Raw genomic sequence first — 110024 nt, forward strand, 5'->3', positions numbered from 1 at the left:
GGCCGGGGGCACTTGCCCGAATCCATTCGGCCAGACCACCAAAATCTACGTTCACAGCGGCGCTGTCACAAGCGAAAGGAATGATGCCGAGAAACCTGAGCTTTATATGAATTCGGAGCTTACATGAAATGTGCGATTAGGTAGGAGCGGGCCATGCCCGCGATGGCGAGCGCAGCAAGCCCTTATACAGCCTTACGGTTTTGCACTGATCTTCGCCAATATGCAATTTACGCGGCTAACTGCAGGGTGTCCAATGCCCAAATATACTCAGCCAAGAAAGACCTAGCGGTAACCACTACAATAAGTTCAGAGGATAAGGTTAGAGCAACAGCTAAAGAGGGACTTGTTGTGGGCGCTGGCCTGGGAGGTATGGCTGCAGGAGGATATGTTGCAAGCTTAGCGTGTGGCCCAGGAGCATTTTTTTGTGCGGCAGCATGGACATTTGCAGTTGGTGCAGCTGCGGCTTTTGGAACAGAGGTAGCTTTTGACTATGCGTGGTAATTTAAGTCAGGCGTTGCCGCCATTCGTATTTCTTTCTGTATTTATGGGCGGGCTGGCGTATTTCGGTTTAACCTCATCGGCTATGGCGTTCGGCGTAGTTTTAACGGTATTCATTTGTACCTGTATTGCATGGGGAGTTTACCGTTTGGTGTTTGGCTCCAGATCGAACAAACAATAAATGCTGTTGGCCTCTATGGTGCGCAGTGCGCACCATACGGGCGGGTTTCAGCGTCAGGCGTCAAGCTTCCAGCGTGCTCTGGAGATTATCTGAAGCAGGTCGCGGGCATGGCCCGCTCCTACGGTCTTAAGCTTCCGGCTTCAAGCCTCAAGCGTCCGACATCCGACATCCGACGTCCGACGTCCGACTACAAACTCAAAACTCAATCCACGTCGTCTTCAGTTCGCTGTAGTCATTCAGTGCATGCAGGGATTTATCGCGGCCATTGCCGGATTCGCCAAAGCCGCCGAACGGTACGGTAATGTCGCCGCCGAAGTAGTTATTCACGCCCATGGTGCCGGTGCGTACGCCTTGCGCGACTTTCAGCGCGGTGGATATATCGCGGCTCCATACGCCACCGGCTAAACCGTAGCGTGAGTCGTTGGCGATGCGGATGGCGTCGTCGGCGTCTTTAAAACGAATGGCGGATACCACCGGGCCGAAGATTTCTTCCTGGGCGATGGTCATCTGGTTATCGACATCGGCGAACAGGGTGGCTTCGTGGTAGCTGCCAGACAGTGTGCCGTCTAAGCCGTTAATGGCGTTGCCGCCGGTGGCTAAGCGCGCGCCGCATTGTTGTCCCAGCTGTACGTATTTCTGGATGGTGTTGATCTGGTTCTGGTCGATGATGGCACCCATGCGGGTGGCCGGGTCAAGGGGGTTGCCCGGTTTCCATGCTTTGCTGTGCGCTACGACTTTTTCGATAAATGTGTCGTAGATGCTGTCCTGAATCAGCAGGCGGGTGCCGGCGGTGCAGGTCTGGCCGCAGTTGTAGAAGCCAGCCACGGCAGCCCATTCGGCGGCGGTGTCGAGGTCGGCATCGGCAAAGACGATGTTGGCGCTTTTACCGCCCAGTTCAAGGAAGGTGCGTTTCAGGTTGCTCTGGCCGGCGTACTGCATCAGCAGTTTGCCGACGGCGGTAGAGCCGGTGAAGGTCTGGCCGTCGATATCCGGGTGCAGCGACAGGTGTTTGCCCAGGTTGACGCCATCCCCCGGCAGTACGTTCAGCACGCCATCCGGTAAGCCGGCTTCGCTCGCCAGTTCGGCCAGGCGAATGGCGGTTAATGGTGTTTTCGGGTCGGGCTTGAGTATTACGGAGTTACCTGCTGCCAGTGCCGGAGCCAGTTTCCAGGCGGTGGTGGAGAGCGGGAAGTTCCACGGTACGATGGTGGCAATCACCCCCAGCGGCAGGCGCTGAATTAACGCCAGTGTGTTGTGTGCCGTTGGAGCGATTTCTCCGTATACCTTGTCGATGGCTTCGCCGGTCCAGCGAATGGTGTTCACTGCGCTGGGTACGTCGATATCGTAGGTGTCGCTGATCGGCTTGCCCACATCGAGACATTCCAGTAGCGCCATTTCTTCGCGGTGTTGTTCGATCAACTCGGCCCAGCGCACCAGAATCAGCTTACGCTCGCGCGGCGCCATCTGTGACCAAACGCCGCTGTTAAAGGTCTGGCGGGCAATGGCCACGGCGGCATCGGCATCGGCCTGTTTGCAGTCGGGAATCTGCGCCAGTACCTGTCCGGTCGCCGGGTTGATGCACGGCGTGGTTTCACCGGCCAGTGCCTGCACCGGCTGCCCGTTAACCCAGGCGTGGGCAGGAATACGGGTGGCGGCCGCTTTGGCAGTCCATTCGGCGAGGCTGTACTGGCTCATTGTCAGGTCTCCGGCATATAAGGTTTTGGCTATTGTGCGACTATGGCAGAGGTTTGGGTATATGTCGCGGGGGGTATTAGCGTGTTAGGCGGTGGCTGAGGCCGGCCTGATATTCTGACGGTGGAATGCCTTCCCAGCGCTTAAAGGCCCGGCGGAAATTGGCAATTTCGGTGTAGCCGAGTACGTAGGCAATCTCCTGAATAGAGAGGCGTTTGCTGTCCAGATAGCGCAGCGCGAGTGCATGCCGTACCGAGTCCAGAATGTGTTTGAAGGAGGTGTCTTCGCGCACAAGATGGCGGTGAAGGGTTCTTGGTGTCAGGTGGAGGTGGCGGGCGACCACATCGAGTGACGGAAAGCCGTTATTACTTTTCAGCAGCAGTTTGCGCACGCTGTGGGCCACTCCCTGATCGCTGCTGAGTTTGAGGAGTTCGTCCTGACATATGGCCAGTGCTTCGCGGTAACTGCTGGCATTGGCCATTTTGAGTGGTTGATCCAGCCGTTCACCGCGCAGGCGGAATCCACACCAGTCCTGATTGTATTGGACCGGGCAGTGAAAAATATCGCTGGCAAACTTTTCGTCGCCACCGAACGGAAACGCAACACTGTGAATGCCAGGATTACCCAATGTCGAAAAATCCAAGAGGTTGCGTACCGCCAGTACCACAGCTTCTGATGCCGGAACGCGAATGCCTTCAAGCGGCCGGTTGTCGTGGAAGCGCAGCAGCAGATCATCGCCATGGGGGGCGATGGATAGGGTAAAGAGGTCGGTGCGCAGCGCCAGATACTGCTCCATGAGCGCAGCAAGTTCGCGTAATGAGGTGCAGGTCAGTGCGGCATAGCCCAACGGGCCGTGGGTGTTGATCAGCAGCCGCTCGCCCAGCAGCAAGCCGAATGAGGCGTCGGAAAAAAGCCTGTCTGCGGTGAGCATAAGCTGCTGAAAACTGCGCCAGGCCATGCTGATATGGCTGTCCTGCAGTGTCGAAGGGTCGAGCTGTAATTCCCGGCAAAGCGGTATCGTTGCGGCACCACGGCTGGCGAGCAATTCGAATATCTGGGCAACATAGTGCCCGGGCAGGCTGATGGACGGTTCGCTGTTCATACTGGCAAGTGTCAATAAATGACCCCTTATTGTCAATTAATGATCCCAGCCTGATTGAGCCTGAGTCTTATAGTGGTTGCACAACAATAAGACTGAGAGGGGCTTATGTTTTCACTCTTTAAGAAGCGCAGCGCGCAAACTTTCCATGCGACGATTAACCGTCAGCCGGTGAATGTTAATAGCGGGGAAACCCTGCTGGGGGCGGCGTTGCGCGCGCACATCGACTTTCCCCACAGTTGCCGCGTCGGCGGTTGTGCGGCCTGTAAGTGCCGCCTGGTCAGCGGCAAGGTAAAGGAGCTGACCGATAACAGCTATATCCTGAGCGACAGCGAACTGGATCAGGGCATGATTCTCGCCTGCCAGGCGGTACCACAGAGCGATCTGGTCATTGAGGTGGATATGACCGCTCAGCGCCAGCGTCAGACGCTGGAGGGACGTATCGTCGGACAGGAAACACTGACTCACGACATTACCCGTCTGACGGTACAGACGAATGCCGCTTTACCGTTTAAAGCCGGTCAGTATGCCAATCTGGAACTGGACACCCTGCCGGGTGTTAAGCGCAGTTATTCGTTTGCTACCGCGCCTTCACCCGATGGCTCGCTGGCGTTTTTTGTACGCAAAGTGCCGGGCGGTCAATTCTCTTCCGCAGTGAATGATTCCTTTCTGAACGGACAACGCATCCGTATTGATGGGCCTCTGGGCGATTTTTATCTCAGGCCTTCGGATTCACCGCTGCTGTTTATTGCCGGCGGCAGCGGCCTGGCACCGGTGATGGCCATTCTTGAGCAGGCTTTAGCGCAGAAGGTCAGGCGGCCGGTGCGCTTATTGTTTGGTGCCCGTACTCAAAAAGATGTGTATGCCCTTAAAGAAATTGAATACATCAAAGCGCATTGGCCGGTGTCGTTTGATTTCAATATCGCTTTGTCTGAAGAGCCTGTGGGCAGTGAGTGGTTTGGGTTTCGTGGCTTCGTTACAGAGCTTTTGCCTCTGGTAGTTACTGAGCCGTTTGAGGCCTACCTGTGCGGCCCGCCTGCCATGATTGATTCGGCAGAATCTGCACTGAAAAAAGCAGGAATACGCAGTGATCATATTTTCTGTGATCGCTTTGTTACTCAGTCGGATAACGTTCCGGCATAACCTTTAATAATTATAAAAGGTCGTTAGCTATGATATTTCATTATCTGAAGTACTTTCTTTTTCATGTCGTTGGTATTGCCGCATTTGCCGCATTCGTCGGCGGTGGCGAGTGGATCACAGCAGGTCTGGTTGGCATTCTTGCCTTTTATATCGTGGGCGATGCGATTTCCGGTGATGACACCAGTACGCCGGAATTTGGTCACCCAGGCATTCTGACTGCGCAGTTATGGATGGCGTTGCCTCTGCTGACCGCGATTGTATTCGCCTCTGTATGGAGTGTATGCGATACCGATGTGCTGGGCTTTGGTGCGCAGATTCAGGCACTGACCGGATACGATGCAGTGTCGGCGCGTGACAACGCAAATCCGTGGCACCATGTGTCTGGTTTTTTTCTCACCTTTCTGATGATTGGTATTGTCGGCACAATTACGGCCCATGAGTTAACGCACCGTACCTGGGACCCGGTTTCCATGATGGTTGGTCGCTGGTTGCTGGCGTTCAGTTTTGATACCGGTTTTTCCATTGAGCATGTGTATGGCCATCATCGTTACGTTTCCACTACTGAAGATCCGGCCACTGCGCCTCGTGGCCGCAATGTGTATTTTCATATGATTGCGTCAACCATTAAGGGAAATATCAGCGCCTGGAAAATTGAACAGAGGCGCCTCAAGCGTGCAGGTAAAGGTGTGTTTTCTCTGGCTAATGTTTACCTGCGCGGTCAATTGCTGAGTCTGGCTTTAATTGCGGCAGCCTGGGCCATGGGGGGCTGGCAGGCGACACTGTATTTTGTGGTTTGTGCTGTTGCTGCCAAGTTCCTGTTGGAGCTGGTGAATTACATGGAGCACTACGGCATGGTACGTAACCCTCAGCTGCCCGTTCAGCCACGCCATTCATGGAACACCAACAAACGCATCAGTTCCTGGTCAATGTTTAACCTGACCCGCCATTCCCATCATCATGCCCAGGGTGAAGTACCCTATCAGGACCTCAAGCCGTTTCCTGATGCGCCGATGATGATTGGTGGATATCTGGCAACGATGATCGTAGCGGCCATTCCACCCCTTTGGCACAAGCTGATGACGCCTAAGGTGCTGGAGTGGGACGAGAAATATGCGTCTGAAGAGGAAAAAATTCTGGCACAGCAAGCTAATGCGAAAAGCGGTATCGCGGGGCTTCAGCGGGGCTGAAAAGCCAGAGTTAAAAAAGCCGGCAGCGTTTGCTGGCTTTTTTTATGGGCTGCTGTTTGTGACTGAGCATCACATGACGCACCACCGAATAATTCTTCAGCGAATAGTGCGATAAATCTTTGCCGTAGCCCTGGGGGCGCGGGTTGCCCTGCCACAACGGCGAAGCCAGGTCGTATTGTGAATCGTTGGCTCGGTCGATGACCTGCTCTGTACCGTCGCAACGGGTAACAGATAGCTCCGGGCCGAACACTCCTTTCTGCGCAATGTCGTGGTCGTGGTGCGCACCAGCAATGAAGATGGCTCGTAATAATATCCGGGGCCTGTGGGAATGTTGCACCGGTAATGCGTCTGCTGTTGAGGCTCTGTACGCACTATGCCATTGGCTGATCAGGCAATAGCCGTTATCCTCAGTGTTCCTGCTACAGAGGCCTTCACGGAATGAAACACCTTCTGCTCGCTGTGCTCGTTGCGCTGTGTACCCCGGCATACGCCGAAATCTATAAATGGGTCGATGCCGATGGCCGCACCCATTTCGGCGACAAGCCGCCCAAAGATCAGACCTCAGAAGAAATCGAAGTCACGGTGAATACCTACACCAGTGTTTCTTACGATATGTCGGCGTTCGATACTCTGGGCGCTCTGGTTATTTACACCCGTGACGAGTGCAAATACTGCAATCAGGCGAAGGACTTTATGCGCAGCAAGGGCATTGCCTTTGATGAACGCAATTTAGATCACAGCCGCACGGCGCGCATACAGTATAAACGCCTTAAGGCCACCGGTGTGCCGGTGTTCCTGAAAGGAACCCAGCGCATGAATGGCTATCGCGAAGAAAGGCTGGTGAGTTTTATTGAAGAAAACAGCCAGAAGGCTGCAGGGAAATAAGCTCCCTGGGGATGGGCGTTTTCAGCTTCAGGCTTCAGGCGTCGGACGTCGGACCTCAGCCCCTTACCTCAACACCAACAGCAGCACACCAACACCCGACAGGCTAAGGCCAAGCAGTTCCGGCACGCCGAGGGCAAAGGCCTGCCACCAGACAAACAGGCCGCTGCCAATGGCGAGGGTGCCAAGGGATTGCTGACGGCGCTGGGCACGTTGTTCGGCCAGTTCTTCACGCAGGGCGATGATTTCCTGCTGCAGGCTTTGCTGGGTGTCGTCCAGATGGTTGAGGCGGGTTAATGCGCCGTGTACCAGCCCTGGCATTTGCGGAGCTTTTTCCAGCCAGCCTGGCAGCTGGCGTTTTAATTCTTTAAACGCGGCTTTCGGTCCGAAGCGTTCACGCATCCAGCGTTCGAGGAATGGCTTGGCGGTTGCCCACAGGTCGAGCTGCGGATACAGCTGGCGGCCAAGACCTTCAATATTGAGCAGGGTTTTCTGCAGCAGTACCAGCTGCGGCTGCACTTCCATATTGAAGCGGCGCGCGGTGCTGAACAGCTGAATCAGTACCTGACCAAAGGAAATCTCGGCCAGCGGTTTTTCGAAAATCGGTTCCAGAACGGCGCGAATGGCGGAGGCCAGTTCGTGCACTTTGGTGCTGGCCGGTACCCAGCCGGAATCGACGTGCAGCTGCGCAACCTGATGGTAATCCTGATTGAAGAAGGCGAGCATGTTCATCGCCAGGTAGGTCTGATCTTCTTCGGTCAGGCTGCCGACAATGCCACAGTCGATAGCAATGTATTGCGGCTTTTGCGGGTTATTACGCGATACAAAAATATTGCCCGGGTGCATATCGGCGTGGAAGAAACTGTCGCGGAATACCTGGGTGAAAAAGATTTCCACACCGCGCTCGGCCAGTTCTTTCATGTTGGTGTTCTGCGCGTACAGCTGCTCAACATCGGCCACCGGAATGCCGTAAATGCGTTCGCTGACCATCACCTTAGTGCGGGTATATTCCCAGTACACTTCCGGCACATACAGCAGGTCGGAGCCGTTAAAGTTGCGACGCAGCTGAGTGGCGTTGGAGGCTTCTACCTGTAAATTCAGTTCGCCATAAATGGTATGACGGTAGTCTTCCACCACTTCCAGTGGCTTCAGACGGCGGCCTTCGTCAGAGTATTTCACCAGCAGGCGGGCCATGGTTTCCAGCAGCTGCAGGTCGCGTTCGATGACGTTTTCGATGCCAGGGCGTACGACTTTAACCACTACTTCTTTGCCCGGCTGGTCGCCTTCGGCAAATAAGCGTGCGGTGTGAACCTGAGCAATGGAGGCAGAGGCCAGTGGCTCGACCGAAAATTCAGCAAACAGTTCGGCCACAGTTTTGCCCAGCTGTTCTTCAATCAGGGCGATGGCCTGTTTGCTCGGGAATGGCGGTACGTCGTCCTGCAGGCGTTTCAGTTCGCGGGCGATATCTTCCGGCACCAGATCCGGGCGGGTAGAAAGTATCTGTCCGAACTTAATAAAAATCGGGCCCAGTGCTTCCAGTGCCAGACGCAGGCGCTCGCCACGATTGAGGCGTGATGGCACCGGGTTTAACCGCCATGGCGCCAGCCACAGCAGAATGCGCAGGCTCAGCGGCAGTTGCTCTACTGGCACCAGGCTGTCGAGACGGTAGCGGGTAAATACGAAGAGAATCTTCCACAGACGCCAGAGGTTTGCCACGGCTCGTTTATTCCTTGCTGGTTGGTGCAGACTGCTGCAGTCGTTCGATGCGGGCGGCCAGACGGTCGGTGGCCAGTTTCAGGTCGTCGACGTCGTCGGCAAATTGCGCGATCAGTGGCTTAGGGGTAACCAGCTGCGCTTCGTCTTCGAGGTAATCCTTGACTGCAACACGGTAGGTGGCTGCGGTGCTTTTGCCCCACTTGAGCAGGCCGCGCAGGCCTTTGCCCAGCTGATGCGCCAGCAGGCTGCCGGTGGCCGGTTCAATCACGGCTTCCCAGTCGATATCCAGCTGTTGCGCCACGCGGGTCAGACCGATGGCAAACTCGCTGTCGCCATCCATGTCGATGGCTGAGTTAATCAGGGTGTTGGCTTTGTCGTCGGCTCTGGCCAGGGCGAGGAAGTCGCTCAGCGAGCCAGACAATGTGGCGTCGGCGCTTGCTTCTGCGCTGGTTTCTTCATAGTTGTTGCCAGCGCTTAAGCTGATGCCGTTATCCAGCACACGCACGCGCACTGGAATAGCGCCATCAATCACGATGGCCAGCAGGCGTCCCTGCGAACGGCCAAGCTGGCGCAGCGCTACCGGGTCGTAGCGCAGTACATGGTTAATGGCGGCTTCTGCCGGAATGCAGAATGCCTGCAGCAGTTCCGCGGGCAGGTGCGCCAGCATCAGGGCTTAATACCACGGTGAAGGGCAACAACGCCGCTGGTCATGTTGTGGTAGGTGCAGCGCACCAGACCTGCGTCTTCCATCATGCCTTTCAGGGTTTCCTGATCCGGGTGCATACGGATGGATTCGGCCAGATACTTATAGCTTTCGGCATCGTTGGTCACCAGCTTGCCCATAAATGGCAGTGCCGAGAAAGAGTAGATGTCGTAGGCCTTGCTCATCAGCGGGTTGGTTGGCTTGGAGAATTCCAGCACCAGCAGACGGCCGCCCGGCTTAAGTACGCGTGTCATCGAACGCAGTGCGGCGTCTTTGTCGGTGACGTTACGCAGACCGAAGGCGATGGTAATGACGTCGAAGGTGTTGTCTTCAAACGGCAGACACTCGGCGTTGGCCTGAACGTACTCGATGTTACCCACATAGCCCTGATCGGTCAGACGATCGCGACCGACATTGAGCATTGATGAGTTAATGTCAGCCAGTACCACTTTGCCGTTCGGGCCGACAATTTTAGAGAACTTACGGGTCAGGTCACCGGTACCGCCAGCCAGGTCGAGTACGGTGTTGCCCGGACGCACGCCACTCATATCAATGGTGATGCGCTTCCACAGGCGGTGTACGCCGAACGACATCAGGTCGTTCATCAGGTCGTACTTGGCAGCAACTGAGTGAAACACGTCAGCAACCATGCCCTGTTTATCGTCAGTGGCGACGGTTTTGTAGCCGAAGTGAGTGGTGTTATCACCGGACATAGGGAGCTTCTCCGCACTGGACCAAAATTCGGGCGACTATTTTAGCGGTCATGGGCGGGAAAGTCTTGCGCTGGTACAGTTTTTAGCCGACCTTCTGCGCCGCCGGTTGGCGCCAGCGAACCTGTACGGCAGCCCGCCTGGCAGGCAGTCTGCGGGCTGACCATGCGCAACACTCAGGCACAAAGGAAAATAACATGATCATGCTGAACAAAATTGCGACGTTAATCTTCTGGGTTCTGGTGGTACTGGCCTGGGCCTTCGACTGGCCGGGTGTACTGGGATGGCTGCCGGAATGTGGTGTGGCGGTTGCTGCGGTGCACGTACTGGAAGTGGTGTATTTCTGGTTTGCTTTCCGCCAGCGTAGTACCGCGGTGCTGAACGACGTCGCACTGATTATGGTGTTTGGCATTTTCCACCTGCGTCGTTTTATCGACGGCGAAGTCCAGCAGAGTTAAGTTCAGGTGATTCGCTGCAGACCGGCCACCGACCAGTCTGCAGCGTGATGATCATTTCAGATCATCAAACGCATCGTCTTCATGTTTCTTAATAGAGACAATCAGACCCGTAACGATGGCGGCACAGCCCAGCGCGAACAGGGCCAGCATCATCGGACTGTCGGCGAAAGAGAAATACGCCGTTACGTTTTCCCAACTGCTGATAGATGTTCCCATAATCAGGCTCCTTGTGGTTCTGTGTTAGCAAGTTTGTTCGGTACTTCGGATGGCACCATGGCAGGTACGTTAGCTTCCGGGTATGGCTTGGCAATGATTTCAACTTCATCAATACCCAGCTCTTCAGCTTGTTCCGGTACACGCAGCATGTTGGCTTTTTTCAGTGCCCAGGAAATCGCATAGCCTGGCAGGAAACCGGTAACGGCCATGACCACTGCACCGATCAGCTGACCAACAAAGCTGATGGCCGGAACGTCTTCGCCTACGTTCGGGGTACCGCCCATAAATACACCCACCAGAATTACCGCTACGAAACCGGTGAAACCGTGTACCGCAACAGCACCGACGGCATCGTCGATACCCAGATTTTCCAGGAATTTAGCGAATTTAACAGCCACCACGCCCATGCAGGTCGCGATAATAAAGGCCAGTCCCGGATCGTACATATCCAGCGCTGCAGCAACTGAAATAATGCCGACCAGACCACCGGACATAGTCCAGAACGGATCACGGGAAGCGATATAACAACCGATCACGCCGCCAGCGAAACCCATCAGAGTATTGAAGGCAAATGCCGACAGGTTGGTTGGGTTGTTGTAAATCGTGGTCCAGCCAGTTTCACCGCCATTGAAAATAATGCAGCCGCCGAGGAAACCAAAGAAGCCGAAGATAATCATCATCAGGCCGATCAGGGTCATTGGCAGACTGTGCGGTGCAATGGTCTGGGCGATGCCGTCGATAAATTTACCCTTGCGCGCGCCCAGATTAATCAGCACACCGAGCGTAAAGAAACCCGCCACCGCGTGTACCACGCCGGAAGCGCCGACATCGTGATAGCCCAGTTCGGTGAGCAACCAGCCATCCGGGTGCCAGCCCCAGGCGCCGGCCAGAATCCACACCACTGAGCCGAGGAAAACGGTCAGAATCAGGAACGCCGATACCAGAATACGCTCAATAACTGCGCCGGATAAAATTGAGCCTGTGGTGGCACCAAACAGTGCAAATGCCGCCCAGAAAATACCCGTGCCCATATCACTGACATCCGGTCCCATGCTGGTGGACCATGGCTGTGCTGCAGAAGCTTCCTGAGGGATCAGGCCGCCGGTATTGCACTGGATGCACCGTTGTCCGACATTCAGTACGTGATTAAAGCCGAGGGGCATGCGCCGATTGCGATCAGCGGCGGTAACTCGTATGAGGGTGTGTTTAACATGGCGGAGAGTAAGGTGCCGTCGCGTTCAACCTCCGAGCTGGCAACCAATGTGGTGGGCAGCGCGCGCAGTGATTCTCCGCTGACGGATTATGACGAAGACGGAAGCGGTAGCAGCGCCGCCTATCGTATTAATTACGGCTCCAGCTTTATGATGGCGCTGAAATTTGACGACAATGGCCCGCAGGCGAATATGTTCCTGAGCTATGGCCAGTCGCACGATCCGCAGTCTGAGTTCTTCAAAGACCAGACGCGCAACTACAGCGAGCTGCAGTGGCGTCCGATGCTGTTCAGTGCTGAAGACATCAGCGCCCAGGCGGTTGAAACGCTGGAACTCAGGGACTGAGCCAGCGTTGTTGAAGCAGCAGCACTCAGTGCACACGGAGCTGCTGCTTCAATCCTTCCAGCCCCTCGTCGATGCGCCGGAAAAAAGGCTCCATGGCCTGAGTACTGAGATCGAAATATTCACGCGCACTCATGCGTTGACCATCCTGCAGTATTTGCTGATCTATTACCTGCATCAGTTCCAGCAGCTTTTTATCGGCGCTGCCATTATCGGTAATAAATTCTTCCAGTCGTGACCGCACAAAACGCATACGGATTTTATGCACGCTGTCAGCTGAGCCGGATGCCATAATGCCTGACCCCAGTACCCGTGCCTGACCAATCAGTTCGGCGGCTCGTGGCAGGTCGCGCCAGATATATTCCAGTGATGGCTGACAGTTACCATTCAGGCAGGCGCTTTCAGCCACATCTTCCAGCAGATAAAGCAGTACTGAAATGATCTGATTGTGCTGTGCCAGATTATTTTCGGCATCAATATGCAGGTTATTTTTCTGCAGGCGTTGCCAGTGATCGAGAAAAGCCAGCCAGTGATCTTTCTGACGTCCTGCCTCGCCTAGTTTATTCAGGTTTCGGATGCATTCTTCGATCGGCCGCTCTATGTCCGGAATCACTTTTCTTAATTCGTTATCGCCATTAATGGCGCCATAGCTGCTGCCACGATGACGCTGCGTCAGTAGCAGCAGTTTTTTCAGCTCCACCAGATAACCGACTCCGGCCTGCTGTCTTTGCAGTACATAACGCTGATGCAAGGTGCGGATAATCAGAATGAAAGCGATGCCTGTCAGCGGGAAAAGCACAGACATCCAGAAAACCAATGCGTTGTCGGTCGTCATAAGGTTTTTCCTCCATCGCGACGGGTAAGGCCTGCCATGTGCAGAGCAATTTTTGCCGTCTGCATTGCCTGCTCGCTGTTACGGGTTGCGGCCAGGTGAACTTCTTCAATACGGCGGGACACTTCGGTGGTTGCCTGGCTTTGTTGTTCCGTGTTGCTGGACACCGAGTACATATGATTTTTCAGTGACTCAGTCTGTTGCTGAATATCTCCCAGTGCCTGCTGTACTTTTTCGGTCAGATTTACGCTGCGGCTGGTCATCTCGCGCATATTGGCAATGTGTCCGGCAGAACGATTAATTTCACCGGATATCTGTTCCACCTGACGCGAAATTTCATCGGCCGATTCGTGGCTGCGCTGCGCAAGGGTGCGTACCTCATCGGCAACAACAGAAAATCCGCGACCATGCTCGCCGGCTCGCGCTGCTTCAATCGCAGCATTTAACGCCAGTAAATTGGTTTGCTCGGAAATCGCACGGATCAGGTCGGTAATATTATGAATATGCTTCGATTGCTCACTGAGGCTGACCATAGCCTCGGCACTGGTGGCAGCGGTACTGTCGATTCGACGGATATCTTCGGCGGCTTCTGAAACGGCAGAGCCACCCTGTTGTGCGTACTGGTTGGCATCGTCAGCCATGCTGGCCGCTTCGCGTACCAGACCGGCGATGTTTTCCACGCCCTGACTCATTTCAACAATGGCAGCGGCGCCGGATTCCATTGCCCGGGATTGTTGCCCTGTGTTGTCGGCCAGTTTGTCAGCGCTGTTCTGCAACTCGCGTGCGGAAAATGAAATTTCATCCAGACGATCAGAGTACTGCTGCTGTGCCCGTTCAATTTCACACAGCACTATCTGCAGTTTCTTCACCAGTGGCGTCAGCAACACGGCATCGATCAGCAGATGTTTGTGTTCAACCGAGGCGGGGTCAATGCTGCTCAATCCCTGATTCAGTTGCTCAATATCGTTGCGCAGGCTGAGCAGAAAACCGCAGGCAAGATAGGCCGAGCACAGTAATGGCACGGCGATAAAGTGGGCGATGGCGGGGATCATCGTCATGATGGCGCAGAGGCTCAGCAGCACAACACATAAGCGTGTGCTGGCATTCAGCCCGAGATTGGCGGCCAGTGAGCGAGCCGGTGCGAATAGCAGATAAAACATAAATCCTCATTACCTGATCGCAGAGCATGCGACCTTTGTCTGAACCAATGAATTCAGTGTAATCAGGATTTTGTTGTGTGCTGAAACGAGCTGTGACAGAAACGTCGCTTTTTGTAAAAAAGGCCATAAATCAAAGCTTTATGGCCTTTTAACAGGAATATAGTGGCGACAAAGCGGACAAATTAAGCGGCGGCTTCGCTTACTGCCTGCTGCAGGGTCGGGAACAGTTTTATGCCACTGGTACTGTTGCTGATGCCTGCGCGACTCAGGGTTTTCATTGGTTGTGTCTGCGGGTCGGCAATCCATACCTGAGTGTTGTGCTTGTTGCAGGCGTCGATGAATTTCATCAGCGCGGCAACTCCGCCGGCATCGAGGATAGGCACCGCGTCCATATACAGGATAACGCCTGCCTGGTTACGCGTGGTCAGTGTCAGTTCACCAAATACTTTATCGGCGGCAGCAAAGAACAGCGGGCCATTAATTTTAATCACTGACCAGCCCGGTTTTAACGGCTCTGGCACCAGTTTTTTGTGGCTGGAAATATCGCTCAGGCGAGTCATTTCAGAGATGTCGCGCATAAACAGCAGTGATGCCAGTACTATGCCGACACCAATGGCGATAACCATATCGAACAGCACGGTCAGGCTTAAACAGGTGAGCAGAACCAGCGTGTCGCCATGCGGTGCAGTGCGGAAAAAGTGCAGTACTTTATCGGCTTCGGCAATGTTCCAGGCAACCAGCAATAACAGCGCGGCCATGGACGCCATCGGGATGTGCGCAAGTAATGGTGCCAGTACCAGCAGACCTGCCATAACCACCAGACCGTGCACCATGGCAGCCACCGGGGTGCGCGCACCAGCCCGTACATTGGCGGCGGAGCGGGCGATGGCGGCAGTGGCGGTAATACCACCAAAAAATGGCACCACCATATTGCCAATGCCCTGACCGAGCAGCTCACTGTTGGCACTGTGGCGGGTCTGGGTCATGTTATCCAGCACCACTGCACATAACAGGGATTCAATCGCCCCCAGCATGGCGATGGAAAAGGCCGCTGGTAATAACAGCTGCAGCAACGACCAGGAAAAACCGATTGGCTGACCATCGGCACCGGGTTGATTCCATGGCCAGTTAAATTCCGGCAGGATCGGTGGAATACCGCTTCCGGTTGTGCCGTCTGGCAGTAAGTAACTGAAGCGGCTGCCAATGGTTTCCACCGTGGCCCCCTGCTGGCTCAGCAACCAGGCAACTGCCACTCCAACCAGCAATGCCGGAATGTGTGGCGGCAGTGCGCTGATGCGTTTCCACAGCAGTAACGCTGCAAAGGTGGCGGCACCGACGATCAGACTGGGCTGGTCGAATTGCGGCAGGTTGATTGCCAGCGTTTCAATTTTCTCAACGTAGGTTTCCGGATAGCTGAAGGTCAGACCGAAAAAGTCCTTCAGCTGCAGCGTTGCAATTACGATGGCAATACCTGAGGTAAAGCCCAGTGTGACTGACTCGGGGATGTATTCAATAAAACGACCGAGGCGGGCGAAGGCCATCATGATCAGCATGGCTCCAGACAGTAAGGTCGCAAGCAGCAGCCCACCCAGACCAAACTTCTCGGCAATCGGATACAGGATGACCACAAAAGCAGCGGTTGGCCCTGAGATGCTGAAGCGAGAGCCGCCGGTAAGGGCAATGAGAAAACCGGCAATCATGGCTGTGTACAGACCATATTGCGGTGCTACGCCACTGGCAATGGCCAGAGCCATTGATAGCGGAATGGCGATGACTCCGACGGTCAGACCAGCAATCAGATCTTTTACCAGAGCTTCGCGGGAATATGGGGTTTCTTTCAGAGATTCACGTAGGGCGTTGCCGATGCGCAATGAAAATAAATGAGCGCGGTGAGACATGGCAGGACCCCTGTGTCGATGTAGGCGGCGATTATACACCACCGCATGCATTTTGTGTGGCGAGCGTTACGCTTATAGGCTATGGCATTTTCTGATAACGCCGGGCGAGGCTTTGCCTGGGTGAGGTTGTATAGCGCAATGGAGCATTGTGAAGAGAGGCGGGGGAATGAGTAAGACATGCCCCGCAGCAAAGAGCTGCAGGGCTGTTTTCAGCGCTGGGCGCAGCAGGCGTTACGAATTTTCCTGCCCGGCATCGTGGCCGATGTCTGCCTGATTATTGTCATGGCTGTGTTGCTGCAACATACCGGCGGTTTCCGCTTCCTGCTGTGCTAACGCCTTAATATCACCATCGTCAGACTTACTGATTTTATTCACCTGATAAATACGCTCGGCATTCGCCAGGTCCTGTTCGTTATTGATAGAGGCAATAAACTCACGACCTTTCAGGAAGGAGCGGATCTCATGCACGATGGTTTCCAGCTCCTGATCGTTGGCATCCATTTCCAGAATCAGACGCGGCATTTCCAGATTCTGCATACCGGAAGAGGCGTAAGTTGACGAAACCACCCGGGATGTCAGCATCCAGGGGGTAATTGAGCTGCGTACCACCACGTTTTCTGAACGGGTTGAATCGTTATACGCCATGCCGGTGGAAATTTTACTTTCGGTGTAAGTGCCTTCGGTTTTCATCGACATCAGCAGACTGCTGAACTGCATTTCTGACCATAAAAGATGGGTCAGATTAACCAGAATACGACCGGCAAAAGAGACGGTCAGAAAGGCAAAAAACAGCGTCAGCCACTGATCCAGTCGCTCGCCTGCGCTGGTGAAAAACGCCAGGGTCTGTTGTTCATTGCTGAAGGCTTTTTCGTTCAGCGCCAGCTGACGCAGTTCATTAAACGAGTCAAATCCCATATTAAACAACCAGTACAGCAGCAAGGCACTGCCAACGGTCAGTAGTTGACCACCAATGGTACTGAGCAGGCGAATTTTGCGGAATAACGCTGAGAACTTCATCTGTTTATATTCCGGCTGGGTCTCGATCAGCAGTTGGCCTTTAAAGGTGCCTTTGCCCTGGCTCTGTTCCAGCAGCTGAGGTTCAAAGTCACGGTAAATACGGTTCGGAATTTCTTTGTAACGGCGGTTAGCCAGCACGATATTTTCGATATTGATGAAAATTTCGTTAGGGTGAACTGACTCCTGCATATTTTCGCGGAACTCGCTGACGCGGGTATTTTTCTGCGCCATTTTCAGCCGTTCACGCACCATAAAAAATGCAGGCACCATGACCACAACTGCCAGCAGTGCCAGTAACATCAGATTACTCCAGGCGCTGAACACGGTGATGTCTGACAGCAGAGCATTCAACTGCTCTACATCACGGCTTTTCATCATCGCGGTGAGTTTGTCGTAGCCAAAACCGATCAACACCGGCACCACGATGGCGAAAACAAATAAGCGGCTGATACCAGCGGCGGTTTTTTTGTGCAGGGTCTGGTTGCGACTGGTATTCATATTGGCTGCTGCAGAACGCCAGATCACCACCAGATAAATCAGCAGCATCAGCGACATCAACGGCTCAATCAGGCCGCCGGCATCACCCGCCAGTCCGGTCGCGGTAATAAAAGACGCCACGGCAAAAGCCGCCAGCGCAATAATGGTGGATGACAGCACCGCAGCCAGTTCCTGCACAAAATTACGCAGCGGATAGGGCGCGAAAATCAGACCGGGAATTAATGAATGAACCAGGCGGGCCAGCCAGCCCTGAGGTTCTTCAAAGGTGGTGTTTTTACGCCCCATTAACATGGATTCGAGCTTTTCAGCATTGTAAGCCAGGCTGCCGCTTTGCTTTTCGGCCTGAGCATTTTCCCGTTCAGACGGACTGTGGTTGTAAGCCAGAGACGACGGCACCGAGCGGCCAACATAAAAACGGAATAGCTGCATGGCCGCGGTTGCCACGCTGCGCAGCCCCCAGGTGAGTAAAAACAGGCCGATGGCAACAAAACCCCAGGCCCGGACAGGCTCCTGCTTCAGAGTTTCCGCTACCTGCAGCAATGGCATCACCGCCAACGCTGAAATAATAAGCCCTGCCACTAAGCGGATTTTGCCTTCCGTCTTGAACGGATTAGTAATCCCCAGCGCCTGGCTACCAAAATCGTAGGCCATGCTGATATTTTCCTTAACTGTTTAATAAGACAACGCGAGGTTAGCACCAATGTGATGGCTTCGCCATTCTGCGCCAGCCCTCCACGAAAGGCGGGTTGAAAACTGAGATAATCGTCAACTAGAATTGCCAGCTCTGCATTAACTCCCTCTGTTTTCATGAATCTTTCCCCGTTAAATGCCGCGGTGCTGCGTAGCTCGTTGCCCGTGTTGTTTGGTTATTTGCCGTTGGGTGCTGCCTTTGGCGTACTGTTCAGCGACCTGGGTTACCACTGGTTATACGCCACCGCGATGGGGCTGTTTATTTATGCCGGTGCCGGCCAGTTTCTGGCGGTGGGATTGCTGGCGAACCAGGCCGGGCTGATGGAAATGGCCATCGCCACGCTGTTGATTAACTCACGTCATGTGTTTTATGGCCTGTCGCTGATGAGCCGTATGCACAACCGGGGTTGGCGCAAGTGGTATCAGATCTTTGGTTTAACTGATGAAACCTACTCGCTGATTACCTCCACCCCGATTCCTGCGGGTATCGACCCGGGGCCGTTTCACCTGCGTATTACCGCCATTAACCAGGCTTATTGGCTACTGGGCTGCACCAGCGGTGCCTGGCTGGGCAGTCAGCTGGAGTTTTCCACCGACGGCATCGCCTTTGTGTTACCGGCCTTGTTTATGGTGCTGACCATCGAACAATACAAACACCTGCGTGACATCCGTCCTTTTATCGCCGCACTGGTGATTGGCATTGGCACACTGGCACTGATCAGCCGTGAACACATGCTACTGATTGCCATTTTGCTGAGCCTGAGCGTGCTGATGATGCAATACGCCGCACGTCACCACAGCGGCATTCAGGCCGGAGGAGCCGGACATGACTGAATTCTGGTATTTAACCAGCGTGATTGCCGTGCTGGCCGGAGCCACCTTTGCGACCCGGGCGTTGCCGTTTTTGTTGTTGTCGCGGGTTGCCGATCACCCGCTGCTGGAACATCTCGGGCGCTTTTTACCGCCGATCGTGATGGTGTTACTGGTGGTCTATTCGTTTAAAAATGACGCTGCACTGTCCATCGACTTTGTGCCCGAACTGGGCTGTCTGGCACTGGTTGCCGCGTTGCACCTGCTGTTCCGTCAGGCGCTGCTGAGCATTATTGCGGGAACAGGTACTTATATGGTGCTGGTGCAGATGCAGATGCAGATGCAGATGCAGATGGGGCTGGGCTGACAGCCGGCACGTCACAGAATGTTAATGCCGCAGCCCTCTTTAGCAGATGGATGGGCCTCATCGGGCGGAACTTAGTATCTGGAACAGCTGGTATTGAGTCTGAAGGCGAGGCTTCGGGAATGTCTTTATAGATGGCCCGCCCTAGAGGATTCGAACCTCTGACCTTTGCCTCCGGAGGGTGGGGTTGGCAGAGGTCTAATATTGCATCTCTTTGATTTTATTGCAAATTATTGTTTTTTCTCTGGCGATAAAACCTTAACTTTGAACACATTTACATAATTTATGGTCACTTTGGTTGGCACCAGATTTTAGCTTTTTTGACCTCTACTCTCTCTTGGCCGGTGCACTTTCTATCATTTTCATCAATTTTATGTTCTCGATTATCAAATCCTCCCTAGAGGATAAGCTTGTCTTTATCCTTTATAGGGGATAAGGTGTTATCTATCCCTTATGGAGGATATTTCTGATGAAGATAACATCGCCACGCGGATTGGCAGATGCGCTCCAGCAAGCCCGTAAACAGCAGAACCAAACACAGAAGACCATCGGCGCACTGGCGGGCACCAAGCAGAGCACGGTGTCTGCTTTTGAAACCTCGCCGGAACATGCACGAATCGAGACCCTGTTTAAGCTGTTGTCGGCGCTTAATATGGAATTGGTTCTGGAGTCCAGAGGGCAAGAGTCTGCCAACGGACCCGCTAATAGTCAGGCTTGGGATCAGGAGTGGTAATGGCGGATTTGACGGTTGCAATGAATGGAATTGAGGTGGGCAGACTCTCTATGGATGTCTCAGGGGGCATGTCTTTCCGCTACCTGGATAGCTGGTGTGAGCGGCCAGGTGCGCGGGCGATATCCCTGTCGTTGCCATTAAAACGACAGGTTTTTGTGGGTGAGCGGGTATTTAACTTCTTCGACAACCTGCTGCCGGATTCTGATGCCATCCGCACAAGAATGCAGGCACGATTCTCAGTGCCATCCAATCATCCATTTAACCTGTTGGCAGCCGTCGGTCGCGACTGTATCGGTGCCATTCAACTGTATCCAGAAAACGAAACAGTGCCGGATGTACAGCAACTAACGTCAACCCCCCTTTCCGAAGGGCAGATCGCTGCGATGCTGCGCAGTTATCAGGGCGCCCCCCTTGGGATGGGGACGGATACTGACTTCCGCATCTCGTTGGCCGGTGCGCAGGAAAAAACCGCACTGCTATGGCATAACCAGCAATGGCAATTACCCTCAGGCAGCACACCGACCAGCCATATCCTGAAATTGCCCATTGGTTTTCTGGAACCACGTAATATCGATCTGCGGCAGAGCAATCATAATGAGTGGCTGTGTCTGGAAGTATTAAAAGCTTATGGCATTGATGTGGCGAAGGCACAGCTGGCCAGTTTTGAAGATCAGAATGTGTTGATCACTGAACGCTTCGATCGCCGTTGGTCAAAGGATGGCAGTTGGCTTATGAGATTGCCGCAGGAGGACTTTTGTCAGGCGCTTGGGGTATCGCCCGCCCTGAAATACGAGAATCATGGCGGCCCCGGCATCAAAGACGGTATGGAGTTGTTACGCGGCTCCCAACAGGCCATTCGAGACCGTGAAACCTTCTTTAAATTGCAGATATTGTTCTGGATGCTGGCGGCTATTGATGGTCACGCCAAAAACTTCAGTCTGTTCATTGAGCCGGAATCCGCTTTCCGTATGACGCCGATTTACGATGTGCTGTCTGCCTATCCTCTGATGCAGGCCAATTCTCTGCCTGCTGCCAAAGCTAAAATGGCCATGTCGGTGAAAGGAAAAAGCCGGCATTACCATTGGCAGCGTATCGAACCGCGCCATTTTATAAGCACCGCCAAAGCTGTGGGATTTTCTGCTCAGAGAGCACAGCAGTTATTACTGGAGTTGGCGGAGAATACTACCGCTGTTATTCGCAGGGTTGAGGCACTTTTACCGCATGATTTTCCGGCAGTCATCGCGGACTCCATCTTTGACGGACTGCAGGAACGTGCTGATTTCATTCGCGGGGTATAGGTGGGTTGTACCTACTGGGAGGCAATGCTCAAAAAGTCGCTTCGAGCAGGATGCTCCGATCTTTAAACCGGTTACTTCACGCCAAGACTGTTCTTTCATTTTCAGATATCGGTTGGAGATAATCCGTGAAAGATGAATAGCCATACAGGTGGATTTTCGTTACTGACAATCAGAGAGCGCAAGCAGATGAAAATTCGCACGAATTCGCAAAAGTTCGCATTCAGATAAGGTCAAAAGATGGCTGCGAATAGCTATGCGAACACATTGTTTTTAAAGGGATTTGTTTGCGAATTTACTTTCAGAGAACATTAATAGGTAGACAGGTGTCTGTGAACTTTTTTTGGCATGTTCACACCCCCTTCATGCGAGATTCGCATCAGTGAATTCCGTGCGAATTGAGTGAATTTCCATTCCTTACTTATGTTGGAACAGTAACGAGTATGCAGGCATTAGGCCGTTAGCGTTATAGAGCAGGGCTGTAAGTGCAGGATCATAAGAGCGCGCAGCCCATTGCTCTGATTGGTGAGACAGGTGCATTAAATATACACTTGCCCTTACGTTATTAGTGAAACTATAATTTCATTTTACTTAATAAAGTGAAGGTATATCTTCATGTCTGACTCCAAGAAGAGGCAGGCTGTTGTTTTTCCCAAGGAAATGAAGATTCTCCAGCAGCTTGGGGAGAACATACGTCTGGCGATGAAGCGTCGCAGGATTACTCAGACTATGGTGGCCGAGCGGACGGGGCTGTCCAAACCTACGCTGCGTAACATAGAGCGAGGGGAGTCGACAGTGTCCATAGGGCATTACCTTCGTGTGCTGGCGGTTCTGGGATTGGCCGATGATCTCGGGCGCGTTGCTCTTGATGATGAGCTCGGTCGTAAGCTCCAGGATATAGCACTACAGTCTTCTAAGCCGACCGCACGCCAAACCGAAGCCTCTATAGCCAAGCTGGGCAAACCATCCGTCGCGGAGGGAGATTCATCGGACCGGGTTAAGTTGCTTATGAAGATGGCGCGTGAACGTTCAGGCGATCCTGGCAATGGTCAGACTGGACGCGATGGAGTGGCAGAGGATGAGTAAGCAGGTTTATGTCTACGCAGACTGGTTGACCGAGACATCGCTGGTCGGCACTTTGACTGCGGATTATGTCAGGCAAAAAGAGCACTTCAGTTTCTCTTATGATACCGCCTGGCTGGCAGGCCAATACGCCCTGAATATTGATCCGGATCTTCATCTTGTCAGTGGTGGTCAGCATAAGACAGACGACCGTAACTTCCGGGTGTTTCTGGACTCATGCCCTGATCGCTGGGGCAGATTGCTGATGCAGCGACGAGAGGCCTTGCTCGCCCGTCAGGAAGCCAGACCAGCCAGACCGCTGCAGGAGAGTGATTACCTGTTGGGTGTTCACGACGCCAATCGTATGGGAGCGCTACGCTTCAAAACAGATCCGCAGGGCCCATTTCTGGATGATGATCATCGTTTGTCTGCCCCACCGATGACCTCTCTGCGCGAACTGGAGCACGCCGCCCGTCAGGTAGAGCAAAATCAGAACCCTGATGATCCAGAATATTCAAAATGGCTTTTCATGTTGGTTTCGCCCGGATCTTCGCTGGGTGGGGCAAGGCCTAAAGCGTCTGTTGTTGATGAGGACGGCGACCTGTGGATTGCGAAGTTTCCGAGCCATCATGACGGCCACGACATCGGGCTGTGGGAATATCTCACGTATCAGCTTGCTCTCAAGGCCGGGATTGATATGGCACCATCAACCATTGGCCGCTATTACTCAGATCAGCATACCTTTCTGACCAAACGCTTTGATCGTGAGGATGGCAGGCGTATCCATTTTTCATCGGCAATGACGCAGCTGGAATATTACGACGGTGAGGATGGAGCGAGTTATCTGGAACTGGCTGAGTTCTTAACTAACCATGGCAGCCAGACAAAAGACGATCTTGCCCAACTGTGGCGGCGAATCGTATTTAATATCGCCGTATCGAATGTCGATGACCACCTGCGCAACCACGGATTTGTATTTGACGGTTCTGGCTGGCGCCTGTCTCCGGCATACGATATCAACCCGACGGCCGTTGCTAATGGCCTTCATCTGAATATCAATGATCAGGACAATCGGCTGGACTACACACTGGCGTTTGAGGTTATCGATTTCTTCCGCTTATCAGACAAAGAAGCTGAAGAGATTTTTATAGAGGTCATTGCTGCGGCATCGCAATGGCGTAATGTGGCAAACCAGTTGGGTATATCCCGCGCTGAGCAGGAAATCATGAAATCGGCCTTCATTGTCGACTGATGTGATATTTCCAATTTGCTGTATTCGCATTGGCGAATTCTGTACGAAGTGCGGAATTACGCATTCTTATTCCGCGATGGAGTGGGCAATGACCTGCTGAAAGGAGAGGTAGCGAATGAATAAAGATCTGTCTGTGATCGTCCCGCAGTTGGGCGTAGAGGTTCTGGTTGATGGACAGCGAGGGTTTGTTGCTGCCTGGCTGGATAAGCTGCCCGCAGAACTCTTCTTTGGCGAGCTTGCCGAGGAAACTCTGGTCATTACATTTGCGGGGGAGCGCTATCAGTACACATCACGGGAGTATTGTTCTCATCTTCAGGTGGCGCTGGATAACGAACTGGTTGTTCTGCCAGCTTGTGAGGTGTCTATAGCCGTAATGTGCAGGGAATAGATGCCATCTTTGAGTGAATCTGAGCGGGGCATTGCCGACTCCAGTTGTTCAATAAAAGTGAACGTTCAATGATATTGAACATACTGAAGAGCTGATCAGTTTGCAGGTTGAGGTCTGCTGATGTGCTGGGTTGATAGAGTTGCATGGGTAAAAGCTACCACCTATCTGGTGCCTGGAGGCATTGAATCACTACGAAGCAGACTCAGTGCAAAGTACCAACCTCCGCCCTTTTGCAGCTCCCCTCTGATTGCCTGCTGCTCTGTTGCTGTTAGACTCAGCCACCTGTTTCATGGAATGAACCGACAACGTCATGGCTGACTACGAATTTCAGGATGCCCAAGGCAACCGCTATCGCCTGATCCGCGGTGCCGGGCCTGGCTGGCATCACGCAAACAATCTCGGGCGCGGCAGCAGCATGGTGGCTGAGAAGCTGCTTGGCTCGGTGCCCAGTGCGATTATTTATAAAGCGTACGACCACTTCTATTTTGATGTGCTGGCGAATCTTTCGGGGGCATCGGCACGCCCACATCAGGCATTGGCTGATGCCATCGCCAGTTCGCATCTGGTGTTGGAGCGGCTGGACAGTGCGCTGGCTATTGGCGACGAAGAACCCGATCCGCGGCAGATGCTGCGTGTACGTATTCAGAGCGCGCTGTTCAATATTATTGCTGGTGAGCGTGCTGAAGCCGCGATGCATGAGCGTATGCTGTCGCAGGAGTCTGCCGTCACCCAAGTGGCGATCTACACCGGTGCCTTTATGAGCGGGATTGGCTCATCGGCCTGGGGGTTGGCGCTGTGGGCGAAGGAAGTCAGTGATGTGGTTAACCCGGTGGTGCGCATCCATAACAACATCAAAGCGATTCGCGCCGCCTGGGATTCAGAGAACTTTGCTGAGGCCTATTCCAGCAATATTTTAAGCGCCGAGAAGCGTGAACTGGTGGAGGCGCTCGGCTTTGACCCGACCGCCATCAGCGCCCAACAGATCGACGAAGCCATTGCTATGTCTGATCTGGTGATGAGTGATGAGTCGCTGCGCGATATGCTCTACCGCTTCGTTAAGGATTACGCCGAGGCTCAGCACAGCATCGAGATCACTGAGGTGGCAGGCTCGGGTGCGTTTGAGATTATCCTTACCATTATCCTGGCCGCTGTGACCGGTGGTGCGGGAGTGCTGGCCATGGTTGGCAGCAAAGCAGCACTGATCCGTAAGTTCAGTGCTGTGGGCGACTTGCTGGGCGAGTTTGCACAGGCTTCGAAGAAAATCGCGCTGCGTAACAGCAAGCGCGGGGCGAAGCAGGAAAAGGCGAGCTTTAAGGATCTGGAGACGAGTGAGGGGCGGTCTGAGAAGACAGATGCGCATGGGGCTGAGACTGGGGAGGTGAGCGTAAGGGAAGACTATGGTGTAGCGTTCTTTGGAGAAGATAATAAAGGGTACTACACCCGAGAAAAAGCTACTATTGGTAGGGAGGGGAAGACATTCTTCTTTATGCCCCTCGAAGATTCTGCTGCAGTGAAAACATCTGCAGACGCAGCAAAACATACCGGTATGGCTCCGTCAGCTCAAAGGGCATACATGAATGATGCTGATATTTACGGTCTTAGTTTTCCAACCACTGGGAAAGAGATTACTAAACCGACTTTGGCTGACTCTGAAGGGTGGCCTCATTACTTGGAGGGTGGCCACACAGCGGTAAAAACAGGTGATGGCCCAAATGCTGGATACTTAGTCAATAGTACGAGGGAGTTCGTTATCCCTGGAGGTGGTGCGGTTCCGGAGGGCTCCGTTCTTTTTAAGTTGGGCTCAAATGGGGAGTGGATTCCGATAAGGAGATTTTAAATGAGCAAATTTTGGCATGATCAAGGCTGTCAGTATTGTAGAGGCCTGTGGGAGAAAGGGCTAACGCCACCAGAAATATTCGTTGATTATGAAGGACATCAAAGGCTTCATAAGTGCGATAAATGTGAAAGTTACTGGGTTCAATATGAACGCTATGCTAGCGCAGTAACTCCAGAAGAGGCTAGAGCTAGCTTTCCTATGGTATTTAAAGATGAGAAATAGAATCGATGAACTGGATAGGCTCCTAACGAATAATGAAGGAGTGGTTACAACGAAAGGAATAATTACTTCGATGATGAAGTCTAATCTATTTCTTGCAAGCGCAACTGAAGTCCAAGGTGATAGGACTGGGCTGAATCCTATGGTTTTTTATACCCCGAATGGTGATATGTTGGCGGTATTTTCTAATATGGATTTGATTTCTGAATTTTCCGAAGATTTTCGCTACGCAGTAAGTATGAGTGGAAAGGAAATATTGTCACGTCTCCCCTCGTCGGTAGGGATTGTTGTTAACCCGGGTAGTGAGAATGGATTTGAAATTAAACCGGATCATATAAAGAAAATACTCAGTGAGTATGCTATGTGAGTGGGTGTTCAAAATTCTGTGTCAGCGAATTGCAGATCAATATGAGTATCTAACCGACCGGCAAAATGAATCGACAACTGCGACAGCGTCAGATTCGAGGGTGTTCAAAATTCTGTGTCAGCCAGTCACAAGTCAATGTGCGCGTCCAGTCGCCCTTCGAAGTGAATCGACAATTGCGACAGCGTCAGATTCCAGTTTTGCACCGGGTGCGTCCAGCGCTCTGACGCTTTTAACATACCGGCGTACAACAGCTTGAGCAAGCTGTTCTCATTCGGGAATCCACCTTTGGTTTTGGTGAGCTTTCTGAACTGCCGGTGTACGGCTTCGACGGCGTTGGTCGTGTAAATTGCAGTACGCACGTAGTCCGGATATTTAAAATACGCTGACAACGTCTCCCACTTGGTTCTCCACGATTTAATCACGACTGGGTACTTCTCACCCCATTTCACTTCGAGCTCGTCCAGAGCGATTTCTGCGGCGTTCAGCGTTGCTGCCTTGTAGACGCACTTCAGATCGGCCATGAAGGCTTTCTGATTTTTGCTCGCCACGTATTTTATGGAGTTGCGGATCTGGTGGATTATGCAGTGCTGTATTTCGGTGTGCGGGTAGATACTTTGAATCGCTTCCGGGAAGCCCTTCAGGCCATCGACACAGGCAATGAGGATGTCTTTAACGCCACGGTTGTGCAGGTCTGTTAATACGCTCAACCAATGATGCGCGCCCTCTGCATCCGATAAATACAGGCCTAGCAGCTCTTTTTTACCTTCGACGGTCAGGCCCATGCGGGTATTAAAATTAATAAGTTATAAGGTTATTCTGTTGCATAGCGGGCAGTGTGTTAGGGAGGCTAAATTCTTTTTTTACATCCATTCTTTGATTTATAATATCCAATAGTCCTTATGGTGTGGCCGCTTATGATTACATTAATAATATTTCATAAGTATTAGAGTTTTTTATATTTCGCTGGTATTTATTTTGCTAATGGAGTGCTTTGTTTGTGCATTTAATAGTGTGGCCTTTGCCACACTATTAAACCTGATAATGACAGTTCTTTGTCAGTGGCTGGTGCCACGGACATAGCGGGTTTTGTTGTAGACGTTGTATTTACCGGATGGTTTTTTCATCGGCAAGCGTTTTACTTCTTCCAGTGTTTTGGCGTCGTATACAATCAGTTCGCCGTCATCTTCCCAGACACTTAATAAGGCGTAGCGTCCGTCGCGGGTAAATTCGACATGGCCTGAGGTTTTTCCGGGCATTGGTTTCAGGGTTTTTACTATGCTCAGCGTTTCTTTGTCGATGATATTGATCACGTCCCGGTTAGGGCCAAAAAAGACATCGGACCAGGCGTACGGGCTGCCATCATGGCTGCGGGCGAAGAATCCCGGGCCCTGGGTGTCGATTTCTTTGATGGTTTTCCAGTTTTTCATATCAATAATGGTCAGGCGGCTGTCTTTCAGGTTGGGCGACATCAGCACTTCGGTATCCTGATATTTCCAGGTAATACCGGAGCCGAGATGGGGCATGCCTTTAATATCCAGTCTGGCTGTTTCTTTACCGCTGTCGAGATTCAGCACGGTGGCGCTGTCGCCTTTACGTGACGAGCCAATCAGATGTTGATAGTCCTGATCAAAAAAGAAATCGTCGAGATAATCCTGGGTGGCTATTTTGCGCACCTGAGCGCCATCTTCGCCGGGTGTCAGTTCCCACACTTCGGCAATGTCTTTCATCGCAGCAATAAAACTGCCGCGTGGTGGTGCCGTGTAAACAGCGCTGACGCGTGAATTATCGCCGTTACTGCTGGCGGGAATAATGTCGATCAGGCTGAGATCCTTGCTGTTCAGTAACACCAGATTGCCGGGCAGGTAGTTGGCGGCCATCAGGTACTGGCCGTCGTCGGAAATAGCGAGATTGCGCGTGTTAATGCCGACGCGGACTTCGGCCAGCCAGGCCATGTTGTAAATGTCGTATTTACTGATCCAGCCATCACGTGAGGCAAAGTATACGTAGCGTCCATCCGGCGAGAACTTGGGGCCACCGTGCAGGGCGAAGCGGGTTTTAAAGCGGGTGATTGGGGTAAAGGTGTCGCCATCGAGCAGGGTTGCTGAGTGGTCACCCAGTTCCACCACGATAAACAGGTTCTGTGGGTCGGCACTGAACAGCGGTTTGTCGTTGTCTGGCTGTGGGTAGTGTACGCGTGAGGCCTGAATATCGGCGGCGGTAAAGCTCAGCGGTTCGGCGGGGGGCGTGTAAATCAGATCAACCAGACGGTTGAGTTTTTCTTCGGCAATCTGATTGCCAAAGGCTGGCATCTGGGTCAGGGCGCGGCCGTGCAGAATGACGTTAAGCGCTTCCTGTTTTTTCAGCCGTGACAGGCTTTCCGGTAATAAGGCCGGTCCCATGCCACCGGTGCGTTGCTGGCCATGGCAGCCGGCGCAGTTGTCCTGGTAGATTTGAACTGCTTCGGGGTTGGCGGCGGTATCGGTTTCGGCCCATGCCTGCGCTGACAGAGTGCCAAGCAGCAGTGGCAGCAGCCAGTGGTTAAACGGCTTCAGCATACAGAGACCTCCTCGGTCAGGGGGTGAAATTCGTCATAGGCAATGCCGGTGACGCTGCCAATGATCAGCAGCGCGGGCGGTTTTATGTTTTCGCGCGCAATCAGGTCGGGCAGTTGACTGAGTGTGCTGCGCAGTACGCGCTGGCGGTCGGTGGTGCCGCGTTCGATGACGGCAGCCGGGGTTGACGCGGCCAGCCCCGCTTCGCGCAGGCGGCGGGCAATGAGTGGCGTTGCGCCAATGCCCATGTAGAACACCAGTGTCTGACCTGGGGCTGCCAGTGCCTGCCAGTTCAGATCCAGTTCGCCGTCGGTTTTAAGATGGCCGGTAATCAGGGTGCAGCTCTGGGCATGATCCCTGTGGGTCAGTGGAATACCGGCATAGGTGGCGCAGCCGGAGGCGGCGGTAATACCGGGTACCACGCGGTAGCGGATACCAGCCTGACGCAGCTCTTCCACTTCTTCGCCACCACGGCCAAAAATATAAGGGTCACCCCCCTTGAGGCGTACCGTGCGCTTTCCTTCCTGCGCCAGTTTGACCAGCAGCTGGTTGATTTCACCCTGGGGTAACACGTGGTCACCGGCGGCTTTGCCAACGTAGATGGTCGGGCATTGTGCGGGAATCAGCGCCATGATGCCGGCACCGACCAGACGGTCGTAAACCACAACATCGGCCTGGCTGATCAGATGCAGAGCGCGCAGGGTAAGCAGGCCCGGGTCTCCTGGCCCGGATCCAACCAGGGCAACTTCGCCCGCTTGCAGCGGTGGGTCTCCCGGAACGGCGCTGAGCAGATGGCTGATTGTAGAGGCTTGCATAGTGTTCTCCGCAACTCAGGCCTGCAGCAGTGGAATCTGCTGTGGGCCATCTGGGTTAATTTCTTCGTCGGTCAGGTAGCAGGCAGGGTCTTCAGCCCAGGGATTACCGGTAAGCTGATAGGCGCGTACACGGGTATTGCCACCACAGATATCCAGGTACTGACAGCTGGCGCAGCGTCCTTCGACCGGGCGCGGGGTCTGGCGCAGGCCAAGCATCAGCGGGTCCTGAGTGTCGCGCCAGATACTGCTGAAGGCCTGCTGGCGCACGTTGCCAAGGTGATGGTTCCACCAGAAGGTGTCGGGGTGAACGTTGCCGAGGTTGTCGATGTTGGCGATGTTTACCCCGGATGAGTTGCCGCCCCAGTGCACCAGTTTCTGGCGCTGCAGCTCTGCCCGCTGTGGATAGTGCTCGCGTGCCCACTGCAGCAGCCAGATGGCGTCGGCGTCGTTGTTGCCGGTTACGTATTCGCGGCTTTTTCCCGCTTTCAGTTCGGCGTGGCAGCGGTCAAACAGCGCAGTCATGGCATCGCGGGTGGTGCGGCTGAAGGCGTCCTGCTTGCGGTTCTTGTTACCCCGGCCGGCATAGTTGAGGTGTGACAGATAGAATTTATCCACATCCAGCCGGTCCATCAGGTCCAGCATGCCCGGCAATTGCGGGGCGTTTTCTTCGGTCAGGGTAAAGCGCCCGCCAACGCGGATGCCGTGTTCGCGGCACAGCATCATGGCGTCCAGCGAGGCGCGGTAGGCACCTTTCATTTGCCGGAAGCGGTCGTGGGTTTCTTCGTCACCATCGAGGCTGATGCCAACATAGTCAAAGCCGGCGCTGGCGATGGCGTGAATATTGTCCTGATTAATCAGTGTGCCGTTGGTGGACAGGCCGACGTAAAAACCCAGTTCGCGCGCTTTGTGGGCGATGTCGTAAATATCGGGGCGCATCAGGGGTTCGCCGCCGGACAGGATCAGGGCAGGCACTCTGAACTGACGCAGGTCTTCCAGCGTGCGGAACACTTCTTCAGTCGTCAGCTCGCCGCGGAAGTGGGTGTCCGCCGAGGTGGAGTAGCAGTGTTTGCAGGTCAGGTTGCAGCGACGGATCAGGTTCCAGATCACCACCGGGCCTGGCGGCTTGCGGGCGGGTGGCAGTGGCTGGCCGGACATCAGCCATTCCATCTGTTGGGTCAGTCGGAACATAGGAACCTCCGGTTATTGGTTGGTGGCCGTCAGGCGCAGGCCGGTTTTTTTCAGAATGGCGCTGCTGAACAGCACATCGTGGCTGAGGCAGCTGTCACCCAGCAGAGTCTTTATCTGTTGCAGCAGTTCATCGACCTGCGCGCGGCTGGTGCCGTGCACCATGGCGAACAGGTTATAAGGCCATTCTGTGCCGTGGGTCGGGCGCTGGTAGCAGTGACTGACCCAGCCACTGGCAGCCAGCCGCTGTCCGGCCTGTTGCAGCTGATCTGGTTTTATCTGCCAGACGCTCATGCCGTTAAAGCGGTAGCCGATGGCGTAATGATTCGGCACCAGAGCGATGCGGCGGATAACGCCGCTGTCCTGCATCTGTTGCAGCGCGCTGAGTACCTCTGCTTCTGTTACCGCAAGCTGTTCGGCCAGCGTCTGGTAAGGGTGTTCGGTAAGCGGCAGGCCATGCTGGGTGATGTGCATCAGCTGTCGCTGCAGGGGGCTGAGTGTCGGCTCAGACGGGGAGGTAGAGCTGCACATGAAATTCCTGCTCCTTGGGAAAGTTAAGCATGCGGCAACCTGTGGCCAGCTCCAGTTCCTGCAGAACCTGTGGCACGTCTTGCGGACGCTCGCAGGCGAGTACAAACCAGATATTGAGCCGGTGATCGCGGCGGTAGTTGTGAGCGACTTCATGACGGGCGTTGATGATGGATACCACGCGGTCAAAGTCGTCCTCATCCGCATGGGTGGCCACCAGAGTGAAAGCGCCGCCGGCCCGTTCGATCTGGAACATGGGGCCAAAACGGCTGGCCAGTCCGCTGTCCAGAAACTGGCTGATGCGCTGCAGGATGTCGCTGCTGCTGGTGCCCAGTTCTTCTGCCAGCGCCTGATAAGGAGCGTGGCACAATGGCAATCCGTGTTGCAGACGGTTGATCAGCTGGCGGTTCAGTGGGTCGGCCAGCAGCAGTTGCTGATCAGTGGCCATAATGGTTGTCTCCACTGCGTACCGGCCGGAAATAACTGCCACCGCATTGTTTGAATTGACGGCGACTGAACAGTACATCGTACGAAAAGGCATGCAGTTCACAGTCGTTGCGCAGGTCGTTGATGGCCTGCAGTACCTGATCCCGTTCACGGCCGTGAATCATGCAGAACAGGTTATAGGGCCACTGTGGCCGGCGCGGGCGGCGGTAGCACAGGTTTACCTGGCCGGTGGCGGCGATGCGCTGACCCAGTTCATCGACCAGATGACCCGGCACGTCGAATACCACCATGGCATTGGCCTGATAACCGAGTTTGTGGTGATCAGCGATAGCGCCCATGCGGCGTATCAGGCCTTCCTGTTGCCAGCGCTGAATCAGCTGGTAAACCGTGGCTTCATCGCTGCCAACCTGACGCGCCAGTTGTTCGTAAGGGCGGCTGTGGATCGGCAGCCCCTGTTGCAACAGAAATTTCAGCTGCTGCTCAATGCTGTGTTGCGGATTCATGCTGACTCCTTGTCCATTGCAGTGGGAACCCCAGATTGATGTGGTAAGACTGCTCCATAGGCAGAATCAGTACCGGCCATGGATGGCAGGCGCAGATTTCCTGCAGTTTCAGTTGCAGCTGTTGTTCGCTGCTGGCGGTCAGGACAAACCACAGGTTGTACTGGTGTTCGCGCTCGTAATTGTGATTGAGACCGGCAAAGGCGTTGAGACGCAGGGCCTCTTCTTCCAGTTTGCCGGCGTCGACGGCCATGGCCACCAGGGTGCTGGCCCCAGCGCGCTGGTGGTCAAACACCGGACCAAAACGTTTAACCACGCCATACTCGAGCAGCTGATTAAGCGCATTAATGACATCGGTTTCGCTGCAGTTAAGTGCCGTGGCCATATCGGCAAACGGCGTCAGCGAGGCTGGCAGGCTTTGCTGATAAAGGTCGAGAATGGCTTTCTGCAGTTCGCTCAGAGGTGGGTGCTGCATGCTCATCTCCTACAGGCCGGTCACGTGGGCGCGGCGGGTGAGGAATATACCGCTCGGGCTTTTAACCGGCAGGGTAGCCAGCTTCTGGTGAGTACGGGTGTCATACAGCTGCACCTCATTCAGGTCGCGTACGGATACCCAGACCTGTTCACCGCGGGGTGAAAATTCCATATGCAAAACGGCCGGGCCGGGTTGCAGTGTCTCGGTAATGGCCAGTGTTTCGGCGTCGATAATCTGAATCTGGCCATTATCCGGATGGGCAAATGACACCCAGATTTCGCGGTTATCCGGGCGTGACATCACGAATACCGGCTGGCCGGCCACCGGAATATGAGCCACCTGCTGCCAGCTGCCGGCGTCGATCACCAGCACCTGATGACGGCCGACGCCCGGTACAAACAGGTAGTTTCCGGCCTGGGCCCAGCCTTCCAGGTGCGGCATTTTGTACACAGGCAACGCCTGGTCTTTATCGCCATAGTCCGGCAGTACCCGCACCGGTGCCTGATCGTCGTGCCACAGATCAAGGCGCGCCATACCCGGCTCGCCGAACAGACCGGCAACGTAGTAATGACCATTGGCGGTAATCAGGGCGTCGTATGGATTTTTGCCAATCTGAGCATGGCGCTTGATGCTGAATTGGCCATCGGCTGCGAAATGAGAGAAGTCGGCAATCTGCATCTCAGCGCCATCAAACAGGCTGAACACAAAACGATTACCGGGAGCATCGACCAGTCCCACGGTTTTGGATAATTTCTGTTGTCCGCTGGCGTCGGTGTAGGTGGCCGGAATATCGGCTACCAGCTCCAGCGTATCGGCACTGAATACGCGCACACCGCCCGGAGTGTAGTTGGAGACGGCAATCAGACTGCCGTCCTGCGAGATGGCTCCACCAATGCTGTTACCGCCCTGAACAATGCGTTTATCAATCTGCCCCTGCAGTATGTCGACCTTGGTGAGGCCGCCATCACGGCCAAAGACGTAGGCAAAACGTTCATCGCGTGAAAACACCACGGAGGCGTGGGATAAATCGCCAAGTCCGCTGACGGTATGCACAATGCGGCGGCTGCTGCTATTAAAAACCACCAGTTCGCCGCTTTCGCGCGCAATAATAACGCCTAGATCACCGCTGGCCTGATAACGCGTGGCTGGCGTCAGGACCGAACAGGCAGTGAGCAGGAAAAAGGCACTCGCGAGAAAAATTCGTTTCATCAGTCAGTCTCCGCTGGCAGGTGAATCAGTGTTTCCACCAGAAAATCGATATCGTCAGCCGACAGCAGTGGCTGCCACGGAGGCATGGCACTGCCGGGGATACCGTAGGTAATGATTTGCCGCAGATAAGCCGGATCGGAGCTGCGGATCTGGCCGGGCAGAAGAGAAGGGCCAAGGCCGCCTTTCAGGGTCATGCCATGACAGGAACCGCAATCATGGCGCAGTAAATGAACCAGCTGCTGCTGGCGCACCTCCGGCAGTTCTGACTGTGCAGCGGGTATCACCGCCATCAGTACAGCAAAGAACAAAAGACATTTTCCCTGGTGCATTGCCCTATCCATCATCGGACGAAAATCATATCCGGATGCTAGCTAATTCATAACGCACTTATGGTGACACAGCTCAAATGCAGCCAGCTCGCTGCTGGTGCTGTATGGGTAGAGAAAATACCTATTAATTTCCGGCAGTTACTGAAGCGAATTAATAAAAAATTAAAAATCATTCAGTCGATGACTGATATTCGGGCCGGTTCAGGAGCAGACCGGCGATAACCTGTTGCTCTGTAACGTCTGAGTACTCTTCATCAGCGTGTTTTTTCAGCCCGAGATCAGACAGCAGTACATGGTTGAAGCGGGTAATGCCGGCCTTCTCCAGACAATGGCGCACGCAGGCCAGCGGGCAGCCATCGATAGCAATGATGCTTTCTGCCTGGCGGGCTTTGCGTAACAGAGGTTTTACATTGCCGCCTACTCCGGCGATACACGACATTTCTGCCTGGCCGCTGCGGTCAAGGCGGACAGCGATACGGTTAGCCAGCTGTGCAACCTGGGAACAGCCTGAGCAGGAATAAACCAGTGGCAGGGTATTTTTTGCCATAAAAGTTATCCTAAATTAAAACCTGTTGTCAGGGTGTCTGGCGTTTTTCCGCTTGGCAATGAGGGGATTTACGACGGGCAGGGGAATTAACGAAATAACGGTTAATGTCTACCTATTTGTGAGTATGTGGCGGTATTGCTACCGCCACACATCAGGTCTTACTTGTGTGCCTGGCTGTTGAAGTACGCGGCCAGATCTGCGATGTCGGCATCGCTCAGAGTTTTGGCCATAGGTGCCATAATGGCGGCATTGCCACCGGTACGCTGACCGTCACGGTAGGCTTTCAGTGCAGCTTCCAGATAAGCCGGATGCTGACCTGCCAGTTTCGGATACATAGGCACCATACTGTTACCATCGACACCATGACAGGCGGCACATACGCCGGATTTTGCTTTGCCTGCTGCGGCGTCGGCAGCGATGGCACCATTGGACAGTAAGGCACCTGCAAGCGCAGTAATCACGATAAGATTTTTCATCTTCTTTCTCCTTGTTTTGCCGCAAGCGGCTTATGACTGCCACAGGGCAGCTGTTGTAACAGCAGATGTTGTCAGCAGCAGCCACAACATCAGCATTCTTCTGAGCATGGGCGGTGCATGCTTCAGTTCCATAAAATCATTAATAATCCAGATGCCTTTCAGTAAAGCTGCAGCAGCTGAAAATACGATCAGCGGCAGGGCAAACAGTGCTTCATGCGGAAACAACGCCAGGGTCAGAGTCAGCATACACATGATCAGCCAGCGCCAGCGCAGCGCAGTTGTTGCTGTCGTTACACCGCTTTTCATGTTCATCCCCGCATAAAGTAAAGCGCCGGAAACAATACGATCCACACCAGGTCCACCATGTGCCAGTAGGCAGCAACGCTTTCACTGTGGCTGATGCTGTTTTCATTGCGCCCGTTTTTTTTAAGAGCTCTGGCGTAAATCAGCACAATGACGACTCCGGCGACGACATGCATAAAATGAAAAAAGGTGGCCAGAAAATAAAAAGTAAAAAACGCGTCGTAATGCAGGGAGTAGCCATCGCTTAATAATGACTGGTATTCCCATAGTTTGACGCTGATATAGATCATGCCTGTCAGGGCTGTGGCGATAAAAAAACGGTAAGCCAGTGGTGACTGATGACGGACGCAGATAACTGCCCGGGCCACGCAGTAGCTGCCGGAAATTAATGCCAGGGTATTAATTACACCCGCCAGCGGATGTAACACAGCCATTCCGCTTTGAAAAAGATCAGGGTGGCTGATGCGCACCAGCGCCGAACCGGCAATTAATAAGGCGAACACGCCCAGTTCAGCACACAGGAAATACCACAGAGCCATATCCCCTGGCAGATATCCTGTTTCCGGCTGCTGAATCTGTTGCTGCATGTTCATTGCAGTTTACCACTCAGGTTCAGGTACAGGCCCGGTAATATGGCTGGCAGCTGATCGGCCCGGCTCAGACGGAAATATCCCTGATGGCCGAACACGTAAGGAATGTAATCCCCGGTACTCTGATCAATGGTGACGCAATAAGTAATAATCCCGGCGCGCCGTGCTTCCAGCAATGCCATGCGGGTGTCCTCCAGTCCGTAGCGGCCTTCGTACAGATCGAGATCATTGGGTTTGCCATCGGTCAGAATCAGCAGCAGACGCTTATCTGCCGGATGGTCATTAATAATATCGCCAGCCTGACGGATGGCGGCGCCCATGCGGGTGTAATAGCCGGGTTTCAGCGCCTGAATGCGGCCGTGAATGACGTTGTTCATGGGTTCGCGGAAGTTTTTGATCATATTCAGCCGCACATGATCACGGCGGCGCGATGAAAAACCATACAGAGCAAAATTGTCCTGGCTGGCATCCAGCGCCTCGCCGAGCAGGTGCAGGCTGTCACGGATCACATCAATGACCTGGCGTTCGTTGTTGGCCCAGGCATCCGTGGATAACGACAGATCGGCCAGCACCAGGCAGGAAAGATCGCGGCCTTGTGGCTGTTGCTGCTGCCAGACCCGGGCATGGCTGCTGGCATTCCCCTGCTGGCGCTGCACCTGATGCGTGATACAGGCGTTAAGGTCGAGGGCTTGACCCTGCAGCTGATGTTTCTGCCGCAGTGGCTGCTGGCCAAACGCAGCAAACTGGCGCCGCAGGCGCCGGGCCAGTGGTTGCAAATGAGGCGGCAGCGGTGCCGCAACGGCGGCGCGTGGCAGCATGGGAATTACGCGGCAGTAATCATTCAGCAGGCGCTGTTTGCGGTAGTCCCATTCAGGGTAGAGATTGCCTGTGCTGAGCGGGATGTCGTCCTCTGCAGCGCTGGGCAGATCCAGATCCAGACGGATACGCGATGCTACGCGCCCGCGACTGGTGGACAGGGTGATGTTATCGAGATCTTCGGCGACCCGGCTGGCGTCTTCGTCGCCGGTATCGTCGCTGGCGCGGTCGAGCGGAATGAACTCGGACCAGGACAGCAGGCTCTCCAGGCGGAACAGCGTCAGACTATGACGGCTGTCCGGGTCTTCGGCGTAGCTGGCCTGACGGCGCAGACCGGCATTCTGCTGGCTGCTTCCGGCTCCCTGATCGTCACTGTCGCTGTCACGCCGTCTGACCGGTGCTGCACCACTGTTGACGGCCGGATACAGCCACAGCGGAACCGGATCCGGGTCGCCGGGGCCGTCCGGTAGCTGAGTACAGGTCCCCGGATTCTGCAAGGCCTGCACTATGGCCTGCTCGCGGACTTCGCCGCCACGACGCGGGCGGATACGTTGCCGGCGCGCGTTTGTTTCTGCGTCGACCAGACGCTGATAAACCGCGCTCAGGCCGGGGAAACGCCGCAGGCAGCGCAGCACCGCCTGTTGATTACCACTGAACCAGTTACCCTGTTCCGTCAGCGGATTGCAGGAGGCGAGCGCCGTCAGCCACAGGTAGAGGTCGCGGTTGTGGCCCTCATCCGGATACAGAGCGATTTCTGCCGGCAGATACAGGGTGTCATGGTCACGCCATGCCAATGGCCAGCGCAGTCCGGTACCGGCGATTTTCTGCAGCAGGTGGCGAGAGGAATGCACGCGGCGTTCGGCCGCCACGCGTATATTCAGGCCAGCATCCCCCCCCAGAGCCCTGAGCACCAGCGCCAGTCGCTGCTGCTCATTGGTAAGACTGGCACTGTGTTGCGGGTAGCTCAGCTGTGCCATGTGGGTTATCAGTTTGTGCCAGCGTATTCCTACGGCTTCTTCCACAGGGTTACTCCTTGCTGCGGACCGGAATCCGCGCGGAAACAGGTGCTTCGCCCTGCTGCCAGTGCAGCAGCGGGCCTGCAGGATTGTTGCGTTGCACATCATGGCAGGCACTTACACACTGGCCACATTGAGTGCAGGTAATTTTGCGTTGCTTGCGTGCCCGTGCCGGCAGGCGCATCGGGCAGGCCTGATCACAGGCGTGGCAGTCGCGGCATTCGCGGCCGCGCTGCCGCTGAAAGTGAATGACCAGAGCTTTCGGGCTGATGCTCCAGATCAGGCTCTGGAAAATGCCGACCGCACAGCCATAGCGGCAGAACCAGTGGCGTGCCAGGGTAAATTCCAGCGCAAACAGGGTGGTGGCAACCAGCAGAAAGATCAGCACATAGGGTTGCGGCTGCAGATCCCATAGCTGACGCCATATATCGAGTGGCGGCCACAGATAACTGAGCAGACTGACCGCCCACAAAAACGCGCTGGCGAAGATCCATAACGCAATTACCAGCCGTGCACCGCGGCGGGCCGCATGGCTGGGTTTTTCCCAGACGGAGCGTCGTCCCAGCCAGTGCTGCATTTTCTGATCGAGTAATTCCACCATGCTGAAATGCGGGCACAACCAGCCGCAGTAAATCCGGCCATAGCGCCAGACCAGTACGAGAAGTAATACCAGCGTGCACAGTACCGGCAGCGCCAGTCGCAGCAGCAGATTGGTGGTAACCGATGTGGCGTCCTGTCCGGCACTGGGCAGCAGATTAAGCGTCCAGTCGGAGCCAAAAATAATAAAATTTCCACGGCTCAGATCGAGGCGGAAAATATCCAGAACCGGTGCCAGCACAAACAGCAGAAAAAACAGGCTGCGCAGCAAAAGGCGGGTGGCAGGTACGCGGTTCGACATAGTGTCTGGGCCGCCGTCAGGCGGCCCGCTCCATTCAGGCGTTGGCTGCCAGGGCTGGTGCCTGGTCGCGGGTGCGACCAGCCACCAGGAAGCTCGCCAGGTACATGAATACGCCCACGGTAAATGCCATGCCGGCTACCAGGCGCGCCCAGTAAACCGGCACGATCAGGTCCTGAGTCGCCATAAAGCCAATGGCAATACCATCCGCCGGTACGCGTTGCTGCATCACCTGAATGACGCCGGCTGCGGTCAGCAGTAAGGTAATGGCAAGCATTGACAGACACATGACCCAGATCGAGGCAATTTCCACCTTTTGCGCCGCAGGGCTGTTGCTCTGACGACCATTCAGTTGTGGCCAGGCGAAGGAGATAATTGCCAGCACAATCATGACGTAGGCGCCGAAGAACGCCAGGTGGCCGTGGGCTGCGGTAATTTGTGAACCATGAGTGTAATAATTCACCGGTGCCAGGGTATGAATAAAGCCCCATACGCCTGCACCGAGGAAAGCCATAATGGTACAGGCCGATGCCCAGGTCATTGCCGCTTTATTCGGATGTTCGCGACGACGCTGTTTGATCATGCTGAAGGCAAACACCATCATCATAAAGAACGGCAGAGGTTCAATGGCGGAGAAGACAGAGCCAATCCATAACCAGTAATCCGGTGTGCCTATGTAGAAGTAATGGTGGCCGGTACCGAGAATACCGCTGATCAGTGCCATGCCGATGATCAGGTACAGCCATTTTTCCACCACTTCACGGTCGACGCCGGTGGTTTTGATCAGAATAAAGGCCAGGATGCTGCCCAGAATCAGTTCCCACACGCCTTCCACCCACAGATGCACAACCCACCACCAGAAATACTTATCCAGAGTCAGTGAGCTTGGGTTGTAGAACGAGAACAGAAAAAATACGGCCAGACCCAGCAGACCAGTGATCAGGACCATATTAATAACGGTTTTTCGTCCGCGCAAAATGGTCATGCCGACGTTAAACAGGAAGCCCAGGGCAACAATCACAATTCCCACTTTGGTAATGGTGGGTTGTTCAAGAAATTCACGCCCCATGGTTGGCAATATGTCGTTGCCTGTAATTTCTGCCAGTGTGGCATAAGGCACGGAGAGATAACCGATAATGGTCAGAGTACCGGCGATGGCGTAGGCCCAGAACAGAATCCACGCCAGTTTCGGACTGAACAGTTCGCACTGGGTTTCTTCAGGAACCAGATAGTAAGTTGCACCCATAAAGCCGCACAGCAACCACACAATCAGCAGGTTGGTGTGCACCATGCGCGCAACGTTAAAAGGAATTTCGGGGAAAAGAAAGTCGCCGATGATGTACTGTGTGCCGAGAATCAGACCAAATACAATCTGACCGATAAACAGCAGTATGGCAAAGGCGAAGTATGGTTTGGCAACCGCCTGACTTTGATACTTCATGGTTTACGTCCTTAATTAAATAACACTGGTTTCCACGGATTAACCTTCGATGCCTGGTGGCCAGTCATTGGTGTTAATGCGTGATGTCCAGATTAAAAATTCGGCAAGATCGTTCAGTTCTTCATCGTTGAGATGGAATTGCGGCATCTGACGACGGCCTTCAACACCGGTTGGCATGGCTTTCAGCCAGGCTGAAAAATACGCTTTGAATACTGCTTCGTTTTCCATACCACGGCGTTTAAATACGTTGCCCAGTTCCGGCGCAAAATAAGCACCTTCACCCAACAGTGTGTGGCAGCCGATACAGTTGTTCTCTTCCCAGAGTGCCTTGCCGTGGGCGACCTGTGCTGTCAGCTGATCGCGGTTTTCGCGCTTGGGCAAAACCGTGACAGTATCAAAAGTGAGTGCGACGAAGAGCAAAAAGAAAAATGCGCCTCCGCCGTAGTAAATGTTGCGGGCCATGCCCTTGGTAAAACGTTCCGACATAATATTTCCTCTTCTTGAGCTTAAACACGGTGCTCCGCAGGCATCGGAAAATGCGCGCGGATAACATCTTCAATGGCTTCCTGCGTCGATGGGTCATCACTCAGGGTTTCGGTCAGAGCGGCGCGACAGGCAGAGGCGTGACTCAGGCCGCTGTTGATCAGTTGCGCGCACAGAATTAACAGGCGTGTGGAAGGGGCTTCTTCAAGGTCGCTGTCGCGCAGACTGCGCAATGCCTGCGCGGCCATTACCAGGCCATGAGCAATCTCCTGAGAAATACCGGTTTCATGGCATACGATTCTGACTTCCTGTGCCGTATCCGGGTAATCAAAGGACAGGCTGACAAAGCGCTGGCGGGTGCTGGGTTTCAGGCCTTTCATCAGGTTGCGGTAACCCGGGTTATAAGACATCACCAGCATAAAGCCCGGTGCTGCCTGTAAGCGTTCACCGGTACCGTCGAGAGGCAGGATGCGCCGGTCGTCGGTCAGTGGGTGAATAACCACGGTTGTATCTTTGCGTGCTTCAATGACTTCATCCAGATAACAGATGGCGCCTTCGCGCACGGCACGGGTCAGTGGGCCGTCCTGCCAGAAGGTGCCGTCTTTACCGATCAGGAAGCGGCCAATCAGATCGGCAGCGGTGAGATCGTCATGACAGGCCACTGTATAAAGTGGCCGATTTAAGCGGCTGGCCATGTGCTCAACAAAGCGGGTTTTTCCACAGCCGGTGGGGCCTTTTATCATGACAGGTAACTGGTTTTTACTGGCATGAAGAAATACATCAACTTCATTGCCTTGTGGGCAATAGAAACGTTCTTGATGGTTATTTTGGTGATGCTTATCGGCAATATTCATGGCTTTTCCGCAGCCGGTATATAGGCGTGCAATGCTGGTATTTTTAACCAGATCTATAAATACCGAATCATGGGCATGAGTGTACCCATTAATGGGTATCGGTGAGATTTCGTGGTTATTTTAACCGGATTTGATCTTGTTTTAATTTTAACGGTTTATTTTAAGTTATTGAAAAACAACAACTTTTGTTTTCTTCTTGTTTTGGTTCATATTGTTCGTTGGTTGTTTTTACCTTTTAATGGTTTTATTTACCATGCATATAAAAAATGAAAAATAATGATTTAACTTATCTGAAATAGTTGACCTGATAATTCGTTGATCTGTATCAGTTCTAATATTGCCTGAGGCACTAGGATCTTTTTACAGATGAGGTGCGGCTGGCCGGAGCGTATTTTTACCGTCGGTCAGTAGTAGGGTACTGGATTACATTACAAGCACGAGAGAGGAAGAATCATGAAATTTCTGAAGCATCCGTTGTGCGTGGTTGCAGCGACATTCAGTCTGGCGGTGGCTGCGGCCCCGAATCCGGAAAATGCCAATGCAGCGTATCAGGGAGAAGCATCGGCAGTTGATCCTGCCAGTCTGCGCGTGGTGCACAGCGAAGGGGCGCCGGATCTGACAGAAGATGAATTCGCGCAAGCGAAAGAGATCTACTTTCAGCGTTGTGCCGGGTGCCATGGTGTATTACGTAAAGGAGCAACCGGCAAGCCGCTGACACCGGATATTACCCAGGAGCGCGGTCTGCCCTATCTGGAAGCACTGATCAATTACGGTTCGCCGGCGGGGATGCCGAACTGGGGGTCATCCGGCGAATTTACCCCGGAACAGGTCACGCTGATGGCCAAGTACGTGATGCATGAGCCACCAACACCTCCTGAGTGGGGGATGGAAAAGATGCGTGAGTCCTGGAAGGTTCTGGTGAAACCTGAGGATCGTCCTAAGAAACAGCTTAACAAGCTGAACCTGCCAAACCTGTTTTCCGTTACCTTGCGTGATGACGGCAAGATTGCGCTGATTGATGGTGATACCAAGAAAATTGTAACCACCATTGAAACTGGTTACGCCGTACATATTTCCCGCTTGTCGGCATCAGGGCGCTATCTGTTTGTGATTGGCCGTGATGCCAGAATCGATATGATCGACCTGTGGCCTAAGACACCAGCCCGGGTGGCTGAGATTAAAGTTGGTCTGGAAGCGCGTTCTGTTGAGACCTCCAAGTACGAGGGCTTTGAGGATAAATACGCCATCGCTGGTTCCTACTGGCCGCCACAATACACCATCATGGACGGTGAAACTCTGGAGCCAATTAAAATTGTTTCCACCCGTGGCATGACAGTGGATAAGCAGGAGTACCATCCAGAGCCACGTGTTGCGGCGATTATCGCATCGCACGAGCATCCGGAGTTTATCGTTAACGTGAAGGAAACCGGCAAAGTTCTGCTGGTGAACTATGAAGATATCGACAACCTGAGCGTGACAGAAATCGGTACAGCACCTTTCCTGCACGATGGTGGCTGGGACGTTTCTCACCGTTACTTCCTGACGGCGGCCAACCAGTCCAACAAAGTGGCGGTTATCGATTCGAAAGAACGTAAGATGGCCGCTCTGATTGATGTAGGTAAGATTCCGCATCCGGGGCGCGGTGCTAACTTTGTACACCCGGAATTTGGACCGGTGTGGGCAACCAGTCACCTGGGGGATGACAGTATTTCCCTGATTGGTACTGACCCGGATAAGCATGCGGATAACGCCTGGAAAGTGGTTAAAGTTCTGAAGGGGCAGGGTGGTGGATCGCTGTTTATTAAAACGCATCCGAAGTCAGATCACCTGTATCTGGATACACCATTTAACCCGGTAGCCAGCGTCAGTCAGTCGATCGCGGTCTTTGATATCAAAAATCTTGATAAAGGCTATACCGTACTGCCGATTGCTGAATGGGCCGGCCTGAAAGATGGATCGCGCCGTGTTGTTCAGCCGGAGTTCAATGCCGAAGGTAACGAAGTCTGGTTCTCGGTTTGGAACGGTAAGGAAGAAGAGTCAGCCATTGTAGTGGTCGATGATAAAACGCTGAAGCTTAAGAAGGTAATTAAGGATAAGCGTCTGATTACTCCTACCGGTAAATTCAACGTTAAAAACACCCAGCACGATATTTACTGAGTGTATTAAAAAGGAAGCCCGGATTATTCCGGGCTTTTTTATTTAATGTCGAGCTTTTGCGCCAGTTTATGCAGATTGCTTGCATCAAGGGAAAATGCCCTTGCTGTTTTGCTCCAACTGCCTTTCTGGCGTTGCAACTCACGCATAATGACTACCCGCTGGAAATACTGTACCGCTTCTTTCATTGGCATGCCCTGCGTTGCAGAAATAATGGTTTCAGCTTTGTCGTCTGACATGAATAAGGCTGAATCCACCTCTGCTATATCAAGATCCAGCAGCCGGCTGTCGAGTGTGACAATATCGTGCTTTTGCGCACCCCGGCTTAAGGCCTTAATGGCGGCGCGGCTGATGGCATGTTCCAGCTCGCGTACATTACCTGGCCAGTTGTACTGCAGAAGAGAAGCGGATGCATCGGGACTCAGCCGCAGGCTGCGCAAACCAAGACGGGCTCTGTTCTGCTCGAGAAAATACCCCGCCAGCAATGGGATGTCTTTTTCGCGCTCACGCAGTGGTGGAATCGGGACGGGATATACCGATAAACGATGATAAAGATCGGCACGGAAGGCACCGTCTTTAATCTGCCTGCGCAAGTCACGGTTAGTGGCGGCCACAATACGTACATTGACCTGCTTCAGCTTATCACTGCCGAGGCGCTGAATTTCGCCATTCTGCAGTACCCGTAGTAATTTTGCCTGAACCGGCAGAGGGAGTTCGCCAACTTCATCCAGAAAAAGTGTTCCTTTATCGGCGCTTTCAAAGCGACCTGCCCTGTCAGCTCCTGCGCCGGAAAACGCTCCTTTTACATGGCCGAACAGCTCGCTTTCTGCCAGATTTTCCGGTAGTGCTGCGCAATTAATGTATACCATAGGCCGGTTAGCCCGGTCTGATTTTCGATGCAGATAGGCAGCAAACAGTTCCTTACCCACGCCGGTCTCACCGAGCAGAAGGACAGGAAGGTCGGACATGGCAACCACATCCAGTTCATGCCGTATGGCCTTAATGGCATCTGAGTGACCAATAATGTCGCCGACTCCATCGGTATTGCCCATAACCGGATGTTCTGCAAGGCGGTTGCGTTGCAGAATGGAAATTTTTTCCTCCAGTGTATGCAGGCGGATAATCGTTTCAATAACCGGACGGCAAGTCTGAAGCTCGCTGAGCGTCTGTGTGAATGCGCCGGGGGTGAGGGAATCGAGCGTTAGCGCACCCCAGGCTTCGCCGTCACAGTAAAGTGGAATACCGATACAGTCATGCACTGGCAGGGGACTGCCGGGCTGACTTTCCAGCAGGCCATCATAGGGATCTGGCAGCGCGCTGTCTGTAGGAAAGCGCAGGCCGTCGGCGGAGGTCATAATCGCTGCCAGTCGCGGATGCTGCGCCAGCACAAAGCGTCTTCCCAGGGCTTCTTCAGCCAGACCGCATGTGGCTTCTGGCTTAAGGAAATCACCCCGTAAGCGTAACAGCACAACAGCACCACAGTTAAAATGCTGCCGTATCAGCAAAGTGATTTTTTCGTAACAGCTTGTCGTGCACTCCTCGTTCATCAGTCTGATGAGGTCGCTAATAATCATGGCTTTATTCCGGTAAAAATAACCTTTCAGTAAATATTACCCGGATTGATAATGGTTTTTTATACCCACAAATTGCCTGAAATCAGATGGTTCCTGATCTCTGTAACTGGCCTGAATTTTGCTGACTTAATATAAAAATCATAAGCGGAGATTCTATGGAAATGTTACAGCGTCCACTGTGTGAAGTGGCAACCAGCGTACCTGGTGCATCCGGTATTTTGCGCACCTTTAATATTAACTTCTGTACCCAGGGGGATGTCTCGCTTGCTCAGGCGTTGCAGTCCTGTGGCGCTGATGTGCAGGAGGTGACCGGGAAGATCCTTAGCGTGGCCGACGAAACCGATATCAAAGACTGGTCTGAATACTCAAGTAAAGAACTGATCTCATATATTCTTGAACGTTTTCACGAGCGCCACCGTCAACAGTTACCTGAGCTGATTATGCTGGCCACAAAAGTGGAACGTGTACACAGTGATTCATCGGCATGTCCGCATGGATTATCTGCTCTGTTGCGTGACGTGAAGGCGGATCTGGAAAATCACATGCAGAAAGAAGAACAGATACTGTTTCCTATGCTGGCAGGTGGCATGTATCCCGGTGGACCTATCAGTGTGATGCAGGGTGAGCACGACGATCATCTGCAAACCATTGCCGACATTCTGCGCATAACCAATGAGCTGCAGTTACCCTCAGGAGCCTGCACCAGCTGGCGCAATCTGTACCTGGGGCTTACCGGGCTGATCGACGATCTGATGGAGCACATTACACTGGAGAATTACTTCCTGTTCGTGCCCGGGCGTCAGGTCAGAGATGGTTCATGCTGCGGCTGTTGCCAGTAATCTGGCCTGAGGCCGGGTGGTATACCTCTAAATTTCCGTTGCCTGTGAATGGAGGCTGCATACACTGAAAGGGTTGCCGATGGCCCTCGACCGGATGAATCTTCCGGGGGCGTGAAAAATCTCCATTATCGCAGCATTTGAGGGTTAGGTTATGGAGAATGTAGCGGTCGGGTCATCGGGCTTATTCTGAATAAAGTTACCGGGTGAATCATGCAGATCGAAAGTTACGAAGACCTGATTATGGCAGCCATGGAGCAGCCAGAGCCTCAGCGTCTGCTCTTTGTCTTTGCAAAATCAGAAATGCCGGAAGGGTACAGCAGTGAGCAGCAGGAGCGTTTCGATCGTGGTGAGGGGGGCGTGCTGACTCCGGTGTTATGTGTAGACAAACTGCCTGGTGAGGCGATGCATTTTCACGAGCTGGTGCAAGAGTCAGAAAATACGGGTATTCACTGGGATGTAGCCTTTGTAGGCGCCATGGCTGGTCGTGCCGGTTTCCCGCCGTCATCAGATGAGGCAGGTCAGCCTCTTCAGCTGATGATGAGTAATATCAACTCGGGCATGGTTGCGCATTTGCTTACTTTTAATCGTAAGGGCGAAATGATAGCGCTGTTCTGATATCTGTCTGTTCCCGGCTGCACGCGCTTATGGTGTGTGCAGCTGGATTTTTTTCAGCAAGTGGCTGACCCTTTCCGGTAAACGTTCTGCCGGATCAATTCTGTCGAGAAGATTCTTGATTTCCAGACCCAGCTCAGTGTCGCCGGTAATCAGCAGTCGACGGTGGAAGAAAAGGGTATCCGGGTCTGCGTTGCGGTTTACGATGTCCAGTATGCTCTGTAAGTCGGCCCTGAGTCTCACTTCTTCTGCTTTTGCAGGTATGTTTACCTGTAGTTTCTTTGCGTCTGATGTCACGCTGAAGCAAAAATCGAGGTCGGGTATTTCAATACGCGCAACACGCTTATCAAGAAATGAAAAATCGCCGGATTTGATCTCTGGTTTCAGTATTCTGTTAAGCATTTTACTGATTACTGCTTTCTGAACTGAGGAAGGTGCCTTCTGGCAGAAGATACGCATGATTTTCAGCAGTGAATAGCTTATACCGGGAAGTGCACGGTTCTCAGTTGGCATGGAATAGCTCCCTGAATTAAAACAGCGTCAGCTGTATGAATCTGATCTGAGATCATAGCGCATACTAGATTGGCAGCGTTTATCGGGCAAAATCCCCTTGTGGGTATTTTTTCTTTACCCCCATGTATTTTTTGCCAATACATGCCTTAGCTCTAATATTGCGGTTGACCAATTAAAAAGAGAGCAGCTTATGGAGTTGCTTTGTCCAGCGGGAAGTCTTCCGGCTTTGAAGGCCGCGATTAATCAGGGAGCCGATGCGGTGTACGTTGGTTTGCGTGATGAGACCAATGCCCGCCATTTTGCTGGCCTGAATTTCAATAAGGATAATCTGCAGGAGGCTGTGCGTTACGTACATGCAAGTAAACGGCGGATTCACGTGGCCATCAATACGTTTGCGCATCCGGATAACTGGGCGCTTTGGCAGCAGGCGGTCGATGCCGCGGTTCATGCTGGTGTTGATGTACTGATTCTGGCGGATATTTCTTTACTGGCGTACGCCGCTGAACATCATCCCCATGTCGAAAAGCATCTGTCGGTTCAGGCCTCTGCAACCAATCCGGCGGCGATTGATTTTTACCGGCAATTTGGCATAAAGCGCGTGGTGTTGCCACGTGTTCTGTCAATGCCGCAGGTTCGTGCTCTGTCCCGTACCTGTGACATGGAGCTTGAAGTATTCGCCTTTGGCAGTCTCTGTATTATGGCGGAGGGGCGGTGCTATCTCAGTTCTTATATGACCGGCGAGTCACCCAATACCGCAGGTGCCTGTTCGCCCGCTACATTCGTACGCTGGGACGAGCAGGCCGATGGGACACTGGAGTCGCGCCTCAATGGCGTGATGATTGATCGCTTCCGTGAGGACGAGAAGGCAGGCTATCCAACCTTGTGTAAGGGCCGGTTTTCTGTTGGTGATGAGCTCTATCATGTACTGGAAGAGCCGACCAGCCTGAATACCCTGGAGTTATTGCCCGAGCTTTATCAGGAAAATATTGCCTCGCTGAAAATCGAAGGGCGGCAGCGCAGTCCCGCGTACGTGGAGAAAATTACCCGGATATGGCGTCAGGCGATTGATCTGGTGAAAGAAAGTCCGGATCACTATGCCGTGCGTGAGGAATGGAATCAGGTTGTCAGTTCGTTATCTGAAGGGTGTCAGACAACGCTCGGAGCTTATCACCGGAAGTGGAAGTAAATTATGAAAATTTCACTGGGCCCCATTTTGTATTACTGGCCAAAAGAAAAGGTCGAAGCTTTCTACCGCGATGTCGCCGACAGTTCTGACATTGATGTGGTTTACCTGGGTGAAACGGTATGCCCGAAGCGCAGCGAGTTGTTTCTCAAAGATTATCTCGATATTGCCCATCAGCTGCGGGAGGCCGGTAAGCAGGTGCGTTTGTCGACCATGACCTTACTGGAGTCGCCGGGCATGGTCAGAGATCTGGTGCGCTGCATTGATAGTGGCGAGTTTATGGTAGAAGCCAATGACATGGGCGCGGTATTTCTTGCTCAGCAAAAAGGTGTTCCCTTCGTCGCCGGTGCCGCCATTAACTGTTACAACCAGCACACACTGAAATATCTGGTTAATGCGGGCATGCAGTGCTGGGTGATGCCGGTTGAGCTGTCAAGGGAATGGTTGGCGGATATTCTGAGTCAGGATGTTGTGCAGGATATCCGCAGCTGCTTCGATGTCGAAGTTTTTGCCTTTGGTCACATGCCTCTGGCCTGGTCAGCACGCTGCTTTACTGCCCGCTCGGAAAATCGCGCTAAAGATCAGTGCGGGCTGTGCTGTATAAATTATCCGTGTGGGCGCAGTGTTACCAGTCAGGATGGGCATCAGGTGTTTATTCTTAATGGTATTCAGACCCAGTCCGGACACAGATATAACCTGATTAACCAATTACAGCATATGCATGGTCTGGTCGATGTGGTGCGGCTGAGTCCGCAGGTGGAAGATACGTTGTTATGGGCAAAGCGTTTTCGTAATAATCTGAATGGCGGACAGAACTACTGTCTGGGGGAATTTGAAAGTAACGGCTACTGGCTTAAACTGCCGGGTATGTCCCGTATGGAATCTGTAAGTCATTATGAAAGCTGAAGCCCGCATTGGAATTCTCACTGTAAGCGATCGCGCCAGCGCCGGAGTCTATGAAGACCTCTCTGGTGCGACTATCCGCGAAACGCTTTCTGAGTACCTGACGTCTGCATGGCAGGCTGTTTATCGTGTTATTCCTGACGAGCAACCACTGATTGAGAAAACCTTACGCGAGCTCACGGACGATGAAGGTTGTTGCCTGGTCGTGACTACCGGTGGTACCGGCCCTGCTGCGCGGGATGTGACGCCGGAGGCCACTGAGGCCGTATGTGATCGCATGATGCCAGGCTTTGGCGAGCTGATGCGTATGGAATCTCTTAAATACGTACCGACAGCAATATTGTCGCGCCAGACAGCGGGGCTCAGAGGGGGTTCTCTTATTGTTAATTTGCCAGGAAAGCCAAAAGCCATCCGCCAGTGTCTTGACGCAGTCTTTCCGGCCATCCCATACTGTATTGATCTTATGGATGGACCGTTTCTGGAGTGTGACGAAGCTGTCATAAAAGCATTTCGTCCGGCAAAATAGCGCAGCTTTATCAAACTCTTGTGGGTACTCATAACGGGGTATGTCGATACCCTGCGTGCCCTCTGCTTCAGGTGGCCAGGTCTGCGATAATAAAAATTGATACCCCGTGACATGGGGCGGGAATTTTTATGCTCAGAACTTCCGGTCCAGTGCGGGCTCTGTTTAATAATGCTGCAGACAGTAGATCTACTAAAACTCCACCTATCCGGAACGATATTTCTGCGTTAATGGCGGGCTCTGCAATATGGATGTTGTGGAGTGTGCTGGTTGTTATTATTTTTGATACCGGCTATCCATTTTCCATCAGTGAGCTTTTTTTCCTGATAGCGACCGCCGGCCTCAGTGGCACCTGTGTTCGCCTTGGCAGCGGTTTCCTCGTGCAGAATGCACCGCTTGCTGTTGTTTGGTTTGTGAGTCTGCTGCTGCTTATATTGCCCTTGTCACTGTTGATGGGCGCATTTATTTCTCCATCGCCATCCTTCTGGCAGTTTCAGCTTGCTGCTCTCAGTTCTGGGGTAGGAGCGGTTTTTTTGCCGCTTCGTACCTGCATGACGGACTTTGGTCAGAGCACTGCACGTATCGAGCAGGAGGCGCGTTCAGCTCTGGCGGACAGTGGACTTATTGTGGCCCAGGTCGTGCTGCCTGTTCTTGGCTTTCTGCCGTTGGCAGGTTGGCTGACGACGCTGCCACTGGAGTACAACAGCAGCCATGTTCTGGGGCGGATTTCTGCTGGTTCTGGCTTCAGTATTTTTGCAGCCCTATCCGTGTTTTTTTTGTTGCTTCTGATCGCAATTTTCCGTGCGCTGCCAGCCTTTCTTGGTGAACGGCGCAAAGTACTTACCATTTTACGCACCTTGTTGATTTATACGGTTCTGATGGGGATCTGTTTTTTTCTGTTATCTGGCGTCGGTGGCACAGGCCCGTTGGGGAATATTATACTGGCTGGACTTCTGATTGTTGTCATAACGCTTTTCCTGCTGCTTATGGTGTTTTCGCGAATTCCCCGTGGAAGGGAAAGTGGATTCTTACCCATGGTGGTCAATCGCAAGTTACAGCTGCTCTCTCTTCTGCATCTGATGGGAGCTGGGTCTATGCTGGGTTTTTCTGCGTCTCTGCCGTTGCTGGGAAAGGAGTTCTTTGATCTGCAGTGGGCAGGTGGCGATATTTATCTCAGCAATCCTCTGGGTTCTGGTGTGTTGACGTATGTGTGGCTTCTGCCTGTTGTCGCTATTATCACCCGTGGTATCAGCGCCTGGTTGGCAAGATACTACAAGCCAGAACGGATTAATCAGTCTGCTTTGCTTCTGATGCTGGTGAGCGTCAGCATGCTGACGGTGAGTCTTGAGTATCTCGCCGATAACAGTAGCTACACAACTTTATTTTTGTTGGTTTTACTGTTTTTTATCGGTTCCGGTCTGTCAGCGGGTAGCGTTTTTTATCAGATATCAAGAGCCTTTCCGGCGGCTACTATGCATCAGGTTCTGATCTGTATTAGCGGGATTTCATCCTTCGGCGTTTTCTATATCGCCAATATGTTTTCCAGTCAGCATGATATGCAGCATCCCGAATTTATTCTTTATAGTTTTTCGGTATTTTATGGTGTCGGGATGCTGCTTAACTGGTTCTTCTTCTTGCGCAGGAAAAGTGATTTGTCATTCTGAAATATGCTTTATCATGCAGTTCTCGCCTTCGAGTACTCCGGCATGAATTCGAAGTACACCCCGGTTCCACCGTCGGCTCTGCCCTGGATTCTTACATCACCATTAAGCTGGTGAGAACGCTCCTGAATAATTGCCAAACCATAGTGGTTAAGTTTCTCTGGGTTGGTATCAATGCCAATTCCGTCATCTTCTATGCTCAGCAGAATTTTCTTGTCTGGTGTTGCGGTAAGCTTTATAAGAATACGTTTACCGTGCGAGTGGTTAATCGCATTCCGGCAGGCCTCACGGATAATCTGCAGCAGATGAATTTCTTCCTGTGGACTCAGTGGGGCATGAAGAATGTCATAATCCAGTGTTATTTCCATAGAGGACTGTTCCTGGAACTGCTCAACGGTTTTCTGCAGTGCAGTGATCAGTCCTTTGCCATCGACTTTAAGGCGGAATGTCGTCAGTAGCTCTCGGAGTTGTCGATAGGCTGAATCAAGGCCATTTTTAAGTTCATTAGATACATCCATCATGATGGCCTGATCATTCTTTGCCAATGCCCGGTTAAGACGGGTTACCTGAATTTTCAGATAAGACAACGCCTGGGCCAGGGAGTCGTGCAATTCCCGGGCAATGGTATTTCGTTCATTCATCAGCGTTATACGGCGGATTTTTTCTTCCTCTCCCTGCAGGCTGAGTGCGATGGCAAACTGCGTGGCTACCGAGCGCAGTAATTCATCCTGCCATTGCTGGATGTCATCGTTGCAGTTGCCATGGATGACCAGAACACCGTATTCGGTGTTTTCGCGGGATATGGCGTAACGCAGTTGTTGGTCTGTGCTGCTGTTTCCCGCGACGCAGTCACGGCAGTTGCGGCTGGCGCAGTCCGGATCATTATCTTTTGTACCATTCACCTGCAGATAGGGAATGTCCCCGCTTTCAGTAAGCAGGCAAAGCTCTATGTCAGCGATGCCGGTCACGCGTGACAATTCATAAATAATCTGGCTGAAATCGTCTTTTCTGATTTCATGTGTGCTTGTCTGCCACGCCAGTTTGTAGAGGAAGGTGAGTGTCGTATTGCTGTTTCTCAATTCGGTGGTTTTTTCGTCGACCTGCTTCTCCAGCGATTCGTACATGTAGGCAATGGCACGACACATCTGATTGAACGATTTAGAAAGCAGACTGAGCTCATCCTGCCCCTCTGTATTGGCCAGGTTGCAGGTAAAATCACCACGCCCAACCTGGCGTGCGGCATTTGTCAGCTCGGCAAGGGGCAGTGTCAGGCGCAGATACACCCAGTAAATTGCTGCTACCGACAGAATGACAGTTATAAAGAACGCGATAACCTGAAAAGTGCGTATGGCGCGGATTTTTGCTTCTGCATTTTTCTGGATGCCCAGCACCAAAGTGTTCAGACCGATAACAAAATCATCCACCAGTCTGAGCTTCTCTGCGTCACTAAGGACGGCGCTTTTAAGGCTGCTTTGTACATTAATCCAACGCGACTGCAGCAGTTCAAACAACTCGGTTAAATTTGCTTCGCGGATAACGTTACGCATCACCGGATCTTCCCAGGCGGAATTAACGACGCTTCTGGCGTCCTCACGTACGCTTTCGCTGCTGGCATAGCGATAGCTTTGCATGCGCAGTGAGCCGGCCACGTTAATAGCGTAGGCGTCATTATCTGCCTGATCTGACAGCCAGTAAGACACCAGAATGGTAGACACCGCCATGACGATAATTGCGGTCAGTGACAAGTTGATTTTGGTGATAACGGAGTAGCGGTTCATAAAACTCAGCCCAAAAACGATGCCGTATTGTAGCGACAACCCTCAGGGGATTTACAGCATCATGATTAGTTGATAATCATTATCAAAAAGCGCTGATTAATAGTAGCTACCACCCATTACCCTGCACATTGGTTGTGGTGCCCTTGCAAATCGATTTTATATAAAAAAGCCCTTATAAAACAATGGGTTGTAAAATATTCATTATACCTATAAGTGGGTATTCGGGTGCTGTTTATCGCGTTTTTGGCCAGCGCTGCCCCATCGTTAATTTAATCCATATGAGTAGACTGTTGCTGAATGTTTCTGCCCGTCCTTACGGATGCAACCAGGAGTTAGCTATGAGTCATCTGCTCGAAAAGCTGCGTTTTTTTAAAACAAGCAAAGAGCCCTTCGCCAATGGGCACGGCGTTGCCACCAACCAGGATCGCAGCTGGGAGAAAGGTTATCGCCAGCGTTGGCAGCACGATAAAATCGTACGCTCTACACACGGCGTGAACTGTACCGGTTCGTGCAGCTGGAAAATTTATGTAAAAGATGGTCTGGTGACCTGGGAAACCCAGCAAACCGATTATCCGCGTACCCGTCCTGATCTGCCGAATCATGAACCCCGTGGTTGTCCGCGTGGTGCCAGTTATTCCTGGTATATCTACAGCGCCAACCGTCTGAAATATCCGAAAGTCCGTGGTCAGCTGATGAAGCTGTGGCGTGAAGCCCGCGCTAAGCACAGTGATCCGGTAGCCGCCTGGGAATCCATTGTTACTGATCCGGTAAAAGCGAAAAGCTACAAAGAGCGCCGTGGTCTGGGTGGCTTTGTCCGCGCGTCCTGGGACGAGGTCAATGAACTGATTGCCGCATCCAACGTGTATACCACCAAGACTTATGGTCCTGACCGTGTAACCGGCTTCTCGCCGATTCCTGCCATGTCCATGGTGTCGTACGCGGCGGGTGCCCGTTACCTGTCGCTGATCGGCGGTAACTGTCTGAGCTTCTACGACTGGTACTGTGACCTGCCACCGGCTTCTCCACAAATCTGGGGTGAGCAGACCGACGTTCCTGAGTCAGCTGACTGGTACAACTCCAACTACATCATTGTCTGGGGTTCTAACGTGCCGCAAACCCGGACACCGGATGCGCACTTCCTCACAGAAGTACGTTACAAGGGTACCAAGACCTGCGTGATTACTTCTGACTACTCGGAAGCGTCCAAGTTTGGTGATACCTGGCTGGCTCCTCGTCAGGGTACTGATGCCGCCCTGGCGATGGCCTTTGGTCATGTCATTCTGAAAGAATTCCACGTCGATCAGCCAAGTGATTACTTCACCGGCTATGTGAAGCGTTATACCGATATGCCGATGCTGGTCATGCTCGAGGAAAGCGACGACAAGCTGACTGGCGGCCGCTTCCTGCGTGCTGCTGACCTGGTGAATAATCTGGGCGAAGACAACAACCCTGACTGGAAAACCATTGCCATCAACAGCAACGGCGCGCTGACCAGCCCGAACGGCTCTATCGGTTATCGCTGGGGTGAAAAGGGTAAGTGGAACCTGGAGCAGAAAGACCGGAGTGGTGATGTTGATCTGACTCTGTCACTGAAAGATCAGGCCGATGAAATGGCAGATGTGGCCTTCCCATATTTTGGTGGTGCGCCACACGAGTACGAGTATTTCCAGCACACCGAACACAACGAGCTGCAGCTGCGTAAGATCCCGGCCAAGCGCGTTGCTCTGGCGAATGGTGAAACCGCTCTGGTTGCCACCGTATTCGATCTGATGCTGGCGCACTACGGTGTTAATAACGGCATCGACGACCCGAGCCGAGCAGCCAGTTTCGATGATGATGTGCCATATACCCCGGCCTGGCAGGAAAAAATCACCGGCGTTTCCCGTGCTGATGTTATCCGTGTTGCCCGTGAGTTTGGCCGCAACGCGGATAAAACCAAGGGTCGTTCCATGGTGATCGTGGGCGCTGCGCTGAACCACTGGTATCACATGGATATGAACTACCGTGGCCTCATCAATATGCTGATGATGTGCGGCTGTGTTGGTCAGACCGGTGGTGGCTGGGCGCACTATGTGGGCCAGGAAAAGCTGCGTCCGCAAACCGGCTGGACACCACTGGCGTTCGCCCTCGACTGGCAGCGTCCACCACGTCACATGAACGGTACTTCGTTCTTCTACAACCACTCCAGTCAGTGGCGTTACGAAAAACTGAACATGAGTGAAGTGGTATCGCCACTGGCCAACAAAGACAAGTGGAATGCCAGCATCATTGATTACAACAGCCGTGCCGAACGCATGGGCTGGCTGCCATCCGCACCACAGCTGGGAACCAACCCGCTGCATCTGACGCAGCAGGCAGCGAAAGCCGGTGTTGATGTTAAAGACTATGTTGTGCAGCAACTGAAGAGCGGCGATCTGAAATTTGCCTGTGAGCAGCCGGATAATCCGCAGAACTTCCCGCGCAACATGTTTATCTGGCGTTCTAACCTGCTGGGTTCTTCCGGTAAGGGACACGAATACATGCTGCGTCACCTGCTAGGTACCAAGCATGGCCTGCTGGGTAAAGACCTGGGTGAGTTCGGTGGCCAGAAGCCAAAAGATGTGGAATGGGTTGATAACGGCGCCGAAGGTAAAGTGGATCTGTGGGTCACACTGGACTTCCGTATGTCCACCACCTGTCTGTATTCCGACATCGTGCTGCCAACCGCCACCTGGTACGAAAAAGACGATATGAATACGTCGGACATGCACCCATTCATTCACCCGCTGAGTGCGGCGATTGATCCTGTGTGGGAAGCACGTTCTGACTGGGAAATTTTCAAAGGCATTGCCAAAGAATTCTCCCGTGTTTGTGTCGGCCATCTGGGCGTGGAAAAAGATCTGGTTACTCTACCAATGCACCACGACACTCCGGCAGAGCTGGCTCAGCCATACGGCGTGAAAGCCTGGTGGAAAGGCGAATGTGAACCGGTTCCGGGCAAAACCATGCCGGCGCTGATTCCGGTTGAGCGTGATTACCCGAATACCTATGCGCGTTTCACCTCCATCGGACCACTGCTGGAAAACATCGGTAATGGTGGTAAAGGCATCAGCTGGGATACCAAGTCTGAAGTCGATCTGCTGCGTAAGCTGAATTACACCCATACCGAAGAAGGTGCGAGCAAAGGCCGCGCAAAACTGGATAGCGCGATTGATGCCTGTGAAATGATTCTGACGCTGGCACCGGAAACCAACGGCCATGTTGCGGTAAAAGCCTGGGAGGCTCTGGGTGAGATTACAGGTCTTGACCACACCCATCTGGCAAAACCAAAAGAGGAAGAAAAAATCCGTTGGCGCGACATCGTTGCCCAGCCACGCAAGATTATTTCTTCGCCTACCTGGTCAGGTCTGGAAGACGAGCATGTGTCTTACAACGCCGGTTACACCAACGTTCATGAGCTGATCCCGTGGCGCACCATTACCGGCCGTCAGCAGTTCTATCAGGACCATGAATGGATGCGTGATTTTGGTGAGCAGCTGTGTTCGTACAAGCCGCCAATCAACCTGAAAACGGTTGATCCTGTGCTGAACAAAAAGTCTAACGGCAATAAAGAAATCGTACTGAACTGGATCACCCCGCACCAGAAATGGGGTATTCACAGCACCTACTCTGACAACCTGCTGATGCTGACTCTGTCTCGTGGTGGTCCGATTGTGTGGCTCAGTGAAATTGACGCGAAAGCCGCCGGTATTGTCGATAACGACTGGATTGAAGTGTTCAACGTCAACGGTGCCATCGCTGCCCGTGCCGTGGTGTCACAGCGTGTACCGGAAGGTATGAGCATGATGTATCACGCTCAGGAGCGGATTGTGAACGTACCGGGAGCCGAAACCACCGGTACCCGTGGCGGTATCCACAACTCGGTTACCCGTGCGGTGATGAAACCGACACATATGATTGGTGGTTATGCCCAGCAAGCTTACGGCTTCAACTACTACGGTACCGTAGGTTGTAACCGTGATGAATTTGTCATCGTGCGCAAAATGCAGAACGTTGACTGGCTGGACACCAAATAAGGTTGCAGTGAGGTAATTCCATGAAAGTCAGAGCACAAATTGGCATGGTGTTGAATCTGGACAAGTGCATTGGTTGTCACACTTGCTCCATCACCTGCAAAAACGTATGGACCTCACGTGAAGGGGTCGAATATGCCTGGTTTAACAACGTAGAAACCAAGCCCGGAATTGGCTTCCCGAAAGAATGGGAAAACCAGAAAAAATGGAATGGCGGCTGGAAACGCGATGCCAATGGCAAACTGCAGCTGAAAATTGGCGGTAAGTTACGGGTTCTGGCGAATATCTTCGCTAACCCGGATCTGCCGGAAATTGACGACTACTACGAGCCGTTCGATTTTGATTACCAGTATCTGCATAACGCCCCGGATAAAAAGCATCAGCCTGTGGCCCGTCCACGCTCGCTGATTACCGGCCAGCGTATGGAGAAAATCGAATGGGGTCCGAACTGGGAAGAAATTCTCGGTACCGAATTCGAAAAGCGTAAAGCGGATAAAAACTTTGATGATGTCGTGCAGAAAGATATTTACGGACAGTTTGAAAAAACGTTCATGATGTATCTGCCACGTCTGTGTGAACACTGTCTGAATCCGGCCTGTGTTGCGGCCTGTCCATCGGGTGCCATCTACAAGCGTGAAGAAGACGGTATCGTTCTGATCGACCAGGAAAAATGCCGTGGCTGGCGTATGTGTGTATCGGCTTGTCCATACAAGAAGATTTACTACAACTGGAAGAGCGGTAAATCAGAGAAATGTATTTTCTGCTTCCCACGTATTGAAGCCGGTCAGCCGACAGTATGTTCTGAAACCTGTGTAGGCCGTATCCGCTACCTGGGCGTGCTGTTGTACGACGCGGACAAAATTGCCGATGCAGCCAATACCGCCAATGAAAAAGATCTGTATCAGGCACAGCTCGATCTGTTCCTTGATCCAAACGATCCGAAGGTTATTGAAGCAGCGCGTAAAGAGGGCATCAGCGATAACTGGCTGAAAGCTGCTCAGCGTTCACCGGTATACATGATGGCGATGGACTGGAAAGTGGCTCTGCCTCTGCATCCGGAATACCGCACTTTGCCGATGGTTTGGTACGTACCGCCACTGTCACCGATTCAGACCGCTGTTGAATCTGGTCACGTTGGCATGAACGGCGAAATTCCTGACCTGAAATCGCTGCGTATTCCGCTGCGTTATCTGGCCAATCTGCTGACTGCTGGCGACGAAAAGCCAGTGATTACCGCACTGGAACGCATGATTGCTATGCGTGCCTTCAAGCGCTCCCAGCAGGTCGACGGCGTGGAAGATATCGATGTCCTGAAACAGGTTGGACTCACCGCTGTTCAGGTCGAGGAAATGTACCGCTACATGGCTCTGGCCAATTACGAAGATCGCTTTGTAATTCCGACCAGTCATAAAGCGTACGCAGAAAATGCCTACGATCTGAAGAGCGAATGTGGCTTCAGCTTTGGCAATGGCTGCAGCAACGGTAATAACAACGTTAACCTGTTTGGCACCAGTACTCAGGGTGTACGCCAGGTAATCCCGGTTGTATCGGAGGACTGAGATGAAAATTCTGCGTGTACTTTCTTTACTGATGGATTACCCGACCCAGGAGCTGCTGGACGCCCGTCCAGCGCTGGAAGACGTGGTCGCTGCCACCTCTATGCCTGCTGACAGCAAGCAGGCTGTGCTGGATTTTATTGCCCGGAAATTCGCGGGTGATCTGCTGCAGTGGCAGGAAGAGTATGACGGCCTGTTCGAACGTGGCCGTTCATTATCCCTGTTGCTGTTTGAGCACGTTCACGGCGAAAGCCGTGACCGTGGTCAGGCCATGGTTGATCTGATGAACCAGTACAAACAGGCGGGTCTGGAAATCAGCGTTAATGAGCTGCCGGATTATATTCCGCTGTACCTGGATTTTCTCAGCACACAGGGCGAGGAAAATGCGCGCCTGGGACTGCAGGAAGTTGCTCATATTCTCGCCTTGCTGGCCTGTCGTCTGGAACAGCGTGGTTCTGACTATGCCGCCATATTCCACGGTCTGATAAAGCTGAGCGAAATGAATCTGGATCTGGCTGACCTGCGTGCTCAGATTGCCGAAGAAAAGCCGGACAATACCGCGAAAGAACTGGATAAGGTCTGGGAAGAGGAAATGGTTAACTTCATGGATAACGCACAGTCATCCTGCGGCAGCACCAACCGTCCGAGTGAAGGTCAGCGCCGTGACCAGCATATTCCTCTGAATACCGATCTTTTGTTTTGACCGCTTCGCCTGCAAATTAACAGGCATTAGGAGTTGTTTATGAGTTATTTCAATACCCTGGCGTTTGGTGTTTATCCCTATGTCGCCATGATTATTCTGCTGGTCGGCAGCTGGATGCGTTATGACCGCGAACAGTACAGCTGGAAAGCCAGTTCCAGCCAGTTACTGGAAAAGAAACAACTGCGCATGGGCAGCATTCTGTTTCACGTGGGTGTGCTAGGGATTTTCTTTGGCCACTTTTTCGGTCTTCTGACCCCGGTAGAGCTGTGGCACGTACTGGGTGTCACCGCACCTATGAAGCAGATGGTGGCTATGGGTGCCGGTGGTCTGTTCGGTCTGATCTGCTTTGCCGGTCTGACCATTCTGATCAAGCGTCGCTTAGGTAATCCACGTATCCGTGCAACCAGTAAGAAAATGGATATTGTTATCCTGTTCCTGCTGTACGCGCAGTTGCTGCTGGGATTGTTCTCTATTCTGATTTCTGCAGGTCATCTGGACGGCGCAGAAATGATGGCCCTGATGATGTGGGCACAGAATATTATGACGCTGGATCTGGCAGAGGCTGTACAGCACATTGCGCATGTTCACTGGATTTATAAAGCACACGTTGTACTGGGCATGACACTGTTTGTTGTCTTCCCATTCAGCCGTCTGGTTCATATGTTCAGTGCACCTGTGCAGTATGTTACCCGTCAGCATCAGATTGTCCGTAAGCGTTTCGCCCGTTAAGAGCGATGGTGGCCGCCAGGCGGCCACCTCTTATCTGTCGTTGGAGTCATCCATGATCAAGGTTAATGAAGTTACTATCCCTGAATCTGCCATTCTGGCGGAAATGCAGTATCACCCGGCAGAAAGCAAGCGCCAGGCCATGCTGAAAGCCGCCGAGACCCTGGTCATCGGCGAGATCCTGCGCCAGCGTGCGCAGGCACTGGGGATGACGGCAGAAGCGGATAACAGCCTTGCCGGTCAGGATGATTTCCTGGAGAAGCTGCTGGCGCAGGAGGTGAATATGCCTCAGGCCAGTGAAGAAGAATGCGAACTTTACTTCCGTAATAATCCGCAGCGTTTTCTTACCTCGCCTCTGGTTGAAGCGCGCCATATTTTACTGGCAGCAGCAGAGGAGGATGAGGTGCAGCGGGCGGAAGCGAAAGCCATCGCTGAGTCGGTATTGTCCATGCTCAGCAGTGGCGAGTCGTTTGCCGAATTAGCCAAACGCTATTCCGCCTGTCCGTCGAAAGAAACCGGCGGCAGCCTGGGGCAGCTCAGTGCGGGCCAGACAGTGCCTGAGTTTGAGCGTCAGGTATTCCGTGCCGGACCCGGTTTGATGCCAGCACCGGTGGAAAGCCGTTTTGGTTATCATATTGTCGAGGTGGTACATCATATTGATGGTCAGCCGCTGCCGTACGAGCATGTGCGTGAGCGTATCCGCGATTACCTTAACGAAAAAGTGCGGATGAAATCCACCGCACAGTATATTCAGACTTTAATTCAGGAAACCCGTTTAGAAGGTTTCGATTTTTCCGTATCAGATTCACCTCTGATGCAGTAAAACCATAATAAATGTACTCGGTGCTCAGATTTTTCCATTTCAGGAGAGCTCGATGAAAAACTGCGTAAAACCATTAGTTATTGCTGTTGCTATGGGGGCTGCCTGTAGCGCAGTCGCGGCAGACAACTTTGTTTCTCTGGTCAAAGAAGGGGATATGCTGGCGGATTTCCGTCTGCGTTATGAAACCAATGATACCGAAGGCGGCACAGATGCCGCGACTGCGCTGACGTTGCGCTCGCGCCTGGGCTACGAAACGCCATCTGTTTCCGGCTTTAAAGTTCTGGCCGAAATTGAAGATGTTCGTGCATTTATTGATGAATACCGCATTGAAGACCCGGATTACGACATTGTCGCTGACCCGGTTAATACCGAAATCAACCGTGCACAGATTTCTTACGCCAAAGACGAATTCAGTGCTGTGGTTGGTCGTCAGCGTATCATTCTGGATAACGCCCGTTTCGTTGGTAACGTCGGCTGGCGTCAGAACGAACAGACTTACGATGCCGCTCTGTTCGCCTACAAAAAAGACGCTGTATCTCTGGCTTACGCCTATGTTGATCAGGTCAATGATTTTACCTTCACTTCAATGGACGTTACCGCGCACGTACTGAACGGTTCTTACGCTGGCCTGCCAGTGGGTACCGTGACCGGTTACGCCTACCTGATTGAGTACGACGATACCGACGCCACACTGGATACCCATGGTGCCAGCCTGGTGGGCAAGCAGACTGTAAACGACGTCGCTGTTTCTTACCGTGCTGAAGTGGCTACTCAGTCTACCGGTGACAACGATGCTCTCTACTACGTCCTGGAAGCCGGTGCCACTCTGTCGGGTGTAACCGCCACTTTGGGTAACGAAGTTCTGGGCAGCGACGACGGTGATTACGGTTTTGCCACGCCACTGGCGACCAAACACGCCTTCAACGGCTGGGCCGACCTGTTCCTGGCAACGCCTGCCGATGGTCTGTCTGATACTTATGTGTCCGTTGGTGGCGCGGTTTCCGGCGTTAAATTGCAGGCGGTATACCACGACTTCAAAGCCGATGAAGGCAGCATGGACTACGGTTCTGAAGTGGACTTCCTGGCGGCCAAAGGCATCAACCAGAATTTCAGCGTGGGCGTGAAATACGCGGCCTACTCTGCGGGTGATGATGCATCCGGCAAAGCTGATACCGACAAGCTGTGGGTCTGGGGCGAAGCCAGATTCTGATGTAAACAACCCCTCTTATGCCTGCTTTATGCAGGCATTTTTTTGGGGAAAGATAGGTAGTTTTATCCCTTTGTAGGTACGCCATAAGAGCGTCTTATTCACCAGTATCCACACGTTTATGCCACATCGGCAGCATAGATTGACCTGAGTCATAAATACTCAACCTCTTAGGGGGTAGACCGGCTTATATCAGCGGATTCAGAGCATTTTTCACCCCGTTGATTACTTCATTCAGGGGGCCCAAGATGGATTCAGTATCTACATGTGAGGGGATATCTATGGCTGAAAATAAATCGGCATACATTGAGAATTGGGATGTCGAAAATAAAGAGTTCTGGGAGCGGGAAGGTAAGAAAATTGCCAACCGTAATCTCTGGATTTCTATTCCAAGTTTGCTCATGGGATTTGCCATCTGGCTGATGTGGGGCATGATCACCACGCAGATGAAAAACCTGGGCTTTGATTTCACCACGGAACAATTATTTTCTTTGGTAGCAATTGCCGGTCTGTCTGGTGCCACGCTGCGTATTCCGGCTTCGTTTATGATCCGTATTGCCGGCGGGCGGAATACCATTTTTCTGACCACAGCTCTGCTGATGATTCCTGCACTGGGCACCGGCTTGGCACTGATGGATCCGCATACACCTTACTGGGTGTTCCAGCTGATGGCTCTGCTCTCCGGTATTGGTGGCGGTAACTTTGCCTGCTCCATGAGCAACATCAGTACCTTCTATCCGAAAAGTCAGCAGGGCTATGCCCTGGGCATGAACGCCGGTCTGGGTAACTTTGGTGTTACCACCATGCAGATCCTGATTCCTCTGGTGATGACTGTTGGTATCTTCGGTGCTGTCGCTGGCGACCCTATGGTGCTGAAAACCGCCAGTGGAACCTTGCTGGGCCGCATTGAAGCCGGTTCAGAAACCTGGATTCAGAATGCGGCATTTGTATGGCTTCTGTTCCTGATCCCTCTGGCTTTTGCCGGCTGGTTTGGCATGAATAACCTGAATGTGGTTACACCAAATCCAGGCCATCCACTGTCAGCATTTACTAAAATCATTGGCTTGTATGCGATTGCACTGGTCACTGCGGTTGTTGGTATTTATGCCATGGGTCTGATCGGTATGTGGCTGGCCTTGCCACTGACCATTATTCTGACTGTGGTTGCCCTGCGTCTGATTCCTGGCAGCATTCAGCCCAATATTAAAAATCAATTCCGTATTTTCAGTAACAAGCACACCTGGTCGATGACCGTTCTCTACATCCTGACCTTCGGTTCGTTTATTGGCTTCTCTGCAGCCTTGCCACTGTCCATCACTGTGATTTTCGGCAAGATGATGCAGGTTGGTGCTGATGGTGAACTGATCCGTGTGGTTAACCCGGATGCGCCAAGTGCTCTGACCTGGGCATGGATCGGACCATTTGTTGGTGCCCTGATTCGCCCTGTGGGTGGCTGGATCTCCGATAAAGTCGGCGGTTCGATTGTTACTCAGGTTATCTCCGTGGTTATGGTGGCTGCTTCTGTTGCGACTGGTTACGTCATGATGCAGGCATATAACTCAGCCAACCCTAACGAATACTTTATGCCGTTCATGGTGTTGTTCGTGGTGCTGTTCGCTGCCAGTGGTATCGGTAATGGTTCAACCTTCCGCAGCATCGGCGTGATCTTTGATCAGCAACTGAAAGGCCCTGTACTTGGCTGGTCTTCTGCTGTTGCTGCTTACGGTGCTTTTATCGCGCCAAAAGTACTTGGTGCTCAGATTAATGCTGGCACTCCGGAAGTCGCGATGTATGGATTCGCTGTATTTTACGCAGTATGCCTGCTTATTAACTGGTGGTTCTACCTGCGTAAAAATGCAGAAATTTATAATCCGTAAAATAATGAATTAGTGAAACGGGGCGGACCACCGCCCCTCTATTGCAGAAGGACGATGAATATGAATACAACCAAAAAAGCAGGGGACCTGATGCATGGCGATATTCTTGTTGCCTATGAGGGCTGGACTATCCATCGTCTTGCAGATTTCTTTGTGCGTAACAATATCTCTGCTGTTCCTGTCATTGCTTCTGACCATCAACTTGTTGGCGTTGTCAGCGTCAGTGACGCTTTTCGTTTCAATAATCTCGACGTACGCAGTAAAGAAGCTGCGTTACTGAATCTGTACCGCAATGATTTCCGCATGGAAGTTTCGGAAGAAGATCTGAATTCCTGGGTAAAAGATGCAGATAAAACCTGCACGGTACACCAGATCATGACGCCGGAAGTTATCTCAGTAGATGTTGATGATTCTGTTGAAATGGTTGCCAGGGCGTTACTCGATAAGCATGTTCACCGGGTTTTGGTCACCGATAAAGGCTCTGTCGTAGGTGTAATTACTGCGATGGATCTGCTTGAACATGTATATGGCTGATTGAATTTCAGGAAGCCGGTGTAAGCCGGAGATGAGGGTTTTATGAAAATTATGATCGCTTATGATGGATCGCGTAACGCGAAACTGGCTATGGCCAGAACCATCACTATGTTCCGTGAAATGCATCCGACTCTGGTGTTAGTGGCGGCTGCCGAGAATCCACGTGATATCACGGATAAAAATGAAGAGTTATTTGATAACGAGATTGCCACCCTGCGATCTTGCCTGAACGAGGCTCTTGAAGCTTGTAAGAAAGAGCAGATTGCTGCGGAGTCTATTCTCCTTGAGGGCGATGCGCGCAAGATGCTGCTGGCGGCGACTGAAAAACTGCGGCCGGATTTGCTGGTAATTGCCCGTCACAGCCATGAGCCGGATGGCGGTTTTATTGCGCGGTCGCTGACGTATTTCGTTGATGAACTCGACTATATGACGTTTGGCAGTGTCAGTTCGTTCCTGACTCGCCGGGCACAGTGCCCACTTCTGATTCTTCCCAGCCTGTAACAGCAGTGATTGCTGGAGGTCTGTATGCAAGTTGCTGATGTATTCAAATTTAAAAATCCGGAAATTAAGGCACTTCACCTTACCTGGATTGCTTTCTTTATTACCTTTTATGTGTGGTTCAACATGGCGCCGCTGGCGTCCAGTATGTTGAAAAGCGTTGACTGGCTGAAACCTGAAGATCTCAAGTTATTCGCCATCTGTAACGTTGCCCTGACTATTCCAGCCCGTATTATTGTGGGCATGGCGCTTGACCGTTTTGGCCCGCGCCGGGTGTTCTCTATTCTGCTGGTGGTAATGGCTATTCCGGCACTGGTATTCGCGTTCGGTGAATCCCGGACTCAACTTCTGGTGAGCCGCCTGGTGCTGAGTTCTATCGGCGCAAGCTTCGTGGTTGGCATTCACATGACCGCCATGTGGTTCAAGCCAAAAGATATTGGTTTTGCCGAAGGCTTTTATGCCGGCTGGGGTAACTTTGGTTCTGCCGCTGCAGCCATGACTCTGCCAACTATCGCCATTAACTTCTATGGTGGTGATGACGGCTGGCGCTGGGCTATCGCACAAAGTGCGTTTGTCATGGCAGCCTACGGTGTTTACTACTGGTTTGCGATTACCGATGGCCCGGCGGGCACTGTGCACCGCAAACCACGCAAGGCGATTGCGCTTGAAGTCAGTACCTGGGCCGATATGGTCAAGCTGATTCTGTGGACAATTCCTCTGGTGGGTATTCTCAGTATTCTGGTATGGCGTATTCAGAAACTGGGTTATCTGGATGTAACAGGCGCTGCCATTGCTTACGCTGTTATTGCTGCTGTGGTGATCTACCAGATTATTCAGATTTTGCGCGTGAACGTACCCATTCTGAAAAAAGGCGTGCCAGAGGATGACAAGTATCCGTTCAACAGTGTCGCTGCACTGAACAGTACTTATTTTGCAAACTTTGGTGCTGAACTGGCGGTTGTGTCTATGCTGCCGATGTTCTTCGAAAAAACCTGGGATCTGTCTGCTACTGCCGCAGGTCTGATCGCAGCGTCTTTCGCCTTTGTAAACCTGATCGCCCGTCCTATGGGTGGCCTGGTTTCTGACCGCCTGGGTAACCGCCGGTTTGTGATGCTGAGCTATATGCTGGGTATTGCGCTGGGCTTCACCCTGATGGGTATGCTTAATTCATCCTGGCCGTTGGTGATTGCTGTTGCTATTACTGTGTTTACCTCGTTCTTTGTGCAGGGCGCAGAGGGGGCAACTTTCGGTATTATTCCATCTATTAAACGTCGACTGACTGGCCAGATTTCAGGTATGGCCGGTGCCTACGGTAACGTCGGTGCGGTGTTTTACCTGACTGTGTTCACGTTTGTTGAGCCGAATCAGTTCTTCTTTATTATCGCAGCCGGCGGCTTTATCAGCTGGATTATCTGTCTGGTGTGGCTGAAAGAACCTGAGTCTGCGTTCTCTGATGAATACTATGTATCGTCAGTGGATAAACAGATCGAGCAGGAACAGAACGCCTGACAGTCAAAATGAAAAGACCCGCTCCGGCGGGTCTTTTTTGTTTGATTCAGGCAAGGTTTATAAAAATTCCGGGAAGATTATTCATGAAGTTATTCAACCCTGACTTTCCCTTGTGGGGACAAGCTTTCCGTCCGATGTTTTTGGCAGCTGCCGGATTTTCTGCATTCGCTATGCTGCTGTGGGGCCTGAGCCTGTCCGGCATGATACGGTTGCCCGTTGATAACCCGGTATTCTGGCACAGTCACGAAATGCTGTTTGGTTTTGCTATGGCGGTGGTGGCGGGCTTTCTGCTGACTGCCGTGCAGAACTGGACCGGGCGCCGTGCTGTTAATGGTAAACCTTTACTGCTGCTGACGCTGGTCTGGCTGTCCGGGCGAATGGCGATGCTGAGTTCTGCATTTTTGCCATGGTGGCTGATTGCCTGTATCGACATGGCGTTTATTCCGTTGGTTGCGCTCTTTTTCTGGCAGCTGGTGTTTGCTGTCCGCCAGAAGCGCAACTATTTCTTTGCTCCGGTATTGCTGCTGATGCTGGTCTGCAACGGCAGCATGCACTGGGGAAATGCCCACGCTGATGGGGCTCTGGTGTTGTGGGCCAGTCACAGTGTCAGCTGGCTGATGCTGGTTTTTATCACCATTATTGGCGGCCGTATTTTGCCTATGTTTACCGCCAACGGCACTATGACGCCCAAAGTGGAATCACTGCCGTGGCTGGAAAAATCGGTACTGATCAGTACCTGGTTAATTGCTGCACTCTATCTGACCCGGTTGGACAGCGTGCTGCCGGGGTGGGTCATGAGCCTGATGCTGGTGCTTAGTGCTGTTGCACACGCTGTGCGTATTTTCCGTCTGAATCTGCGTATTACCTTGCCGGTGCCACTGCTGTGGTCGCTGCATCTGGCGTATTGGTTTATTCCGCTGGGATTGTTGTTGCTGGCTCTGCATTACGCCGGCGCACCCTGGTCATTCAGTACGGCTCTGCACGCGCTGACGGCAGGGGCCATTGGCGGCATGATTATCGCCATGATCGCCCGTGTATCACTCGGACACTCCGGTCGCCCGCTGCAGCCTGCGCGGATAATGTCGGTGGCCTTTGCCATGGTACTGCTGGCCGCTTTGTTACGCTCGCTGGTGGTTGCTCTTCAGCCGCAGGCCGTCAGTCTGTTCTTTGCATTAACCAGTGCGCTGTGGGTTATGGCGTTCAGCATTTTTGTACTGGTCTACTGGTCTGTTCTTATATCCCCGCGTCCGGACGGCCGTCCGGGCTGACAGTCAGCGCAACAGAAAGCCGGCCAACAGTGCCGGCTTTTTTATTGCGGCTTAACACTGACCGTGTGTTCAATTTTACCGTTACCCCTAGCGGGGTAGTTGATAGTGGAAATTGATCTGAATCAATTTCCGTTAGTGCCTGCTCGTTAGTCTTGGCACAACATATTGTGGTTTTACGGATGAATGAACTACTTCAGTGAGCAGATTGTGTGGCAAGAAGTGCCGGGCGAGGTGTCCCTGGCATTTACCATCAGTGGTTGTCCGCTGGCTTGTCCGGGCTGTCACAGTGCCGCCAGCTGGCCGGCAACGGCCGGTCAGCCGCTGACGCCGGACTATTTCAGTTCCCGCCTGCAGCAATATCAGGGATTGCTGACCTGTGTGCTGTTTATGGGCGGTGAGTGGCTGATGGATGAGTTGCTGTTGTTGCTGCGGCTGGCGCGTGCAGCGCGCCTGAAAACCTGCCTGTACACAGGTCTTGACGAGGTTCCTGAGTCACTTAAGCCCTGGCTCACTTATGCCAAGACAGGCCCCTGGCGACGGGAGCTGGGTGGTCTGGAAGCGCCGGGCACTAATCAGGTATTTACTGACCTGCGCACGGGCGCTTGTCTTAATCATCAGTTCCACCAATGAGATGAAGCACTTTCCTTTTATTAACCAACGGAGAACCGGTTCATGCTGAAACTGAGCGCGGAACACATTAACGACAAACTGGATTTTATTCAGCATTACCTGCAGGCAGAAAATGCGGCCGACGGTTCGAAGATGGATGCCAATGCCAACGTCACCGCCAAAAATATTGCCACGCTGGAAGCGGAGATGATGAAGGACTTCTTTGTGCAGATTAACCGCGCGCAGGTTTCCGCCAGGATTCGTGAGCTGTTTGGTGATGATCTGGCGCAGGAATATATCCGCCAGATTCAGGACCATGAAATTTATGTGCACGACGAAACCAGCCTGAAACCTTATTGCGTATCGGTCACCATGTACCCGTTTCTGCGCGATGGTCTGACGCGGCTGGGGGGCGAATCGAAAGCCCCGGAGCATCTGGAATCATTTTGTGGTGCGTTTGTTAATTTTGTGTTTGCCGTCAGCAGTCAGTTTGCCGGTGCCGTGGCCACGGTGGAGTTTCTTACCTATTTCGATTACTTCGCCCGCAAAGATTATGGCAATGATTACCTGACAACCCACGCCCGTCAGATTGCCAATCACCTGCAGCATGTTGTGTATGCGATCAATCAGCCGGCGGCGGCGCGTGGCTATCAGAGTGTGTTCTGGAATATCTCTGTTTATGACAGTTACTACTTTGACAGCATGTTCGGCAATTTTGTATTTCCCGATTTCTCACGGCCGGACTGGTCTTCAGTTAAAAGTCTGCAGGACTTCTTCCTTGACTGGTTCAATAAAGAACGTTGCAAAAGTATTCTGACCTTTCCTGTGGTTACTGTAGCTATGCTGACGGAGGATGGCCGCTGTAAGGATCACGATTTTGCTGCGAGTATGGCGCAGCATCTGCATCAGGGCAGTTCATTTTTTGTGTACCTGTCGGACAGTGCCGATAGCCTGGCATCCTGCTGCCGGCTGCGCAGCGAGATCAGTGATAATACCTTCTCTTATTCACTGGGTGCCGGCGGTGTGGCGACCGGTTCCATCAATGTAATTACTATCAACATGAACCGCCTGGTGCAGGACGGCCGCGATCTTCTGCAGGAAGTCCGAAAAATTCATAAGTATCAGGTTGCCTACCGGCAGCTGATGGAAGACTACCGTAAAGCCGGCATGCTGACCGTCTATGATGCGGGTTTTATCTCGCTGGAAAAGCAGTTTCTGACCATAGGCATTAATGGCATGACCGAGGCGGCAGAATCCCTTGGTCTGGTGGCAGATAATAATCCTGCTTATAAGGACTTTGTCCGGCAGCAGCTGAAAGTCATATACGACGCCAACAAAGCGGCGGCGCACGAATACGGTTACATGTTTAATACCGAGTTTGTTCCGGCGGAAAATCTTGGAATAAAGAATGCAAAATGGGACCGGAAGGACGGCTATTTTGTACCGCGCGAGTGTTATAACTCCTATTTCTATAAGGTAGAAGACGAGAGCATCAATGCACTGGATAAATTTCAGCTGCATGGCCGTGAATTGCTTGAATATCTGGATGGCGGTTCGGCTCTTCATCTGAATCTTGACGAAAGCCTGTCTTCGCAGGGTTTTCTGTCGCTGCTGAATATCGCTGCAAGAACAGGCTGTAATTACTTCTGTGTCAACGTGAAAATAACCATCTGTAATGACTGTGAGGTTATTGATAAGCGTACATTGCATGCTTGTTCTGCCTGTGGATCTGAGGATATTGATCACGCCACCCGCGTTATTGGCTATCTGAAACGGGTATCTGCATTCAGTGCTGGCCGGCGGAAAGAACACGCATTGCGCCATTATCACCGCCATAAAAAATATACGGTCGAACAGACATCAGAAGCAGGCAGTGCTGCCTGATGACGCAGGTCATTATTGGTGTTTGATTACTGATTTTTGGGTATAGCCGTCTGCATTGTTTTTTTGTCTGATCTGGATTGGTCGGGAGGCGCGCTTATGACACTCAATCTGTATCAGCAAACCAGTTATGCACTATCGCCGGATTACCTGCGCGAAGAGGCGGGCCGCCTGCGTCAGGAAAATCCTGCGCTGGCGGCCTGGGTACGTTCAGCCGGTATTATTCCCCACACGGATGCCACCCAGATTCAGGCTCAGCTTATGGCTGAATCTCTGCTGCAAAAAGGTTTAATTCATGACGTGCGTGATTTTTTCAGCGGCTTGCAGGCACTGGATTGTCTGACGCAGCAGGCGATGTGGCTGGTTATCCATATGACGTATACCCGCCGGGTCTGGCTGGATGGCCGCGATATTGACTGTGCAGATTTTAAGGAAAATCCCAGGGGGCATACCGGAGGGGCACTGAATATGGTGCCGGCTTATGCGGGTTTGCTGGCACTCAACCATTTTACGCAACAGCCCAGGGACTGGTTAATCGGGCAGGGGCATTGTGTCGCTGCGATTGATGCTCTGCAGTTGTTGACCGGTATTGCCACGCTGGCACGACGGCAACAGTACCCGCTGACCGAAGAAGGTTTGAGCCGGTTTGTGACAGACAGCTACGACACGCACCTGCAGGCTGGAGGGTTTCCGCGTTCGACTTTGGGGGCCCATGTGAATACACATACCGCCGGGGCGCGCCTGGAGGGTGGTTATCTGGGAATTGCCGGTATGCAGTACGCGCATATGCCGTTGCCGGGAGAGCGCCTGGTGGCATTTTTAAGTGATGGTGCTTTTGAGGAACAGCGTGGTACCGACTGGGCTGCCCGCTGGTGGCGCGGCGAAGATACCGGCCTGGTGGCTCCGGTGATGATTGCCAATGGTCGTCGTATTGATCAGCGCACCACCATTGCCCAGCAAGGTGGCTGCAGCTGGTTTGTCAGCCATTTACGCAATCAGGGTTTTTCCCCTTTTGTAATTGATGGGCGTGATCCGGCGGCATTTGTCTGTGCGGTTTATTATATGGAAATTCAGCTGCAACAGGCCTGTGAGCGTATTCGTCGGGGCGATGCCAGTTATCCCGTTGCCATGCCCTATTGTATTGCCGAAACCGTTAAGGGGTTTGGTTTTCCGGGTGCCGGAACTGATGCTGCGTATGGTTTACCATTGGGCGCTCATCCCACTCAGGACAGTGAGGCGCTGGCATTTTTTCGCCAGGGTTGTCGGCAGTTGTTTCAGCCGGAAACGCATTGGCGAGCAGCGGCTGCCAGCCTGAAGCAACCAAAACGTAAAATGGCACCCATGCTGGCCGTTAATTGCCCGGAGCCGGAGTGGAGTGAACGGCGGGAGTCGGCGATGAGCGCTATTGACCGGTATTTTATCGAAATTACTGAAGTTAATCCGCGCCTGAGAGTTCGTATTGGCAATCCGGATGAATTACGTTCCAACGGTATGAATCAGACGCTGGATCAGTTCCGCCACCGCGTGACCAAACCGGAAATATCCGCCGCTGAAGCCATCGACGGCTGTGTGATTACCGCCCTGAATGAAGAAGCAGTATTAAGTGCCTGTCTGGCCAATCAGGCGGGAATTAATCTGGTCGTGGCCTATGAGGCGTTTGCGGTCAAAATGCTGTGCGCTTTGCGTCAGACCATTATTTTCTCGCGTCAGCAGAAAGAAGCCGGCGACCCCGCCGAGTGGCTGGGATTTCCGGTGATCACCACATCCCTCATCTGGGAAAACGGCGCTAATGATCAGAGTCATCAGGATTCCAGTCTGGCAGAAAGCCTGATGTTGAAAATGGCGGATATGGTGCGAGTCGTTTTTCCTCCGGACGCCAATAGCGCAATGGCCTGCCTGCGCAGCTGTTACGGAGATCTGGGGGTGGTGTGGAATATGGTGGTTGCCCGTAGTTGTATGCCGGCATTTTTTAATGCGCATCAGGCGCAGCAACTGGTGCAGGATGGCGCTGTGTGTGTGCGTGGCCACTGTGGTGCCGAAATTCAGCTGGTTGCCTGCGGGGCTGTACAGTTGCAGCAGATGCTGAAAGCTTCGGACCGCCTGCGGCAGCAGCGTGTGGCGCATTCTCTTATGTATGTACTCGAACCCGGACGTTTCCGCTCGGCGCGTGATGTATGGGAGGGAGATATTGTCGCCGATACTGCTGTTCTGCAGGCGTTATTTCCTGCACGGGTTCAGTACCGGGTTTTTCTGGTTCATACCCGTTCTGAGGCATTTTTAGCCGTGTGCCGCCAACTGGATCTGGGACCGCAGAAAACACGCGCGCTGGGTTATATTAACCGTGGCGGTACCCTGGGCTGTGAAGAATTATTATTTGTAAACCGCTGTACCTGGGCGCATGTTCTGGCTGAACTGGAGGATTTGTGTGGGCAAAAGGACGGAACATGGCTGACGGCAGAAGAATGGGCTGCTGTTCAGGGAAATGGCGACCCTTATGATGTCATCGGATTACACCCTTAAAGCGGGTTACCAGCGTTTAACGGCAGCCTCATCAGATGCCTTGGCCTCTACCCAGTGTGTTCCTTCAGTGGTGGTTTCTTTTTTCCAGAACGGGGCGCGGCTTTTCAGAAAATCCATAATAAATTCACAGGCATTAAAGGCCGCCTGGCGGTGAGCGCTGCTGACCAGCACCAGCACAATCTGCTCATTAACCGCCAGTTTCCCCACACGATGAATAACCGTAATCATGCCCAGCGGCCAGCGCGTGCGTGCCTGTTGCACGATATCGGCCAGGGCTTTTTCTGTCATACCCGGATAATGTTCCAGCGTCATGTGCAGCAGTGGCGTGGTTGCCAGATCGCGCACGCGTCCGCTGAAGCTGACAATGGCGCCGCATTCCGCCTGATTTTGCAGCCGTTCATATTCATCGGCCAGACTGAAGTCCTCATTCTGCACGGCGATGCGTGTGAGCGGGGTCATGGGTCAGCCTCCGGTTACCGGCGGAAAAAATGCAATTTCGTCGCCGTCTTGTACGCTTTCCGTTCTGTCACACAATTGCTGGTTGCGGGCGCACAGCAGGTCATGGCGCGCCAGCGCACTTGCCCAGGGTTCGCCCTGGGCGCATAACTGTCCGGTCAGGGTATGGATATCAACAGCACCTGCCGGCCACTGTATTGCGGCAGTACCCAGTGCTTCACGCAGGCTGGCAAAAAAAATCACATTAATCATGGTGCGCTCCGTTTCTTTGCCAGTGACCACTTTTTCCCCCCTGCTTTTCCTGCAGGCGTATTTCAGTAATCTGCATCGCCGGGTCGACGGCTTTGCACATATCGTAAATGGTGAGTGCAGCAACCGAGGCGGCGGTCAGTGCTTCCATTTCCACCCCGGTTTGCCCTTGTAAACGACAGAGGGTATTGATCAGAATTTCGCCCCGGTCGTCGATGCTGAAGTCGACACTGACTTTACTCAGTGCCAGAGGGTGGCACAGAGGAATTAAATCACTGGTTTTTTTCGCTGCCATAATGCCGGCAATACGCGCCGTGGCTAACACATCGCCTTTTTTAATTTCGGCCTGACGGATACGGGCAATGACATCCGGGCGGGTAATGACCCGCGCACTGGCGCAGGCCGTACGCAAACTGCTGGTTTTGGCGGATACATCCACCATGTGCGCGTGGCCGTGTTGATCAATGTGAGTCAGATCGGACATGCTTTTTCCTTAACGGCAGGCAGGCTGCGGGCTGTTTTTAACATGGGCAACAAAATTGCACGGCCCGGTGCGGCCATCGAGTTGTGGCGCAATCAGGGCTTCCCAGGCCTGACGACAGGCGCCGCCAGAACCCGGCACGGCAAATAACAGGGTGCCGTTGGCCATGCCGGCCAGCGCCCGTGATTGCATACTGCTGCTGCCGATATCAGCAAAGCTCAACTGGCGGAACTGTTCACCAAACCCTTCGACTTCGCTGTCAAACAGCGGGCGGATGGCTTCGGGCGTACAGTTGCCGGCGGCAAAGCCGGTGCCACCATTAATAATAATTACCTGCACGTCGCTGCTGGCAATCCACTGACTGACCTGAGCGCGGATCTGATAGCGGTCATGGGGTAACAGGCTGCGCTGCAGCACTCTGTGTCCGGCGTCACCGGCCAGTTGCTGTAACAGATCGCCGCTGCTGTCTTGTTCGGCACTGCGGCTGTCGGACAGCGTCAGCAGGGCGATATTCAGCGGGAAAAATTCACGGTTGGCGTGTTTTCTCATATGGCCTCCGGCAGGTGAGCGCTGGCCAGCGCCTGCTGCCATTGCTCCGGGGTATTGGTGTTGATCAGCTGATCGGGAAAGGGGCAGGGAATAAACTCTGCGTTCAGACTTTGCAGCAGGCGATACACAGACCGCTGACCTTGCGGGTGCAACCGCTCGCGAATGAGGTCGCGCAGCGCTGTGTCGTTCCACAAGACGCATGGCAGAACACTGTCGCTGAAACAGACGGATGTGGCAGGCGCATACTGCAGCAGCAGGCGCAGGCTGGCCGGCTGAAGGTGGGGCATGTCCACTGCCAGTACCAGTATCTGAGCGTGACGACACTGGGGCAACAGCGTATCCAGCCCGGATAGCGGGCCAAAACCCGGCACCCGGTCGGGCTGTCCGAACTGCGGATGGCTGATGTGAATATCGTCGCTTCCCAGTCTTTGTGCCAAGGCCTGCTGACGCTGCCACAGGGGCTGACCCAGAAAGCTCAGGCTGGCTTTGTCTTGCCCCATACGCGTTGATTGACCACCGGCCAGTACAATCGTGCTGAACATCATCAGCCTCCGATCATGGCCAGGTGGCGGGTGCTGCCGCTGAAGCCCTGTTGCAGCTGATGGCTCGCTTCTTTGCCGAGAATGGCCTGTTGCAGCCAATGCAACAGGGGCTGCGGGTTATCGTCCTGCAGCAGATGGCGCAGCGACTGATGCTGGTCGGCAAACAGGCACAGGAACAACTGCCCGAGGGATGACACGCGCAGGCGGTTGCAGTCGGCGCAAAAATCTTTGCTGTAGGGCATGATCAGACCGATGCGGCCGGCGTAATCGGGGTGGCTGTATTCCAGTGCGGGGCCATCGGTCACACTTTTCAGACACTGGCTCCAGCCGTCGGCCAGTAGCTGCTGACGTATCAGCTCGCCACTGAGGTGCTGCTGGTTAAAGAAGTCGCCGTTGTCACCGGTGCGCATCAGTTCGATGAAACGCAGAGACAGAGGCCGGTCTTTAATAAAGCGTAAGAAGGCGGGCAGTGCCGTGGCGTTTTGCTGTTTCAGTAACACGCTGTTTATTTTGACTTTGCGGAAGGGCATAGCCAGCGCCTGATCAATGCCCTGCAATACATAGTGCAGGCGATCGGCTCCGGTAATGCGGGCAAAGGCTGACGGATCGAGACTGTCGACACTGACGTTGACGGTATCCAGGCCGGCTTCCAGCCATTTCGGTAAATCTTTCTGAATACGGAAACCATTGGTGGTCAGGGCAACCTGCTCAATACCGTCGGTTTGTTTGCACAGGCGGATGATGTCGCTCAGGTCGTGGCGCAGAGATGGCTCACCACCGGTCAGGCGGATCTTACGGGTGCCCAGCATGGCAAAGGCACGCACCAGCCGCTGAATTTCCGCAGCGGTCAGCTCTGTGTCGTGCGATGCGCAGTCATTACCGTCCGGCAGACAATAGGTGCAACGGAAATTACAGGTTTCAGTGAGCGACAGACGCAGGTAAGTAAAGCGTCTGGCAAAACGGTCAGTCAGCATGGGCACCTTTCCAGAGATGGGAGGAGCGACCGTTTCCAGTCGCTCCCTGGTGGCAAGATTGCCACGGCTGCAGCGCCATACTCGGTGGGATGAGGACCGTTGAGGTTAGGCAGGGCAACTCGGCGTTAGACTCAGCATACGCGACTGAGCCCGCAGACCTATTCATCTGCTGTGGTATATTGTTAACTCTTTTGGGGTATCAGGCGCTGTGCAGTAAATGGTCGCGTATCTGCCGGATGTCCGTCTGGTTGCGGCACAAAGCGGCCAGCGTATCGCTGCCCGAAATATCACCAATAAGAATAAATCCGGTAATCCGGTTATTGTTAATCCAGATTTTCCTCAGAATATTATCGGGTGTGGACGACACCATAATCGTCTCGCCACCTGGTTTGCCATGGGGCGGAAGCAGGTAATGAGCGCTGCTGTTGCCAAGATTCACAATACAAAGCTCATTGCCCTGATTAACCGGAGCCAGCAATTTAAGAATTGCATCACAGGCTTTTACGGGACCGGTTATCAGGTAGCGCTGAGAATCTTCTTCCACACTGAGGCGTGGGTATATATCCGTTTTCTCTGTCAGCTCTATGCCGTATTCACAGGCAATTTTTCTGATAAGTGCCTGAGCGTCGGAATCAGCATCGGGGTGGATAATGGGGGTGGGGTGTGCCGGAATGAATATTCTTTTTCCTGCTTTTGCTAATACAAAGGCCAGTTGCAGGGATGAGGCTGAAAGATTTTCGACGAGAAAAGCCGGGGAAATTCGGAACCATGGAATGACGGTTTCAATGTCGGCGGCGGTTCTTATTGTGTAAGTACTATCGGGCCGGCTGTCCATTTGCAGCTTTATTCTGACGCCTGCCTGGGTGCAGTCAATCAGCGGCTCGTCCGTGTTTTCCGGCGTCTCAGATAAGGGCGACCATGCGGCATTTCGCGCAGCGTACCACTGAGGTGGCGTGATGTGATCCTTCAGGTTAATCAGGCCCGCCAGCGTTGCGGGAAACAACTTCTGTGGCAGATGATGATGTCTCGATGGGCTGTAAATGACAGTGCGGGCCAGTGAATCCAGATGTTTTAATCGCTCCAGAATAAGGTGCGACAGATCGTTGTCGCCTTTTATGTGAACGGTTGTCGGAGTCATAGGCTTATCGGGCTTAAATACTGGTAGCCTGGGGCCAGGTTTGTGTGCAATCAATACTCTTTCACTGGTAGGCTCTACCTAATTATGAGTATGTTGCATCTATCACGATGCGCCGCGAAATATCAGTGTCGCTGTGGCAATATAACAACAATATGCGAATGCAAATGATGAGGAGTTTTTGTAATGAATCAGGATAACGCATCCACTATTATGCTGGTTGACGATCACCCCCTGCTGCGCAAGGGACTCAAACAGTTGTTCGAGTTTGAAGACGATCTGAACGTGGTTGCCGAAGCCAGTAACGGTGAGGATGCGCTTCGTCTGGCCGATGAACTGGAACCCGATCTCATTATTCTGGATCTGCACATGCAGGGTATGGACGGCCTGGAAACCCTGAAGAAAATGCGGGATAACGGCATTACCTCGCGAATCGTGATGTTGACGGTTTCCGATGCCGACGAGGACGTCTTAACGGCCATCAGCAATGGCGCAGACAGCTATCTGCTGAAAGATACCGACCCTGATTTACTGCTCGAGCAGATTAAGCAGGCGATTTCCGGAAAAATGGTGCTCAGCGAGCCCGTGACTCAGGTGCTGGCCGCCGCTATCCGCAGACCAACCGTGAAACCCGTTTCCGAGCTTGATGCACTGACCGCGCGCGAAATTGACATCCTGAAATGCATTGCCAAAGGCTTAAGCAACAAACTAATTGCACGGGAACTGGATATCTCCGACGGCACGGTCAAAGTACATGTGAAGCACCTGCTGAAAAAACTCGGATTACGCTCCCGTGTGGAGGCTGCAGTATGGATGGTCAATCAACAGGGTGAAGGCCAGGCGTGAACGGTTTATTAAGCGTCGCCGACGCGATACAGAGCATGCTTGATAGTGCCGGCGACTTTTTGCCGGAGCAGGAATTCTGCCCGCTGATGTCGCTCGACGGACGCATACTGGCCGAACCGGTTGTGGCGACCATTACTTTTCCTGTGTTCGATAATTCCGCTATGGACGGATACGCGCTGCGTTATACGGATGCAAAGCAATTAACAGGTACAGGTTTACCGGTTAAGGGGACTGTTTACGCAGGACATGCGCTGGATACCCCGCTGGCAGCGGGAAGTGTTGTGCGCATTATGACCGGGGCACCACTGCCTGAGGGCGCAGACACCGTCATTATGCAGGAGCAGACCCGGCTGGTGGACGGTGTGTTATTTGCTACTCAGCTGCCCGCACAGGGTGAACATGTCCGCCATCGTGGCGAAGACATGCAGCAGGGCGAAACCCTGTTGCTGCCGGGAACCCGGCTGACACCCCGTCACATTGGTCTTTTGGCGGGGCTGGGTCTGACTGGTGTGCGGGTATACCGCCGTCTGCGCGTTGCGCTTTTCTCATCCGGTGATGAACTGCGCCAGCCCGGCGAGCCACTGGCAGGCAGTCAGATTTACGACAGCAACCGTTTCGCACTGACTGCCATGCTGCAGCGCCTGCCTGTCGACATCATTACCTCCCGCTGGCTGCCGGACGCCCCCGGGCTGGTCGAATCCGCGTTGCGCGATGCAGCCGGTACGGCGGATGTTGTTATAACCAGTGCTGGTGTGTCGGTGGGTGACGCGGATTATATGCGCGACATTATTGCCGGCCTCGGTCAGGTTAATTTCTGGAAAGTGGCCATGAAGCCCGGTAAGCCATTTGCGTTCGGTCGCCTGGGGCGTGGTTGGTATTTTGGTCTGCCAGGTAACCCGGTATCGTCCATGGCGACCCTGGACCAGCTGGCCCAGCCTCTGCTGCGTCGCCTGAGTGGTGAGCTGGGTTATCGCCCGGTTCAGCTTCCTGCGGTGGCGGACACTGCCATCCGCAAACAACCGGGCCGTGCTGATTATCAGCGTGGCATTTATCACCTCGCCGACGGGCAACTGCATGCGTCTCCCGCTGGTGGACAGGGATCCGGTCTGCTGCGCGGATTCTGCACAACCGACTGCTACCTGGTATTGCCATCAGAGCAGGGAGATACCGCAGTGGGTGAATCCGTGCAGATCCAGCCGTTTGGCGCACTACTGAAGTGAGGCCGGCGTGAACGATCAGCAATTACTGCGCTACAGCCGTCATATTTTTCTGCCGGAAATCGACATCGACGGTCAGCTGGCACTGCTTAACAGCCACGTGCTGGTGATTGGTGCCGGTGGTCTTGGTTCTGCTGTACTGCCTTATCTGGCCGCCAGTGGTGTTGGGCGTATTACCGTTGCTGACGACGACACGGTTGAACTCAGCAATCTGCCGCGTCAGGTGATTCACGCTGATGATTCCGTTGGCATTCACAAAGCCGGATCAGCCCGGCAGCGGTTGCTGCAGCTAAACCCTGGCTGCCAGGTGACAGCAGAGATTCGCCGTGCCGATGCGGACTGGCTGACTAGTGCGTTGGGCCAATTTGATCTGGTGGTCGATTGTTCTGATAACGTCACCGTGCGCTACGCCCTCAACGAAGCAGCGCTACTGCACAAGGTGCCCTGGGTCAGCGGTGCTGCTGTGGCTATGGACGGTCAGATTACGGTGTTCGATCCACGCCTGCCCACTGCTCCCTGTTACCGCTGCCTGTATCCCGATCTGAAAGAACAGCAACTCAACTGCAGCGAGAGCGGCGTGATCTCACCTTTGGTGGGTGTGATTGGCTCACTGCAGGCGCTGGAAGCGCTCAAAGTTCTGGCGAACAGTGGCGAACCGTTAGTCGGACGACTGCTCACCTACGACGCCCGCCATGGCAGTTTCCGTGAATGGAAATTCAGAAAAAATAATCAGTGCCCGGCGTGTGTTCAGTGTTGAGATGCGGCTCATGCCGGCCGCTGCCACAATGTGCGCCAGCTGATCGTCAGCACCAGCAGCCATGATAACATCCAGCCGCCTGCGGCGATGGCCAGCAGAGGATAGTATGCAGCTGGCACTAACGGCGCTAAGGCTCGCAGTTGCAACAGTAGCAATGCTGTTGCTATCAGAATAATAACCCGTTTTCGCTCATCAAGACCCCAGCCACTGTGAACCCCTCCCGCCACAAGTACGACGTATATGATGGCTGTCATCAGTGCCGCTGCGAGCAGATGTTGGCCGCCGCTGCTGACACTGCCATACAGTAGCCCCGATATCCCTAACTGGGCATAGCCGGCAGCCATCAGCCACAAGGTACAATAGGGTAATAAAACCCATCGGCGCAGCAGCACCCGTCCGAGATGCCAGTCATTGAGAATATTCAGAATGGCTGCCGCAGCAGCGAGAGCCAGCCAGGCATTAATACCTGCAGCGGGAAAGTACCACGAGCACACACTGAACAGCAGAATACATATGATGGCCAGTTGGCGTCGTGGTGGCCTGGCCAGATAGGGTTCTGCCTCCGCTTGCTTCTCTTCCAGTGCGCTGTTCACCATACTCATGGATATGCGCGCTAATGCCAGTAATAACAGAATCATCAGCGTACCCATCAACAGGTGCGTACTTTGTAATGCTCTGCCAGGGTGTGGCAGCTCGTAGTAAAACATCACATTGACTATCAGAAGTAACAGCAGTGCAAGCGGAAGGCTAAGGTGTTTGCGAGTCAGGTCCTGCCATAAAACCGGAGTCGTCAGTGTCAACAGCGTGATTAGCATCAGAGTATCAGCCATGGCAGCCAGCCAGATCGCAGGCGTTAACCAGTGCGCCGTAATGTATGCTACGCGGCCTGCCAGCCAGAGCCCTGCCAGTCGCTTCAGCCATACATAATTAACGGGTTCAGTTGAGGTAAATTCAGGCACTGCAGTCAGCATAAACCCGATGATTGCCGCACCGCTCAGCGCAAAAAGAAACTCATGAATATGCCAAAGGAGTGGGCCACCAGGCGGGTTGAATGGAACAGACAGAAAAAGCGTCAATCCCCACAGCAACATCGACAGTAACGCCCAGATAATAGTCAGCAGAAAAAATATGCGGTGTGGCGAGTCCCATAATGTCGAAACAGTTTTCATGCAGGCTCCAGGTGAAAGGCAGCACGCACGGCCGCAATACCCAAAAAATCTCGGGTACGTTCAAGCAGCCAGTTCTGCTGTTGGCGCTGATTGTGGCCACCGGTGTGAAATTCGTAGCAGATATGCCCTGGATTGCCGCCCAATACGATAATGCGGTCGACGAGACGCATGGCTTCAGCGGGGTCGTGGGTAATCATCAACAGACTGCAGCCGGTATCAGAGATCGCCTGTTGCAGATAACGATACAGTTCAGCCTTCAGGCCGATATCGAGGGCGGAAAATGCTTCGTCCAGCAGTAACAGATCTGGCTGCGGTAGCAGGGCCCGCGCCAGTGCGACCCTGCTTTGCATACCGCCGGATAACGCTGCAGGATACTTAAGCAGATCTTCCTCGCTCAGTCCGAGCTGAAGCCCTATCTCCTGAGCTTGAAACTGACGTTCGTTACCGGGAACGCCCCGGGCCTTGAGGCCAAGGGCGATATTATCGAGCGCGGTTTTCCAGGGCAGTAAACGCGGCTGCTGAAACATTAGTGTTGGCTTGGCAAAGTCGTTCCGCAGCACTCCTTCACTGGGTATCAATAAGCCAGCCGCAATATTCAGCAGAGTGGTTTTTCCGCTACCCGATGGGCCGACCAAAGCTACGGCTTCGCCCTGCTCTAATGTCATTGAAACAGGGCCAAGCACGCGTCGGGTGGCAAAGTTCTGACTGATCTCATGCATCGTCAGACGTGTCATGATATTTCTCTCCAGGCTTCGACATGGCGTTTCAATGGTTCCAACAGAATATATTCGACAGCCAGCAGAGTGCTTATCAATGCAAGAATCCAGGCCATGGATGTGACAGAGTCCAGGTGGCTTCGGGATACCGCCAGCGCAGCACCAATCCCATCATCGGTCGACAGCAACTCCGCCATAACAACAATTTTCCACGACATTCCCAGCGCAGAACTCCAGGCGGGAAATAAATACGAAAAAATATGCGGCAAATATAAATCCTTCCAGCGCATTGTCATGGGAATGCGGAAAACAAGTGCGACTTCTTTCAGTTGTCCATCCAGTGTTCTTGTTCCCTGCAGAGCACCAAGAAAAATAATAGGGAAGCATGCGATAAAGACGGTAAAAACAGGGGTTCCATCACCCATGCCGAACCAGAGTAATGCCAGAATCAGCCAGGCAACGGGGGGAATACCCATCAGGACAGTAATAACCGGACGACTGAGCATGGATGTCGTCATACTCATGCCGGCACCTATGCCCAATACACTGCCAGCCAGTAAAGAAAGAACAAAGCCACTGATGGCACGGCGGGCAGTGACTGCAATATCATGCCACGGCGTAGCATGATGAAGCAGTTCCCACAGGCGGTTAATGGCATGTAACGGCTGTGGCAGAACCAGGGGCCCGAAGATATCGGCCGCCAGTTGCCAGGCTGCAAAAAACAACAGCAGGCTGGAGGCGGCTCCCCAACCGGACCACAGATAGTTAAAGCAGGCGCTTGTTGCCCGGTGAACCAGAGACGCCAAATTACAGCTCCTGATCTGGCGTTTGGTAAAACGCATCGTCTGGAATTTTTTCGCCTAATATGGACGGATTTTTGTTATAGAGCTGGTTGAAGAAAAACTTCAGCTCGGGTTCAGCTTCGTCAGGAGTCAGTGTTTCCATTGTGCTGAACTGCAGTGCATCCAGCACCGCCTCTTTTTCCAGCATGGGTATCTGGCGTACAACCATGTCGGCACATTCAGCAGCGGCTTGCTGGCAAATCTGCAACGATTTTTTATAGGCCTGGTTGATCAGTGCCTGTTCTTCCCTTGGCTTTTTTGTGGCATTAACAACGGCGATTCCGGCTTGAGGGATACGCGCTCGGGTATTAAATAGCTTTCCCCATTCTTCCTGAAGATTCACGCTGCGATATAAATCCGGAGCTACCAGCTTCAGTGGAAAAGAGTCTGTTTTACGCAGGGCCATCGACACAGCAGGTTCTGCCAGCAATGCATGATCAGTGCGTCGCATGATCAACAACTGCATGGCATCAAGCGGCGAGGCAACATAGCGCACAGAAAAATCCTGACGCGGATTTAATCCGTGTTTTTCAGCCAGTAATTGAAAAACAAGGTCGGGCATGTCGCCACGGAATGGCACTGTAATTTCTTCTCCGGAAAAATCGGTCAGAGATTTCATATCGGCATTGCGTGATAAAAGGTAAAGAATACCCCAGGTGCTGACGTTCAACAGGCGTGTATCGACACCACGGTTGTACAGGTTTGCGGCGACATTGGTGGGCATTGCCACATAGTCTGCGTGCTCTGACATCACGATGGCGCGCAACTGATCAGGGTCTTTCCACAACTGAAAGTGGGCGTCGTAACCCAGAGCTGACAGGGCGCCACTTTCAATCATGTGGATCAGAGGAAACGAAACACTGGCGGGAGGTCCGGCCAGTGTCAGCGGAGTGCCTGCAGTGGCAACGCCACTGCAGAGCAGGTAAGCGATCAGCAAGGCACGCATCAGAAGGCTCCTTGCCAATTCAGGGCAACACTGCGTCCCGGTGCATTAAGCTCGGCGCCGGATAAGCCTTCCGCCAGATGCTCATGGTAGGTACGGTTGGTCAGGTTGCTGACCGCAAGGCGTACCTTATGGTCTCTTGCTGGTTTCCAGTTAAGGCCGGCCTCCAATGTATTAAATGACGGCGTTTTATCCTCCAGACCACGGCTGAATTCGGTCGCAGTCAGAGTCTGTGACTTCACCAGACGCCACTGAGCATCAAGTTGCAACGTTTCTGTAAATTGACCGGTCCAGCCCAGGGTTAACTCATCAGCCGGCATCTGGAACAAAGGTTCGTGCAGGTCGTTGTTGTGGCCACGAACCAGACTGATTTTAACGCTTACGCTCTGGGAGTCGCTTGCCTTCATGCGGAGATCTGCGTCCACTCCACGCACGGTGACGCTGCCCAGATTGACGGTTTGTTTGCAATACGTCTGGCTACCACAAGCGGTGTTAACGCTTGGGTCCTGAATTTCGCCGGTAATAAAATCATTAATGGTCTGATGGTGCAGACTGACGGCGTACTGCAGTTGCGTATCGCCACCTTTTATTCCCAGTTCCAGCTGGTGGGCGGTTTCAGCATCCACGTCCGGACTGCCAATATAGTAGTAGCCATCTCCTCTCAGGCCAGATTCATAACGTTCACGCATATCCGCTGCGCGGAAGGCTTTACTCAGACGAACATAGGGACGCAGCAGTGGACTGACGTCATACATTGCCGCGACGCTACCGGATAGTGAACTGTCTTCATGACGGAGACCCGTTGTGCGGGCACCATTGTTCATACTGCCGGCGTCGGCACTGACCTCATCCTGACGCAGCGAGGTAATCAGTCGCCATTGTTTGCCGGACAGCTCATCCTGCAGATACAAGCCGGTTGCCGTAATTTCTGCATCTTCAAACGGGTTGTTACTGACGAAGGTAGTGAAAGCGGGGGCTTGTGCCATCATCCGGTCCGGGCTGGCACTCATCTGCCAGTAATTGATACCTGCTGACAGGGTATGCTGTGAGTTCAGATAATGATCGTAGCGAACATCGGCACCTTGAGTATCGAAGCTGACGTCATTGGTGACGATATCGTCTCCAAGCCAGTCCGCCCAGGCGTAAATAGTGCGCTCCATCTCCTGAGTGTACAGGCGGACATCCAGCTGACCCTTTTCGCCGGAATAGGTGAGGCCTGCTTCATTGAGAAGTCGCTTCTGATCTGGGGAGTGAATGGTTTGATTTCGTGTAGCTGGATTGGTTGGGTGTGGGCGGGTTGAGCCCGGATACCAGAGGTCCTCGTCCTTCTGTTGCTGATGCGACAGGCGAAGTTGGATTCCTTCGTAACGGAAACGATACTGACCAATCAGGCTGGTTGATTCATAACCTGTTTTATCTGCCTCCCCTTCCGGGGTGTGGTAGTTGTCGTGATCGGCATAGCTTGCTCCCACCATAAGGGCATGTTGCTCAGAGCCAGCATTGGCGATGACACCAAGCTGGTAACTGTTATCAGTTGATGCGCTCCCGGCACTCGCTTTTACCGACTGATCCTCGAAAGTGGCCTGCGGCAAGCGCAAGTTGATCACGCCGCCTAAAGCTCCCGTACCATACAGCGCCGAAGACCCGCCTTTAACTACTTCGAGCTGGTCGGCCAGCGCCAGAGTCATCAGTGAGGTGACTGACCCCGCAGGCTGAGCGGAATTAAGCCGCATGCCATCGACCAGCAAAACAATTCGTTCTTTACCCAGCCCCCTGATATATGGGTTCTGCCCATGCGCACTGTCGCTCCCGACGGCGATACCTGCCTCACCGCGGAGGGCATCTCCAATATTGGCTGATTGACTCTCAAACAACTGCTGGCTATCGAGTGCCAGCGTGCTGACCGGTGTTTCCGTATCGACACGCTCATTACCGGTTGCTGTAACACTCGTTGCTGGCAGTTCATAGACCTCTGCAGCCAGAGCTGCCTGACTGGCGAACAACAGGGCGATCGAAAGCCTGGATTTACAACAAGACATAGACACCTCCATATTTATGATAATTATTATCATTAACATGTGCAGGTGTCATTATTATCAGTAGGTAGGTGGTGTATTCATTTGGTGGTAGACGAGTACATACTCACATGCGTCCGACATCCCTGTCCTGCAAACTACACCAATTCCCCCTAACCAAAATACTCCGAAGGCAGTTGGGCAATGAAGGCTTTGCGCAAATCCCCCAGTGTATGAAACTCCGGTGGCCAGGCGCGCATTTTCTTCTGCACCCAAATGCGCAGGGCACTATGGTTGTCCATCGAGGCGTTCACTCCCAGGTGACCCGCCAGTCCATTTCCTGGTTGAATCTCTGCCACGAAGATCAGCCAGTCGGCGATACGGTTTGCTCGCTCAGTTACCCACACGTGTTTAAAGTTCTGGTGCTGCATTGCTATCGGCCTCCTCTGTGGCTGCTGGCGTGTCGGTAAGAAAGCGCTGCTGCAGCAAACGATCGAAGGCAGAACCATCCTGGCGGGTCAGGTTGGGCACATAGCGTGAGTAGACCCGGAACAGCATCTCGGTGGTGGTGTGGCCCATCTGCCGGGCAATCCACTCCGGGCTTTCGCCGGCGGCCAGCCAAAGAGTCGCTGCGGTATGGCGGGTCTGATATGGGCGGCGTTCCTTCAGGCCCAGATAACGCAGCAAGGGGTACCACACACGCTTGGTGATGTTGTTGTGCTTCAGGGGCGTGCCAGAGCGTGACGAGAACACAAACTCGTGCCGGGCGGTAACCTTCTTTTGCTGTCTTAACGCCTCGTAAACGGGTTGCGACGGGTTCTACCCCGTTTTCACGGACACATCTAAAAGAGGCATAATGTGCCTGTAAGGAGTGTTGAACTGCAATCTATCGAATCAGCAGATGCACCTTACGGGATGTTGCACAAGGTCGCTTCTCTGGTAAGCGCAGTAGAAACCGTGAGGGTGTTCAAAATTCTGTGACTGGCTGACACAGAATTTTGAACGCCCTCCGAGTACGGATTCGATAACGGTTATCGAATCCGATATAGCACAGTAACACTGCCATAAGGGACTAATTAGTGGTTAATCCTCGAAGCCTTGTCTACCAATTGCACCAGCACTGGGAGCTGGTCGAGGTGATGGTGCGTGTCAGTCGTGACCATCCAGAGCTGGATCAAGAGCAGGCGCTACACTTGGTGGGTAAAGTAGATCCGGATAGCAGCGAGCCCGGTGCCGTATTGCGCTCATTGCTCAATGCCGATCTCTTGCAGCTTGTTCCCCGTTCAGGGGATCTCGTTGTTAATCCTACGGTACTTGAGTTTGTTCGAGGTCTAACCCATGAACATGAACTGGGACTTTCTTCCGTTTTGGCAGCAAGGGTTGCGGCCATTCGCACGGCAACTGAATCTCTGAACCAAGCGCTGGCCGACGGTGATAATGATCAACTGCGTCAATCAGCGCGACAACTAGGGGATTTATTCCGGCAAATCAGTCTTCAGCTTCACCAGGATCGTGACGCCATTTTGGATATTGCTGAGCAGGCACGGTCTGCCGATAGTGCTATGCCTCTCGCCAGGCGCTACCGTCGGGTACTGGAAGCATACGACCAGTACATCGAGCCCATGAATGAAATGATGGACTCCGGGCCGGATGGAACCTTTTATCGGTACCTGGAAGGTGCCGATGAAGCGTTGGAAGTGGTCTATGAGAAACTCAGTGTTCAGGGTGCGCTTTACAGTCATCGGCGCCAAATTAGGCAGGTGTCCTATCAAGCAAAGGAATTAAGGCGCATAGGCCGGACGATTTCTCAGCAATGCGCAGATACCTTGTTGCCCCTCAGGGAAGAGCTTCGGGCTCACAGCAATCTCGCTTCATCGATCAGTAAGCTACTTGGTCAGGTCAGAAAGCGCGGCCTGCGTCGTTCTATTCCATTGGAATTTGAGGGGCAGAGATTGCCTTCTTGCCGTCAGGAACGATTTTCCAGGATCTCTGTCGGTGATGAGGTCTTGACGATCATTAGTGAGGCGAAAAACTACCAGCCTGTGGCAGAGCCGTTTCCAGAATCTGAAGAATCGGCCCAGTTGGATTTCCAAGAGTGGGTAGATCAAGCAGCTGTGATCGAACATTTAAAGCGATCATTGCCGGTTGATCACCTGATGAATTGGCTGAGTGAACATTATGGTCACCTGCCAGATGCTTTAGTTTTACAGCTTTATCACGAACTGGTTCGGTCCTCGGACTGGCACAGCTACTTGCAACCCGAAGAAGTGGTAACCGAACTGAATAGCCTGCGGGTTTATCACCACCCTCACAGGCTGGAGGCCTCATGACAACGGTTAACCTGGACAAGCTGAGTTGTTTAGCTGAAATTTTCACCCGGCTCAGCAAAAATGGTGAGCATATCAACCGCGCATCCAAGCCCTTGTTGTGGGCCAACCTGGAGCAGGAGCGCGACGCCTACGAGACACTATTCTCGTCGCTGGGGTATGACTTGAGGGTCGATAGTCGTGGTTTTGCCTGGTTTCATAATACCGAGAGCAGTACATCGTCTAATCAGAATACGCGGCGATTAGCACTTTTTTTCATGGTGATATTTGAGTTTCAAGGTGATGCAGGAAAGCCGCTGCGTCGCTTCACGGATTGGCGTATTGATCGAGAACTATTGGATGAAGCCTACAGTCAGCATAAGGAGGTCTTAGCGGCGGAAGGGATTTCATTGGATGACTTTGCGGATATAGCGAAAACCGCAGAGCGATTTGGCTTCATGGCTAAAGACGCTGGTGCTTATTATTTGCTGCCAGCCGTTTACAGATACCTTGATCACTTCGAAGCTCTGGCAGCTGGCATTGATGATGATTTTGGGCTGGGCGATGAAGGCTCCGCGCTGGATAACGATAAGGAAGAAGTTCATGAGTCGTGATACAGCCTTGAGCGATAAAAAAGAAGCCGTGAGCGATAAAGCAAAGACCATGCGCGTAGACACAGCCATGCAGCGATTCGACTTTTCCGGTTTTCAGCGATTGGTGTTGTTGGGCAGTGCCGGGTATTCTCGAGCTGAATTGCCGCTGGATGAATCTGTCTCCCTCATCGCCCCCAATAATACCGGCAAAACCAGTCTGATTAATGCGCTGCAATTTCTCCTGATTATTAATAAGCGGCGCATGGACTTTGGTGCTCACGATGTGGATAAAAGTCGCCAGTTCTATTTTCCCAATAACAGTGCTTATATTTTGCTGGAGGCGACTCTGCCTAATATCGGCACGGTCGTTCTTGGGTGTGTCGGCAAAGGCGTCAGCCACGACTTTCAATATTTTGCCTACAAAGGGCAGCTCAACGTCGATGAGTTTCGGACCGATGACGGAAAATTGGTCGCTCAGCCGGAGCTAATCGCACATCTCGCTCAATACGGTAAATCTGTTTTTACCTATAATCCGAGTGATTTCGCCAATATTCTTTACGGTGGGCGAGTTAAACGCGCTGCTAATGAGCCGGATTTTACCGTGTTTCGTCTGGAAAATAGCAGAGACTCCGATGCTTATCAGCGGGTTCTGACCCGTACTCTACGGCTGGATAAACTAAAATCACAGGATGTGAAAGAGCACCTCCTGCAAATTTTCAAGCATGATGTCACTGATTCCGCTATCGACTTTAAGCAAGCTTGGGATAAGGCATTTGCCGAGATCAATGTTGAGCGGGAGCAGTATCAAATTGCTGTCAGTCAGCAAGCTCGTATTGATACATTGGAATCAAACCGTGATCAGCGACTTGTAGTGCGGGGCCAAATTCTGGCTGTGCGCCCCCACATAGAGGCAGCTCTGGAGGGGTGGGAGCAATTCTATACAGATAAATGCAGTGAGATAGCGCAAGCCCAAAAGTTCTTGGAAGATGAACGGCGAGACAGGCTGGGTAATGATCGAAAACTGATTGCGGAACAAACTCAGTTGGCTACAAAGCTAAAGTCTCTGGTAAGTCAGCAGGAGAGCCAAAACGAGCTGGAACGACAGTTTGCGTTGATCTCGGGCCGGGGGGAGCTGGAACAGCAGCAAGCGGAAATCAAAAAACAATATGATGCCATCACTACGCAAATTGGTCTGGTGAGCAGCCGTACACCCAGCCAAATTGAGCGAGATATTAAGCGTAACCTGTCAGAGCAAGAGGCATTAACCCGAGAGTTGGATACTTTGTCAGATAATCTCTGGCAACGTCTGAGTGTGGATCTGCCTGAAGATCAATTAGGAGTATTAAACCGCCTGTTTAACCGGGAAGTGATGACGCTGGGTGCTAACCAATTTTATCTTGATACGAAAGAGCTAAGTCGTGCGTTGTCACAAATGGATGCCAACCACTGGAAAATGGAGGGGCTGTCTTTCAGTCTTAAATCTCTCACGCCCCAGTATGTTGTCAAAAGTGCTGCGGAAATTCAGCAGCGTCAGAGTGAATTGACAGAGCAACATAGCGATCTCCTTAAGCAGTTGGATACCGCCAAATCTTTGGATAAGGCCAAAGAAAAGAAGGATCAGCTGTATGGCCAGCTCACTTCTGTAGAACAAGCCGTTAAAGCGTTTGATCAGTTACTTCTCTTGCGTCAGCAGCAGCCAGAACGTGAGATTCATTTAGCTGTTGGTGAAGCACGGCAGCATGAGATTCAAAACTTGCTGGTTCAGTCGGAGCAGGCCAGTAAAACACTGGATGAAAAGGCGAATAAGCTAAACCAGGACGAGTCATCGCTGAATGGTAAACATCAGCGAATCAGTGAACTCCGCAATCGTCGTGTGGATACCGATCAACGCTTTAGTTATTTGGCTGATCAACCCCACAGGCCGTGGTTGGGTGACGCACAGGTACAACTTGAAAATCTAGCTGAGGCTCTGACCGATTACCAGCGCTTATGCCAACAGTTACTACGGTTGGATGGCGATATCACCGGTCTGCTAAGCGAGCTGCATCACAAAGGCCTGACCAAATTTCAGTATGCCGAGAACGACGAAATTGAGATAGATACCTTGATCAACTTCCGTCATCAGCTTTCGCGTGAAGCCGAAGCGTTGGAGCGCCGTGCTCGCAGTGCAGTGGTGAATGTAACTGCCAGTCTGCGCGACTTGCGTAGCGGACTTTATAGCTTAAAGCGGAGAATGCGCGAATTTAACTCGCTCATCGGCGCTCGGCAGTTATCGGATCTCACCGTCTTTAAGATTGAAGCCCAAGATGACGAAAGCCTGGTTTCTGCCATTGATACCTTGATTGATACCGCTGAAAAAGTGGAGTCAGGTGAAACCTTTGCCCTATTCAATCAGGCCAGTGTGCTGGATGACGTACAGTTGGACAGAGCGCGGCAGCGTCTGATCGATGAGTGCAACGCACGGCAGGGATTGAGAGTGGCGGACCTTTTCCGGCTCAGCTTCGTAGTTGGTAAGAAAGATCAGGCCCCCGAATCCTTTGACGATCTTGATAGCGCTGCATCCAACGGCACGGTGTTAATGGCCAAGCTCATAACGGGACTGGCCATGTTGCACCTTATGCAGGACAAACGCCACCGGGTGAAAGCCATCTGTTACCTGGACGAGGCGCTGGCTCTCGACACCCGTAACCAGGCCAGTCTCATTGAAACGGCAGCAGAGTTTGGCTTCTCGCTTATTTTTGCTTCTCCTTCTCCGCTGACCACGGCGCGTTATTGCGTGCCTATCAGCCAGCATCAAGGCCGAAACCATATCAGTCGTGAAAGCTGGCACATTCTGGAGCCTCTAGCAACGGATAGCGGTGAAGCTCTGTCTGGAGTGACCTCATGAAGGCGCTGTTGGCAGCATTACAGCGTATGGCAAAAGCCGCCGATGGACCGGTCGCTGCGTCGCAGTTCACTGCGGCGCAAAGAAAGGCTTTGGATCAATTTATCCAGCAGACACACGCCATTGCCTGCCGGACATCTGGCCGAGGCATAACCTATCAGGTCGTCCAGCCTCAGGTGATTGAACAGCATCTGCGCTCCCTCAGTCCTGGCTGGCTGGAGGAGCTTTCCGATTCCGTGCCCAATCGGGCGGCCAATATTGCTGCCTACCGCCATAGTAAGGGCGGGGGGCACCGGCATGCAGCCTACTATCTGCTAATGCGTGCCTGTGGTGGGCGAGTGCAGTGGTGTGATGCCGAAAACCAACTGGACCTCAGCGAGGCTACGGCACGTTATGGTGTGGCGGCGCTGGCAGTTGAGCCAAGTGACGCCTGGTGTAGCGCTCAACCCCTGTGGTTGGTGGAAAACCAGGCGCTATTTGACCGCCTCGACTGGTTACCAAACTCAGATCGGCAAAAAATCGGCCTGCCACATAACGGCCAAGCCTCAGTTCACTGGTATCGCGGGCAGATTAATAACAACCTGCTGGACTGGCTTGGTGCATCCGAGCGGGTGCCAGAGGTCATTCTCTTTCCAGATTACGATGGCGTGGGGTTGCGGAATTATGCCCGCTTACATCAGCGACTGGGGGATCGCTGTAGCTTGTGGCTCATGCCCGATTGGCAACCCAAGCTCAAAACCTTTGGCAGCGATACCATATGGCGTGATACCAAAAGCGACTTTGATACCGCAGTGAGCTATCTAAGCCAAGCCATTCCCTCCCATACTGCACAGGGGGCCGAACTTCACTGCCTGATTACAGCCTTGAGGACAGAAGGTGCGGCCTTGGAGCAGGAGGCGATATGGTTGTGACCTGCTTGTTATCGGGCATCTCAGGTGTGCTCTCAAAGCATTGTCCCGCGTCCTAGGACGTGGGACAATGCTAGCCAGGATGGAATTGGGTTAGCGATAGAGAGGATAAGCCCCAGTGAAAGGTCAAGACATCGTACTGCTGCTAAAGCTGATTTCTCTGCACCGGAAAGAGCTTCCTTCGGGGGCGTCCGAGCAAGCACCTGTTGAGCCTGTTGAGCCTGTTGACTGGGAAGACTGGCAGGATTGGGAGGGTTGGGATGCAGATGGCAGCCGCTTGATCTTGCCTGAACATCGGTCCCATGAGCAAAAGGACATCGCTTCCCGCTATACCGCACGGAGCCTGGAAGAAGAGACTGGCATCAGCAAATCCCAGATCAACCTGGCTCTTAACCGCTGTATAGATGTGGGCCTGGCCAAGAAGGACCGTAAATCTGGTGTACCACGGGCGAATGTGCAGGCGCTGTATGGCTTTATTCTGCACGGCCTTAAATACGTCTTTCCTGCCAAGCCGGGTGAAATCACCAGGGGAATTGCCACGGCTTTTGCTGCTCCGGTAATGAACAAGCAGCTTATGAGTGCCGGGGAATTTGTCCCCGTATGGCCCGATGCCAAGGGCAACACCAAAGGGCAGGCCATAGAGCCACTGTGTAAATCGGTTGCTTATGCGGTTAGAAGGGACCCGGAAATGTATGCGCTTCTGGCTCTGGTGGATGCCATACGCATAGGGCAGCCTCGCGAGGCGAACCTGGCGGCCAATCAGTTAAAGCAGCGTTTGGGGGCTAAATAATGGCGGTCTTACCGGTGCTTCAAAAAATGCTTGAGCAGGTGGTGTTGTAGTCAACTAATACTGGACACAGTATTCAGTTTTTCTATCGGAAGGTCGTTAATTTTTTCATTCTCAGCGATCTTTGAGTTGGTATCCATCCGGGGTTACCCTCTCTGGAAGCGCTCTGGCAATGAGGGCCACTAATCGGCGCTTATCGAAAAATAAGCGTCAGAACCGTTTCACCGAGGCGGTATCTCTGAATCTTGCAGTTCAGCTATCAGATCGGCTTGGTTGGTATCTGCTAGCTCCTCTATCAACTCTTGTTCAGTATAAGGAAATCGAACAGTAGCATTCGTCGCAGATACGATAAGGGCTGTTCCTTCGACACGCATGGTCACGGTATCACCAGCCTTCAACCCGAGGCTTTCGCATATTTGAGATGGCAGCCTCAGCCCACAGTCATCCCCCATATTTTCGATTGTTCCCTGAAATTTCTCAGTCACTTGATGTTGGATCTCCGCCTTCATGCTACCACCTCGTTACCTAATTCGATGAAATGACCATCTAGATTGGCACATTCTGTCTGAGAGTGATACTGCCCATTTGGCCCCGATTACAGGTCATGTCCACGCCTCGCTATAGAGATTTATAGCAACCGGGAGGCACTCTATGGACAGTTCTGTACGACAAATACTCAATCCCCCGCCAGGTGAGACTGGCCTACATCAGATTCGGGAAAACCTACAACGATTAATCCACCAGACTGATGCGTTTTCAGTTCTGCATGAGCTACTGGAGGGCCTGGATCGAATGGCCCGCAACGAGCTGCGTGGAGCAGACTGGTCTGTTCGCCCCGGTGTTTCAGCAGAGAGTCGCCTGCATGGTTCGCTGGTAGAGCACCCCGTGTGGGCGGCCCTGTATGTTGATAACCGTATGCATCCGCTGGTTCGTCGTCTACAGATATTCCTGCTGGAGGCGGTTGCTCACCATAGCAATGATCTGCGGCCCCACGACATAGCAGCAATGGGGTTGTTGATCAGGGTGATGCCGGCAAAATCTGCGGGATACACAGACCATCAGGATATTGATATGGCTGTGCGAACCTCTGGAGCAACAGACGGGCAAATCAACAATGCTCTGCGGTTTATACATGCTGCTCGTGGGCTGCGAGTGATTAGGCGCAATAAAATCTCGGGCCTGCGTGACGGTGACTATAGCCGAGATGCTCGTACTGGAACGCGCCATGACGAATTTGGGAGCGTTCATATCCTGGTTCCGGCCGATCCTGATGACCCGGCACAATTGCCAGAGGTTGCAGAGTTTGTTGCCCATAAAAAATCAATGTCCACCAGTAGCCGGGATTTGTCAGCAGCGCGCGTTGATCCGGGTGAGGATCATTCTGACGATCAGATGTTGTTGCTGGTTGAGGCGGTTCGTGCCTCATCGGTTGAGCGAAAATTGGCACGTCGCCAGAGCAGAACCGCACGAGATATCCTCGCCAGAGCGAATGCAGCATTACCGATAACGTACCAACAATTGACCGACACGGAGCTGCGCACTCTGGCCGGATACATTGCTGACCGAAACTATGGCGGAGGAACGGATAGGCAATGCGCGCAAATGGCTCTCTCACTCATGCTGTATACCAGTAGTTCACTAGATGACGTATTGAATATGGCACAGGGCGCGGAGGACTCAGGGCTGAAATTCGACGTGGTGAAAAATCAATTTCAAATACCCAGAATAAAACCTGGATATACGACTAGAGATACAGGCGTTAAAAACCCGATCACATCGTCTGTTTTATCTGATGATGATTACGTTTCGATTCCGAATTTCTATATAAGGCCTGGATCTATCGAGGCATTCAAGGCTGCACTAAAAGAAAAGAATAGAAAGGGATTTTCTGAGTATTTTAAACAGGAGCTGAGATCGATGTCTGACCGGATAACCGTACACAAAATCCAGCGCTGCGCGTTCGAAATCGCCAGAACCCATTTTGATCCGGTCATTGTTCAGACGGCATTTGGATTGAGGGTTTCATCGGCCAACGTCCAGCAATATTACTCCGCCGTATCGGATCAGCAGATAATCTACTCCTATGTTGTTGCAACACGCGAGATGCGTCGTCGTATGGGGATAAAAAATCTGATAGACAGTCCAGTGATGAATGGCTCACCAAATGGTTTCTATTCCGCGCGAAATATGCCAACCGATCGCTGTGTGAAATCTATGTTGAGCAGGCTGTCGGTGGATGCGCTCACATTCAAGCCTGCTAGCCGAGAATGGCACAATGCCAATACGTTATTGTGCATCATGGTTCAGGCACTATTGACGACAATTCGTGGGGTTTTTGACCCGTTCGTAGACATTGAGAATGGAGATATGGCCGTGTTTTTTCGTGATAAAGATCGACCTGATTTCTCTCACGCACGATTTCAATTTGTTCACCCTCTGGCACAACAGGTTTCTGAGTACTATGGGTTCGTCAGGGAGAAAACCATGGCCGCCCATGACCTCGGAGAGGTTGGAACCCGAATATTTTTTATTGATGAGGGGAGGCTGGTAGTCAGCCCAAGGCCGAAACACATCATCAGGTTTATGAGTGACTACTGGCCCTACCCGCTAAACTCCCTGAGAAAATACACTCGCAGGAAAATGGTAAATTCTCGAATTTCATATGCAACAACCAATATGGTGATGAACCATCATACTGTGGGGGAGTCATCATGGGATGTTTACAGCACGGATGATCCGATCGAAATGCGTCAGGAGATCCTGGCATTCTATGATCAAATGATCGCTAGTCTGGGCATTCGTAGGGAGTGGTTTGATGTTGTCTGATGAAACTCGCACTGTTCTAGAGGCTGTTGGTATTCGTATCGATGACAGCAGCCCGATAACGTTTGAACATTACTCAGTGATTATTGATCATCTGAGGAAAAAATACAGTGCCTCTGAGGTCGAATCTCGGCTAGAGGATATCAGCCTCTATGCGATAGAGAGTGGGCGATCGTCCCATGCTGATTTGTACCGTAGCTCATCAATGCCGCGTCCGGCAGCTCCTGTATATCCTGATAATAGTGCTCTATATCAGGCGCTGTGGCGATTCGATCGGATATTTCCAAAAATTATGTTTGATTTGGATGATGATCAGATTCCTGGTGCGCTGATTTACAGTGCGATGCGCTACGGACTGCTGCTCGATAGGGATCTGATTCGGGCCTGGCGCAAAGGTGATTTCTACGACGGGCTGCGGCAATATCGGAATCATATCTGGTTTGAGTTAGAAAAAAACAGCAACGCTCAACCTATGGTTTGGCAGCCGGATGACATGACTGTGTTGCTACTGGTTAGGTATCGAGGCCGCATAAAAACAACCAAATCCACGAGTTGGCATCAGTATTTACGTCAGCTGCTGAGCCCGCATACAGGGCTGGAGAGCTGGTCCAGCGACGTCGACCTGATTCGTGTATTTCAGGCAGTTCTCAAAAACTATCTACCTGCCCATTTGGTAGAGGTTAGCGCTAATCGCAATAGGAATCGTAGTCTGACGAGCAATGGACATCTGCGTCTAATCAGCAGGCGAGTTCCGCCGGTTAAATTTACCCCGGCAGAAGCAGAGGAATCAACATATGTGGCAAGCAGGAAGCAGCGCCGGTCGAACTACTGCAATCTGTTGTCTGCATTAGTTCGAACCAGTTCCCTTGCAGAGGAGTTAGTTCTGCGGGCGAGTACACAGAATTTTTCGTTGGCTCTGCAGTCACTGGTTCGGTGTGCAGCCTTTTACCGCCAGAACAATACGCAATTTGGAGGGCGATTAAAAAAATCCGGAGTGTTGCGAATAGTTAATGATCTGGCCCCTCGATTTGAGCACGAATTTTATGAATGCGACCCGGAGAGTCTATTGCCAGAAATTTTACGCGAGAGATTTCTTAAAATTCTTGAGCACGCGCACAATAAATCAAAATCAAATCTGAAAAAGAGTATCGATCGATATTATTGGTATTTGCATAATGAAAATAATTTTCCGCTGCTGGAATCTGAGTTAAACGCCAATATTCCCAATCAGTCATCAACCTACCCAGTAATGGTAATGCCCTGGGAATATGAGGCGATAAAAGGCACGTTGTATCGAGAGTTTTTGATGGCAACTAAGGTGGTAGAACGTCAGAGAATTCAGCGAATGCTGCTGGCGGTGATCCTCGGCTATCGTTCCGGACTGAGGCGCGGTGAAATTCTTGCGCTGCGATACAAGGATTTTCAGCGTGAGGGGCTGGCGACCATTGTTGTGTCAAAACGTAAGGGATTTGAACCCAAGACCCGATCAGGTAATCGACAGATTGTTATCAGTGGCCGATATAGCGATAGTGAGATGAGGGTCGTCGATCGAATATTGAAAAATCAGGACGCGGATCAATTCAATAGTGATCATCGTATATTCAGTGGCTACGCTCAGGGGGCCGACAAAACCAATAATAAGAAAATATTCTCTGAAATTTCTCATATTATTCATTCGGTAATGGGTGATTACAGTGCGAGTTTTCATTCTCTACGCCATTCGTTTGCCTCAATAAACCTGTATCGTATGGTGAGGTCACGGTTGTCGGATGATTTTCCAATGGATGATTTTCTCGGTTACGACACGGGAGAGAACTATGACGCATACCTCGGTCGGCTAGCACCGCTGCCTGGCGCCACGCGGCGCGTGAATCCGGTTTATCAAATCAGTGCTGAGATGGGTCACGCATCGCCCGAGACCACGCTCGGTACCTATGTGCACTCTCTGGATTGGCTATTGCCCTATTATCAGCGTCGTATGATGCCGTCACTGAGCACGGCTCAGCTCGCCAGCGCATTGGGCGTTAGCCGGCAGGCTATACAAAAAATCACCCGGGCTCATGGTGAGCGTACACCCTCAGACTATCGGGTATCTGCTGTTCGCAGGCTCACGGATCTCGCGCAGATCGTGAGCCTCGACGATTGGATGTCGCCCAGGGAGAAACTGGCGATTAGTCGTTCGGATAGAGAGTTTGAATTTGATGGATGCTCAGCGGCCATTCGCCGTTACAAACGACGAGAAATTACATCGCAGCAGCTATTCAGTTTGTATCCTGGTTTGCTGAAATTTCCGGCAGCGGCGAGGGATGCTTTACTCATTGACCTGTTGCATCGTTTGTATAAACGTGATGAAAAACGCCGTGGCGATCGAATGATCCAACGGTTTTATGAACTAATACCATCTGAACAGAGCTACTGCCTGTATCGATGGAATATCTCCCGTGATGCGTGGATCGAGAGTGGATTCAAACGCCGCGTCATGGATTTTCGTTCGCGTAGGGCGGAGCAGGCTTACAACTATTTGGCGGATAAACTAAAAGTATTTAGCGATGCTGATTAGCAAGATTTGCTGCTAATCCAGAGAAATAACGTTTCCAGGTCGTTGTCACTGTTCTGGTTGATCAGATACTCGCGAACGGATCGACCCGATAACGGTTCTGCCTGGACTGCAGATGTAAAAAAATGCTTCTCGTGACCCAGAGGAGAAATTACTGAAACGGCTTTTTGTATACCAACGAGCCACGCCACACGGTCCATCAGTGCCGGCGGGGCGATATCCTGCTGCGTGCTCAATAACTTTTCATAATCGGGCTGGCTCATGCCCATGATGCTGGCCTGCTCTTCAGGGGTTAACTGCCAGTGGTCGATGAGTTTAGAAAAGACGCGCATTACATCGGCTATGGTCAATGGTTGGGTCATGTTGCCACCTCATATGTACTGAATGAATTGATGCACCGACATTGAATTCACAAAGTAGAATAATGTCGATGGCAAAAGACCGTGTTCAGATTGTGGCGCGTTCACCATCCCGTACCCTGCTGATAAACAGCAGGATACGGCGCAGGAATCAGCCTTCGTCGGTCAAGGTCTTATGTTTAACCAGGTTTAATTTACAGATGCTGGTTTCCAGTTGTCGCTGTTTTTGGCCAAGGAAACTTTTCTCTGAGTAATACCAGTCTTTTTTGTCGAGTGCTTGTCGGGTTCCTACCAGACGATAATGAACACCTTTTTCCAGTTCGACTTCAGAGCTTGTATGCCCAACATGTTTACCATCCATTATGTTGTCAGACCTATCGCACTCGTATTCGAGAGTGTGCTTGCCGGGCTTTAATGCCTGCTTTGACTGCGCAAAAGTAGACAGATCTTTGCCATCAATTGCTATCAGGTTGATACCGGCACCCATTCCCCAGCCACTTTCTCCGTTCGATTCAATAACGGAAACCTGGGACATTGGTAACGGCTCACCCTCGTAGAAATGCTCAGTACCATGGCCCAGCATGTTGCCCACGCCTGCACAGCCAGTCAGAAACACAGAGGATGCGAGCATCCCGGACAGAATCGCTTTCATAGAGTTATCCTTCTCGTAGTTGTCTGTTCTCATAATGAGAACAGAATGGCGAACTATATAAGCCGGATAGTTCCATCTCAACCCTTGATCGCTACCCATCTCGGTGTCGGGTTAACGCTATGTGTGTGATTCTCGCCAAATCTGCGCTTTGCCTGTACTCAATTTGGGATTAGCAGCATCAGGTACTCATTATGAGTACATGATTAAAACCATCACTTCCCCTAAATACGCCCGCATGATCGGTTGGCTGATTGCCAACCGCCAAGCGCGCGGAATGAGCATCAGAGCACTGGCCGAGGCGCTCGGCATTACCACCACGGCAGTTCATCGGGTGGAGTCGCTGGAGCGCCGCCTGGATGTATTTGAGTACGTCCAGTTCTGCCATGCACTGGATGTTGACCCCGCAGAAGGCATTCGTATGCTGAAGTGATTAATCCGATTTTTTTCGGTTAAACCACCAAGCGGCAGCCAGCACACTGATAAGAAAACCACCGAGAATCATCAGTGGAATGGGGTTAATTAATTCGTCTGTCATATTCTTTTCCCTCTTGTCTATCTAATCATCTTAAACAGAAAAACCGACTTGAGTATGAATGAGCGTTACTCATCGCCGGCTCTATTGCGCTTTGGTGTTTGTATTTTTGGGGCAATAGCCCATCATCACGCCTCACAGAAGCAGTCTGTTACCAGCAAAGCTGCAGTAGCTATCAAAAGAGCAGCCATCTCATGCATTCTTGAGATGATGTCTGTATCTATATCATGGAACTGTATGTATAGACAGTATTTCGGTTGAAAGTTCCATCAATGTAGCGGTATTTGGCAATTATTGGCGCCTACGAGATAAAGTAAGTAGAAAGTAGTAGGTTTCATCGGCTGCCGGCAAGTCCTGCAGCAGCATGCTATTCAGGCTGTACCGTACACTGAAGAAGTAGGGTGGGATCATATGTGATGGAATGCATGGCTCCCCTGGTGTTCTAATTTGGTGGTACGGGTAATGATGTGCGAGTCGTACCAGAGCCGGGTTAAGACGTTATTTGAAAAAATCGTGTCTCGAAACAGGTGCAGTGGTTAAGGTTCTATTCGAGCCTATTTCACTGTGTGAAGTAAAGATCTGGGCCCTCAGTATTCTTATTTAAATGGAGTTGTTATGAGTAGCATGGAACGTTTTGAGCAGGCTTTATATCGCGAAGCATCGTTAGCATTCGATCAAATCGTCAGGCAGTACAAGGATGACATATACGTTATAGGGTTCTATCATTTTGGTGGTTGGGATGGTGTTTTGCCCATGGTCAACACCACGAGTTATCTGAATAGCTGTTGTGGTCAGGCCGAAGATGAATGTGAGCGTATCGGATTCAAATGGAATCCCGGTGAGTTCATTGACGCCGAGGATTATGGTAAGGACTTTATTTCCACCGACGAGGAAATGCAAAATCTGCACGGCGAATGGGATGAATGGGATGAGGCCATCACAGCGCGCTGGCAGCAAACACTAGACACTATGTGCAGGGTTTTGGTACGTCTGGATCAGGATGGTGTTTTCTCTGCAATCTCTGATCGAAGCAGCTTTGTCTTACATGTAGCCACTTACGATGAATCGTATGAAGATGGCTATGAGCGGATTGTTAAAATGAATCCTCAGGAAGCCATTGATCAGGTTGAGGCTGAATTCAGTGCATTGATTCAGAATGAACGGCAGATAGAACAGGAAGCGATGGATAGGTACCGTGAAATGCTGATCGACAGAAATTAAGATCGCTTATCCTGATATCTGAACAGGAAATATAAGCCGTATATATTTCCTGTTCAAATTTACAGTCATACGAGCCGAGTCTACCAATCGCTGCTATCGCTAAAGGACGATGAGTCATCAAAGCCTGACGAAAAGTTGTCGGAAAATCCGCTGGATGTACTCGAAAAACTATCGTCGAACGCGCTGGCTGAAAGCGAGTCATCGAATCCGATTGAATGAGACGCCCAATCGTTAAGGCCTGAGCCGACTGTGTTCATGTCTTCCATCGAAGAGCTGCCATATGCATTGCCATGAATATCTACAGCGCCAATCATGGGTAATCCTGTGGCAGGGTTGAAGCTCGGACTGCTTATGCTGCTTGTAGAATCATCTTCATAAAAACTCATTGAATGGTGTTCTGATGCCACGCTGCTGCTGAACAACATGTCATTGTCGTCGATGCTGCAGTGGATAACGGGCATGGAATATATTTCCTCCCGTCGGCTGCTTGCAGAATGGTTTGAACTATGACCTTGAGTGTCTTTTGGGGAGCGTCGTGTGTTCGCTTGAGGTTGGCAAGACTGTGCCACGGACGCCTTCTTCGGACGTTTGAAGATAATCAGAAGGCACAAGGAATAAACCAAGCCGATGTAGAACTGGCCTGGAAGGGCCAGTTCTGCCATGAATGTGTTGACACAAATGAACAGTAATCTTCCTATCACCTTGAGACTCCTGTCTGCATGTACGGCTCCAAATAGTGTGCCTGAAGATCGCAGGCACACAAAGAGCGTTAAAAAACCTCACTAGGAAGGCAGGCGATGAATCCTTTGCGCAGCTCCCCCAGTGTTCTGTACTGCGGAGGCCAGGTTCGCATCTGCTCCTGCACCCAAATCCGCACAGCATTATGGTTGTCCATCGAGACGTTCACTCCCAGGTGGCCCGCGAGTCCGTTACCTGGTTGGATCTCTGCCACGAAGATCAGCCAGTCAGCGATACGGTTCGCTCGCTCAGTAACCCACACGTGTTTAAAGTTCTGGTGCAGCATCGCTATCGGCCTCCTCTGTGGGTGCTGGCGTGTCGGTAAGAAAGCGTTGCTGCAGTAATCGATCGAAGGCTGTACCATCCTGACGGGTAAGATTGGGTACATAGCGTGAGTAAACCCGGAACAGCATCTCGGTGGTGGTGTGACCCATCTGCCGGGCAATCCACTCAGGGCTCTCTCCTGCAGCCAACCAAAGCGTCGCGGCTGTGTGGCGTGTCTGATAAGGCCGTCGGGGCTTAAGGCCAAGGTAACGCAGTAATGGGTACCAGACGCGCTTAGTGACATTGTTGTGCTTGAGCGGGGTGCCTGTACGGGTGGCGAACACAAACTGCTCGCCGCGGGTGACGGCCCGCTGGGAAAGCAGAGCGTCATAGACCGGCTGCGACATTTGGATTTCACGCTGAGAACCATCGGTTTTCGTATAGGTCAGTTTGTCGTCGACAACGGTTTCACGGATCAGGATCTGGCGGCGATCAAAATCGACGTACTTCCATTGCAGGCCATCAACCTCGCCGGTTCGCATGCCAGTGAAGAAGCGCACGGTGAAATAAGCACGGAAGTCCAGACGTACATTGGCCAGAATTAGCCTCACCTCTTCCAGTGTGAACGGCTCTACGTCGATTTTCTGGGCTTTGAGCGATTTGATTCCCCGGTAGGGCGAGGTAAACTCGTACCGGTCAGCGGCTTCATTCATAAGCATCCTCAATGGGGTCATGATCTTATTGATGGTGGCAGCCTTCAGTGGACTGGTTTTCCGTTTTGGGTCTTTGGCGAGAGTTGAACGGAAATTCAGTATGTCGGCCTTGGTGATGTCGCTGATCCTTTTCTCCCCAAAGGCGGGCAGAACGTAGGTGTTCAGGTTAATCATCACCGTCTTCTTATGGCTCTCACGCCACTCCACCGACATATCGCTCAGCCAGACTTCGGTGAACTCCTTGAATGTCGGAATATCCGAAGTGGTCTGGTTGGGTGACAGCCGGGCGGCAGCGACTTTCTTATCTAAAGCCTCGAAGGCCTCTGCCTTGGGACTGTCGGGGAAATAATCCCGGTACACGAAGGTTCCGAGGGTTATCTCCGCCTCAATCCGCTGCAGAATTTTCTCCATACGTCGACGATTCGGCAGGTTATCTTCCAGTTTGGTGTATTCACGGCAGCGCTCCCCCTTATAACGGAAGTCAAAGTACAGCTTGCCGGTTCGAGCACTGATGCTAGCCATAGCAGCCTCCTTAACGCAGGCCAGTCATCAATGTGTCGATGGCCGGCGGGCGGAACATATCGGTGCGCCAGGACCATCGGGCCGGTGAGAAGCTATTCGTGGACTATGCCGGCCAGACCGTGCCCGTCATTGACCGCACCACCGGAGAGATCCACGAGGCACAAGTCTTTGTCGCGGTGATGGGTGCATCCAATTACACCTACGCCGAAGCCACCTGGAGCCAGACATTGCCGGACTGGGTCGGCTCCCACATCCGGACCTTCGAGTTCCTGGGCGGAGTGCCGGAACTGGTGGTTCCGGACAACCTCCGCTCCGGCGTCAGCAAGGCCCATCGCTACGAGCCGGATCTCAACCCAACCTATCAGGACATGGCCACCCATTATGGCGTGGCCGTTGTCCCGACAAGAGTTCGCAAGCCCCGTGATAAGGCTAAGGTAGAAGGCGGTGTATTGATCGTCGAGCGCTGGATCCTGGCGGCGTTGCGCCATCGCCAGCACTTCTCCCTGGGGCAACTCAACGCCACCATCCGTGAACTGCTGGAGCGGCTCAACAGCCGCCCCTTCCGCAAGTTGCCCGGCTGCCGGCGCGACCACTTCGAACAGCTGGATAAACCGGTTCTACAGCCGTTGCCGGCAGAACCGTATGTCTACGCAGAGTGGAAGAAGGCTCGGGTGCATATCGACTACCACGTAGCCATCGACGGTCACTATTACTCAGTGCCCTACACCCTGATCAAGAAAGAGGTGGAGGTTCGCATCACCAACAACACCATCGAATGCTTTTACCGGGGCAACCGGATCGCCAGCCACCGGCGCTCAGACCAGAAGGGACGGCACACCACCATCGCCGCGCACATGCCCGAATCCCATCGCCAGGCTGGTGAGTGGTCGCCGGAACGACTCATCGCCTGGGCGGCCAAGACCGGACCGGCGACGGAGAAGCTTATCCGCACCGCTCTGGGTGCCCGCAAACACCCTCAGCAGGCGTACCGCTCCTGTCTGGGCATTCTCCGGTTGGGGCAGAGCTACGGCGAGTCGCGGCTGGAGGCCGCCTGCCAGCGAGCCCTGATGCTGGGAAGCTGCCGCTACAAGAGCATTGAATCCATCCTCAAACACCGTCTGGATCAGCAGCCTCTGGAAGAGCAACAGGAACTGGCCTTGCCCGATACCCACGACAACATCCGTGGCCCCGCCTACTACCACTGAAGGATCTCTGACATGCTGAAACATCCCACACTGGACAAGCTCCACGCCCTCAAACTGACCGGCATGGCCGCCGCCCTGGCGGATCAGTCGGCCACCCCCGACATCACCGATCTGAGCTTCGAGGAACGCCTCGGGCTGCTGGTCGACCGGGAAATGACCGAGCGAGATAACCGGCGCATGACCAGCCGGTTGCGCCGGGCTAAGCTGCGGCACAATGCCATCCTCGAAGACCTGGATTACCGCTATTCACGCGGCCTAGATAAAGGACTGGTCCAGTCGCTGGCCGGTTGCCAATGGGTGAAGGAACACCTGAATGTGCTCATCACCGGTCCCACCGGGGTCGGGAAAACTTGGCTGGCCTGTGCTCTGGCACATAAGGCCTGCCGGGAGGGTTACACCGCCCAGTACGTCCGCCTGACCCGACTGCTACGGGAGCTGACCATTGCCAAAGGCGATGGCCAATACTCAAAACTCCTGACGGATCTGGCCAAGGTCGACGTGCTGATCCTGGATGACTGGGGGCTGATGAAACTGAGCGCCGAGAATCGGCGAGACTTGCTGGAGGTGCTGGAAGACCGGCATGGCAGGCGCTCCACCATTGCCACTAGCCAATTACCCATCGAGGAATGGCATGGCGTAATCGGTGACGCCACTCTGGCAGACGCCATTCTGGATCGGCTCGTACACAACGCCTACAAGATCAACCTGCGGGGCGAATCCATGCGAAAACAACAGGCAAAGTTGACGGCCACCGAGACTTCGGAGTAAGAAGAGAAACCCCGCGTCGCTACGCTCCGATGGGTGGCAGCCTTGCTCCGGTCCGGGTGGCAGGCTTCACATGGAATGGGTGGCAACCTTCAGCGGTTTACGCAATTTATGTTTGCAGCCTTGGTGGTGCACAAAAATGGTGCAGAAGGCGCTGGCAAACCTTAGTATCGCTACAAGTTGTTTATAGAGAAAAGTTATGATTGATCAGGACGTACGCACCGCCTTTGATATTGTGTCCTGGAACCGGAGTTTGGAAACCGGCATTGATATCATTGATCAGCAGCATCGACAGTTGGTTAAGCTGTTGAACGACTTGGCGCATCAATACGTTTATGGCCTGGAGCCAGACCAGCTCAAGGAGATCGTTGATGGCCTTGTGGATTATGCGGCCTACCACTTCGAGACCGAAGAGGGCTTGTGGGTTGAGGCGTTTGAAGGTGATGAATGGTTTACTCGGCATCACCGATCCCATGACGGGTTCGTGGGCAAAGTCCGCAGCATGCAGGCCCGGATAGAACAAAGCCCCAGTCTCGCCGGGGTGGATGATCTGCTGTCTTTTCTGGTCAGTTGGCTGGCCCATCACATCCTGCACGATGACAGAAGCATGGCGGTTGCGTTACTCGAAGTGCGCAAGGGTCACTCTTTGCCGGAGGCCAAGGCGACGTCGCACGAATCCATGAGTGGTCAGGCCTCGGGTCTAATCCAGAGCGTGCTGAGTATGTATAAGCAGCTTTCGGGACGGACACTGGCACTGCAGCGAGAGGCCTACGCCCGGGAGTTGGCTGAGAAGAAACTGCGGGAGCAGGAAGATCACTGGAAATCGGTGTTGGGAGCGACCAACGATTCGCTTTGGGATTGGAATCTGGAGGTATTGGATACAGGCGATCCTGACGCGACGGCACGCCTCTTTGCCCACGTAGGACAGTCGGTTCATCCGGAGGATTGGCCGGCTCTGAAAGAGGATTTTCTGGCGCACTTGCTGGGCAAGACTGAAGTGTTCAGTCACCAGTACCGGGTGCTGGAAAATGACGGTGGTGAACGCTGGGTTCAGTCCCGGGGCAAGGTGATTGCTCATGACGCCGACGGCCGCCCGTCACGCATTGTCGGTACTCAGACCGATATTACCGAGCGCAGAACCCAGGAGTTGATTCTTCAGCGGGAACGGGACACCCGTTTGCTGATCAGTGACTTTGCCTCGGACCTCATGGCCGCTTCCCCCGAGGAGTTTGATGGCGCTATTGAGCGCGCCTTGCAGCGAGCCGGCGCTTACATGGGCGCAGACCGCACCTATGTGTTTCTGGTCAATGAAGATCCTCGGTATATGAGCAACACCCATGAGTGGTGTGCAGCTGGCATCAGCCCCGAAATTGATAACCTCCAGAACATTCCCTCGAACCTGACGCCCTGGTGGTGGCAGCAATTACGCACCACCGGCCATGTACTGGTGCCCAGAGTGAGCGACCTGCCGCCTGCAGCTCATGCGGAACATGCCATCCTGGAAGCTCAGGACATTCAGTCAGTGTGTGTTTATCCGTTGCATATGCACGGTGAACTGGTCGGTTTCCTGGGCAATGATGCTGTGCGGGAAGAGCGGCATTGGGGGGCTGAGACTTTGCAGTTCCTGGAGCTCATGAGTGATCTGTTGAGCATTGCGCTGGAACACCGACAGGTACAGAAACAAAGAGAACAGGCGGCGAGTCGTCTGGAGCGGGCAGAGCAGCAGGCCCATCTGGGGCACTGGAGTTACAAACTGGATTCTGGTGAGGCGTACTGGTCACCAGAAGTGTTCCGGATCTTCGAGCGTAATCCGGAGGACTCAACGCCCACCTACGATACCTATCTCGACATGGTGCACCCGGAAGATCGCCAGAAAACCCACGAGGCCTTCCAGCAAGCAAAAAATGAGGCAGTGTATCTGCACGCAGAACATCGGGTTTGCCTTGCGCCCGGGCAGATCAAATACCTGGAAGTTCGCGGTCAGTTTGAAACCGGTCCAGACGGCAAGCCGGCTCTGGTCGAAGGCACTATCCAGGACATCAGCGAAAAACCACGGCACCGGGAGCAGTTGCGCCGCCTGGCCTATGAAGATGCTCTGACCGGCCTGCCCAACCGCAGGGCGGTTGAGGACAGGCTGCGACGGGAGCTGGATCAGTGTGAACAGCGCCGTAGCCGTTTAGTTCTGGCCTTGCTGGACCTGGACAACTTCCGGGAAGCAAATGAACGCCATGGTCCGGCGCTGGGCGATGATGTGTTGGTGGCACTGAGCCAGCGCATGCGCACCGTTTGCGATGATCCGGCTGTGGTTGGGCGCATTGGTGGCGATGAATTCGTTATCCTTGTGCCGAGAATGAGCCCGGATGACGATAATTTTTTGATGTTTCGCCGGTTATTGGTGGCGATCAACGAGCCACTGGTTATGTCGGGGGTTGAAGTCAGAATTACCGCCAGTATTGGCGTTACCCAGTACCCGCAGCTCGAAAACGTCTCTGAAGAACAGTTGCTGCGCCAAGCCCAACAGGCACTTTTCCAGGCCAAGATGCAGGGTAAAAACCGGTTGGAACAATACGATGTCCAATGGGAACAGAGTACCCGTGCGTTGACCGGCAAGCTCCAGGCCATTCAGCAGGCTCTGTTGAATGAAGAATTCATTCTCTATTACCAGCCGAAGGTTAACATGGCCAAGGGCACCGTGCTCGGTGCTGAAGCTCTGATCCGCTGGCAGAAACCGGGAGGCGACATTGTGCCGCCGGGCGCGTTCCTTCCGGCGATTCAAGACCATCCGCTGGAAATCGAGCTGGGGGACTGGGTGATTCGCACGGCATTGGCACAGGCGGAAGCCTGGCACGAACAGGGCCTGTCCCTGGAAGTCAGCGTGAATGTGACCAGCTTGCAAATCCTCGAAGATAGCTTTATCAGCAAACTCCAGGCCGCACTTGACGCGCATCCCGGCATCGCCCCTGAGGTTTTGCAAATCGAAATACTGGAAAGCAGTGCCTTGCACGATCTGGATAAGGTTTCCCGGGTGATGCAGGCATGCCGCAAACTGGGGGTTCGATTCGCGCTGGATGATTTTGGCACGGGGTTCTCGTCACTTTCCTACCTCAAGCATCTGCCGGCGAATGTTTTGAAAATTGACCAGAGTTTCGTTCGCAACATGTTGGACGATTCGGATGACCTGTCGATTATTTCCGGCGTTGTCGGTATGTCTCAGGCTTTCGGTTTGCAGGTGCTTGCTGAGGGCATAGAAACCGAGCAGCACGGCGACCTTCTGTTGCGACTGGGTTGCGAGCTGGGGCAGGGCTACGGTATCGCCCGGCCGATGAGGGCCGAAGATCTGCCGGAGTGGGTTCGTCACTGGCAGGCTTCCCATGCATGGCGGGAAGTGAAGCCTGTGGATTTTCATAATCTGCCCTTGTTGCACGCCGAGGTGGAACACCGTCACTGGGTCAATCAGCTGGAACAATGGCTGCGGGGCGACATCGAGTCTCTTCCAGTTCTTGAATCCACCCAATGCAAGGTTGGCCGCTGGATCGAAAATAATGGATGGAACCGTTTTCGGGATAACCCCGTATTTACTCAATTGGTGGCTGATCATGAGCGTTTGCACCATCTTGGAGAAAAAGTGGTTGATGCTCGTGCGCGCAGCGATGAGGCGAAAGTTCATGAAATGCTGTCAAACGCGTATGAATACAGAGATCGTGTTCTGGAAGCCTTGAAACGATTAGAGCAAACAACTGATAAGTAGAAACTGAAGCTAAAGTTGGGCTCTTCTCGTAGACCAGTTCTAAATAAAGGGTTCTACCCCGTTTTCACGGACACATCTAAAAGAGGCATAATGTGCCTGTAAGGAGTGTTCATGACCAAGCGAAGAAAATTC

General features: G+C 52.8%; 101 protein-coding genes, 4 pseudogenes and 1 riboswitch. Of the genes and pseudogenes, 51 read left to right on the forward strand and 54 right to left on the reverse strand.

Annotated elements, in window-relative coordinates:
- Positions 1 to 874: 874 nt before the first annotated feature.
- On the reverse strand, positions 875 to 2374 hold the full coding sequence (locus tag I9W95_RS08690; RefSeq protein WP_225673915.1) for an aldehyde dehydrogenase: 1500 nt from the start codon (positions 2372 to 2374) through the stop codon (positions 875 to 877).
- 76 nt (positions 2375 to 2450) lie between these two features.
- Positions 2451 to 3488 (reverse strand): AraC family transcriptional regulator, encoded by a 1038-nt coding sequence (locus I9W95_RS08695; protein ID WP_225673917.1) that lies wholly within the window; start codon positions 3486 to 3488, stop codon positions 2451 to 2453.
- 90 nt (positions 3489 to 3578) lie between these two features.
- Here I9W95_RS08695 and I9W95_RS08700 point away from each other — a divergent pair, with 90 nt between their 5' ends.
- Positions 3579 to 4613, forward strand: coding sequence for a 2Fe-2S iron-sulfur cluster-binding protein (locus I9W95_RS08700; protein WP_225673919.1), 1035 nt, complete (start codon positions 3579 to 3581; stop codon positions 4611 to 4613).
- A gap of 29 nt (positions 4614 to 4642) precedes the next feature.
- Positions 4643 to 5800 carry an alkane 1-monooxygenase gene (locus I9W95_RS08705; protein ID WP_225673921.1) on the forward strand — a complete coding sequence of 386 codons (1158 nt, stop codon included), beginning with the start codon at positions 4643 to 4645 and terminating at the stop codon, positions 5798 to 5800.
- A 10-nt stretch (positions 5801 to 5810) separates the two neighbouring features.
- On the opposite strand, the gene I9W95_RS08710 is transcribed toward I9W95_RS08705, so the two are convergent.
- Positions 5811 to 6137, reverse strand: a complete 327-nt coding sequence (locus tag I9W95_RS08710; RefSeq protein WP_225673922.1) for an aldehyde dehydrogenase family protein — start codon at positions 6135 to 6137, stop codon at positions 5811 to 5813.
- A gap of 101 nt (positions 6138 to 6238) precedes the next feature.
- Between I9W95_RS08710 and I9W95_RS08715 the strand changes: the two genes are divergently transcribed.
- Positions 6239 to 6685, forward strand: a complete 447-nt coding sequence (locus I9W95_RS08715) for a glutaredoxin family protein (RefSeq protein WP_225673924.1) — start codon at positions 6239 to 6241, stop codon at positions 6683 to 6685.
- A gap of 63 nt (positions 6686 to 6748) precedes the next feature.
- Here I9W95_RS08715 and ubiB read toward each other — a convergent pair whose 3' ends face one another.
- The 3 genes from ubiB to ubiE are packed head-to-tail and all read right to left on the reverse strand — an operon-like array spanning position 6749 to position 9814.
- On the reverse strand, positions 6749 to 8398 hold the full coding sequence (gene ubiB / locus I9W95_RS08720) for a ubiquinone biosynthesis regulatory protein kinase UbiB (protein ID WP_225673927.1): 1650 nt from the start codon (positions 8396 to 8398) through the stop codon (positions 6749 to 6751).
- A 7-nt stretch (positions 8399 to 8405) separates the two neighbouring features.
- Entirely contained in the window at positions 8406 to 9065 is a 660-nt protein-coding gene (locus tag I9W95_RS08725; protein WP_225673929.1) for a ubiquinone biosynthesis accessory factor UbiJ, read from the reverse strand.
- Positions 9065 to 9814, reverse strand: a complete 750-nt coding sequence (gene ubiE / locus I9W95_RS08730; RefSeq protein WP_225673932.1) for a bifunctional demethylmenaquinone methyltransferase/2-methoxy-6-polyprenyl-1,4-benzoquinol methylase UbiE — start codon at positions 9812 to 9814, stop codon at positions 9065 to 9067. The genes I9W95_RS08725 and ubiE overlap by 1 nt, the downstream gene beginning before the upstream one ends.
- 194 nt (positions 9815 to 10008) lie before the next feature.
- Here ubiE and I9W95_RS08735 point away from each other — a divergent pair, with 194 nt between their 5' ends.
- Positions 10009 to 10269: a DUF1145 domain-containing protein gene (locus tag I9W95_RS08735; protein ID WP_225673935.1), complete on the forward strand. Its 261-nt coding sequence runs from the start codon at positions 10009 to 10011 to the stop codon at positions 10267 to 10269.
- 51 nt (positions 10270 to 10320) lie between these two features.
- Here I9W95_RS08735 and I9W95_RS08740 read toward each other — a convergent pair whose 3' ends face one another.
- Entirely contained in the window at positions 10321 to 10485 is a 165-nt protein-coding gene (locus tag I9W95_RS08740) for a hypothetical protein (protein WP_225673937.1), read from the reverse strand.
- A gap of 2 nt (positions 10486 to 10487) precedes the next feature.
- Positions 10488 to 11588: pseudogene (locus I9W95_RS08745) on the reverse strand (ammonium transporter); the annotation flags it as partial.
- Positions 11589 to 11609: 21 nt separating this feature from the next.
- Between I9W95_RS08745 and I9W95_RS08750 the strand changes: the two are divergent.
- Positions 11610 to 12041 (forward strand): penicillin acylase family protein, encoded by a 432-nt coding sequence (locus I9W95_RS08750; protein ID WP_225673939.1) that lies wholly within the window; start codon positions 11610 to 11612, stop codon positions 12039 to 12041.
- A gap of 25 nt (positions 12042 to 12066) precedes the next feature.
- Here the strand turns inward: I9W95_RS08750 and I9W95_RS08755 are convergent, their stop codons facing one another.
- The 4 genes from I9W95_RS08755 to I9W95_RS08770 form a co-directional block, all read right to left on the reverse strand.
- Positions 12067 to 12873 (reverse strand): nitrate- and nitrite sensing domain-containing protein, encoded by an 807-nt coding sequence (locus tag I9W95_RS08755; RefSeq protein ID WP_225673941.1) that lies wholly within the window; start codon positions 12871 to 12873, stop codon positions 12067 to 12069.
- Entirely contained in the window at positions 12870 to 14030 is a 1161-nt protein-coding gene (locus tag I9W95_RS08760) for a methyl-accepting chemotaxis protein (protein ID WP_225673943.1), read from the reverse strand. Before I9W95_RS08760 ends, I9W95_RS08755 begins: the two co-directional genes overlap by 4 nt.
- Before the next feature lie 182 nt (positions 14031 to 14212).
- Positions 14213 to 15928, reverse strand: coding sequence for a C4-dicarboxylic acid transporter DauA (gene dauA / locus I9W95_RS08765; protein ID WP_225673945.1), 1716 nt, complete (start codon positions 15926 to 15928; stop codon positions 14213 to 14215).
- Between the two features lie 231 nt (positions 15929 to 16159).
- Positions 16160 to 18094, reverse strand: coding sequence for a hypothetical protein (locus tag I9W95_RS08770; RefSeq protein WP_225673947.1), 1935 nt, complete (start codon positions 18092 to 18094; stop codon positions 16160 to 16162).
- A gap of 156 nt (positions 18095 to 18250) precedes the next feature.
- Here I9W95_RS08770 and I9W95_RS08775 point away from each other — a divergent pair, with 156 nt between their 5' ends.
- The 10 genes from I9W95_RS08775 to I9W95_RS08820 all read left to right on the forward strand — a co-directional run bounded on the left by I9W95_RS08775 (position 18251) and on the right by I9W95_RS08820 (position 26460).
- Positions 18251 to 18967 carry an AzlC family ABC transporter permease gene (locus I9W95_RS08775; protein WP_225673949.1) on the forward strand — a complete coding sequence of 239 codons (717 nt, stop codon included), beginning with the start codon at positions 18251 to 18253 and terminating at the stop codon, positions 18965 to 18967.
- The gene (locus I9W95_RS08780; RefSeq protein ID WP_225673951.1) at positions 18960 to 19310 is read left to right on the forward strand and encodes a branched-chain amino acid transporter permease; all 351 of its coding nucleotides are present in this window, start codon (positions 18960 to 18962) and stop codon (positions 19308 to 19310) included. The genes I9W95_RS08775 and I9W95_RS08780 overlap by 8 nt, the downstream gene beginning before the upstream one ends.
- 466 nt (positions 19311 to 19776) lie before the next feature.
- A complete protein-coding gene (locus tag I9W95_RS08785; protein WP_225673953.1) occupies positions 19777 to 20040 on the forward strand; it encodes a helix-turn-helix domain-containing protein in 264 nt (87 codons plus the stop codon).
- Positions 20040 to 21338, forward strand: coding sequence for a type II toxin-antitoxin system HipA family toxin (locus I9W95_RS08790; protein WP_225673955.1), 1299 nt, complete (start codon positions 20040 to 20042; stop codon positions 21336 to 21338). The genes I9W95_RS08785 and I9W95_RS08790 overlap by 1 nt, the downstream gene beginning before the upstream one ends.
- A gap of 612 nt (positions 21339 to 21950) precedes the next feature.
- Positions 21951 to 22421: a helix-turn-helix domain-containing protein gene (locus I9W95_RS08795; protein WP_225673957.1), complete on the forward strand. Its 471-nt coding sequence runs from the start codon at positions 21951 to 21953 to the stop codon at positions 22419 to 22421.
- Positions 22414 to 23649, forward strand: coding sequence for a type II toxin-antitoxin system HipA family toxin (locus I9W95_RS08800; RefSeq protein ID WP_225673959.1), 1236 nt, complete (start codon positions 22414 to 22416; stop codon positions 23647 to 23649). Before I9W95_RS08795 ends, I9W95_RS08800 begins: the two co-directional genes overlap by 8 nt.
- Before the next feature lie 115 nt (positions 23650 to 23764).
- Positions 23765 to 24037 carry a hypothetical protein gene (locus I9W95_RS08805; protein ID WP_225673961.1) on the forward strand — a complete coding sequence of 91 codons (273 nt, stop codon included), beginning with the start codon at positions 23765 to 23767 and terminating at the stop codon, positions 24035 to 24037.
- A 310-nt stretch (positions 24038 to 24347) separates the two neighbouring features.
- A complete protein-coding gene (locus I9W95_RS08810; protein WP_225673963.1) occupies positions 24348 to 25874 on the forward strand; it encodes a hypothetical protein in 1527 nt (508 codons plus the stop codon).
- Positions 25875 to 26096 carry a hypothetical protein gene (locus I9W95_RS08815; RefSeq protein WP_225673965.1) on the forward strand — a complete coding sequence of 74 codons (222 nt, stop codon included), beginning with the start codon at positions 25875 to 25877 and terminating at the stop codon, positions 26094 to 26096. It begins immediately after the preceding gene.
- Complete coding sequence (locus tag I9W95_RS08820; RefSeq protein ID WP_225673967.1) at positions 26086 to 26460, forward strand: SseB family protein; 375 nt, start codon at positions 26086 to 26088, stop codon at positions 26458 to 26460. The genes I9W95_RS08815 and I9W95_RS08820 overlap by 11 nt, the downstream gene beginning before the upstream one ends.
- A 125-nt stretch (positions 26461 to 26585) precedes the next feature.
- Here I9W95_RS08820 and I9W95_RS08825 read toward each other — a convergent pair.
- From I9W95_RS08825 to I9W95_RS08915, 19 genes and pseudogenes are all read right to left on the reverse strand, one after another.
- Positions 26586 to 27248, reverse strand: a pseudogene (locus I9W95_RS08825) (IS256 family transposase); the annotation flags it as partial.
- Positions 27249 to 27515: 267 nt separating this feature from the next.
- On the reverse strand, positions 27516 to 29015 hold the full coding sequence (locus I9W95_RS08830; protein ID WP_225673969.1) for a nitrite reductase: 1500 nt from the start codon (positions 29013 to 29015) through the stop codon (positions 27516 to 27518).
- Positions 29009 to 29827: a uroporphyrinogen-III C-methyltransferase gene (gene cobA, locus I9W95_RS08835; protein WP_225673971.1), complete on the reverse strand. Its 819-nt coding sequence runs from the start codon at positions 29825 to 29827 to the stop codon at positions 29009 to 29011. Before cobA ends, I9W95_RS08830 begins: the two co-directional genes overlap by 7 nt.
- Before the next feature lie 15 nt (positions 29828 to 29842).
- Complete coding sequence (gene nirJ, locus I9W95_RS08840; RefSeq protein ID WP_225673974.1) at positions 29843 to 31015, reverse strand: heme d1 biosynthesis radical SAM protein NirJ; 1173 nt, start codon at positions 31013 to 31015, stop codon at positions 29843 to 29845.
- Positions 31016 to 31027: 12 nt separating this feature from the next.
- Positions 31028 to 31543, reverse strand: a complete 516-nt coding sequence (gene ahbB / locus I9W95_RS08845; protein WP_225673976.1) for a siroheme decarboxylase subunit beta — start codon at positions 31541 to 31543, stop codon at positions 31028 to 31030.
- Positions 31518 to 31988 carry an AsnC family transcriptional regulator gene (locus I9W95_RS08850; protein WP_225673978.1) on the reverse strand — a complete coding sequence of 157 codons (471 nt, stop codon included), beginning with the start codon at positions 31986 to 31988 and terminating at the stop codon, positions 31518 to 31520. Before I9W95_RS08850 ends, ahbB (I9W95_RS08845) begins: the two co-directional genes overlap by 26 nt.
- Positions 31978 to 32490 (reverse strand): siroheme decarboxylase subunit beta, encoded by a 513-nt coding sequence (ahbB, locus tag I9W95_RS08855; RefSeq protein WP_225673980.1) that lies wholly within the window; start codon positions 32488 to 32490, stop codon positions 31978 to 31980. The genes I9W95_RS08850 and ahbB (I9W95_RS08855) overlap by 11 nt, the downstream gene beginning before the upstream one ends.
- Positions 32468 to 32962, reverse strand: coding sequence for an Lrp/AsnC family transcriptional regulator (locus I9W95_RS08860; RefSeq protein WP_225673982.1), 495 nt, complete (start codon positions 32960 to 32962; stop codon positions 32468 to 32470). Before I9W95_RS08860 ends, ahbB (I9W95_RS08855) begins: the two co-directional genes overlap by 23 nt.
- Before the next feature lie 9 nt (positions 32963 to 32971).
- Positions 32972 to 34171: a cytochrome D1 domain-containing protein gene (locus tag I9W95_RS08865; protein WP_318653603.1), complete on the reverse strand. Its 1200-nt coding sequence runs from the start codon at positions 34169 to 34171 to the stop codon at positions 32972 to 32974.
- A complete protein-coding gene (locus tag I9W95_RS08870) occupies positions 34171 to 34500 on the reverse strand; it encodes a c-type cytochrome (protein ID WP_225673984.1) in 330 nt (109 codons plus the stop codon). The genes I9W95_RS08865 and I9W95_RS08870 overlap by 1 nt, the downstream gene beginning before the upstream one ends.
- 169 nt (positions 34501 to 34669) lie before the next feature.
- Positions 34670 to 35047 carry a putative zinc-binding protein gene (locus tag I9W95_RS08875; RefSeq protein WP_225673986.1) on the reverse strand — a complete coding sequence of 126 codons (378 nt, stop codon included), beginning with the start codon at positions 35045 to 35047 and terminating at the stop codon, positions 34670 to 34672.
- Positions 35048 to 35205: 158 nt separating this feature from the next.
- Complete coding sequence (locus I9W95_RS08880) at positions 35206 to 35523, reverse strand: c-type cytochrome (RefSeq protein WP_225673988.1); 318 nt, start codon at positions 35521 to 35523, stop codon at positions 35206 to 35208.
- A gap of 30 nt (positions 35524 to 35553) precedes the next feature.
- Positions 35554 to 35829: a cytochrome C oxidase subunit IV family protein gene (locus tag I9W95_RS08885; protein ID WP_225673990.1), complete on the reverse strand. Its 276-nt coding sequence runs from the start codon at positions 35827 to 35829 to the stop codon at positions 35554 to 35556.
- 2 nt (positions 35830 to 35831) lie between these two features.
- Complete coding sequence (locus tag I9W95_RS08890) at positions 35832 to 36419, reverse strand: cytochrome c oxidase subunit 3 (RefSeq protein ID WP_225673992.1); 588 nt, start codon at positions 36417 to 36419, stop codon at positions 35832 to 35834.
- The gene (locus I9W95_RS18495; protein WP_225673994.1) at positions 36416 to 38254 is read right to left on the reverse strand and encodes a nitric oxide reductase activation protein NorD; all 1839 of its coding nucleotides are present in this window, start codon (positions 38252 to 38254) and stop codon (positions 36416 to 36418) included. The genes I9W95_RS08890 and I9W95_RS18495 overlap by 4 nt, the downstream gene beginning before the upstream one ends.
- A gap of 4 nt (positions 38255 to 38258) precedes the next feature.
- Entirely contained in the window at positions 38259 to 39146 is an 888-nt protein-coding gene (locus I9W95_RS08900) for a 4Fe-4S binding protein (RefSeq protein WP_225673996.1), read from the reverse strand.
- A gap of 34 nt (positions 39147 to 39180) precedes the next feature.
- The gene (locus I9W95_RS08905; protein ID WP_225673998.1) at positions 39181 to 40584 is read right to left on the reverse strand and encodes a cbb3-type cytochrome c oxidase subunit I; all 1404 of its coding nucleotides are present in this window, start codon (positions 40582 to 40584) and stop codon (positions 39181 to 39183) included.
- 39 nt (positions 40585 to 40623) lie between these two features.
- The gene (locus I9W95_RS08910) at positions 40624 to 41070 is read right to left on the reverse strand and encodes a c-type cytochrome (protein WP_225674000.1); all 447 of its coding nucleotides are present in this window, start codon (positions 41068 to 41070) and stop codon (positions 40624 to 40626) included.
- Positions 41071 to 41090: 20 nt separating this feature from the next.
- Positions 41091 to 41921: a CbbQ/NirQ/NorQ/GpvN family protein gene (locus tag I9W95_RS08915; RefSeq protein WP_225674002.1), complete on the reverse strand. Its 831-nt coding sequence runs from the start codon at positions 41919 to 41921 to the stop codon at positions 41091 to 41093.
- Between the two features lie 453 nt (positions 41922 to 42374).
- On the opposite strand from I9W95_RS08915, the gene I9W95_RS08920 reads away from it, so the two are divergent.
- Positions 42375 to 44078, forward strand: coding sequence for a nitrite reductase (locus I9W95_RS08920; RefSeq protein WP_318653604.1), 1704 nt, complete (start codon positions 42375 to 42377; stop codon positions 44076 to 44078).
- 38 nt (positions 44079 to 44116) lie between these two features.
- Here the strand turns inward: I9W95_RS08920 and norR are convergent, their stop codons facing one another.
- Positions 44117 to 45649, reverse strand: a complete 1533-nt coding sequence (gene norR / locus I9W95_RS08925) for a nitric oxide reductase transcriptional regulator NorR (RefSeq protein ID WP_225674005.1) — start codon at positions 45647 to 45649, stop codon at positions 44117 to 44119.
- A 155-nt stretch (positions 45650 to 45804) separates the two neighbouring features.
- Between norR and ytfE the strand changes: the two genes are divergently transcribed.
- On the forward strand, positions 45805 to 46488 hold the full coding sequence (ytfE, locus tag I9W95_RS08930) for an iron-sulfur cluster repair protein YtfE (RefSeq protein ID WP_225674007.1): 684 nt from the start codon (positions 45805 to 45807) through the stop codon (positions 46486 to 46488).
- A gap of 210 nt (positions 46489 to 46698) precedes the next feature.
- On the forward strand, positions 46699 to 47103 hold the full coding sequence (locus I9W95_RS08935) for a ribonucleotide reductase subunit alpha (RefSeq protein ID WP_225674009.1): 405 nt from the start codon (positions 46699 to 46701) through the stop codon (positions 47101 to 47103).
- Between the two features lie 27 nt (positions 47104 to 47130).
- On the opposite strand, the gene ubiT is transcribed toward I9W95_RS08935, so the two are convergent.
- The gene (ubiT, locus tag I9W95_RS08940) at positions 47131 to 47613 is read right to left on the reverse strand and encodes a ubiquinone anaerobic biosynthesis accessory factor UbiT (protein WP_225674011.1); all 483 of its coding nucleotides are present in this window, start codon (positions 47611 to 47613) and stop codon (positions 47131 to 47133) included.
- A gap of 190 nt (positions 47614 to 47803) precedes the next feature.
- Here ubiT and ubiU point away from each other — a divergent pair, with 190 nt between their 5' ends.
- The 4 genes from ubiU to I9W95_RS08960 all read left to right on the forward strand — a co-directional run bounded on the left by ubiU (position 47804) and on the right by I9W95_RS08960 (position 51886).
- Positions 47804 to 48799 (forward strand): ubiquinone anaerobic biosynthesis protein UbiU, encoded by a 996-nt coding sequence (ubiU, locus tag I9W95_RS08945; protein WP_225674013.1) that lies wholly within the window; start codon positions 47804 to 47806, stop codon positions 48797 to 48799.
- A gap of 3 nt (positions 48800 to 48802) precedes the next feature.
- On the forward strand, positions 48803 to 49702 hold the full coding sequence (locus I9W95_RS08950) for a U32 family peptidase (RefSeq protein ID WP_225674015.1): 900 nt from the start codon (positions 48803 to 48805) through the stop codon (positions 49700 to 49702).
- The gene (mog, locus tag I9W95_RS08955) at positions 49692 to 50225 is read left to right on the forward strand and encodes a molybdopterin adenylyltransferase (RefSeq protein WP_225674017.1); all 534 of its coding nucleotides are present in this window, start codon (positions 49692 to 49694) and stop codon (positions 50223 to 50225) included. The genes I9W95_RS08950 and mog overlap by 11 nt, the downstream gene beginning before the upstream one ends.
- A gap of 260 nt (positions 50226 to 50485) precedes the next feature.
- The gene (locus I9W95_RS08960) at positions 50486 to 51886 is read left to right on the forward strand and encodes a hypothetical protein (RefSeq protein WP_225674019.1); all 1401 of its coding nucleotides are present in this window, start codon (positions 50486 to 50488) and stop codon (positions 51884 to 51886) included.
- A gap of 11 nt (positions 51887 to 51897) precedes the next feature.
- Here the strand turns inward: I9W95_RS08960 and I9W95_RS08965 are convergent, their stop codons facing one another.
- Entirely contained in the window at positions 51898 to 53661 is a 1764-nt protein-coding gene (locus tag I9W95_RS08965) for an ATP-binding protein (protein WP_225674021.1), read from the reverse strand.
- 338 nt (positions 53662 to 53999) lie between these two features.
- On the opposite strand from I9W95_RS08965, the gene I9W95_RS08970 reads away from it, so the two are divergent.
- From I9W95_RS08970 to I9W95_RS09035, 14 genes are all read left to right on the forward strand, one after another.
- Positions 54000 to 57716 (forward strand): nitrate reductase subunit alpha, encoded by a 3717-nt coding sequence (locus I9W95_RS08970; protein ID WP_225674023.1) that lies wholly within the window; start codon positions 54000 to 54002, stop codon positions 57714 to 57716.
- A gap of 20 nt (positions 57717 to 57736) precedes the next feature.
- Positions 57737 to 59272, forward strand: coding sequence for a nitrate reductase subunit beta (gene narH / locus I9W95_RS08975; protein WP_225674025.1), 1536 nt, complete (start codon positions 57737 to 57739; stop codon positions 59270 to 59272).
- A 1-nt stretch (position 59273) separates the two neighbouring features.
- The gene (gene narJ, locus I9W95_RS08980; protein ID WP_225674027.1) at positions 59274 to 59972 is read left to right on the forward strand and encodes a nitrate reductase molybdenum cofactor assembly chaperone; all 699 of its coding nucleotides are present in this window, start codon (positions 59274 to 59276) and stop codon (positions 59970 to 59972) included.
- Positions 59973 to 60011: 39 nt separating this feature from the next.
- Positions 60012 to 60701: a respiratory nitrate reductase subunit gamma gene (narI, locus tag I9W95_RS08985; protein ID WP_225674028.1), complete on the forward strand. Its 690-nt coding sequence runs from the start codon at positions 60012 to 60014 to the stop codon at positions 60699 to 60701.
- Positions 60702 to 60753: 52 nt separating this feature from the next.
- Positions 60754 to 61521 carry a peptidylprolyl isomerase gene (locus I9W95_RS08990; RefSeq protein WP_225674032.1) on the forward strand — a complete coding sequence of 256 codons (768 nt, stop codon included), beginning with the start codon at positions 60754 to 60756 and terminating at the stop codon, positions 61519 to 61521.
- A gap of 52 nt (positions 61522 to 61573) precedes the next feature.
- A complete protein-coding gene (locus tag I9W95_RS08995) occupies positions 61574 to 62731 on the forward strand; it encodes an alginate export family protein (RefSeq protein ID WP_225674035.1) in 1158 nt (385 codons plus the stop codon).
- 278 nt (positions 62732 to 63009) lie between these two features.
- On the forward strand, positions 63010 to 64605 hold the full coding sequence (locus I9W95_RS09000) for an MFS transporter (protein ID WP_225674037.1): 1596 nt from the start codon (positions 63010 to 63012) through the stop codon (positions 64603 to 64605).
- A 60-nt stretch (positions 64606 to 64665) separates the two neighbouring features.
- Entirely contained in the window at positions 64666 to 65139 is a 474-nt protein-coding gene (locus I9W95_RS09005) for a CBS domain-containing protein (RefSeq protein ID WP_225674039.1), read from the forward strand.
- A gap of 42 nt (positions 65140 to 65181) precedes the next feature.
- Complete coding sequence (locus tag I9W95_RS09010) at positions 65182 to 65640, forward strand: universal stress protein (protein WP_263866150.1); 459 nt, start codon at positions 65182 to 65184, stop codon at positions 65638 to 65640.
- A gap of 24 nt (positions 65641 to 65664) precedes the next feature.
- Entirely contained in the window at positions 65665 to 67146 is a 1482-nt protein-coding gene (locus I9W95_RS09015; RefSeq protein ID WP_225674042.1) for an MFS transporter, read from the forward strand.
- A gap of 83 nt (positions 67147 to 67229) precedes the next feature.
- On the forward strand, positions 67230 to 68414 hold the full coding sequence (locus tag I9W95_RS09020; protein ID WP_225674044.1) for an NnrS family protein: 1185 nt from the start codon (positions 67230 to 67232) through the stop codon (positions 68412 to 68414).
- A gap of 183 nt (positions 68415 to 68597) precedes the next feature.
- The gene (nrdG, locus tag I9W95_RS09025; protein ID WP_225674046.1) at positions 68598 to 69044 is read left to right on the forward strand and encodes an anaerobic ribonucleoside-triphosphate reductase activating protein; all 447 of its coding nucleotides are present in this window, start codon (positions 68598 to 68600) and stop codon (positions 69042 to 69044) included.
- Positions 69045 to 69086: 42 nt separating this feature from the next.
- A complete protein-coding gene (gene nrdD / locus I9W95_RS09030) occupies positions 69087 to 70907 on the forward strand; it encodes an anaerobic ribonucleoside-triphosphate reductase (RefSeq protein WP_225674048.1) in 1821 nt (606 codons plus the stop codon).
- A gap of 96 nt (positions 70908 to 71003) precedes the next feature.
- Entirely contained in the window at positions 71004 to 73424 is a 2421-nt protein-coding gene (locus I9W95_RS09035; protein WP_225674050.1) for a phosphoketolase family protein, read from the forward strand.
- 6 nt (positions 73425 to 73430) lie between these two features.
- Here I9W95_RS09035 and moaE read toward each other — a convergent pair whose 3' ends face one another.
- From moaE to I9W95_RS09070, 7 genes are all read right to left on the reverse strand, one after another.
- Positions 73431 to 73883 (reverse strand): molybdopterin synthase catalytic subunit MoaE, encoded by a 453-nt coding sequence (moaE, locus tag I9W95_RS09040; RefSeq protein ID WP_225674052.1) that lies wholly within the window; start codon positions 73881 to 73883, stop codon positions 73431 to 73433.
- 3 nt (positions 73884 to 73886) lie between these two features.
- Positions 73887 to 74132 carry a MoaD/ThiS family protein gene (locus I9W95_RS09045; RefSeq protein ID WP_225674053.1) on the reverse strand — a complete coding sequence of 82 codons (246 nt, stop codon included), beginning with the start codon at positions 74130 to 74132 and terminating at the stop codon, positions 73887 to 73889.
- Positions 74125 to 74613 (reverse strand): cyclic pyranopterin monophosphate synthase MoaC, encoded by a 489-nt coding sequence (moaC, locus tag I9W95_RS09050; RefSeq protein WP_225674054.1) that lies wholly within the window; start codon positions 74611 to 74613, stop codon positions 74125 to 74127. Before moaC ends, I9W95_RS09045 begins: the two co-directional genes overlap by 8 nt.
- Positions 74614 to 74622: 9 nt before the next feature.
- Positions 74623 to 75159: a molybdenum cofactor biosynthesis protein B gene (moaB, locus tag I9W95_RS09055; protein ID WP_225674055.1), complete on the reverse strand. Its 537-nt coding sequence runs from the start codon at positions 75157 to 75159 to the stop codon at positions 74623 to 74625.
- Positions 75156 to 75704 (reverse strand): molybdenum cofactor guanylyltransferase, encoded by a 549-nt coding sequence (gene mobA, locus I9W95_RS09060; protein WP_225674056.1) that lies wholly within the window; start codon positions 75702 to 75704, stop codon positions 75156 to 75158. The genes moaB and mobA overlap by 4 nt, the downstream gene beginning before the upstream one ends.
- Positions 75704 to 76675 (reverse strand): GTP 3',8-cyclase MoaA, encoded by a 972-nt coding sequence (gene moaA / locus I9W95_RS09065; protein ID WP_225674058.1) that lies wholly within the window; start codon positions 76673 to 76675, stop codon positions 75704 to 75706. The genes mobA and moaA overlap by 1 nt, the downstream gene beginning before the upstream one ends.
- Positions 76664 to 76812: riboswitch (molybdenum cofactor riboswitch) on the reverse strand. It overlaps the preceding gene by 12 nt.
- A gap of 62 nt (positions 76813 to 76874) precedes the next feature.
- On the reverse strand, positions 76875 to 77813 hold the full coding sequence (locus I9W95_RS09070) for an NAD(P)/FAD-dependent oxidoreductase (protein ID WP_225674060.1): 939 nt from the start codon (positions 77811 to 77813) through the stop codon (positions 76875 to 76877).
- Between the two features lie 183 nt (positions 77814 to 77996).
- Here I9W95_RS09070 and narL point away from each other — a divergent pair, with 183 nt between their 5' ends.
- The 3 genes from narL to I9W95_RS09085 are packed head-to-tail and all read left to right on the forward strand — an operon-like array spanning position 77997 to position 80630.
- On the forward strand, positions 77997 to 78656 hold the full coding sequence (gene narL / locus I9W95_RS09075; RefSeq protein ID WP_225674062.1) for a two-component system response regulator NarL: 660 nt from the start codon (positions 77997 to 77999) through the stop codon (positions 78654 to 78656).
- Complete coding sequence (moeA, locus tag I9W95_RS09080; protein ID WP_225674064.1) at positions 78653 to 79876, forward strand: molybdopterin molybdotransferase MoeA; 1224 nt, start codon at positions 78653 to 78655, stop codon at positions 79874 to 79876. The genes narL and moeA overlap by 4 nt, the downstream gene beginning before the upstream one ends.
- A gap of 7 nt (positions 79877 to 79883) precedes the next feature.
- Entirely contained in the window at positions 79884 to 80630 is a 747-nt protein-coding gene (locus tag I9W95_RS09085; protein ID WP_225674066.1) for a HesA/MoeB/ThiF family protein, read from the forward strand.
- An 8-nt stretch (positions 80631 to 80638) separates the two neighbouring features.
- Here the strand turns inward: I9W95_RS09085 and I9W95_RS09090 are convergent, their stop codons facing one another.
- The 7 genes and pseudogenes from I9W95_RS09090 to I9W95_RS09120 form a co-directional block, all read right to left on the reverse strand.
- A complete protein-coding gene (locus I9W95_RS09090) occupies positions 80639 to 81799 on the reverse strand; it encodes an NnrS family protein (RefSeq protein ID WP_225674068.1) in 1161 nt (386 codons plus the stop codon).
- Positions 81796 to 82533, reverse strand: a complete 738-nt coding sequence (locus I9W95_RS09095) for an ABC transporter ATP-binding protein (protein WP_225674070.1) — start codon at positions 82531 to 82533, stop codon at positions 81796 to 81798. Before I9W95_RS09095 ends, I9W95_RS09090 begins: the two co-directional genes overlap by 4 nt.
- The gene (locus I9W95_RS09100) at positions 82530 to 83321 is read right to left on the reverse strand and encodes an ABC transporter permease (protein WP_225674072.1); all 792 of its coding nucleotides are present in this window, start codon (positions 83319 to 83321) and stop codon (positions 82530 to 82532) included. Before I9W95_RS09100 ends, I9W95_RS09095 begins: the two co-directional genes overlap by 4 nt.
- 1 nt (position 83322) lies before the next feature.
- A complete protein-coding gene (locus I9W95_RS09105) occupies positions 83323 to 84303 on the reverse strand; it encodes an ABC transporter substrate-binding protein (RefSeq protein ID WP_225674075.1) in 981 nt (326 codons plus the stop codon).
- The gene (locus I9W95_RS09110; RefSeq protein ID WP_225674077.1) at positions 84303 to 86339 is read right to left on the reverse strand and encodes a TonB-dependent receptor; all 2037 of its coding nucleotides are present in this window, start codon (positions 86337 to 86339) and stop codon (positions 84303 to 84305) included. Before I9W95_RS09110 ends, I9W95_RS09105 begins: the two co-directional genes overlap by 1 nt.
- A 149-nt stretch (positions 86340 to 86488) precedes the next feature.
- Positions 86489 to 86746 (reverse strand): hypothetical protein, encoded by a 258-nt coding sequence (locus I9W95_RS09115; RefSeq protein ID WP_225674079.1) that lies wholly within the window; start codon positions 86744 to 86746, stop codon positions 86489 to 86491.
- A pseudogene (locus I9W95_RS09120) lies at positions 86727 to 87107 on the reverse strand (tyrosine-type recombinase/integrase); the annotation flags it as partial. The gene I9W95_RS09115 and the pseudogene I9W95_RS09120, both read right to left, overlap by 20 nt.
- A gap of 287 nt (positions 87108 to 87394) precedes the next feature.
- Here I9W95_RS09120 and I9W95_RS09125 point away from each other — a divergent pair.
- The 5 genes from I9W95_RS09125 to I9W95_RS09145 all read left to right on the forward strand — a co-directional run bounded on the left by I9W95_RS09125 (position 87395) and on the right by I9W95_RS09145 (position 93796).
- Entirely contained in the window at positions 87395 to 88645 is a 1251-nt protein-coding gene (locus tag I9W95_RS09125; protein WP_225674083.1) for a hypothetical protein, read from the forward strand.
- A complete protein-coding gene (locus I9W95_RS09130) occupies positions 88642 to 89235 on the forward strand; it encodes a condensin complex protein MksE (protein WP_225674085.1) in 594 nt (197 codons plus the stop codon). Before I9W95_RS09125 ends, I9W95_RS09130 begins: the two co-directional genes overlap by 4 nt.
- Positions 89225 to 92101 (forward strand): hypothetical protein, encoded by a 2877-nt coding sequence (locus tag I9W95_RS09135; protein ID WP_225674087.1) that lies wholly within the window; start codon positions 89225 to 89227, stop codon positions 92099 to 92101. Before I9W95_RS09130 ends, I9W95_RS09135 begins: the two co-directional genes overlap by 11 nt.
- A complete protein-coding gene (locus tag I9W95_RS09140; RefSeq protein ID WP_225674089.1) occupies positions 92098 to 93009 on the forward strand; it encodes a DUF7281 domain-containing protein in 912 nt (303 codons plus the stop codon). The genes I9W95_RS09135 and I9W95_RS09140 overlap by 4 nt, the downstream gene beginning before the upstream one ends.
- A 115-nt stretch (positions 93010 to 93124) precedes the next feature.
- Positions 93125 to 93796, forward strand: coding sequence for a hypothetical protein (locus I9W95_RS09145; protein ID WP_225674091.1), 672 nt, complete (start codon positions 93125 to 93127; stop codon positions 93794 to 93796).
- 218 nt (positions 93797 to 94014) lie between these two features.
- Here the strand turns inward: I9W95_RS09145 and I9W95_RS09150 are convergent, their stop codons facing one another.
- The gene (locus I9W95_RS09150; RefSeq protein ID WP_225674094.1) at positions 94015 to 94302 is read right to left on the reverse strand and encodes an AbrB/MazE/SpoVT family DNA-binding domain-containing protein; all 288 of its coding nucleotides are present in this window, start codon (positions 94300 to 94302) and stop codon (positions 94015 to 94017) included.
- Positions 94303 to 94444: 142 nt separating this feature from the next.
- Between I9W95_RS09150 and I9W95_RS09155 the strand changes: the two genes are divergently transcribed.
- Positions 94445 to 96619 carry a hypothetical protein gene (locus I9W95_RS09155; RefSeq protein WP_225674096.1) on the forward strand — a complete coding sequence of 725 codons (2175 nt, stop codon included), beginning with the start codon at positions 94445 to 94447 and terminating at the stop codon, positions 96617 to 96619.
- A complete protein-coding gene (locus I9W95_RS09160; RefSeq protein WP_225674097.1) occupies positions 96609 to 99176 on the forward strand; it encodes a tyrosine-type recombinase/integrase in 2568 nt (855 codons plus the stop codon). Before I9W95_RS09155 ends, I9W95_RS09160 begins: the two co-directional genes overlap by 11 nt.
- Here the strand turns inward: I9W95_RS09160 and I9W95_RS09165 are convergent.
- Positions 99173 to 99535, reverse strand: coding sequence for a helix-turn-helix domain-containing protein (locus I9W95_RS09165; RefSeq protein ID WP_225674099.1), 363 nt, complete (start codon positions 99533 to 99535; stop codon positions 99173 to 99175). The two genes, I9W95_RS09160 and I9W95_RS09165, sit on opposite strands and share 4 nt — an antisense overlap.
- A gap of 148 nt (positions 99536 to 99683) precedes the next feature.
- Entirely contained in the window at positions 99684 to 100184 is a 501-nt protein-coding gene (locus I9W95_RS09170) for a hypothetical protein (protein ID WP_225674101.1), read from the reverse strand.
- A gap of 199 nt (positions 100185 to 100383) precedes the next feature.
- Here I9W95_RS09170 and I9W95_RS09175 point away from each other — a divergent pair, with 199 nt between their 5' ends.
- A complete protein-coding gene (locus I9W95_RS09175) occupies positions 100384 to 100614 on the forward strand; it encodes a helix-turn-helix domain-containing protein (RefSeq protein ID WP_225674103.1) in 231 nt (76 codons plus the stop codon).
- A gap of 717 nt (positions 100615 to 101331) precedes the next feature.
- Positions 101332 to 101937 carry a DUF4303 domain-containing protein gene (locus I9W95_RS09180; protein ID WP_225674105.1) on the forward strand — a complete coding sequence of 202 codons (606 nt, stop codon included), beginning with the start codon at positions 101332 to 101334 and terminating at the stop codon, positions 101935 to 101937.
- An 80-nt stretch (positions 101938 to 102017) separates the two neighbouring features.
- Here the strand turns inward: I9W95_RS09180 and I9W95_RS09185 are convergent, their stop codons facing one another.
- The 3 genes from I9W95_RS09185 to I9W95_RS09195 all read right to left on the reverse strand — a co-directional run bounded on the left by I9W95_RS09185 (position 102018) and on the right by I9W95_RS09195 (position 104174).
- The gene (locus I9W95_RS09185; protein ID WP_225674107.1) at positions 102018 to 102398 is read right to left on the reverse strand and encodes a hypothetical protein; all 381 of its coding nucleotides are present in this window, start codon (positions 102396 to 102398) and stop codon (positions 102018 to 102020) included.
- Between the two features lie 308 nt (positions 102399 to 102706).
- On the reverse strand, positions 102707 to 102961 hold the full coding sequence (locus I9W95_RS09190) for a hypothetical protein (RefSeq protein ID WP_225674109.1): 255 nt from the start codon (positions 102959 to 102961) through the stop codon (positions 102707 to 102709).
- Positions 102942 to 104174 carry a site-specific integrase gene (locus I9W95_RS09195; RefSeq protein WP_225674111.1) on the reverse strand — a complete coding sequence of 411 codons (1233 nt, stop codon included), beginning with the start codon at positions 104172 to 104174 and terminating at the stop codon, positions 102942 to 102944. The genes I9W95_RS09190 and I9W95_RS09195 overlap by 20 nt, the downstream gene beginning before the upstream one ends.
- 53 nt (positions 104175 to 104227) lie before the next feature.
- Between I9W95_RS09195 and istA the strand changes: the two are divergent.
- The 3 genes and pseudogenes from istA to I9W95_RS09210 all read left to right on the forward strand — a co-directional run.
- Positions 104228 to 105379, forward strand: a pseudogene (istA, locus tag I9W95_RS09200) (IS21 family transposase); the annotation flags it as partial.
- Positions 105380 to 105391: 12 nt separating this feature from the next.
- Positions 105392 to 106147 (forward strand): IS21-like element ISSpu5 family helper ATPase IstB, encoded by a 756-nt coding sequence (gene istB / locus I9W95_RS09205; RefSeq protein WP_225674114.1) that lies wholly within the window; start codon positions 105392 to 105394, stop codon positions 106145 to 106147.
- A gap of 196 nt (positions 106148 to 106343) precedes the next feature.
- Positions 106344 to 109892 (forward strand): bacteriohemerythrin, encoded by a 3549-nt coding sequence (locus I9W95_RS09210; protein WP_225674116.1) that lies wholly within the window; start codon positions 106344 to 106346, stop codon positions 109890 to 109892.
- Positions 109893 to 110024: the final 132 nt, after the last annotated feature.

The organism is Thalassolituus marinus, from assembly GCF_020320395.1.
Lineage (GTDB): Bacteria > Pseudomonadota > Gammaproteobacteria > Pseudomonadales > Oceanobacteraceae > Venatoribacter > Venatoribacter marinus.

Excerpts from the sequence above, each read along its gene's own strand:
- I9W95_RS08690 (WP_225673915.1), bottom strand. The coding sequence starts at position 2,374 with ATGAGCCAGTACAGCCTCGCCGAATGGACTGCCAAAGCGGCCGCCACC.
- I9W95_RS08700 (WP_225673919.1), top strand. The coding sequence starts at position 3,579 with ATGTTTTCACTCTTTAAGAAGCGCAGCGCGCAAACTTTCCATGCGACG.
- I9W95_RS08705 (WP_225673921.1), top strand. The coding sequence starts at position 4,643 with ATGATATTTCATTATCTGAAGTACTTTCTTTTTCATGTCGTTGGTATT.
- I9W95_RS08715 (WP_225673924.1), top strand. The coding sequence starts at position 6,239 with ATGAAACACCTTCTGCTCGCTGTGCTCGTTGCGCTGTGTACCCCGGCA.
- I9W95_RS08725 (WP_225673929.1), bottom strand. The coding sequence starts at position 9,065 with ATGCTGGCGCACCTGCCCGCGGAACTGCTGCAGGCATTCTGCATTCCG.
- ubiE (WP_225673932.1), bottom strand. The coding sequence starts at position 9,814 with ATGTCCGGTGATAACACCACTCACTTCGGCTACAAAACCGTCGCCACT.
- I9W95_RS08735 (WP_225673935.1), top strand. The coding sequence starts at position 10,009 with ATGATCATGCTGAACAAAATTGCGACGTTAATCTTCTGGGTTCTGGTG.
- I9W95_RS08740 (WP_225673937.1), bottom strand. The coding sequence starts at position 10,485 with ATGGGAACATCTATCAGCAGTTGGGAAAACGTAACGGCGTATTTCTCT.
- I9W95_RS08755 (WP_225673941.1), bottom strand. The coding sequence starts at position 12,873 with ATGACGACCGACAACGCATTGGTTTTCTGGATGTCTGTGCTTTTCCCG.
- I9W95_RS08760 (WP_225673943.1), bottom strand. The coding sequence starts at position 14,030 with ATGTTTTATCTGCTATTCGCACCGGCTCGCTCACTGGCCGCCAATCTC.
- dauA (WP_225673945.1), bottom strand. The coding sequence starts at position 15,928 with ATGTCTCACCGCGCTCATTTATTTTCATTGCGCATCGGCAACGCCCTA.
- I9W95_RS08770 (WP_225673947.1), bottom strand. The coding sequence starts at position 18,094 with ATGGCCTACGATTTTGGTAGCCAGGCGCTGGGGATTACTAATCCGTTC.
- I9W95_RS08775 (WP_225673949.1), top strand. The coding sequence starts at position 18,251 with ATGAATCTTTCCCCGTTAAATGCCGCGGTGCTGCGTAGCTCGTTGCCC.
- I9W95_RS08780 (WP_225673951.1), top strand. The coding sequence starts at position 18,960 with ATGACTGAATTCTGGTATTTAACCAGCGTGATTGCCGTGCTGGCCGGA.
- I9W95_RS08785 (WP_225673953.1), top strand. The coding sequence starts at position 19,777 with ATGAAGATAACATCGCCACGCGGATTGGCAGATGCGCTCCAGCAAGCC.
- I9W95_RS08790 (WP_225673955.1), top strand. The coding sequence starts at position 20,040 with ATGGCGGATTTGACGGTTGCAATGAATGGAATTGAGGTGGGCAGACTC.
- I9W95_RS08795 (WP_225673957.1), top strand. The coding sequence starts at position 21,951 with ATGTCTGACTCCAAGAAGAGGCAGGCTGTTGTTTTTCCCAAGGAAATG.
- I9W95_RS08800 (WP_225673959.1), top strand. The coding sequence starts at position 22,414 with ATGAGTAAGCAGGTTTATGTCTACGCAGACTGGTTGACCGAGACATCG.
- I9W95_RS08805 (WP_225673961.1), top strand. The coding sequence starts at position 23,765 with ATGAATAAAGATCTGTCTGTGATCGTCCCGCAGTTGGGCGTAGAGGTT.
- I9W95_RS08810 (WP_225673963.1), top strand. The coding sequence starts at position 24,348 with ATGGCTGACTACGAATTTCAGGATGCCCAAGGCAACCGCTATCGCCTG.
- I9W95_RS08815 (WP_225673965.1), top strand. The coding sequence starts at position 25,875 with ATGAGCAAATTTTGGCATGATCAAGGCTGTCAGTATTGTAGAGGCCTG.
- I9W95_RS08820 (WP_225673967.1), top strand. The coding sequence starts at position 26,086 with ATGAGAAATAGAATCGATGAACTGGATAGGCTCCTAACGAATAATGAA.
- I9W95_RS08830 (WP_225673969.1), bottom strand. The coding sequence starts at position 29,015 with ATGCTGAAGCCGTTTAACCACTGGCTGCTGCCACTGCTGCTTGGCACT.
- cobA (WP_225673971.1), bottom strand. The coding sequence starts at position 29,827 with ATGCAAGCCTCTACAATCAGCCATCTGCTCAGCGCCGTTCCGGGAGAC.
- nirJ (WP_225673974.1), bottom strand. The coding sequence starts at position 31,015 with ATGTTCCGACTGACCCAACAGATGGAATGGCTGATGTCCGGCCAGCCA.
- ahbB (WP_225673976.1), bottom strand. The coding sequence starts at position 31,543 with ATGTGCAGCTCTACCTCCCCGTCTGAGCCGACACTCAGCCCCCTGCAG.
- I9W95_RS08850 (WP_225673978.1), bottom strand. The coding sequence starts at position 31,988 with ATGGCCACTGATCAGCAACTGCTGCTGGCCGACCCACTGAACCGCCAG.
- ahbB (WP_225673980.1), bottom strand. The coding sequence starts at position 32,490 with ATGAATCCGCAACACAGCATTGAGCAGCAGCTGAAATTTCTGTTGCAA.
- I9W95_RS08860 (WP_225673982.1), bottom strand. The coding sequence starts at position 32,962 with ATGCAGCACCCACCTCTGAGCGAACTGCAGAAAGCCATTCTCGACCTT.
- I9W95_RS08865 (WP_318653603.1), bottom strand. The coding sequence starts at position 34,171 with ATGAAACGAATTTTTCTCGCGAGTGCCTTTTTCCTGCTCACTGCCTGT.
- I9W95_RS08870 (WP_225673984.1), bottom strand. The coding sequence starts at position 34,500 with ATGCACCAGGGAAAATGTCTTTTGTTCTTTGCTGTACTGATGGCGGTG.
- I9W95_RS08875 (WP_225673986.1), bottom strand. The coding sequence starts at position 35,047 with ATGGCAAAAAATACCCTGCCACTGGTTTATTCCTGCTCAGGCTGTTCC.
- I9W95_RS08880 (WP_225673988.1), bottom strand. The coding sequence starts at position 35,523 with ATGAAAAATCTTATCGTGATTACTGCGCTTGCAGGTGCCTTACTGTCC.
- I9W95_RS08885 (WP_225673990.1), bottom strand. The coding sequence starts at position 35,829 with ATGAAAAGCGGTGTAACGACAGCAACAACTGCGCTGCGCTGGCGCTGG.
- I9W95_RS08890 (WP_225673992.1), bottom strand. The coding sequence starts at position 36,419 with ATGAACATGCAGCAACAGATTCAGCAGCCGGAAACAGGATATCTGCCA.
- I9W95_RS08900 (WP_225673996.1), bottom strand. The coding sequence starts at position 39,146 with ATGTCGAACCGCGTACCTGCCACCCGCCTTTTGCTGCGCAGCCTGTTT.
- I9W95_RS08905 (WP_225673998.1), bottom strand. The coding sequence starts at position 40,584 with ATGAAGTATCAAAGTCAGGCGGTTGCCAAACCATACTTCGCCTTTGCC.
- I9W95_RS08910 (WP_225674000.1), bottom strand. The coding sequence starts at position 41,070 with ATGTCGGAACGTTTTACCAAGGGCATGGCCCGCAACATTTACTACGGC.
- I9W95_RS08915 (WP_225674002.1), bottom strand. The coding sequence starts at position 41,921 with ATGAATATTGCCGATAAGCATCACCAAAATAACCATCAAGAACGTTTC.
- I9W95_RS08920 (WP_318653604.1), top strand. The coding sequence starts at position 42,375 with ATGAAATTTCTGAAGCATCCGTTGTGCGTGGTTGCAGCGACATTCAGT.
- norR (WP_225674005.1), bottom strand. The coding sequence starts at position 45,649 with ATGATTATTAGCGACCTCATCAGACTGATGAACGAGGAGTGCACGACA.
- ytfE (WP_225674007.1), top strand. The coding sequence starts at position 45,805 with ATGGAAATGTTACAGCGTCCACTGTGTGAAGTGGCAACCAGCGTACCT.
- I9W95_RS08935 (WP_225674009.1), top strand. The coding sequence starts at position 46,699 with ATGCAGATCGAAAGTTACGAAGACCTGATTATGGCAGCCATGGAGCAG.
- ubiT (WP_225674011.1), bottom strand. The coding sequence starts at position 47,613 with ATGCCAACTGAGAACCGTGCACTTCCCGGTATAAGCTATTCACTGCTG.
- ubiU (WP_225674013.1), top strand. The coding sequence starts at position 47,804 with ATGGAGTTGCTTTGTCCAGCGGGAAGTCTTCCGGCTTTGAAGGCCGCG.
- I9W95_RS08950 (WP_225674015.1), top strand. The coding sequence starts at position 48,803 with ATGAAAATTTCACTGGGCCCCATTTTGTATTACTGGCCAAAAGAAAAG.
- mog (WP_225674017.1), top strand. The coding sequence starts at position 49,692 with ATGAAAGCTGAAGCCCGCATTGGAATTCTCACTGTAAGCGATCGCGCC.
- I9W95_RS08965 (WP_225674021.1), bottom strand. The coding sequence starts at position 53,661 with ATGAACCGCTACTCCGTTATCACCAAAATCAACTTGTCACTGACCGCA.
- I9W95_RS08970 (WP_225674023.1), top strand. The coding sequence starts at position 54,000 with ATGAGTCATCTGCTCGAAAAGCTGCGTTTTTTTAAAACAAGCAAAGAG.
- narH (WP_225674025.1), top strand. The coding sequence starts at position 57,737 with ATGAAAGTCAGAGCACAAATTGGCATGGTGTTGAATCTGGACAAGTGC.
- narJ (WP_225674027.1), top strand. The coding sequence starts at position 59,274 with ATGAAAATTCTGCGTGTACTTTCTTTACTGATGGATTACCCGACCCAG.
- narI (WP_225674028.1), top strand. The coding sequence starts at position 60,012 with ATGAGTTATTTCAATACCCTGGCGTTTGGTGTTTATCCCTATGTCGCC.
- I9W95_RS08990 (WP_225674032.1), top strand. The coding sequence starts at position 60,754 with ATGATCAAGGTTAATGAAGTTACTATCCCTGAATCTGCCATTCTGGCG.
- I9W95_RS08995 (WP_225674035.1), top strand. The coding sequence starts at position 61,574 with ATGAAAAACTGCGTAAAACCATTAGTTATTGCTGTTGCTATGGGGGCT.
- I9W95_RS09000 (WP_225674037.1), top strand. The coding sequence starts at position 63,010 with ATGGCTGAAAATAAATCGGCATACATTGAGAATTGGGATGTCGAAAAT.
- I9W95_RS09005 (WP_225674039.1), top strand. The coding sequence starts at position 64,666 with ATGAATACAACCAAAAAAGCAGGGGACCTGATGCATGGCGATATTCTT.
- I9W95_RS09010 (WP_263866150.1), top strand. The coding sequence starts at position 65,182 with ATGAAAATTATGATCGCTTATGATGGATCGCGTAACGCGAAACTGGCT.
- I9W95_RS09015 (WP_225674042.1), top strand. The coding sequence starts at position 65,665 with ATGCAAGTTGCTGATGTATTCAAATTTAAAAATCCGGAAATTAAGGCA.
- I9W95_RS09020 (WP_225674044.1), top strand. The coding sequence starts at position 67,230 with ATGAAGTTATTCAACCCTGACTTTCCCTTGTGGGGACAAGCTTTCCGT.
- nrdG (WP_225674046.1), top strand. The coding sequence starts at position 68,598 with ATGAACTACTTCAGTGAGCAGATTGTGTGGCAAGAAGTGCCGGGCGAG.
- nrdD (WP_225674048.1), top strand. The coding sequence starts at position 69,087 with ATGCTGAAACTGAGCGCGGAACACATTAACGACAAACTGGATTTTATT.
- I9W95_RS09035 (WP_225674050.1), top strand. The coding sequence starts at position 71,004 with ATGACACTCAATCTGTATCAGCAAACCAGTTATGCACTATCGCCGGAT.
- moaE (WP_225674052.1), bottom strand. The coding sequence starts at position 73,883 with ATGACCCCGCTCACACGCATCGCCGTGCAGAATGAGGACTTCAGTCTG.
- I9W95_RS09045 (WP_225674053.1), bottom strand. The coding sequence starts at position 74,132 with ATGATTAATGTGATTTTTTTTGCCAGCCTGCGTGAAGCACTGGGTACT.
- moaC (WP_225674054.1), bottom strand. The coding sequence starts at position 74,613 with ATGTCCGATCTGACTCACATTGATCAACACGGCCACGCGCACATGGTG.
- moaB (WP_225674055.1), bottom strand. The coding sequence starts at position 75,159 with ATGAGAAAACACGCCAACCGTGAATTTTTCCCGCTGAATATCGCCCTG.
- mobA (WP_225674056.1), bottom strand. The coding sequence starts at position 75,704 with ATGATGTTCAGCACGATTGTACTGGCCGGTGGTCAATCAACGCGTATG.
- moaA (WP_225674058.1), bottom strand. The coding sequence starts at position 76,675 with ATGCTGACTGACCGTTTTGCCAGACGCTTTACTTACCTGCGTCTGTCG.
- I9W95_RS09070 (WP_225674060.1), bottom strand. The coding sequence starts at position 77,813 with ATGACTCCGACAACCGTTCACATAAAAGGCGACAACGATCTGTCGCAC.
- narL (WP_225674062.1), top strand. The coding sequence starts at position 77,997 with ATGAATCAGGATAACGCATCCACTATTATGCTGGTTGACGATCACCCC.
- I9W95_RS09090 (WP_225674068.1), bottom strand. The coding sequence starts at position 81,799 with ATGAAAACTGTTTCGACATTATGGGACTCGCCACACCGCATATTTTTT.
- I9W95_RS09095 (WP_225674070.1), bottom strand. The coding sequence starts at position 82,533 with ATGACACGTCTGACGATGCATGAGATCAGTCAGAACTTTGCCACCCGA.
- I9W95_RS09105 (WP_225674075.1), bottom strand. The coding sequence starts at position 84,303 with ATGCGTGCCTTGCTGATCGCTTACCTGCTCTGCAGTGGCGTTGCCACT.
- I9W95_RS09110 (WP_225674077.1), bottom strand. The coding sequence starts at position 86,339 with ATGTCTTGTTGTAAATCCAGGCTTTCGATCGCCCTGTTGTTCGCCAGT.
- I9W95_RS09115 (WP_225674079.1), bottom strand. The coding sequence starts at position 86,746 with ATGCAGCACCAGAACTTTAAACACGTGTGGGTAACTGAGCGAGCAAAC.
- I9W95_RS09130 (WP_225674085.1), top strand. The coding sequence starts at position 88,642 with ATGACAACGGTTAACCTGGACAAGCTGAGTTGTTTAGCTGAAATTTTC.
- I9W95_RS09135 (WP_225674087.1), top strand. The coding sequence starts at position 89,225 with ATGAGTCGTGATACAGCCTTGAGCGATAAAAAAGAAGCCGTGAGCGAT.
- I9W95_RS09140 (WP_225674089.1), top strand. The coding sequence starts at position 92,098 with ATGAAGGCGCTGTTGGCAGCATTACAGCGTATGGCAAAAGCCGCCGAT.
- I9W95_RS09150 (WP_225674094.1), bottom strand. The coding sequence starts at position 94,302 with ATGAAGGCGGAGATCCAACATCAAGTGACTGAGAAATTTCAGGGAACA.
- I9W95_RS09155 (WP_225674096.1), top strand. The coding sequence starts at position 94,445 with ATGGACAGTTCTGTACGACAAATACTCAATCCCCCGCCAGGTGAGACT.
- I9W95_RS09160 (WP_225674097.1), top strand. The coding sequence starts at position 96,609 with ATGTTGTCTGATGAAACTCGCACTGTTCTAGAGGCTGTTGGTATTCGT.
- I9W95_RS09165 (WP_225674099.1), bottom strand. The coding sequence starts at position 99,535 with ATGACCCAACCATTGACCATAGCCGATGTAATGCGCGTCTTTTCTAAA.
- I9W95_RS09170 (WP_225674101.1), bottom strand. The coding sequence starts at position 100,184 with ATGAAAGCGATTCTGTCCGGGATGCTCGCATCCTCTGTGTTTCTGACT.
- I9W95_RS09175 (WP_225674103.1), top strand. The coding sequence starts at position 100,384 with ATGATTAAAACCATCACTTCCCCTAAATACGCCCGCATGATCGGTTGG.
- I9W95_RS09180 (WP_225674105.1), top strand. The coding sequence starts at position 101,332 with ATGAGTAGCATGGAACGTTTTGAGCAGGCTTTATATCGCGAAGCATCG.
- I9W95_RS09185 (WP_225674107.1), bottom strand. The coding sequence starts at position 102,398 with ATGCCCGTTATCCACTGCAGCATCGACGACAATGACATGTTGTTCAGC.
- I9W95_RS09190 (WP_225674109.1), bottom strand. The coding sequence starts at position 102,961 with ATGCTGCACCAGAACTTTAAACACGTGTGGGTTACTGAGCGAGCGAAC.
- I9W95_RS09195 (WP_225674111.1), bottom strand. The coding sequence starts at position 104,174 with ATGGCTAGCATCAGTGCTCGAACCGGCAAGCTGTACTTTGACTTCCGT.
- istB (WP_225674114.1), top strand. The coding sequence starts at position 105,392 with ATGCTGAAACATCCCACACTGGACAAGCTCCACGCCCTCAAACTGACC.
- I9W95_RS09210 (WP_225674116.1), top strand. The coding sequence starts at position 106,344 with ATGATTGATCAGGACGTACGCACCGCCTTTGATATTGTGTCCTGGAAC.